68 protein-coding genes and 2 pseudogenes (1 of these 70 only partly in view) are annotated in these 115,343 nt (G+C 43.1%); 44 read left to right on the top strand and 26 right to left on the bottom strand.

Annotated features, from left to right (window positions below; translation table 11 throughout):
* The 13 genes from NXV01_RS05725 to NXV01_RS05670 all read right to left on the bottom strand — a co-directional run.
* Positions 1-1,271, bottom strand: partial view of a glycoside hydrolase family 2 TIM barrel-domain containing protein gene (locus NXV01_RS05725; RefSeq protein ID WP_409012949.1) — the 5' end (the start) only. The gene continues 2,047 nt to the left of window position 1, outside the view; the window shows 1,271 of its 3,318 coding nt (coding positions 1-1,271); it begins with the start codon at positions 1,269-1,271; the stop codon falls past the left edge of the window.
* A gap of 114 nt (positions 1,272-1,385) precedes the next feature.
* Complete coding sequence (locus NXV01_RS05720; RefSeq protein ID WP_148364224.1) at positions 1,386-2,795, bottom strand: Gfo/Idh/MocA family protein; 1,410 nt, start codon at positions 2,793-2,795, stop codon at positions 1,386-1,388.
* 77 nt (positions 2,796-2,872) lie between these two features.
* On the bottom strand, positions 2,873-3,829 hold the full coding sequence (locus NXV01_RS05715; protein ID WP_148364225.1) for an alkaline phosphatase family protein: 957 nt from the start codon (positions 3,827-3,829) through the stop codon (positions 2,873-2,875).
* Between the two features lie 34 nt (positions 3,830-3,863).
* Positions 3,864-5,924, bottom strand: a complete 2,061-nt coding sequence (locus tag NXV01_RS05710; RefSeq protein WP_195533236.1) for a S9 family peptidase — start codon at positions 5,922-5,924, stop codon at positions 3,864-3,866.
* 141 nt (positions 5,925-6,065) lie between these two features.
* Positions 6,066-6,200, bottom strand: a complete 135-nt coding sequence (locus tag NXV01_RS25885; protein WP_309569298.1) for a hypothetical protein — start codon at positions 6,198-6,200, stop codon at positions 6,066-6,068.
* Between the two features lie 22 nt (positions 6,201-6,222).
* The gene (locus NXV01_RS05705) at positions 6,223-8,541 is read right to left on the bottom strand and encodes a hypothetical protein (protein WP_309569297.1); all 2,319 of its coding nucleotides are present in this window, start codon (positions 8,539-8,541) and stop codon (positions 6,223-6,225) included.
* Positions 8,542-8,565: 24 nt separating this feature from the next.
* Positions 8,566-11,430: a M60 family metallopeptidase gene (locus NXV01_RS05700; protein WP_167511712.1), complete on the bottom strand. Its 2,865-nt coding sequence runs from the start codon at positions 11,428-11,430 to the stop codon at positions 8,566-8,568.
* Positions 11,431-11,458: 28 nt separating this feature from the next.
* The gene (locus NXV01_RS05695; RefSeq protein WP_195533239.1) at positions 11,459-12,331 is read right to left on the bottom strand and encodes a hypothetical protein; all 873 of its coding nucleotides are present in this window, start codon (positions 12,329-12,331) and stop codon (positions 11,459-11,461) included.
* A gap of 18 nt (positions 12,332-12,349) precedes the next feature.
* Positions 12,350-14,248: a RagB/SusD family nutrient uptake outer membrane protein gene (locus tag NXV01_RS05690; protein WP_259021891.1), complete on the bottom strand. Its 1,899-nt coding sequence runs from the start codon at positions 14,246-14,248 to the stop codon at positions 12,350-12,352.
* A gap of 20 nt (positions 14,249-14,268) precedes the next feature.
* The gene (locus tag NXV01_RS05685) at positions 14,269-17,271 is read right to left on the bottom strand and encodes a TonB-dependent receptor (RefSeq protein ID WP_259021890.1); all 3,003 of its coding nucleotides are present in this window, start codon (positions 17,269-17,271) and stop codon (positions 14,269-14,271) included.
* A complete protein-coding gene (locus NXV01_RS05680; RefSeq protein WP_259021889.1) occupies positions 17,258-17,680 on the bottom strand; it encodes an STN domain-containing protein in 423 nt (140 codons plus the stop codon). Before NXV01_RS05680 ends, NXV01_RS05685 begins: the two co-directional genes overlap by 14 nt.
* A 145-nt stretch (positions 17,681-17,825) precedes the next feature.
* The gene (locus NXV01_RS05675) at positions 17,826-18,890 is read right to left on the bottom strand and encodes a FecR family protein (protein WP_148364232.1); all 1,065 of its coding nucleotides are present in this window, start codon (positions 18,888-18,890) and stop codon (positions 17,826-17,828) included.
* A 148-nt stretch (positions 18,891-19,038) separates the two neighbouring features.
* On the bottom strand, positions 19,039-19,662 hold the full coding sequence (locus NXV01_RS05670) for an RNA polymerase sigma factor (RefSeq protein WP_254883863.1): 624 nt from the start codon (positions 19,660-19,662) through the stop codon (positions 19,039-19,041).
* A 190-nt stretch (positions 19,663-19,852) separates the two neighbouring features.
* Here NXV01_RS05670 and NXV01_RS05665 point away from each other — a divergent pair, with 190 nt between their 5' ends.
* On the top strand, positions 19,853-20,263 hold the full coding sequence (locus tag NXV01_RS05665; RefSeq protein WP_148364233.1) for a PaaI family thioesterase: 411 nt from the start codon (positions 19,853-19,855) through the stop codon (positions 20,261-20,263).
* Between the two features lie 13 nt (positions 20,264-20,276).
* On the opposite strand, the gene NXV01_RS05660 is transcribed toward NXV01_RS05665, so the two are convergent.
* Both NXV01_RS05660 and NXV01_RS05655 read right to left on the bottom strand, forming a co-directional pair.
* Positions 20,277-21,152 carry a DUF3108 domain-containing protein gene (locus NXV01_RS05660; RefSeq protein ID WP_148364234.1) on the bottom strand — a complete coding sequence of 292 codons (876 nt, stop codon included), beginning with the start codon at positions 21,150-21,152 and terminating at the stop codon, positions 20,277-20,279.
* Entirely contained in the window at positions 21,097-23,013 is a 1,917-nt protein-coding gene (locus NXV01_RS05655) for an Ig-like domain-containing protein (protein WP_234131669.1), read from the bottom strand. The genes NXV01_RS05660 and NXV01_RS05655 overlap by 56 nt, the downstream gene beginning before the upstream one ends.
* A gap of 338 nt (positions 23,014-23,351) precedes the next feature.
* Between NXV01_RS05655 and NXV01_RS05650 the strand changes: the two genes are divergently transcribed.
* Positions 23,352-23,963: a DNA-binding protein gene (locus tag NXV01_RS05650; RefSeq protein WP_259021886.1), complete on the top strand. Its 612-nt coding sequence runs from the start codon at positions 23,352-23,354 to the stop codon at positions 23,961-23,963.
* Positions 23,964-24,084: 121 nt separating this feature from the next.
* Here NXV01_RS05650 and NXV01_RS05645 read toward each other — a convergent pair whose 3' ends face one another.
* Entirely contained in the window at positions 24,085-25,005 is a 921-nt protein-coding gene (locus NXV01_RS05645) for an Rpn family recombination-promoting nuclease/putative transposase (RefSeq protein WP_259021885.1), read from the bottom strand.
* A gap of 455 nt (positions 25,006-25,460) precedes the next feature.
* Between NXV01_RS05645 and NXV01_RS05640 the strand changes: the two genes are divergently transcribed.
* The 4 genes from NXV01_RS05640 (at position 25,461) to NXV01_RS05625 (ending at position 28,077) form a co-directional block, all read left to right on the top strand.
* Positions 25,461-25,832, top strand: coding sequence for a transposase (locus NXV01_RS05640; protein WP_259021647.1), 372 nt, complete (start codon positions 25,461-25,463; stop codon positions 25,830-25,832).
* A 40-nt stretch (positions 25,833-25,872) separates the two neighbouring features.
* Positions 25,873-26,808 carry a transposase gene (locus NXV01_RS05635; protein WP_259021648.1) on the top strand — a complete coding sequence of 312 codons (936 nt, stop codon included), beginning with the start codon at positions 25,873-25,875 and terminating at the stop codon, positions 26,806-26,808.
* Positions 26,809-26,936: 128 nt separating this feature from the next.
* Positions 26,937-27,281: a hypothetical protein gene (locus NXV01_RS05630; RefSeq protein WP_259021884.1), complete on the top strand. Its 345-nt coding sequence runs from the start codon at positions 26,937-26,939 to the stop codon at positions 27,279-27,281.
* Positions 27,282-27,609: 328 nt separating this feature from the next.
* On the top strand, positions 27,610-28,077 hold the full coding sequence (locus NXV01_RS05625) for an HU family DNA-binding protein (RefSeq protein ID WP_195648958.1): 468 nt from the start codon (positions 27,610-27,612) through the stop codon (positions 28,075-28,077).
* A gap of 96 nt (positions 28,078-28,173) precedes the next feature.
* Here NXV01_RS05625 and NXV01_RS05620 read toward each other — a convergent pair whose 3' ends face one another.
* From NXV01_RS05620 to NXV01_RS05605, 4 genes and pseudogenes are all read right to left on the bottom strand, one after another.
* Positions 28,174-29,829, bottom strand: a complete 1,656-nt coding sequence (locus tag NXV01_RS05620) for a RagB/SusD family nutrient uptake outer membrane protein (protein WP_259021880.1) — start codon at positions 29,827-29,829, stop codon at positions 28,174-28,176.
* An 8-nt stretch (positions 29,830-29,837) separates the two neighbouring features.
* Positions 29,838-32,609, bottom strand: a complete 2,772-nt coding sequence (locus NXV01_RS05615) for a SusC/RagA family TonB-linked outer membrane protein (protein WP_195648960.1) — start codon at positions 32,607-32,609, stop codon at positions 29,838-29,840.
* A 27-nt stretch (positions 32,610-32,636) separates the two neighbouring features.
* Positions 32,637-34,434, bottom strand: a pseudogene (locus NXV01_RS05610) (RagB/SusD family nutrient uptake outer membrane protein).
* An 11-nt stretch (positions 34,435-34,445) separates the two neighbouring features.
* Positions 34,446-37,571 (bottom strand): TonB-dependent receptor, encoded by a 3,126-nt coding sequence (locus tag NXV01_RS05605; protein WP_259023433.1) that lies wholly within the window; start codon positions 37,569-37,571, stop codon positions 34,446-34,448.
* 486 nt (positions 37,572-38,057) lie between these two features.
* Between NXV01_RS05605 and NXV01_RS05600 the strand changes: the two genes are divergently transcribed.
* The 5 genes from NXV01_RS05600 (at position 38,058) to lpxA (ending at position 48,159) form a co-directional block, all read left to right on the top strand.
* Entirely contained in the window at positions 38,058-41,165 is a 3,108-nt protein-coding gene (locus NXV01_RS05600; protein WP_234131673.1) for a glycoside hydrolase family 2 TIM barrel-domain containing protein, read from the top strand.
* Positions 41,166-41,346: 181 nt separating this feature from the next.
* Positions 41,347-42,522 carry an efflux RND transporter periplasmic adaptor subunit gene (locus tag NXV01_RS05595; protein ID WP_195648963.1) on the top strand — a complete coding sequence of 392 codons (1,176 nt, stop codon included), beginning with the start codon at positions 41,347-41,349 and terminating at the stop codon, positions 42,520-42,522.
* 16 nt (positions 42,523-42,538) lie between these two features.
* Positions 42,539-45,967 carry an efflux RND transporter permease subunit gene (locus NXV01_RS05590; protein ID WP_074558191.1) on the top strand — a complete coding sequence of 1,143 codons (3,429 nt, stop codon included), beginning with the start codon at positions 42,539-42,541 and terminating at the stop codon, positions 45,965-45,967.
* Between the two features lie 11 nt (positions 45,968-45,978).
* Entirely contained in the window at positions 45,979-47,370 is a 1,392-nt protein-coding gene (locus tag NXV01_RS05585; protein ID WP_148365496.1) for an efflux transporter outer membrane subunit, read from the top strand.
* A gap of 18 nt (positions 47,371-47,388) precedes the next feature.
* Positions 47,389-48,159, top strand: a complete 771-nt coding sequence (gene lpxA, locus NXV01_RS05580) for an acyl-ACP--UDP-N-acetylglucosamine O-acyltransferase (protein WP_148365495.1) — start codon at positions 47,389-47,391, stop codon at positions 48,157-48,159.
* A gap of 133 nt (positions 48,160-48,292) precedes the next feature.
* On the opposite strand, the gene NXV01_RS05575 is transcribed toward lpxA, so the two are convergent.
* A complete protein-coding gene (locus NXV01_RS05575) occupies positions 48,293-48,934 on the bottom strand; it encodes a carbohydrate-binding family 9-like protein (protein ID WP_148365494.1) in 642 nt (213 codons plus the stop codon).
* 187 nt (positions 48,935-49,121) lie between these two features.
* Here NXV01_RS05575 and NXV01_RS05570 point away from each other — a divergent pair, with 187 nt between their 5' ends.
* From NXV01_RS05570 to NXV01_RS05460, 23 genes and pseudogenes are all read left to right on the top strand, one after another.
* Positions 49,122-50,132 (top strand): LacI family DNA-binding transcriptional regulator, encoded by a 1,011-nt coding sequence (locus NXV01_RS05570; protein WP_259021878.1) that lies wholly within the window; start codon positions 49,122-49,124, stop codon positions 50,130-50,132.
* Positions 50,133-50,257: 125 nt separating this feature from the next.
* Positions 50,258-52,894 (top strand): family 78 glycoside hydrolase catalytic domain, encoded by a 2,637-nt coding sequence (locus NXV01_RS05565; RefSeq protein WP_195649791.1) that lies wholly within the window; start codon positions 50,258-50,260, stop codon positions 52,892-52,894.
* Positions 52,895-53,019: 125 nt separating this feature from the next.
* The gene (locus NXV01_RS05560; protein WP_259021877.1) at positions 53,020-55,422 is read left to right on the top strand and encodes a glycoside hydrolase family 2 protein; all 2,403 of its coding nucleotides are present in this window, start codon (positions 53,020-53,022) and stop codon (positions 55,420-55,422) included.
* A gap of 5 nt (positions 55,423-55,427) precedes the next feature.
* Positions 55,428-56,396, top strand: coding sequence for an ROK family protein (locus NXV01_RS05555; protein ID WP_259021876.1), 969 nt, complete (start codon positions 55,428-55,430; stop codon positions 56,394-56,396).
* A gap of 5 nt (positions 56,397-56,401) precedes the next feature.
* The gene (locus NXV01_RS05550; RefSeq protein ID WP_148365489.1) at positions 56,402-56,980 is read left to right on the top strand and encodes an SIS domain-containing protein; all 579 of its coding nucleotides are present in this window, start codon (positions 56,402-56,404) and stop codon (positions 56,978-56,980) included.
* Between the two features lie 22 nt (positions 56,981-57,002).
* The gene (locus tag NXV01_RS05545) at positions 57,003-58,604 is read left to right on the top strand and encodes a hypothetical protein (protein WP_148365488.1); all 1,602 of its coding nucleotides are present in this window, start codon (positions 57,003-57,005) and stop codon (positions 58,602-58,604) included.
* A 48-nt stretch (positions 58,605-58,652) separates the two neighbouring features.
* Positions 58,653-59,807, top strand: coding sequence for a sugar MFS transporter (locus tag NXV01_RS05540; protein ID WP_148365487.1), 1,155 nt, complete (start codon positions 58,653-58,655; stop codon positions 59,805-59,807).
* A 12-nt stretch (positions 59,808-59,819) separates the two neighbouring features.
* Complete coding sequence (locus NXV01_RS05535) at positions 59,820-61,919, top strand: glycoside hydrolase family 36 protein (protein WP_259021874.1); 2,100 nt, start codon at positions 59,820-59,822, stop codon at positions 61,917-61,919.
* Positions 61,916-65,425, top strand: a complete 3,510-nt coding sequence (locus NXV01_RS05530) for an alpha-galactosidase (protein ID WP_259021873.1) — start codon at positions 61,916-61,918, stop codon at positions 65,423-65,425. Before NXV01_RS05535 ends, NXV01_RS05530 begins: the two co-directional genes overlap by 4 nt.
* 37 nt (positions 65,426-65,462) lie before the next feature.
* Complete coding sequence (locus NXV01_RS05525) at positions 65,463-67,211, top strand: hypothetical protein (RefSeq protein WP_195649798.1); 1,749 nt, start codon at positions 65,463-65,465, stop codon at positions 67,209-67,211.
* A gap of 28 nt (positions 67,212-67,239) precedes the next feature.
* Positions 67,240-70,494, top strand: a complete 3,255-nt coding sequence (locus tag NXV01_RS05520) for a TonB-dependent receptor (protein ID WP_148365483.1) — start codon at positions 67,240-67,242, stop codon at positions 70,492-70,494.
* A 19-nt stretch (positions 70,495-70,513) separates the two neighbouring features.
* Complete coding sequence (locus NXV01_RS05515) at positions 70,514-72,352, top strand: RagB/SusD family nutrient uptake outer membrane protein (RefSeq protein ID WP_148365482.1); 1,839 nt, start codon at positions 70,514-70,516, stop codon at positions 72,350-72,352.
* Between the two features lie 12 nt (positions 72,353-72,364).
* Complete coding sequence (locus tag NXV01_RS05510) at positions 72,365-75,397, top strand: SusC/RagA family TonB-linked outer membrane protein (RefSeq protein ID WP_195649800.1); 3,033 nt, start codon at positions 72,365-72,367, stop codon at positions 75,395-75,397.
* An 11-nt stretch (positions 75,398-75,408) separates the two neighbouring features.
* Entirely contained in the window at positions 75,409-77,181 is a 1,773-nt protein-coding gene (locus NXV01_RS05505) for a RagB/SusD family nutrient uptake outer membrane protein (protein ID WP_259021872.1), read from the top strand.
* A gap of 22 nt (positions 77,182-77,203) precedes the next feature.
* Positions 77,204-78,274: an endonuclease/exonuclease/phosphatase family protein gene (locus NXV01_RS05500; RefSeq protein WP_195649801.1), complete on the top strand. Its 1,071-nt coding sequence runs from the start codon at positions 77,204-77,206 to the stop codon at positions 78,272-78,274.
* 5 nt (positions 78,275-78,279) lie between these two features.
* On the top strand, positions 78,280-79,575 hold the full coding sequence (locus tag NXV01_RS05495) for an acetylxylan esterase (RefSeq protein ID WP_195649802.1): 1,296 nt from the start codon (positions 78,280-78,282) through the stop codon (positions 79,573-79,575).
* Between the two features lie 195 nt (positions 79,576-79,770).
* Positions 79,771-83,829, top strand: a complete 4,059-nt coding sequence (locus tag NXV01_RS05490) for a two-component regulator propeller domain-containing protein (RefSeq protein ID WP_259021870.1) — start codon at positions 79,771-79,773, stop codon at positions 83,827-83,829.
* 293 nt (positions 83,830-84,122) lie between these two features.
* On the top strand, positions 84,123-85,658 hold the full coding sequence (locus NXV01_RS05485) for a sulfatase-like hydrolase/transferase (RefSeq protein WP_148365477.1): 1,536 nt from the start codon (positions 84,123-84,125) through the stop codon (positions 85,656-85,658).
* Positions 85,659-85,817: 159 nt separating this feature from the next.
* On the top strand, positions 85,818-88,976 hold the full coding sequence (locus tag NXV01_RS05480; RefSeq protein ID WP_074558201.1) for a TonB-dependent receptor: 3,159 nt from the start codon (positions 85,818-85,820) through the stop codon (positions 88,974-88,976).
* A 27-nt stretch (positions 88,977-89,003) separates the two neighbouring features.
* A pseudogene (locus tag NXV01_RS05475) lies at positions 89,004-90,777 on the top strand (RagB/SusD family nutrient uptake outer membrane protein).
* 31 nt (positions 90,778-90,808) lie between these two features.
* Positions 90,809-91,852 (top strand): DUF5017 domain-containing protein, encoded by a 1,044-nt coding sequence (locus tag NXV01_RS05470; protein ID WP_148365475.1) that lies wholly within the window; start codon positions 90,809-90,811, stop codon positions 91,850-91,852.
* A gap of 144 nt (positions 91,853-91,996) precedes the next feature.
* Complete coding sequence (locus tag NXV01_RS05465) at positions 91,997-92,941, top strand: tRNA-dihydrouridine synthase family protein (protein WP_148365474.1); 945 nt, start codon at positions 91,997-91,999, stop codon at positions 92,939-92,941.
* A 54-nt stretch (positions 92,942-92,995) separates the two neighbouring features.
* Positions 92,996-94,231: a DcaP family trimeric outer membrane transporter gene (locus tag NXV01_RS05460; protein ID WP_259021869.1), complete on the top strand. Its 1,236-nt coding sequence runs from the start codon at positions 92,996-92,998 to the stop codon at positions 94,229-94,231.
* 331 nt (positions 94,232-94,562) lie between these two features.
* Here NXV01_RS05460 and NXV01_RS05455 read toward each other — a convergent pair whose 3' ends face one another.
* The 3 genes from NXV01_RS05455 to NXV01_RS05445 all read right to left on the bottom strand — a co-directional run bounded on the left by NXV01_RS05455 (position 94,563) and on the right by NXV01_RS05445 (position 99,866).
* Entirely contained in the window at positions 94,563-97,634 is a 3,072-nt protein-coding gene (locus NXV01_RS05455; RefSeq protein WP_259021868.1) for a chondroitinase family polysaccharide lyase, read from the bottom strand.
* A gap of 35 nt (positions 97,635-97,669) precedes the next feature.
* Positions 97,670-98,362, bottom strand: coding sequence for a DUF6250 domain-containing protein (locus NXV01_RS05450; protein ID WP_259021866.1), 693 nt, complete (start codon positions 98,360-98,362; stop codon positions 97,670-97,672).
* A 115-nt stretch (positions 98,363-98,477) separates the two neighbouring features.
* Entirely contained in the window at positions 98,478-99,866 is a 1,389-nt protein-coding gene (locus tag NXV01_RS05445) for an LruC domain-containing protein (protein WP_148365470.1), read from the bottom strand.
* A 325-nt stretch (positions 99,867-100,191) separates the two neighbouring features.
* On the opposite strand from NXV01_RS05445, the gene NXV01_RS05440 reads away from it, so the two are divergent.
* From NXV01_RS05440 to NXV01_RS05420, 5 genes are read left to right on the top strand one after another with little or no spacing between them, the layout of a single operon-like run.
* Positions 100,192-101,364 carry a HEAT repeat domain-containing protein gene (locus NXV01_RS05440; RefSeq protein ID WP_148365469.1) on the top strand — a complete coding sequence of 391 codons (1,173 nt, stop codon included), beginning with the start codon at positions 100,192-100,194 and terminating at the stop codon, positions 101,362-101,364.
* A 5-nt stretch (positions 101,365-101,369) separates the two neighbouring features.
* A complete protein-coding gene (locus NXV01_RS05435) occupies positions 101,370-102,845 on the top strand; it encodes a glycosyltransferase family 2 protein (RefSeq protein WP_148365468.1) in 1,476 nt (491 codons plus the stop codon).
* Between the two features lie 26 nt (positions 102,846-102,871).
* Complete coding sequence (locus NXV01_RS05430; RefSeq protein ID WP_259011297.1) at positions 102,872-105,838, top strand: hypothetical protein; 2,967 nt, start codon at positions 102,872-102,874, stop codon at positions 105,836-105,838.
* A complete protein-coding gene (locus NXV01_RS05425; protein ID WP_258978976.1) occupies positions 105,813-107,966 on the top strand; it encodes a DUF4838 domain-containing protein in 2,154 nt (717 codons plus the stop codon). The genes NXV01_RS05430 and NXV01_RS05425 overlap by 26 nt, the downstream gene beginning before the upstream one ends.
* A gap of 38 nt (positions 107,967-108,004) precedes the next feature.
* On the top strand, positions 108,005-108,520 hold the full coding sequence (locus NXV01_RS05420) for a DUF1573 domain-containing protein (RefSeq protein ID WP_195649809.1): 516 nt from the start codon (positions 108,005-108,007) through the stop codon (positions 108,518-108,520).
* A gap of 93 nt (positions 108,521-108,613) precedes the next feature.
* On the opposite strand, the gene NXV01_RS05415 is transcribed toward NXV01_RS05420, so the two are convergent.
* Both NXV01_RS05415 and NXV01_RS05410 read right to left on the bottom strand, forming a co-directional pair.
* Positions 108,614-109,174 carry a DUF4348 domain-containing protein gene (locus tag NXV01_RS05415; RefSeq protein WP_167511794.1) on the bottom strand — a complete coding sequence of 187 codons (561 nt, stop codon included), beginning with the start codon at positions 109,172-109,174 and terminating at the stop codon, positions 108,614-108,616.
* A gap of 75 nt (positions 109,175-109,249) precedes the next feature.
* On the bottom strand, positions 109,250-110,539 hold the full coding sequence (locus NXV01_RS05410; RefSeq protein WP_258978974.1) for a DUF2851 family protein: 1,290 nt from the start codon (positions 110,537-110,539) through the stop codon (positions 109,250-109,252).
* 83 nt (positions 110,540-110,622) lie between these two features.
* Between NXV01_RS05410 and dapB the strand changes: the two genes are divergently transcribed.
* The 5 genes from dapB (at position 110,623) to NXV01_RS05385 (ending at position 115,010) form a co-directional block, all read left to right on the top strand.
* Positions 110,623-111,387, top strand: a complete 765-nt coding sequence (gene dapB, locus NXV01_RS05405; RefSeq protein ID WP_217721723.1) for a 4-hydroxy-tetrahydrodipicolinate reductase — start codon at positions 110,623-110,625, stop codon at positions 111,385-111,387.
* 35 nt (positions 111,388-111,422) lie between these two features.
* Positions 111,423-112,907 (top strand): signal peptidase I, encoded by a 1,485-nt coding sequence (gene lepB / locus NXV01_RS05400; RefSeq protein ID WP_259021864.1) that lies wholly within the window; start codon positions 111,423-111,425, stop codon positions 112,905-112,907.
* A gap of 42 nt (positions 112,908-112,949) precedes the next feature.
* Positions 112,950-113,891, top strand: coding sequence for a signal peptidase I (gene lepB / locus NXV01_RS05395; protein ID WP_259021863.1), 942 nt, complete (start codon positions 112,950-112,952; stop codon positions 113,889-113,891).
* Between the two features lie 77 nt (positions 113,892-113,968).
* Entirely contained in the window at positions 113,969-114,607 is a 639-nt protein-coding gene (locus tag NXV01_RS05390) for a WbqC family protein (RefSeq protein ID WP_148365460.1), read from the top strand.
* A gap of 250 nt (positions 114,608-114,857) precedes the next feature.
* A complete protein-coding gene (locus NXV01_RS05385) occupies positions 114,858-115,010 on the top strand; it encodes a hypothetical protein (protein WP_165861893.1) in 153 nt (50 codons plus the stop codon).
* The last annotated feature ends 333 nt before the right edge of the window (positions 115,011-115,343 follow it).

Below are 115,343 nucleotides of genomic sequence, written 5' to 3'. Positions count from 1 at the left end.
TCATCATACGCATAAAGTCCGTATTCATCGCAAAGCTCATAAAAACGACGGTCTTGCGGATAGTGACAGAGACGTACACTGTTCAAGTTATGCTGCTTCATAAGTTCAAAGTCACGACGCATCAACTCTTCCGTTACATAATGTCCGGTTTCAGGATTGTGCTCATGGATATTCACACCTTTCAGTTTCAACGGTTGCCCATTAATGAATAAACAAACATATGGTTTTCCATTGGCTGCCTTCTGTTCAATAGGTTTAATCTCGATACGGCGGAAACCTACATTGAACGGAATAATCTCATTGACTTTACCATTCTTCTTTACCGTCATCAATAACTTGTATAGATTCGGGGCTTCTGAGGTCCAAGTGCTAACATTCGTCAGATTTTGGTCGAAAGAAACTGCTCGAATCTCACCTGAAGGAATATAGGCTGTCTTTTCTTCGGCAGCAACCACTTTTCCCTGCGCATTCAGTAACTCGTATACCAATGTTAGATTAGCCGCCTCTTTTCCGCGATTTCTCAAGTCTACATTCAAGGCAAATATCCCATTCTTATAACTGTCATCCAAAGTCGACTTCACCCGAAAATCCTTGAGAGCAGCCTTAGGCTGTGAATACAAGAATACATCACGTTCGATGCCGCTAATCCGCCAGAAGTCCTGACATTCGAGATAAGAACCGGTGCTCCAACGAAACACTTTCAGAATTAGTACATTCTTACCCGGCTTCACATAGTTATTGATTAAGAACTCAGCCGGATTTTTTGAATCTTCGCTATATCCTACCTCCTGTCCGTTTATATACACATATACACCGGACTTGACTCCAGCAAGATGCAAGTAAATATCCCGCTCCTTCCAATCCGAAGGGATATCGATGTCGCGGCGATAGACTCCTACCGGATTAGCCTCCGGAAGAATCGGAGGTTCCGGATTGCGCGGTTTAAATTCATATCCGTGATTCGTATATATAGCTACTCCGTACCCCTGCACTTCCCAATTGCCTGGAACTTTAATATCATTCCAAGATGCGGTGCTGACAGACGGGTCGGTTATATTCTCCGGTAGTTTCTTGTAACTATCTACAAAAAAGAATTTCCAATCACCATTCAGTAACTGATAGTACTTGCTGTTTTCATATTTGCCGGTAAGTGCATCAGTGCGGTTGTCATAGGTCATAAAAGCAGTACGCGGATATTCTTTATTAACTGCCACTACTTGCACATCCTGCCAATAGGGTTTTCTCGGGGTACTATTAGCCATAGCGTTCATAGTTACCAAAGAAAAGACTCCCGTACATATACCTGTCAATAAGAGAGAAAATGATGGTTTATTCATGCTTTCAAATTTGTTTTTATTCGTATCACTCTTCTTAAACAACATCCATTATTTGGAAAAAGCATGTCTATATCCCTTCACCTTATTCCACCCGCCACGAGTGAAGTCAGGCACTTCCACTGGAGCAGAATTATTTACAATAGAAAGTCGGGTAAGTTCGGCCATACAGCACCATTCTGCCAAATCGTATACATCCATATCCAACGGTAAACCATTATGCAGACAATACACCAAGCGATAATCCATTATATAATCCATTCCCCCATGTCCCCCTACTTTCTTGGCTGTTTCTTCCAGTTCATTGTCTAATATCGGACTTTTGTATTTAGCCATTAATGCTTTTTTCACACCTACCGGCACAGCACCATGAGCATTCAGGTTTTCATGATCCGGTATTTGCGTGGGACTTACCTGAGAAGGTCGCAAACAGTACTCCGCTACCGGATATTTGCTGGCAAACCCATCCGTTCCTACTACCTGATACATACGGCTGTATGGACGTGGAGTCATAACATTATGCTGGATAAGCATTGTACGTTCATTCTCCGTACGGATCATAGTCGTCGTTTGATCCCCGTTCTGGAAATCCTTCACTTCTTTACCCGTACGTTTTTTAATATAGGCAGGTCCGTTCACTGCTTTCGTATCCATTGCCACCAGTGTCTTCATTCGGTCACCACGATGAATATCCAGCACCTGACAGGCAGGTCCCATACCATGAGTAGCATATACGTCTCCACGATATTTCTGATTATAATCCATACGCCAGTTATTCCAATAATGAGTCCAAAAATCTTCCAGATTATGAATATAAGCCCCTTCTACATGAAGCACTTCACCCATAACACCCTGCTGTACCATATTCAAAGTAGTCAATTCAAAGAAGTCATAGACACAATTTTCAAGTTGCATACAATGCTTGCGAGTTTTTTCCGAAGTATCGACCAATTTCCATATTTCATCAAGAGTCATAGCTGCCGGAACCTCAATCGCTACATGTTTGCCATGTTCCATCGCATACACTCCCATTTCAGCATGATGTTCCCAATCCGTGATAATATACACAAGGTCGATATCATCCCTTTTACAAAGTTCTTTCCATGCATCTTCCTTTCCACTATAAGAAGCAGCTTCGGGCAGACCTGCTTTTTTCAGTATTTTTTGTGATTTTTCCACCCGTTCGGTACGAATGTCACAAAGGGCAACGATCCTAGTACCCGGAATATGAATCCAACGTTCTACGGCACCTACTCCCCTCATTCCAAGTCCGATAAAACCTACACGTACAGTATCTATTTTAGGAGCGACAAGCTGGATTACATCTTTCTGTCCTGCAGGCCGGGAAGGCGTTTCTACTTTAATGGGAGCAAAGGTTTTAGAGTCTTTTTGTGCAAAGACACTCTGACAAGCGAATGAAACAACAAGTTCCAAAGCTATAATAGTAAATACTTTCTTCATTTTTTTTTAATTTAATCAACACATTGCCGATACAGAGTGTCCGGCAATGCAGAATCGAAATCTAATCCAAACTTTTATTATTTAAAAATAGATTTAGGTATCTCACCAACCCACGAAAGTGGCTGCTTCACTTTAAACAGATGCAAAATAACAGCAGCTGTATTGACCGTATTATTGGGTTCCGTTATTTTCAGCCCTTTGACAATACCGGGTCCTGTAATTCCCCAAGGAACAATCATCTCATCCGTGCTGACACCGCCATGACCGTTCCCTATTCCACCGTGGTCGGTCAGGAACATGAAATGCGTGTCATCATACAAGTCTTCCTGTTTCATCTTATCGATAAACTTACCGATTTCCACATCCGCTTCTTCTATCGAACGTATATATTCCGGTGACATCCATTTATACTTATGTCCGGCATGGTCCGTATGTACCGAATAAAGGAATACCAGCGTCGGGTCTTCACGGTTATCTACCAAAAAATTGAAAGCCTTTTCATAGTTCGGCAGATAAGCGTCGTTCTTCAGGAAACTGACTTCATCCAGATACTTTTGATTATATGGATAAATTAAGTTGAGCCAGTTGTAATAGAAAGCGGTTTTTATGCGTGGATTCGCATCTTTCAACACTTTAAATACCGAAGGATAATACCCGTCGGCATCTGTCTCGATAGCGGGAAGCTTATGCTTGGATAACGTCCAACTATTATTCACTACCCCATGTTGTTCGGGGCCACTGCCGGTTAGATGGCTAGTCCAGTTAGGCAAAGTGAACGAAGGCATCACTACACGCGTTTCGGTGGACAAAGCTCCTAGCGCAAGCAGCGCGTCCAAGTTTGGTGTATTCGCCTGGTGGAAACCTGCCACGCAGATACCATCCAAGCTGATTAAGACTACTCTTTGGGTCTTTTTTCTTGTTACTTCTTCTACTGAGGGAATCATAGCCGACAGCGGTTGCGGCAAAGAGGCTGTGCCAAGTAGCAAGGAGCCTGCTAAAGTCTTTTTAAGGAAGTTTCTTCTTGATATTTTCATATTTGTAATATGTTTATGATTAGAATGTTGTTATCTATTTTTTCAGTTTACGGTTAAAGAACTCATACAGACGGTGAAGTTCGTAATATTTTCCAAGTGCATGGTCTCTGCCCGGCAAATAAAGTTGTTCGAACATCTTATCCGCCTTGACAAGAGCATCCACCACTTGCAAAGTCGATGCGGGATCCACGTTATCGTCCAACTCACCGTTAATTAACAGCAAGTCGCCTTTTAGCAGGTGGGCATTATCCACATTGGAAGAGCGGGAATAGCTTTCATCTACAGGGTAGCCCATCCAAAGTTCGTTCCACCACACCTTGTCCATCCGGTTGTCGTGGCAACCACACAGAGCGACCGCCGCCTTGTAGAAGTCGTGATGGAACAGCAAGGCCGCCATGGCGTTCTGTCCGCCAGCTGACCAACCGTAAATACCTACACGCTGCGTATCCATGTATTTATATTTACGTGCTGCCGCCAGTATCCATTGGATACGGTCGGGAAATCCGGCATCTTTCAAATTCTTCCAGCAAACATCGTGGAACTTCTTAGAACGGTTGTTCGTCCCCATACCGTCTATTTTTACCACGATATAGCCCTGTTCGGCCAATGCAGCCGTGTGCCATGCTATCGATTTGAAATCCTTCGGCACGTGTGAGTCGTGCGGGCCGGCATAAATATCCTCAATAATAGGATAGGATTTGGTAGGATCAAATTTAAAAGGACGATAGATGATTCCCCAAATATCCGTCACACCATCCCTGCCTTTGGCGCAGAACACTTCCGGCATCTGCCAGCCTTCCGCCACCAATTCGGACACGTCACATTTCTCCAACACAGTCACTGCCTTTTTCTCTCCCGTCTTGCGCAACACGCTAATGGGAGGCAAGTCGGGGCGGGAACAAACATCCACAAAAAAAGCCTTGTCCCTGGAGAAAGTGATGCGGTGGTTTCCGTTCTCGGGAGTGAGTTCGCGCATCTCCGTACCGTCAAAACGAACAGTGCAGAGATGCTGATTGTACGGATCCTCTTTCTTGTGAAGTCCAGAGGCCATAAAGTAGATTTGCTGCTTCTCCTCGTCAACGAAAAGCACTTTGCGCACCACCCATTCTCCGCGGGTCACTTGGCCCTTCACCGTTCCCGTAGCTCCGTCTATGCGGTAGAGATGACGCCAACCGTCGCGCTCGGAGAGCCAGAGTATCTCTCTGCCGTCGTTCAAGTCATAGCGGTAGTTGTCAATGTAAGAGATGAAGGTTTCTGAGCGTTCGTCCACTAAGGAACGGATGCTTCCATCGTTGGCATTCACCTCGCCCACCACGTATTGCTGATGTCCGCGACGGTTGAACTCAAAAGTAAAGGCACGGCTGTCCTTTCTCCATCCCGTCAGTTGCAGGCTGAACTGCTCTTCATACGGGCGTGTATCTAGGACGATGGGCTTTCTCTGCTCCACGTCGAACAGCGCGGGCACCGAGATGGACAGTACATCTCCCGGTTTGGCATAGTCCCGCCATTGCAGTTTTGGTTGCAGTTGCTCTTTGGGACGCGACTCCAACAGGGGAATGCGACGGCAGTTGGCGGAGCGTGTCTTTACCGTAGCGAGTTTCTTTGAGTCGGGCGACCACAACAGGTGCGTGTCGTAGTAGCATCCAAAGGTTCCGTCCATGCTCAATGCAATCTCTTCCACTTGCTTTTTGCCCGCGGGAGAGATGTACACGTTGTAGTCTCGAACGTAGGCCACCCATTGCTTATTTGGCGAGAGGACTCGATTCCGTTCGTCGGTGTGTTCTTTTTTCTTTTTGGGAACAGGTTTCCACAATTCAGGAGCGAAAGCTTTCAGTTCGTCCATTGTAGTTGCCCGTTTCTTCTCGCCCGTTTCAGCGTTTACCCAGTAGTAAAAGGTACCGCCTTTCTCGTGGTTCTTGTACCAAAAGTAGTGAGAATCGCCCATCCATTCGGGAATCACCACTGCGGAATACACCTTGTTAGCCAATCTTCCCAAAGTGTCCGAGCGCAGATAAGGGTTCTGTTCAGTTGTTTGGGCGACCAGCGGAGCGTAGGCAAATAGTACGGACCCAATTATGCTATAAATTAATTTCACGGCGTTTTCTTTAAAACAAAGGCAGATACATAAGGATACTTGCCTTTGTTCTTTTAATGTCAAAAAGTCATTCAATAGAGCATCAGGTTCCCCTCCTTCCCAGAAGGAGGAGAACTGAAATTAGTTTAACTTATCAACTAATTATTTATATTCCAACCAAGCAGTTGCATTGGTATCCGCATCTATAGAGAAGCGAATCCATCTAGCTTGGAACGGAGCCTTGAACTCATGTTTCATCTGTTCGCCCGGTTTCACTGTCAGGGTGGCATATTTCACCCATTTGCCGTTACCGGTAGGGTCAACCTCTACAGTGAAGGTTACGTCCGATTGAGAAGAATGAGAAAGTGTCAAGTTCTTCTTGTCGTAGAATCCAATCAAGTAAGGATCGGATGCTTCGCCGGCTTTCACTGCTGTGTTCTTCCACGGCCCCCCCCTTTCCTACGGGTTTGCCCATTTCCCACAAGTCGTCAATAGCTCCTGCCCATACGGCAGCTTTACCGTCTTCGGACACGATGATATGCTCTTTGTTCTTCATCTCTTTCGGGTTGATACCGGTCATCACCAGCATACCACGGTAGGAAGCATAGTCGTGGATGCGAAAATTGTGAGAAGCGATGGGGCGCATCTTGGCATAACCGTCGGCATTTTCAGCGGGCAGTTCGTAGAAGGTGCCGTGGCAATTGAACAGGTCGCGTTCGGTAGCCACTTCGCGACAGATACGCAACACGTCTTGTCCTATCAGTGAAGAATATTCAGCATCTCCCAACGGCAAGCGCCAACGTCTGTTGCGGTCGTCCACAATCAGGATAGAAGATTCGTCGACAGTCACCACTTGGTGAGGAATGGCAAACTTCTCACGGATGAAATCGGCAGTCTGTGCGTCGTCCTTGCGAACCAAAGCCAATGTGTCACTCATTTCATAGTACCCGTTCTCTTTCACTTGTCCGTTTTCGATGGTAGTGGCCAATACGCCCAAGGCTCTTCTGTTCTTACCCAAGCCGTAAAGCAGACCACCCAATGAATTCTTTTCAGACACTTCAGACAAACCTTTGAACATCGGTGCTATAGCAGCCGTACGGTTGTCAGCAGAAGTGTAGATGAAACTGACAGAAGTCTGTGTGTCTTTGTCTGTTCTCACGCGAATCCATTCACCCTTGGTGACCGGGTTGAAAGCGACGTAAGCCGATTCACCGGCAGGAACAAGCACCTCTTGCAGGCTGGTCCATTGGTTGTTACCCTTTTCATCTACTTCAAAGAGGTATTTCACAGCTTTTGCGCCATCGTTCTTAATCCAGCAACAGCGTTCTTTCCATCCGGCAAACAGATAGGGATCAGAGTTGGTGTTGGCTTTCACCTCTTCTTTTTCCCAAATAGCACCGTCAGCAGTGGCAGGACCCAATTCATCGGGTTTGGTCAGTGAGGTAAACCACAGGTTGGAGTTAGATTGTCCCGGCCCTTCGATGTTACCTTTGGCTTTACGCTTGTTCAAGAATTCTTTCTGCGCAGAATCGTCGCAACCGAACACCAATTCGTCGTTCCAGCGGGCGAAGTCGCCAATCACTTTCAAGTAAGTGGTGCGCGGACGGATACCGGCCGAGTTGTCGGCAGTAAAGGTGTGGGGGAACCTCCAAAACAATCCGTGCATGGTCATCAGGTAGTCATTTTCTCCTTCGGCACCGACGTTGCGGATGCGCGGCCATTCGGTGTTCCATCCGTGTGCACCGTCGTAAGAGTGGCTTGCTTTGGGCAGACGGTAGAAAGTCCATCCTTTCTGTGCGCCTCTCACACCCAGCAGTACAGATTTGTGGTCCCAACCGGTAGCCCAAATCGGGTCGGTTTCGGGGTTAGGGTTTCCGTAAATGCCGCCGGGACCGGTCAATTCAACAAATTGATTGCGGCGAACCACCTTCCAGTCTTTTCCGTCCCATTCGCATAGCGAACCGGACAACGCATCGAAATGTTTCATCGCAGCCGCACTGTTTTCTCCATTGTTGGAGAAAACCATCACACCTTGTCCTGAATACAATCCTTTACCGTGCGCTCCCGGCAGCAAGTCTACGTATGGCGGGTTATTCTTCGGGTCTTTTTTGTGCAGACGACGTCCCTCGTTGCCGTCTTGATACAGTTCTTTGACTTTGAGTGTGTTTACGTCCACTTCGTAGAAACCTTCTTCCATCGTACCGATGTAAATCTTGTTGGCAGGGTCGGTCAAATGGCGGGCAGCACCCGTATAACGTCCCGGAGCCTCTTGCCAAGGCAATACGCGCACGTTTTCGCTTTGATCAATGAAGTAAGAACCGATGTTCAACGTGTTCGTCTCTTTATGAATCAGACGGTTGGCGGGAGTTCCACCGATGCTTTCCGAACGGACGACAAGTTTCTTGTCCGGCGTAATCTGATACAATTTGTCCGACGAGCCAAACGGCATGTGTGGACCATAAGTGATGGCCCACAGGTTTCCTGCCCAAGGCACTACGGCACCTGTTCCACATTCGCCTTCGTTGTTGTAGAAGGCGAGCTTAGGATAGATACCCGATATATTATCTTTTTGCGTTTGTTGCGGAGTAGTGCAACCCATTACTCCGATAATCAATGCCCCTGTAAATAAATGTTTCATGATTTAAAATCTATTTCCTTTTAATTAAAATGTAACTTCTGTTTTTTGTCCAGAGACGGATATGGCAAATACTTGCACTTTGGTGCCCACTACAAATTGGGCGGGCATAGTAAAGGTGCCGGCGGGAGAGATAAACAACAAAGTGTCGTCCGACCATACTTCGTAGGCTGCCACGTTCTTCCAGTTGATCATTCTGAAATTCTGTCCGGTTCTGGAAGCACTTCCGGCGATCACGCTGCTGTCAGACTCATAAAGACTCTTGTTGTCATCACAAATATACTCTATTCGCTTAGACGGTTTGCGCAGTCCCAGAGCCTTGATGCGGTCTTTGGTTTCGTCGGCCTTCTCTTTAGTCACTGTAAATTGGGCAGTTTCCCCATAAACAGTCAGTTTGTAATCCACCTCTGCAAAGAATCCCCATTTCTCGAAGAACTCTGTCAAATCCAGTCCGAGTGCTTCACTGGCCATTACCGTAAATTCCAATTGGATTTCGCCCGGTTTTTTCGAATCCTTGTCGGGGGTAGTGCGAATCTTTTCAAACAGATCTTTGTAGAAATCTTTGTTTCCTTCTATCTGGCTGTAGAGATGCAACTGCCAAAAAGGTACTACCTGACACCATTCGTCTATCCCAGTACCATCCGGAGTTTTTCTGACATGCGGCCACTCGATGGGCAGCAAGAGCGACATGCCCTTTTCGTACAAACTAGTATAGTTGCTACTAGGTGTACCCATCAATCGGGATTGGAGGCCAAAGGAAGTCTGTACGTCCAATGCTAAAATGTTGTTAGTTACTTCCGCCATACCAAGCCAACATAAGCCGGGTTTGGTTTGGAAGGTGTGTCCCACCTCGTGGGCAGGTCCCCAAACACTGGATTTCATCTTTTCTACACTACACAAATCATTCATTTCGCTGGCGATGTATCCGGTGTGATATTCAGCGGCATACATATAGCCTGCAGCTTTGTACATCACAGAGAAACAGACGTAGTTAGGATTCATGCGATTGTATTTCTTCAATCCCATAAACTCTTGCTCTGCCAATACCAAATCATCATAGACGTCTATCAGTGCTTTTCCGTCGGGAGTGTACAACTTGAAACTGCTTACCGGGAATATCAAGTGCGTGTATTTTCCCAATACATCGAAGTGAGGAGCCACAGCGCCATCCAATAGTTCTTTCCATTCTGTAGCGTCATGAATCTTGGAATCAAAATATCCATTCACCTTTCCGGAAGGAATATGAATAGTGATTTCGGGAGCTGTTTGGTAGTCCGGTGTATGATAGCAGATGTAGATCAAGCCATCCGAATCGGCGATGAAGCGATTCGTACCCTTCTTCAAGTTATAAGAATAATTGTGGCTGAATCCATCTTCACCCGGCACATTCAGGTTCAAGATGCGGGCTGTGAGTGGAAGCCCGTTGGTTTCACCCACCAAAACCATTACCTCTTTACCTTTCTCTACGAAGATACCTGTAGGATTGGACAACAAGTCATGTGCCTTGCTCAGTTTGTTTTCTTTCTTGTAGAGATCTGGATGCGGATGAGCCTTGTAGGTGTTGATACGGAACTTAGACGGGTAGTTGTTGTTCATCATATAGAAAGCCACGTTGCGGAACAACGGGTCTTCACACGCATTAATCTCTTCTTCGGTGATGCCCGGTTTTAGTTTCGTACAGGTTTCATCTTCAAAGAGGGTCAGCGGGTCGAAGTTGTTGGGGTTATGACGATAGAACTCTACTTCTCTTACCAATAAGTATCTTTTTACAGACTGATTGGTAGTGTACGACTTTTTGGCTACCACTTTGATTTCCACCGGATCGATCAATGCTGTCGGGAAATCAATACGAGTAGGAGTAACGCCGGCATCGAATGCCACATTTTCCATTACCAATTTGAAGTCTGCATCATTCTTGGTTTTGACATAAATATCTCCTTCGACTAATGCATCCTTGTTTTTATCATCATACCAAATCAGATAATCAATACGGGATTGATCTTCAAATCTGAAATAAAGACTTAATGGCCATGTTTTCTTAGCCGGATCGGTTTCTGCTTCCGAAGTTTTAAACTCATCACTATTATTACACAGCCAACCACTGCCGGAGCCAGACTTTTTACCATCCCAAATTTTCTCATAAGGAGTAGATGGTTGTGCAGTAATAACTCCCAAGTTATTATAAGCCTCACCTCCTGCGATGGGCACTATTATATCCTCTCCGAAATTAGATTCACCGCTCTCATATTCGCCAGCGCTTTGTGTCACAAGCACTTCCGCGGATATTTTCTTTTCATCATCGCTATTTTCTTTCACGAGAATAGTTCCGGTACGTCTATTCCCCACATTGCGGTCGATGATGTAGCGGTGTGTGTTAGTTTCCCACTCGATGGCTCTGCTTTTGGGAACTTCTTTAATCCAATCGGACGGAATGAGGTCATAGTCCACATTCGTAGTCACGGTGAACTCGATGGTTTCCCCCATGTTTCCCACTTCAAAATTTTCGGGAGAAATAAAGATTCCCTTGCCTGATCCCAACTGACGGACAGTGATTTTATGCACCACGTCTTCCAGTCTCACGACAATGAAAGCTTCGCGCGATTCGATGGCATTGTTCTTGTTGAGCGAAATCTCTAAGAAATGTTTTTTGCCTTGCACGTCGGCGGTTGCCGAGCACCAACTTCTGGCGTCCGTGTTCACAGCTGCCACCCAGTTAATACGATTGGCGATAATCTCAATTGTTTTCTTGCCGCCTTCTTGCTCGAAGTCGATGGTTTCTACGCCAACTTCCAGTTTCGGTATGCCGGCGGTTTCGTCTTCGTCGCTGCAGGCCGTGCAGAAACACGCTGCAAACAACATAACGATAAAATTCCAATGTAGATATTTTTTCATGATTTTCATTTTTGTTGATAGATGTAGGTTATGCCTCGGGGTCGAAAAAATAGTATTCTACCTCGTAAATGCGGAATTCGGCAAACGAAAAGTTCTTCACATCACTGCCTGTGTGCACAGTGGGCACCTGGAAACGAAAATAGTTGAAGGGGAAAGGCGTTCTGTATTCTTTGGAAACAAAGCTACCGAGTGGCTTAGTGGGGAGCTCGTCTTCATCTTGCTTCAAGGTGGTCACCAAGGTCCACGGATCGGACTCCATGGCTTTCACGTAACATTCAATAACGGCTGGGAATTTGGCATCCTTGTGGTCGCGGTTGATATAGGAAAACTTGATGAACTCCTGTGTCTTCGGATAATGGATGTCATAATAACGAGTCACTCCGGTGGCTGTGGCTACAGAATAGTCGAAGTTCACAAACGTACTATTGTTGCTATCGAACAAAGAGGCTGCTTTGGAGCCGCTGTAGATGCCTGGAATGTCGATGTCATCGGCGGTGATGGTCAGCTCTCGACTGGTAAAACTTTCGGCCACTCCGGCACGTTGCGGTGTAGCGGCAATTTCATGCACTGCGCCAGGGGTGAAACTCGTACTGAAAGGCTGTATCTCGAATTTGTATTCTCCATATTTCAACCGCAAGTCGTCAATCAAGATACCGTCGCTAAAGCTGCTCGCAGTCTTTTTCACCTCTTGCTGTTTGGCAGGATCAAAATAGCGCACTTCTACATAGCGAATATTGTGATTCTCCGTATTCGAATATGCCCAATTCAGTTGGATGGCACCAGGGAGGGCTTCTGAAGTCAGGTTAACAATATCAGCAGGAGCCACTCCTTCATCGTTGTCATTGCAAGATGTATGAGTGAAGGTCAATAGGACCATTGCGTATACTATATATTTTTTCATCATCGTATTGCTTTAAAATTATTCACTGTATCCCGGGTTTTGTACTAAGTTGGGATTCTTGTTGATTTCGCTAATGGGCAACGGCATCAGGTAGTGTGCCGGGATGAAATTACGATTTACATCCACTTCTTTGGGCTGTGCAAAAAGCTTCAAATCGGTCTCTTCAACCGAAAGTCCCATCGGCTTTTCTCCCAAAATTTCTGCTTCACCCCAACGACGAATGTCATAGAAGTTGTGGTTTTCCAAATAAAGCTCGATTTGACGTTCTTGACGAACAATTTGGCGCATTTTATTTTGATCGAGCGTGGCGATCCCTTCCCAAGATTTCTCTACCGTAGGAATGCCGGCACGCTCACGTACGAGATTCAAATATATCTTCGCATCGTCCAGATTGTTACATTCTACACAGGCTTCTGCATAGTTCAAGTAAAGTTCTGCCAAACGGATAACCGGCCAAGGATATTGTGCAATGGTAAAGCCGGATGAACTTACGGAAGAGGCGGGGCTTGCACCCTTCTTATTCAGATAACCGCTCTTCGTTCCTTGCTGATTGTCCGAAGTGAGTCCTTGGTTGGACAATTTGGTGAACTGCACCAAGTGTTTGGTCTCTTCTCTTCCAGTTTCACCTCTCAGGTATTTGATGGCAAAAGCATTGTTCGATTTGGGATCAGCATCTTTTCCCATTGCTTCGAAATAACCATTGTGGAATGCCACCCACGCATAAAAACGGGGCTCGCGTTGCATATTCATCACCAAAGTTTCTTCTTCAGCATTCGGATTGCCAGCCGGAACATCAGTAATGTTGAAACGGGTGGCATACGGGTATTTGGGATCTTCGTCGATAGGCAGACCGTTTTCGGTATAGAAGCGTTCGATTTGGCGCAAGGTGATGGCCAGACCACCCCAGCAGTATGAACCCCATCTGGGAATACTCTTACCTTGTATACCGTTACCGGTTTCTTTGCGACAATCGGCAAAAATAACTTCCGGTGTGTTTTCCTTGTCGATGAAGGTGAAACGCAGCGTGCGTTGGGTAAGATCTTTAGGCTCGGGAGTGTTGTTTAAGGCTCCTTCTGTAGCGTAGTACAGATTGTAACCATTGTCTTTTGCCAAATTGATGGCTTCCAAACAAGCTTGGGCGGCATCACGCCACTTCTGTTCGCTATAGGTGGTGCTGATAAGTTGAGTACCGTCTGCATTGGTGAAGTTGTTATACAGGGTACGGAACTTTTCACCTCCGTTGAACTGCGGTGAAGCAGCATACAGCAACAAACGACCACGGAGAGCCATAGCAGCTGTGCTGGTGGCACGTCCGTATTCGTCACCTGTGCGGACAGCCGGTAGACGATAGGCTACATCCTTGAATTGTCCAGCTACCCATTCCACACATTCGTCATATGGCGAACGCGACAAGAAGGTGGATGGATCACCTAATGTATTGATATCAAACAATTCCTTAATCAGAATGCTCGGGCCGTAGGTACAAATCAAGATGTAGTGGTAGTAGGCAATCAAGAAATCGGCTTCTGCCGTATATTGCGCTTTTAAATCATCGGATAATCCTGGTACGGATCCTACATTCTCTTTCAGCAGGTAGCATTGGCGAAGTCCTCGATACAAGTCGTGCCAATAGTTGATAATCGGGTTGCTCGGAGTATAGGTTCCTTGCACAAATTTACCAAAATTTTCATGCTCCCAAGGAGTTACCACCTCGTCTCCGGTCAAAAGATCAAGCGAACCACTGGGGTGTCTTTGGGGAATTTCCGAATAGCACGAATATAGATAACGTAATACTGCTTTCGGATTTTTAAACGCATCTTCTTCTGTAGCCTTTTCATCCGGCACGATGTCCAGATAATTACAAGAAGCGACCGTCATCAGGCATACTGCCAATAATAGATAATTTATCAATTTCATAATATCCTGCTTTAAGAATTTCATTTAATAGTCATTTGGAAACCTAAGTTGAATACACGTTGCGTGGGATATTTCAATCCGTTACCACCACCTTGCTCAGGATCCCACAAATCGAATTTGGAGAATGTCAGCAGGTTGGAGCCACGCAGGTAAAAGCGCATATTCTTATAGGTATAACCAATTTCCGCATTTTTCAACTTCAAGAAGGAGCCGTCACGCATCCAAAACGTAGAGCATTCGGAGTTGTTGGCGAGGGGAATGGCAGTCAGACGCGGATAAGAGGCGCGAATATTCTGATTATCGGGACTCCAATGGTCGTTGGCAATAAACGTTTGTATGTTTCTCTTGCGGTCGTTTCCAAACGGAGCCAGGTCGCTCAAGAACAAAGACGTCTTGGCTACTCCTTGGAAAAAGAAAGAGAAATCGAAGCCTCTCCAATGGAAAGAAGGACCGAAACCGTACACAATCTCCGGAGTGGTCGGGTCACCGATAGGCATACGGTCGTTTTGATCGATGACTTGGTCATACTCTCCATATCTATTAGGAATGTTGATATACTTAATATCACCAGCTCCCACCGTACCGCCAATCATTTGGGCTGGGTTGTTGGCCACTTCTACGTCGTCGGCAAACAGGTAATCGGCAAGGTATCCCCATTGTTGAGAAACGCTGTAACCCACTCTCGACAAGTTGGGATAGTCACGGATGGCTTCTTCGTATTTGCGGATTTCATTGTGTGCATAGGTGAAAGTACCCTTGAAGGTCATACTGAATTCTTTGTTGAACTGATGACCGAAGTCGATAGACGCATCCACACCCTGGTTGCGCACTTTGGCGCTGTTGACATACGCTTTGGTACCATATACACCGGTATATGAAGGGATGGTCGCTTTCTCCTGAAAGATGTCCGAACGGTCTTCACGGAAGACGTCAAACGTCAGGTTGAATTTGTTCTTGATGGTCAAATCGATACCGACGTTGAATTTACGTCCGATTTCCCAAGTCAAATCTTTATTGGCAAAACGGTTGTATTTCGGACCCTTCATAGAGACGTTCATATTGATACCAGTGGTAAATTCACTACTTCCGGTCAGATTGACGTCGGACAGATAAGCAAAACGAGCACCACCAATTTCACCATTACCTACCAAACCGTAAGAAGCTCTAACCTTCATACGGGTAACGACATCCTTCAGCGGTTCGAAGAATTTCTCTTCGCTGATGTTGTATCCCAAAGCCACAGAGGGAAAGAAACCCCAACGATTGCCTTTAGCAAAGTTTTCAGAACCGTTGTATCCCAAGTTCACTTCGGCTAGGTAGCGGTTGTCGTAAGCGTAAGAAACTCTGGCAGCAATACCTTGCCGACGGGTAGGCAGGGCTTTCAACAAATCAGTACCCGGATTGTTGTTGGCATATTCGTCTTGGTTGTAGATGAACAAACCACCCACATCGTGTTTGCCAAACGTGCGGTTGTATTCAAGCATGGCTTGTATGTAGATGCGGCGGTTACCAGTGTTTTCGCTTGTTGTTTTCAGCTCAGTTGTCTGTTCCGTACCCTCCATGGTCAAGTCGTAATCGTAGATTCCGTCATCGTTGAGTCTCCAGTTGTTCATGGAAAAGATGTTCCAAGTAGCCGAACGGGTTTGTACCGAGCTGGTGAAGTTCTTCAGTGAGGCCATGGCTTTGAATTTCAATCCCGGTGTAATCATACGGAGATCTTGGTCGAAATTCAACGAGGCAATCACGGTGCTTTGGAACGTATCTGAATACCCGTTCACCATCGAAGCTAACGGGTTGTAATCCGCTTTACCCTTCTGCGGCACCCCCCATTTAATATAGGTGGTCTCACCATCCTCGGGATACATAATCGGCGCATCTACTGGATTGGAGCCCATTACGCTGGCAAACAGTTCACCGGTGCTTTTTGACGGGCTACGCTTGTCCACCAACATCACGTTCAATTTCAACGACAGGCGTGAAGTAGCGCCCAATTTTGCGTTAATGTTGTTTTGAAACGAGTAGCGCATGCGGTTGATATTGTTGTTGTAAGAAAAGAAATCTTTGGAACGGCTCCGCAACATACCGTCTTCGTGACTGACAGAAACGCTAGAGAAGTAGTCTACCTTCTTACCACCACCACGGATGTTGAAGTTGAATGTTTCACTAAAAGAGCGTTCTTTGAACATTTCGTCGTACCATTGCACGTTGGGGAACACGTAGGGATTCAGTCCACGGCGAGTTCCGTCGATTTGGTCTTGTGTATAAGGCACTTTTCCCATAGATTGATTGCGGATGGCTTCGTTGTACAGCTCCATGAAGCTGACCCCATCCACAAACTCGGGAATTTTGGTCGGTTGGTGCATGCTTCCTTCAAAACGGAAGTTGATAATCGGTTTATCTAAAGCAGCTCCCGACTTGGTAGTCACAATCATGACACCATTAGCACCACGCATACCATACATGGCTGTTGCCGTAGCGTCTTTCAAGATAGAGAAACCGTCGATTACCTCAGGATCGAGCGCATTCAAGTCGGTCGTAGAAGCCTCTACACCGTCGATTATAATCAACGGAGAAGTACTGGCACTACCCAATGTCGAAACTCCACGAATCCAGAAGTTGGCCCCGTCGGCACCCGGTTCTCCACTGCGTTGTACAGCAATGACACCTGCCAGGCGTCCGGCAAAAGAGGTAGAAAGATTAGTTGCGGGTACCTTCAAGTCGGCAGGACGAATGGTTTGCACCGAGCCTACCATACTGGCTTTCTTCTGACCGGTTCCGTATGCTGTCACCACAACTTCCTCCAAATTCTTTGTATCCTCCTTTAATGTAATGATTATATTCTGGCGTCCTCCTACTTTTACTTCCTGCGTGACATAACCGATATACGAAACTATCAAGACTGAATTTTCTGACGGCACTGATAAATTATAAAGTCCGTCCATATCTGTAGTAGTACCTATTGTTGTCCCTTTTACTTTAATAGCTGCACCAATAATCGTTTCTCCAGTTTCATCTTTTACCAATCCTTGGATTAATCTCTTGCCTTTGGTTTGTTGTGCTTTTTGAAGCTGGAGCTGTTTCTTTCTTTTTCAATAGAATCTGCCGGTCTTTTATTTCATAACTCACCGAGGTGCCATCAAACAATTTATTCAGGATCTCATCGACAGGTAAGTCTATAACCCTAATACTAGTTTTTTTAGAATCATCAAAAACATCTGCATAATAGAAGAAAACATATTCGCTTTCTTTCTCAATATGCTTAATCAAATCTTTTATAGGAACATTTTTAAATTCAAATGTAAATTTCTTAGTTTGGTTATATTCGGACAACTCTGACGCATAAATAGTTGCCGAAATAAAAAAGAAGCTAAAAGCAAGAACGAATTTTATAAATTTAGCATTCGTACTTACGTTATTTTCTAAGTTTTTCATATTTTTGTAAGATTAAAGTTTGACCACTATGAGTGGTTAGATAAAAGTTTTTTTATCCGGATAATATTCCCGTATTATTCGGATATCTTTTTATAATTCGATTTTTATATCATAGGCTTTCAATTTAAAGATTAAACAATCGTTATCACTCACTTTTTTTCGTAATTAAGAATCCATTTACAGTATTCTCATACTTTATTGGCGCTGTTATTGCAATTCTTGATAGAACTTCCTCCAGTGAATAATTTAAATCCAAGATTCCGCATACCATCATATCCTTTACCGCAGCATCGTACCTGATAGTTTTACCATAATAGCGTTCTAACTTAAGAAAGACTCTTTCCAACGATTCGGTATTCATCACAAACAATCCTTCTGTCCAGGCAACATAATCTGCTGCATTCACAGTCTTTTTACCGGAGATTACCCCATCGCTGATAGACGCCAATTGATTGGGAGACAGTTTAAGGGTATTCTTTTTATTATCTTTCAAATTCACAGCCCCACGCAGCAATACCACCTCTGCATAATCGTCCCCTTTGTAGGCGCTTACGTTGAAAGCTGTCCCTAATACTTCCACTTCAAACTGTGCCGTTTTTACAAAGAAAGGAGCCGATTCATCACGCTTCACATCTATAAAAATCTCTCCGTCTACAAATATCTCACGTTTGTTCTTGGCAAAATGTTTGGGATAGACCACCTTTGTGCCTGCATTAATATGCAAACTGGAACCGTCGGCAAGAATTAAGCGGGTGAATTTTCCTTTAGGAACGATAATCTGATCATATAAATCCTCCGTAGCAGTATGGGATATTTCTTCTTCACCGACACTAACGGTACCGCTCTGAGAATAAGTAACCGTAGAACCTTTCTTTATGGAAATGACTTCTTCCTGTGAAACAATTAATTGGATATCGTCACCTACGGCTGATTCATTTGTCATTTTTGTAGCTACTACTGAAAAATCCAAACTATTATTCACAAGGAACTTTTCAGCACCCAGCCACATGAATCCAATCAATGCGGCTGCAGATGCAGTGGTAATAATAAAATATCGACGCTGCCTCTTTTGCTTTTTCTTATTTATACCAACTGCTATCTTATTCCACAAATCGGCCATTTCCTCTTGCGACGAAACTTCCTCCTGCATTTTGAAATATTCTATAATCCTTCGTAGGGCATTTCTTATTTCTATCTTACTATATTTCATTTCTTCCTGTTTATATTAGAATGGGATAAGATAGAAAACATACTCACTATTTCAAGTTTTTTTTTTGAAAAAAAACAAAGAAAGAATAAATAAGCAGATAAGTACGTAAAAATCAATACAATATAGCAGAAATAAATATTTGCCAGATTCAGAAAGATAATACCATCTTAATAATAAAAAGTTGCCATATACTTAGAAGATGTTCATCTTGCCCGATTAGAGAACGCAGTTTTGTTAACGCACGATTCGCCAGATTCATAGATGATTGCACATTTATATCCATAACATCTGCTATTTCTTTATAAGACAAATCTTTCACATAACGTAGATAAAGAACCGACTTCTGATTGGTAGACAATTGGGACATTGCATCCAGCAACCTGCGAGCTAATAACATATCATCGTCATTCTTAGGAAACAATTGCTCAAATAAATCTTCATTCTCAGGAATATGAAAAGCTACATCATCCAATGATTCCTCTTCCTTTTGAGAGGATAGTTTATAAATAAGATTATTTCTTAAAGCTCTCAATAAATAAGAGCGGACAGTGATATTGGCAGTGTTTATGTTAGTATTTTGGTATATATTCACAAAAAGGTCTTGAATGCAGTCCTTTACCAATTCTTTATTGGGATTACACTTCAATCCATAGTTCAACAAAAGAGAATAGTACTTTTGATAAAGTAGTTCCAAGGCCTTTTGATCACCTTTAATTAAAAGGCTCCACAAAGACAGATCATCTATTTTACCAGAAGGAGGTATGCTTTCCATTTTCTACAAGACGATTGGTTGAGCACAAAAATAATATAAATTTATGTATGTCTTATATTCCAGCGATCTAAATTTGAAAGAAAAAGAAAGCCTGATTGCTATCTCCTAATTACAAATATATACAAATCTTCCTTGCAAATACACAAAATAAATTGATACATTTGCAGAATAAACCTCAAAAGCAACTATCATGACCCCACAAGAATTCTTTAAAAATGATTTATTTGCCGAAAACGCAGGAGTAGTACTGCTGGAAGTACGCAAAGGATACAGTAAAGCCAAGTTAGAAATAAAACCCGAACATCTGAATGCAGGCGCCCGTACACAAGGAGGAGCCATTTTCACATTAGCGGACCTGGCACTGGCCGCAGCAGCCAACTCGCACGGTACACTAGCTTTCTCTCTCTCGTCCAGCATCACTTTTCTACGCGCAAGCGGACCTGGCGACACCCTTTTTGCCGAAGCACGCGAACGCTACATCGGTCGAAGTACAGGCTGCTATCAGGTAGATGTAACGAACCAGAACGGAGACTTGATTGCCACTTTTGAATCCAGCGTATTCCGGAAAGACCAGAAAGTGCCTTTCGAAGTTCAGGAATAAAAAATCTCTTTATCTATTTAACGATAGAAGTCAGCGGATGCCGGTTGCCGGTCACATTATTCAAGAATGCTTTTGCCGAACCGAAATTCAGGAACAAATCCAGACGGACAGGAAGATGGTTCAAATCGTCCGTTACGAAGAAAGTAATCACTTCCTTCTCTTTCCCTTTCTTATCATATTCAACTAATGAGAAAATCAGGCAACGATAAGTCACTCCATTTTCTGCTTTTACATTTTCTTTACCGCGATAAATAAGCGTCTGTTCTTCCACTTTACGTCCCGTAGCCATCGGAAATTTAATCTTGTCTCCCACCTTATAATCAGCAGGGTCGTAAGAACGTGCCTGTCCTAAGATGCTTAACATATCGTATATACAACGGCTATCGCTAGCTTCAGATTCATCAAACGCTCCATCCCGGTAAGTACGCTTCTGATTTACCAGACAAAGACCATTCTTATAAGAAAACCAAGCCTCATCGACCGTGTAACGTTTTCCCTCTTCGGCACCTTTACGGAAATAGCGCGGCTCCAGTTTTTCTCCAATCACACAAGTCAGCGTATCGCGCATCTTGAAAAAGAAGTCCGCCCGTTTACTGCCCAAAGCAAGCAGGTTAATCCGGTAGGCTGGTTGTGAATGATAAGTAGTCGCATTCGTCGTCAAACTGGCAAGTCCGGCTTTCACCCAGACAAACTTCCAGTTAAAGTATAAATCATACATTACGTGTTCGCCGGATTGAAACGCATCATTCTTCGCTTCACATTGAGCACTGGCAGGAAGGGCGAAAGCTCCCATCAGTAAGGCCACTAATCCGATAATAAAATTGCGTCGAACGCTAACGACGGCGGTTCTGACTATTTCGTTCCCGATCCTTTTTCTTCTTGTCTTCATCTGGTTTTTGTTTTTTAAGTTCATCCAGCTTTTGCTTATCCAGCGGAACTGCATGAATATCCCAACTTTGTTCTAGATCCCAGTTGGCTTTCGGCTCTAAAATCTGATTATAATAATACACCTCTTCGGGCTGCACCCCTTTTTCAAAATTGCCGGTATCCCATTCACCGTTTCCATTCCGGTCGTTAATCAACCGGGCGGAGTACTTACCGGGATTTAAGTAATAAAAGTCGACATAACCTCCCTCCTCTACTCTTCTTCGGCGCACCACTTTATCCTGCGCATCCAACAGTTCAACGAAAGCATTAGGTTCCGCTCCCGTCACCACAAACGTGATTTTGGCATATTCTTCCAAACTACGCACCTTGAACCCTTGTTTTATTTTGTCTGTAAACAGTCCGTATATACCATGGAACGCAGTCGAATCTACCGAAAATTCATATTCCAGCGTCGGCTCCCAATCATAATACAGATTAAACCTCTTTAGATTCACAGAGTCCTGTTCAAAGTCGAATGGTATATCTTTCCAAAGCGTATCTACCTTTTGCCGCAGATGGATGGCCGCAGTATCAAAACTGGCTATCGGTTCTTCAAAACTCAAAGAGATAGAACCATATACATCCATTGACGAAGGAGCCCCGACATTTACCGGCAAGAATTTTGTCGGTTCGGGTTCATCCTCTTCACCTTTCTTTTTCTTCTTTTTCTTTTTGTCCTTATCCGGCTCCTCTTTCTTATATTTTTGCTTCGAAACGAGGTTGAGCGTATCTGTACGGGGCACTAACTGATTCAATGTATCCGTATAAAGATAAGTCAGGCTCATAGCCAGCGTATCTTGTTTAAAGAGCAGGGAGTCTTTTACCCAATAATGGATGGTGTCATTCCGCTGATTCTTTTCGATAACAAAAGCATCCTTTTCATCGAAGTTCAAGCCTTTCAATACAGGCAAAGTATCGGCTTTACCGGCAAAGTAGAACGTGAATTTCTGCGGAACCAGTCTTTCCGACTTGATAAGATATTGCGAATAGTTGAGTTCTTTAAAGGCACGGAGGATGACATCATCCGGCAAATAATGCATATATTTCTTCTCAACAATCGTGTCGTAAGTCAATGAATCGACCCAAGCCGTATCCATGCGGACACGTTCTTCCATACGAGGGATAATCAACGAATCGTGGAAAGCAATCATCTCGCTCTTCTGATTAAAAGTAAAGTTCTGGTCGGCATCCATCAAACCGTAGATACGATACTTACCGGGAGCTATACCCCGGATAGAGAAACGGCCACGGCTGTCTGTACGTGCCACACGGTCGAAAGGCAATTTATTGAAAGCCGAATCGTTCAGGTTGGAATGCAGTCCGACGAGCATACCTTTAATCGGTTCCAGATTAGAAGCATCGAGCATTGTTCCCGACACCTCCATCGTATCGATCTCCGTACCGGTAGAGAACGTAAATGCAAAATTCCCTAGCGGATTACCTTCATTATTATCGACAATCGCATCCGAGAAGTCAATCGTGTAGGTAGTATTGGGCTTCAAAGAGTCGAGCAGGTTCACTTGTATTCTCTTGCCGGAAGCCTTTATCTCCGGTTGCTGTATCTGGGGAGGAGAAACAACGACTTTCTCGGTTGCTTTCTCCAACTTAATAAACTCATCAAATACCAAAGAAATTTTAGTCCTTTCATTATTCAGAGCACCCGCAGCAGGAGTACTACCGATGAAACGGGGTGGCGTCTCATCATAAGGGCCTCCGTCCGGCCGTCCAATACTGGCGCAGGAATATAACATAACTCCCAGCGTTACTACCGGAAGCACCTTGCGAACTATTTGCTTTATCTTTTGATTCTCAAATTGTAACATGCTGCAAAAATAAGGGTTCTTATTCAATAAACACCACACTTTCTAGCTAATTTATTAAAAAAGGAAAGGGTGACATAAGGTAATAAACAATATTTGCGACGTTTTTATTTCTTTCTCACTAATATAATTAGTTTTGTTAGCTAAAAAGATTACCTTTGTTACTTAATATTTTTTTCGTTCCACTATAGTGTTCCGCAAAGAACACTATAGTTTCCCTTGCGGAGCACTATAGTGGGACGAAAGAGAAACTATAGTGGAACGAAATAAAAGTAGCAAGTGAAATAAATCCGGATAGGCAAACGGATTTATCAATGTACCTACACAAAATAAATACGAATATGAGCATACATTATGACCTTTATGACACGCCTGACATTCAACAAACAGGCGACGCACAACCGCTTCATCCTCGCGTGGTGTTCAAAGGAACCGTCGACCAGGAAGAATTTCTAGACCGTGTACACAAATTCACAGGAATAAGCCGCAGTTTACTGGCAGGTGCTATGCAGTCTTTCCAAAACGAGTTGAGAGATCTGATTGCCAACGGATGGATTGTGGAACTGGGAGATATCGGATATTTTTCAGTGTCTTTAAAGGGGCCTCGTGTAATGAAGAAAAAAGATGTACACGCACAATCTATTGAGCTGAAGAATGTCAATTTCCGGGTAGGCAGCCAGTTTAAGAAAGAAGTAGGCCAACAAATGAGGCTGGAACGTGGAGAATCGATGACTCGTCACCACGGAAAAGGGCACAGCGAAGAAGAATGCTTGACAATAATCAACGAATATCTGAACAAATATCCCTGCCTGACCCGTACCGACTATTGCCGATTGACAGGACACGACAAAAAACGTGCTTTGAAAGAACTGAATGCTTTTATCGAACGTGGACTCTTAATCCGTTATGGAACAGGCAAACAGGTGGTTTATGCAAAGAAAATAGAAGGATGAATTTAGAATCATTTAATGGAATTAGCAAAAATCCTGCACTAAACAAAAAAACAATTGTTCAGTGCAGGATTCTTTATATATACTCATAATAATAGGCAACCTCAATAGTAAAAGCAAGTAACTAGAGTTGCTCTATCTCTTCCGACGACAGACCAGTAACTTCCATAATAGTACCAACAGGAATATTGAGAGATTTTAGTTTACGGGCAGTAACCATTTTTTCTTGTTCGATTCCTTGTTCAATTCCTTGTTCAATCCCTTGTTCAATCCCTTGTCTAAATCCAAGTTGTCGTCCTTCTTCTTGTCCTTCTAACTTAGCAGTGCTCAATACATCATTCTGTATCATAACTGCATCTATATGACGATCATATGCTAGTTTTTCAGCTATATCCATATTATAATAAACCAGTTTCTTACGAGCCTCTTCAAGTCCGGGAGCCTTTGTATCGGGACGTATACATCCTGTCTTCAGATATTCAATCCATTCTTCCAGAGGAGTAACAGCCACTTTATTAAACTCATTCACACGGATAAGAAAGTATTCGGGAAAGATTTCAGCAGGCAACTTACGAACGATAACTCCCTGTTCTTTAGTGGTAACTTTTAGATGATCGCCCGTATGTACTCCCAGGAATGTATTCTGCCCATGATAAAGATAGTCACTCCCCTGTCCTATGTCAAAATAAAGGATGCTGATAGAATATACCTTCTTCACATTAGAGTAGATTTCGCCCAAATCAATATGCTCTGTTATAGTTTTAGCTACTCCATAAAGAATTCGTTCCAGATAATAAAGTTCACGAGTATTCTGAACCTCAACAAGAATAATTTCATCTTTGCTATTACGGGCTTTAATATCTACACGATTAAATTTATCATCTTCCCGTTGCTGATTCCCTTCGCTTTCAAGAATTTCAATAATATGAATATTCTCGCCTAGTAATACTGTAAGAAAACCTTCGAGCACACCAAAGTTTGCCTTATTGCGTAAAAGCCTTTTGATTGCCCAATCAAAACGAATATATTTATCTTTCTGTTCCATTAGAATACGTTTTTAGCAAAGGTAAGCATTATATTGGTAAAAAGAGATAAAATTCAGCTAAAAGTATTATATATAGCCATTTATCCATGATAATGAATCACATATATATAAACCTTTATTAATTCAGAACTATCTATGAAATTATAAAACAAGATTACTTGCTTTATAGATATTTATTGCTACTTTTGTAGCGGTTTCCTTTTACAAGTTAAAAGGAGCTTTTATTTTATATTGAGAACGATTATTTATTGCATTCAACCATAAATTCGGCAAAAATTTACCGCGAATGGCAATAAGTGATGTCAGGTCTCGCGCACACTTCTGTATATAATTTGTTTATATACCCAATGGGCGTGGGACTATCACTTATGTCGCGGAGGGTCTTTGCCGAGCCTATGGTTGGCGGATCAGTTGTAATTCTTGGGGGATTTGGTTAAAATGCTTATTTTTGCATTATGAAAACGAACTCTAAAACTCCACTTCTTCCGGCTGATATTTTAAGCCTATTTCTGCCTTCCGGTATCCTTGAGTACTTCACCGTTGTTGATAGCCTTTCTCAAGAGACCTGCTTTATTCTCTTTTTAGAAGAAACCCCGGTTATTCCTTCTGAACTGTCCCATTTATCCCTTCATTCGAAAGGCTTTTTTCCTGAGATAGAAGTTCAGGATTTTCCTATTCGCGGCAAAGCCGTTTACTTGCGTATCAAACGTCGTCGTTGGGAAGATCCTTCAACCGGTCAGACTTATAGTCGTGACTGGAATTTAGTAGCCACCGGTACTCGCATCACAGCTGAGTTCGGTGCTTTTTTAAAAGAATTACTTAGATAATCATGCCGTTAGCTGTCAAAGTCTGGCCGAGCATTACTGCATGGACGGCAAACAGCTTCAAAATCAATATAAGGACCATTTGAGTGATTATCAGAGTTGGAATCAAAAAGAGCATGCCCAAGACCATATTCTTTACCCTAAAAATATAGGTTATAATCTATGTATCGATGAGACGGCGCTAAGTAAAGGTGAACTTTATACCATCTTACTCAACAGGGATAAACGAGGCCGTAAAGGTTCAATCATTGCCGTAGTCCAAGGAACAAAGGCCGAAGATATTATAGCTATCTTAATGAAGATTCCTAAAGAACAACGTAATCAGGTCAAAGAAATCACATTGGATATGGCAGGAAGTATGCAGAAGATTGCTAAAACTTGTTTTCCACGCGCCATGCAGGTTATCGATAGATTTCATGTCCAGAAACTCGTATACGAAGCCGTACAGGAGTTGCGTATTACTTATCGGTGGCAGGTAATGAAAGATGAGAACAAGGCAATAAAAGCTGCAAAGGAACAAGGAGTAGCTTATGAACCGGAGACTTTTAAAAATGGAGACACGCTTAGGCAGTTACTAGCAAGAAGTAGATATTTACTATTTAAAGCACCTGATAAATGGACTAAAAGCCAGAAGATTAGAGCTGAAATATTATTCAAACAATTTGATGATATCAAGCAGGTGTATTATTATTCTTTACACTTGGGAAAGATATTTTCCACAAACTATGATAAAGATGTAGCAAGAGCTAAATTAGCTTTATGGTATAGTAAAATAGAAGAGTATGGCTATGAAACGTTTGCAACCGTAGCAAACTCTATTGAGAATCATTATGAAAGGATATTAAACTTCTTTGTCAACAGAAGTACCAATGCGGCAGCTGAAGCTTTTAATGCGAAAATAAAAGCTTTCAGAGCCTCCTTCAGAGGAGTCGCAGATATGAGATTCTTCCTCTTTAGATTAGCTAAAGTATATGCATAGCAGAAATTAAGAATGGGTAATCCCCCAAGATTTCCAACTGAGCCTGGTTGGCATACAGTGGTAGTTTTCCACGCTCTCTTTTTTAACCGCGCACCACAGGGAAATGATGCGACAAACATAACAAAGATATGTACGACGACCTGAAAGAAAACATTATTCTATTAATGCAGCACCCTATCGCGCGCCGCCCCATCTCCAACTTATCAGATGAAGAACGAGAAAAAGCATCCGACCTGTTGAACTATCTTTCAACTTTATCCGTTGACGAAAACTATACCTTATTAGATTACATCCAAATGGCACGTCTTGAATATGCACTTGGAGAACTTGAGTATAGAACAACAAATGATGCCGAAAAAGTGATCCGCCATTTTAGAACCGCCCTTCAATACTTGGAGAAAGGAGGGTTCGACTTAAGCATCAATAAGTGGACAGAGTTAGTCAGTCTGCGGACCAAAGAAGATACGGAATAATTCAGATTCATAACCCTTCCTATTATATAAGAAGATAGTAAACAGAAAGATTGCTTGTGAAAGTAGCCCTTCTGCTCTATCTTCGAAGAGGATGCCTTCCCTACCCCTGATACCCCAATATCTCAATCGGCATCCTCTTCTTTTATCTTTCTATTAGATCTCTTTTTTTACATAAAATCCCCAATACAGCAGTATTCTACTTATTAATTAATTTATGAACGCACAATTCTTTTTTAGCTTGGCCATGAATTTCGGAAACCATACCTTTGCGTCGTGATCACAAAACAACAATAAAACAGATTAACTAACTATTAAAAAAAGAAAGATTATGGCACTAAAGTATGTTGTCAAGAAAAGAGTTTTCGGTTTTGACAAAACAAAGACTGAAAAGTATGTAGCACAGAATGTAATTACCAATACGGTAAATTTCAGAGACTTATGCAAGGAAGTATCCATGTTCGGTATGATTCCGGAAGGTGCAGTGAAACACGTGATTGATGCACTGATTGACACATTAAACACAAACCTTAACAAAGGACTATCTGTACAATTAGGTGATTTCGGATGTTTCCGTCCGGGTATGAGTTGCAAAAGTCAGAAGGAAGAAAAAGATGTGGATGCCGATACTGTACGACGAGTGAAAATTATATTTACTCCAGGATATAAATTTAAGGATATGCTGGATAATGTAAGTATTTACAAAACAGAAGGAAACGGCGGCAGCACCTCTTCCGGAAATGGAGGGGGAAATCCAGATGAAGGCGGTAGCGGTGAGGCTCCGGATCCCGCAGCATAAAACTGGAACAAGGGACCACACATAGAAAAGAACTTCTTTCCATAAAAATGAACCCTAAAAGTTTTTGTCTAACTTTTAGGGTTCGCTTATTCATAGTTACCAGCCTGTATTTTGACCTAAATTAGGATTCTTATAATATTCAGTCTGCGGTATAGGATATAAGTACATCTTATCATCCCAGTTACGTGTTTCAAGCAATTCCTTCTTATAAACGGGCAAGCCGTTTTCCATGGTAATCTTGATGCAGTAAATAGCTTCGGTTTTATCGCCGATCTTCCAACGGCGGATGTCCCAGAACCTATGGTCTTCGAACGCAAGTTCCACTCGTCTTTCACGACGGACACTTTCCGTAAACGCATCGCCGCTTGTTGTAATGGCAGGCATATCGGCAGCAGCACGCACCTGATTCAGTGCCGTACGTGCAGACAACGGATGATCATTATCCGTATAATCGGCGTCTTTCCAAGCATCCATTGCTTCCGCATAGTTCAAGAGAATTTCCGCATAACGGAATATAATAAAATGATGCGGTTTCTTTTTCTCATTGGAAGGAGCTAGAGAGACAGTCTCATTCATATACTTCTTCAAATAATAACCTGTGGTAGTTGCTCCAGCTGTTCCGGCACCGTCTTTTCCTCCTTCATAAGACTGGATAGTCGAGTTCATCCATGTATCACCGTTGCAAAGTACTGTTTTATAAAATCTCGGGTCCCTGCCTTCATACGGATTCTGCCCCGGCGCAATCTGTTCCCAATCAAAGTCTTTTCCATTGGTCATTTGGAAAGCATCCACCAAATTCTGGGTGGGCACGTTACCCGTTTTACCCTTTTCATAACTGATAGGTAAATTGTTTGCTTCAAAATCAAAGCTTTCCCCATTTCTACGTTCAAAAATTAATTGCGGAGATTTCAACACATCGTTCCCACCATTCTTGTCATACAGAGGATCAGCATTCGTCTTCGGCAAGCTGTACCAGTTCTCTTTTATGATAGCATAAGCCGCATCGGCAGCCGCTTTCCATTTATCAGCATCCCGGGCGGGATTATGCAACAAACTCGCCGCGTAAAGAAGAGCGCGGGATTTCAATGCCAACGCTGTGCCTTTGGTCACACGTCCCGTCTCCGCCCAAAAGTCTTGATGACTGACAGGCAGTGTCTTGGCCGCGTCACTACATTCGTCGCAGATATATTTTATCACTTCATTGAAAGAAGTCTTTTCCACATCGTTGATTTCATCCAATGCATATGTACGTGTCAAGAGCGGAATATCACCGTATCGTTTAGCCAGTTCGAACAGATAGAAAGCCCGCAGCACCCGTAATTCTTCACGATACATAGTAGCCTTGGCAATGTCTTCTTCATACGTGTCATTCCAGCGGAAGCGCTCCAGTCTTTCCTGTGAATAGTTTTCAAGAAATGAATTGACAGAACGGATAGCTCCATAGCACTTCGACCACATATTATCAACTGCATTGTTGGGGCTCCAGGCATTGTTATAAAAGTCATGAACACTATTATCACTCCAGACATAAACAGAATTATCCGTCGCAGACTCCCTCAAAGCCCCGTCAAGCACTCCGAGATCTCCGGGCAACTGGCTATAAACATAGGTAGCCAAACCTTTCACATTGCTAAAGTAGGAATAGGCCTCTTCTCTGTCCAAGCCTGTCGATTCGTCCAGTTCGAGCAAGCTACACCCCGATACGGATAGCAGCAAACCTGTATATAGTATGATATATTTTCTCATGGTCATCTCACATTTTAGAAGTTAATATTCAACCCGAAATAAACGGAAGTCATATCCGGATAATTGATGTTCAAATCCTCACAATTCATATACTTCACATGATCGAGCGAAAAAAGATTATTAGCTCTCGCATATACCTGAATCTTCTCCATTCTCATTTTCTTCACCCAAGAAGAAGGAAGGTTATAGTAGACATTCAGGTTACGAAGTTTGAAATAGCTCCCGTTCTCCAACCACTGTGTACTGTTTCTGAAGTTATTGGCATTATCCAGCGTGGTCAGGCGGGGAACATTTGCGATATCTTTCGTTTCTTCCGTCCAGCGGATTCTGTCGTTCAGATACCAGCTGGAAATATTCGTGTTGTTCCTCAACGGCCAATATACGCTAGCAGTATTCAACATCACGCTATAATGGCCTACTCCTTGAAACAAAGCATCCACACCGAAACCTTTATATTCAAATCCCAAGTTAATGCCATAATAAATCTCCGGTATGGCAGTGGAATATCCTATCGCCTTCTGGTCATTGTTGTCAATCACGTTATCACCATTCAAATCCCTGTACTTGACATCACCTGGACGTACTTCCGAGAATTTCTGTACCGGACTGCTCTTAATGTCCGCCTCATCTCTGAAATAACCGATAGCCTCCCAGCCAAAACATTGCCCGACAGGGTAACCTTTTTTAGACAAATAGCCATACGGCTGATATCCCTCACCATTTTCTATGACTTTACTTTTGGCATAGGAGAAGTTGGCTCCGATATAGTAGTTGAAGTCCTTATATTCCTTTTTCCACATAGCAGAGAGCTCCGTTCCTTTTGTTTCCACTTTCCCTGCATTCATTTTGGGAATAGTAACGCCGATTGCAGATGAAATCAGCCCACTTCCGTCAATCAGGATATTGGTACGCTTGTCATAAAAGCCGTCAATAGAAAAAGTCAGTCCCTTGAACAGGCTCATATCCAAACCGATATTATATTTATCCGCAACTTCCAGATCCAATTGTTCCATTGCAAGCACTCCTTCCTTCAGACTGCTCCCGGCAGAAGTATTTCCGGCCTGAAAATAGTAAGAACCGCTTCCTATCCAATATTGCTTATCCATGTCATAATCATAAATATCATATCCGGAACGTCCGTAAGAAGCGCGAAGTTTCAGATAATCGAAAGCGGAAATTCCTTTCATGAAATTCTCGTTCGAAAGTATCCAGGCGGCAGATATGGCGGGATATGCACGATACTTGTCGTTCTTCCCCAACACGCTGCTGCCAAAACAGTTGGCTACGATATCCACCATATAACGGTTGTCAAAATTATAACCTGCAGTTCCGATGATGTATTGGCGGTAACGACTATTATTAGCTCCTGTCAATGTCATTGATTCCTGACGGAACATAGCACTGGCCGTAAAATCATGCTTATCCCATGTCCGGTGATAATTGACCTTCGCTTCAAAATTGGCATGTATGTATTGATTGGCCAATCCTTTGTTGCTGATTTCCAGTTCATCGTTAGGGTTACCGTAATTTGTGTAAACCGGCTCTCCGTCTGTACCTTTTTCAATGGTCTGGTACATAAAACTTTTCTTGGCTGTTTCCTGATAGGTCGCATTATTATCATAAGCAATAGCGAGTTCCGCACTCAACCCGCGTGTCAATACAGACAAGTCCTGCACCAACCGCAAGTCCGCCTGCAACATACGCTGATTCAGTTTATAATAACCTACGTCCGCCAGATTGGCTATCGGGTTTGTTTTCAGCACATTATTACTACCCCAGAACCCATTCTTTGTCTGCACGGGGAATGCAGCGGACGGGGTGTTGAAAATCTGCTCAAACAAAGTCGCTTCCGATGTAGTGGGACGCTTGCTCTCTCGCAGCATACCGAGCATACTCAATTTCAATTTCGTCGCGTCTGTGATATCCACATCCAGATTCATGCGAAGATTGAGGAAGTATTTCTTCATCTGGGAGTTATAACGATCTGTATAATCGGTATACTTGCTATTCAGCAGTCCCATATCATTTTTGTAATTGAGGACACTGAAATAACGAAGCCGCTTGCCACCTCCGCGGAAAGTGATGTCCAGTTGATGACTGGTCGTATGATTGCGTAACGCTTCTTTCTGCCAGTCCACATTCGGATAAAGATCGCTATTGGCTCCGGACAGGAAAGAGGCTTCATCCATATCCGGTTGCAAGCCATCATATCTCAATGCTTCATTACGGGCCTTGGCATAGGTATAAGCATCGGCAAATTCCGGCTGATCGACAGGCAAGCCTAAACCGAACTTGTAGTCTACTTTTATATCTTTCTTGTTATATATACCACGTTTGGTAGTTATCAATACTACTCCGTTAGCACCTCTGCCTCCCCAGAGAGCAGTAGCAGCACCGTCTTTCAAAACGGATATCGATTCTATCTCCGAAAGGTTGATATATTCGAGAGGGCGTGCAAAACCATCTACTACAAATAAAGGCGTATCTCCATTCAAAGAACCGCGCCCCCGCACGTTGAGACGAGATTTATCTGTGCCCCAACTAGTGTTCTGCATCACACTCAATCCCGGCAATAGACCATAAATGGCATTATAAGGACTAGTGGTGGCATTTTTATCTAATTCATCCGAATAAATGGTAGATACAGCCTGTGTCTTCCGTAATTCGGTTGTCGTCTGCGTGCCCAGATCGATTACCTTATCTTGTCCTTCATTATTTTGCGCTATACCCGTAGTGGCAAATGCCAACGAGAAAGCTACGATATAAAGTGATTTATTCATAATCATTCTTCTTATTATTCAACGATTTGATTATTACCAACCCGGATTCTGAATCAATCCATATTTCTTGTTTATCTCATCTACAGGCAGAGGTAACAGGAAATACTTGTCATTCCACTTTTCGGGTTTCGCATACTGGCGTGTTTCCGCCATTGCATGAGATACGGTATAAGAAAAGCCGCTTGGCTCACCGGCCGCTTTTTTAATAATCAGACGTGACAATTGTCCGGTAAATATATCTGAGCGTTTCCAACGTACCAGATCGAAATAACGTACTTCTTCATAGCCGAATTCAATGGCTCTTTCGCGTAATATCGCTTCACGCAACGGTTTGCCGGCCGGAACATCTGTTGCCGATATCGCAGGCATACCTGCACGCAGTCTGGTTTTATTCAAATAATCATAAGCTGTATTGCCAAACTCATCACGGACTTCCGCCTTATTCAGTTCGTTCATCGCTTCGGCCATATTCAGATAAACCTCCGGAAGGCGAATCAACGGGCAAGAATAAAACTTACCATTCACTTCGTCATTGAAGTTCCGTATGAATTTTCTCATAGCAACCCCATTGTAGCTCATTCGTCCGTCTTTATAAGGCGCTTGGGTGGCTCCTTCGTAAATCTGCACTTTCTGGGCGCCCTTAAACTTATCTCCATTCACAGCAACCGTTTCATACAAGCGGATATCTCTTCTGGGGTTTCCGTCCTTATCAAAGAAGGGGAATTTATTATGATCCGGATTGTTCCAGTCGAATTCTGTTCCGTCTTTCATCTGAAACATATCGACATAGGTCAATGTAGGAGAAGCGACCCCGTAACGTACTTGGGCAAACGGAAGCTTTCCCGTAGCATAGGTGGTGAATCTTCTGGAAGAAATCAAGACTTCACCGTTATGGCGATTGAAATATCCTGCTGCAAAATCATCGCGAGGATTACCTGTATTCACCAGCTGATAAGCGTCCGAGTTCTTTTTATTAGCCCGCATAAATTCTAATCCGGCATCCAACGCCTTTTGCCACCTGTCTGGTGAATAGTTGCCATACCAAGTAAGGAATTGAGACGAAGCATCTCCTTCCAAATAGGGTTTATCAGCATTAAATAAAGGACTCGCCACAAATTGAAGCACTCTGGACTTTAACGCTAAAGCAGAAGCAGCCGTCATGCGCCCGTCATTATCTGCATCAACCTGCCAAGGTAGTACAGAGGCTGCCGCATCCAGTAGTCCAACGATCTTCTGTACAGTTTCCTCCACTGTCATACGGGGAAATTTCATCGCATCTTCTGCCGTATATGCATGGTCTATCCACGGCATGCCACCATAATAACGGAGCATTTGAGAATAATGATAGGCAATGATTACTTGCGCTTCCGCTTTTCCTATCGCTTTCTCATCCGCAGTCATATCCGGCACTCTATCCACATTTTCAATGTAGATGTAGGCTCTCCGGATACCATAAATCGGTCCTACTCCTATTGTAGCACTGGCAACATCCAACCGGTATGGAAGATGTTCCAGATATGTATTTGTTCCGTCCACCGTCCCTGTATAAAATTTAGGTGCCCCCTTTTTCGTCCAGTCACCCAGATCGGTAAGCATCTCCAAAACGCCATATCCCAGACGTCCTTGCATCGGCAGATAATCCGGTAAAGAATGATAAGTTTCCGCCAACGCCTGCTCAGCATATACCTTTTTTGTTAAAAACAGAATCAATATTCTGTTCGTTACTTATCGGCTTATCCAGAAATTTCTCTCCAAATTTAAGGTCTTCACACCCTATCAGTGTCAATGCAAAGAGAGAAAGACAGCCTATATACTTTTTATAGTTTTTCATTGTCAGCACTATTAAAAGGTTAGATTAATACCTAAATTATATATTTTAATGATAGGGTAAGAATCCGCATTATTCGGATTACATTCAGGGTCCATGATGTCAAACTTATCAAAGGTTAACAGATTATAACCGGTCAGTTTTATACCTAACTGCTGAATACCCAGCTTCTTTAACATCTTCTTATCTGTGAAGTTATATCCTATCGTCACATTCTTCAGCTTCAAATAAGAACCGTCTCGCACCCACAAAGAGGAGGAACGCATATTATAGACTGCATTTGTCTCGGTAAACCGCGGTGTAGTAGCTGTGTTTGCAGTTTCCGGCGTCCAGCGCGTATCTGCATGAAACTGCATCAAACCACGGATTTTACCATTTCCAAAAGGTTCTCTGAAAGCCCCGTCCAGCAACAAAGAGCGCTGTGCAGCACCAGTCCAGCTCATTGTCAGGAAAAAGCCTTTGTAATTAATACCATAATTCAATCCGAATGTATAGGCCGGACGAGTCGGGTTTCCAATAATAGTCTGGTCGTCGGAAGTAATTTCCTCATCACCGTTCAAATCCCGGTATTTCACATCACCCGGCTTCACAGACACACCCGGATCGGGCAGACCTGCCAACAGTTTGCCGTTCTCCCCGAAGTCCGCCTCTGTATAAAAACCGTCCGCCACATATCCGAAAAGCGTTCCGACCGGATTTCCTGTCCGCCACATATAAGGCTCATTAGGCTCAACCTCGTCTTGAAAAATAATCTTATTCTTTGAATAGGAAACATTTGCCTGAACATTATACTGAACCTGCCCGATCTTGTCATTCCACCTCACTTCTACTTCATATCCATGGTTTTTCACTTTACCCATATTTACGGCAGGTAGAATGGATGAAGTCAGCCCCGTTAATAAAGGTATTGTCTTACGATTGATAAGAATATCCTTACGTTCTTCGAGGAAATAATCCAAAGAGATTTTCAGACGGCTCTTCAAGAAATGAACGTCCAATCCATAGTTCTGTTTCAGCGCAGTTTCCCAAGTCACGTTCGGATTGCCCAGACGCTTCTCCAATGCACCCAGAATTAACGCCTTGCTGTTATAACCAAAGTTGAATCCATACTTATTGTTATTCCATCCATCTACTCCGCTCAGATTCACATCGTAAGAATCCGGCAGGAACAAGAAGCGGTTATTTCCAAGATTGTCATTTCCGACCAAGCCGACAGAAGCACGGAATTTCAGATAATCAACCACCTTCTGTTTTTTCATAAAAGCCTCTTCCGACAGAATATAACCGATAGAACCGGCAGGAAACGCACCGAATCTCTTACCCGGAGCAAAATTCTCAGAACCATTATAACCGAAGTTAACTTCTGCCATATAGCGGGATTTGTAATCATATGTCAGACGCCCTACAAAACCGATGTAAGCAGACGGTACTCCCACCCATTGGGTGGGATAGTATTTCTTGCTCTGATTGTATAAGAACAATCCCCCGACATTATGAAAACCAAATTTACGGTTATATCTCAGACTTGCTTCCAGATACCAGTCTCGTGCCCGCGAAGAAGTTTCCTCATATTGCAAGCTCTTGTTCTCTCCTTTGATCTTATAAACAATATTCTTGTTGAAATCCGGCGAATCATAACCAAGCGACGGGTCTTCCAAAGAAGACTGATAGAAAGGCATAAATTGTTCCACTTGCCCTTTACGCTTTTTGGTAAAGCCATAACTCGTATTATAAGCACCTTTTATTTCCGCCGACAGCCCTTTGGTTATGAAGTCCAACTTCTGATTCAACAGAAGGTCCAGATTCATCGTATTATTAATAGCAGTTGAGTAACCCGTCCCATAACACTTAGGCAAAGCACTGTTGCCCAGATTAATTTTATTATCAAAACGTTCTTCGGGAGTAACTATGAGTTGTCCGTCAATTACACCCGGACTGCTGAACGGAGTTGTCTGATTAATCAGTGTCCAGATCGAATTAGTCGCATCATTAATCATCGGCTCATTCCGGTTACCTACAATGCCACCGATACCAATCTTCAACGTGGTAGTCTTAGTTACATTAAAGTCTAAATTCGCGCGATAATTGTATCTTTTGTATTTATAATTGTTATCATACCCCACTCCTTCAAACTGTTTCAGCAAGCCATTCTGATATAAGAAACCTAAAGATATAAAGTAACGTATATCTTTTGTTCCTCCGGAAATATTCAGGTTATGCTGTGTTTGCACAGACGTTTTATTTAGCAAATACTTTCTCCAGTCGATACTGGGATACATAACAGGTTCATCATTCAACCTGAACCGTTCAATTGCATAATTATCAAAAACCAAATCATTTTCGGTAGCATTTGGTTTATCATTCGTTATAATCTCGTTCCTCAAAGTAGCATACGTATAGCTGTCTGCCATTTCAAGCATGCGGGTAGGCATCTGGATACCAACCGAAGAATTCACGGAGATTTTCGCTTTGCCTTCCTTACCACGGCGTGTAGTCACCAAAATTACACCATTTGCACCACGCACACCGAACACGGCAGTAGCAGAAGCGTCTTTCAAAACCGTCACGCTCTCTATTTCATTCGGGTCCATTTGATAAAATGAACGTTCTATACCATCCACTAAAATCAAAGGAGAGGAAGCGCTTTCTGTCAAAGACCCCACTCCGCGAATAAACACCTTAGGGTCTTCCTGCCCCGGCTGACCGCTAGTCTGGACGGATGAGAGTCCTGTAATCTGACCCGCCAGCGAATTGGCCACACTTGCATTTGGCGAACGTATCAGCGCCTCATTGTTTACAGCAGAAATAGCGCCTGTCAGAGTTTCTTTCTTTTGTGTACCATAGGCCACAACTGTAACTTCCTGAAGTTCATTTGCCGTTTCTTTTAAAATAATTTTCAGTTGTTTGCGACCATTTAATGGCACTTCTTGAGGTTCATATCCCATGAACGAAATCTGCAGAACTGCCTTTTGAAGATTGCCTACTTTTAAATGGAAAACACCATTCATGTCGGTAATAGCACCGTTAGCCGTGCCTTTTTCTTTTACATTAGCACCAATCACCTCTAAGTTAGATTCATCCAATACAGTTCCCGTCACTGTATTTTGCGCCCATACCAAGAGCGAACAACACATAAGCATTAACGTACTGATGCACCTTTTGCATCTTTTTAGTCTCGTCAGTTTGTTCATAATAATAAATTTAAGAATTTGAAATAGGTTTGTTAAAAACACTTGTCGCAAATTAAGTGAATATGACAGTTTTTAAGATACAGTTATCATACTAAAAAGATATAAAATAGTACATAACAAGAAATGTAAAGCTTTAAATCTAGCTGTATTATCCATAATATCAGGGCATCACACTAGAGAAATACAGCCTATTCATCGTTTCTTATTGATTTTACCATACTCGAAAAGTCGTTTTCAAAAAGTTAATTTACCAAGTTCTTCTCTCATCGTAAATCTATACCAACTCCACATATCATTATCAGCCTTCATTGGATAGTTCATAAATAAATTAAAATTGAACTATTGCCATACCTAATTAGACTTATTATTCTCCTTCATTAATCAAATTATTCCCTATCTTTGACTCCCGAAATTCAAACCTAATACAAAAAACCCATGAAGAAACAACTACTCTCTTGCTGCTTGGCTGCATTGGGACTGACAGCAATTCAAGCACAAAGCTTCAATGAGTGGAAAGACCCGGAAGTGAATTCCGTAAACCGCTCCGCCATGCACGCTAATTACTTTGCTTACGCATCGGCTGATGAAGCTAAAGCCGGCATCAAAGAAAATTCAACGAATTTCATGACCCTGAACGGTCCTTGGAAATTCAACTGGGTGAGACATGCAGATGCACGCCCGACTGACTTCTATCAAACTAATTTCAACGACAAAGGTTGGGACGACCTTCAGGTGCCCGGCGTTTGGGAATTGAACGGTTACGGTGATCCTATCTACGTCAACGTAGGATATGCATGGAGAAGCCAATTCAAAAACAATCCTCCGCAGGTGCCGACAGAAAACAATCATGTAGGCTCTTACCGCAAAGAAATTATCCTTCCCGCCGACTGGAAAGGCAAAGAGATTTTTGCACATTTCGGCTCGGTAACTTCCAATATGTACCTTTGGGTGAACGGACGCTACGTAGGATATAGCGAAGACAGTAAACTGGAAGCTGAATTCAACCTGACCAACTATCTGAAACCGGGTAAAAACGTGATCGCTTTCCAGGTATTCCGCTGGTGCGACGGCAGTTATCTGGAAGATCAGGACTTCTTCCGCTACTCCGGCGTAGGACGTGACTGTTATCTCTACGCACGCGACAAAAAATACATTCAGGACATTCGTATCACTCCCGATCTGGACAGCCAATATAAAGACGGTATGCTGAATATAGCCGTTGACCTGAAAGGAAGCGGCACAGTAGCTTTAAACTTGACAGATACTCAAGGCAACAGTGTAGCGACTGCCGACTTGAAGGGTTCGGGCAAATTAAATACAACCTTGTCTGTCTCTAATCCGGCTAAATGGACTGCCGAGACACCTAACCTCTACACGCTGACCGCTACACTGAAAAACGGCAATAATGTAGTAGAAGTAATCCCCGTTAAAGTAGGTTTCCGCAAGATTGAGCTGAAAGGCGGACAGATACTCGTAAACGGACAACCGGTACTCTTCAAAGGAGCCGACCGTCACGAAATGGACCCGGACGGTGGTTATGTCGTTTCTCTCGAACGTATGCTACAGGATATCAAAGTGATGAAAGAACTGAACATCAACGCTGTGCGTACCTGCCATTATCCGGACGACAACCGTTGGTATGACCTTTGTGACCAATATGGTCTGTATGTAGTGGCCGAGGCCAATGTAGAATCTCACGGAATGGGTTACGGCGATCAGACACTGGCAAAGAACCCGAGTTATGCCAAAGCTCACATGGAACGTAACCAACGCAATGTACAACGCGGATACAACCATCCGTCTATCATCTTCTGGTCACTGGGTAACGAAGCCGGCATGGGACCGAACTTTGAGAAATGCTACACTTGGATCAAGAACGAAGACAAGACGCGTGCCGTACAATACGAACAGGCAGGAACCAGCGAATTCACCGATATTTTCTGCCCAATGTATTATGACTACAACGCTTGTATCAAATATAGTGAAGGTAATATCCAGAAACCGTTAATCCAATGCGAATATGCACACGCAATGGGTAATTCGGAAGGCGGATTCAAAGAATACTGGGACATCATCCGTAAATATCCGAAATATCAGGGTGGATTTATTTGGGACTTCGTAGATCAATCCTGCCACTGGAAAAATAAAGACGGAGTGAGTATCTATGGTTATGGCGGCGATTTCAACAAATACGACGCTTCGGACAATAACTTCAACGACAACGGCTTAATCAGCCCCGACCGCGTGCCTAATCCACATGCTTATGAAGTTGCTTATTTCTATCAGGATATATGGACTACTCCTGCGGATCTTGCCAAAGGTGAAATCAATATTTTCAATGAGAACTTCTTCCGCGACCTCTCTGCATACTATATGGAATGGCAATTACTGGCAAACGGGGAAGTAGTGCAAACAGGCATCGTGCCCGACCTGAAAGTTGCACCCCAGCAAACCGTCAAAGTGCAAATTCCGTTTGACGTGAAGAATATCTGCCCTTGCAAGGAATTATTGCTCAATGTGAGCTACAAACTGAAAGCTGCCGAAACACTGCTGCCGGCAGGAACGACTATCGCTTACGACCAGTTAAGCATCCGCGACTACAAAGCACCGGAACTGAAACTGGAAAACCAACAGGCTTCCAACGTTCCGGTTATCGTACCCGATATTTTGGATAACGACCGCAATTACCTGATCGTGAAAGGTGAGAACTTCTCCATGGATTTCAACAAACAGGACGGTTACCTCTGCCGTTACGACGTCAACGGTATGCAAATGATGGAAGACGGCAGCGCACTGACTCCTAACTTCTGGCGTGCCCCGACCGACAATGATTTCGGAGCCGGACTGCAACACAAATACGCTGCATGGAAGAACCCGGAACTGAAACTGACTTCTCTGAAACACGCGATTGAAAACGATCAGGCAGTGGTTCGTGCTGAATATGACATGAAGTCGATAGGTGGAACATTGTCGCTGACTTATACCATTAATAATAAAGGTGCAGTGAAGGTTACTCAAAAGATGGTGGCAGACAAGAGCAAGAAGGTTTCTGAAATGTTCCGCTTCGGTATGCAAATGCGTATGCCTGTCAACTTCAACGAGGTAGAATACTACGGCCGTGGTCCGGGAGAGAACTATGCCGACCGTAACCACGGAGCCATGTTGGGCAAATACCGCCAAACGGTAGAAGAACAATTCTATCCTTACATCCGCCCGCAGGAAACCGGAACAAAAACGGACATCCGTTGGTGGAGACTTCTGAATATCAGCGGCAACGGACTACAATTCGTATCGGATGCTCCTTTCTCTGCTTCTGCACTGAATTATACCATCGAATCATTGGATGACGGTGACGGTAAAGACCAGCGTCACTCACCGGAAGTAGAAAAGGCGGACTTCACCAATTTCTGTATCGACAAGGCGCAAGCAGGTCTTGCCTGTGTCAACAGTTGGGGAGCTATACCACTGGAAAAATACCGTCTTCCTTACCAAGATTATGAGTTAAGTTTTATTATGACTCCTGTATATCATAAACTAAAGTAAAAAACATAGTTAAAAAACACGGTATCAGAGAACAAGAATACCGAATTTAAAGTACTTTTGCAGCCGGAAACTAATTTGCCTAAATTAGTTTCCGGCTTTTCTTCCTTAAAACCCTTGACTATATGAATGAACAGCACACTGGGAACAAACGCATTAAATTAAAAAACAGATATTTATAAGTATGAAAAGTAGAATTGTTTTATTTGCATTTTGCGTAGCCCTCTTGTCTAGTTGTGGCAATAAGGGCAATGGAACAGGAAAGGTTCCTGAATATGCAGTACAAGAGTTACAAAAGACGACTGCCCATTTAACAACTGCCTATCCGGCTACAATCAAAGGTAAACAAGACGTAGAAATCCGTCCGCAGGTATCGGGTTTCATCACGAAACTATGCGTGGATGAAGGAGCAACTGTCCGTAAGGGACAAGTATTGTTCATTGTTGATCCTACACAATACGAAGCTGCAGTGCGCACAGCAAAAGCTGCCGTTGCTACAGCCGAAGCTGCTGTCAGCACTCAACAAATGACGGTAGACAATAAGCGTGAGCTTAACAAGAAGAACATCATCAGTGACTACGACTTGTCAATGGCAGAAAATACGCTGGCGCAATCACAGGCACAACTGGCACAAGCAAAAGCACAGCTTACCACTGCACAGCAGAATCTCTCTTTCACCCAAGTGAAGAGTCCTTCTGACGGTGTAATCAACGATATTCCGTATCGTCTGGGAGCATTGGTAAGCCCTTCCATCTCTACTCCGATGACTACTGTTTCTGAAATTGATGAAGTATATGTATATTTCTCCATGACAGAAAAAGAGCTGTTGGCCATGACTAAAACCGGAGGTACTATCAAAGAAGAAATCAGCAAAATTCCAGCTATCAAATTGCAGCTGATCGACGGTACAGAGTACAGCATCGAGGGTAAAGTAGACGCAATTACAGGAGTGATCGACCAGTCAACCGGTTCGGTAAGTATGCGTGCCCTTTTCCCGAACAAAGAACACATCTTACGCAGTGGCGGAACAGCAAACGTACTGATTCCTTACACGATGGAAAATGTGATTACGATACCGCAATCAGCAACAGTAGAAATTCAGGATAAGAAGTTCGTTTACGTTTTGCAACCGGATAACACGGTGAAATATACAGAAATCAAGATCTTCAATCTAGACAACGGAAAAGAATATCTCGTAACTTCAGGTCTGAATCCTGGAGATAAAATTGTAATCGAAGGCGTGCAGAGTCTGAAAGATGGCCAGAGCATACAGCCTATCACACCTGCTCAAAAAGAAGCGAACTATCAACAGCATTTGAAAGACCAGCACGATGGTAATTTAGCTACAGCTTTCAATTAATAATTTAGATAATCGTATGAAGTTAGATAAATTTATTAACCGTCCGGTACTATCAACGGTTATTTCTATTTTGATAGTCATTCTGGGTGCTATCGGACTGGCAACACTGCCAATCACCCAGTATCCGGACATTGCGCCTCCTACCGTATCGGTAAGGGCCACTTATACGGGTGCCAGCGCGTCAACCGTATTGAATTCCGTGATTGCCCCGCTAGAGGAACAAATCAATGGTGTGGAAAATATGATGTATATGACCTCCAACGCATCCAACACCGGTGCAGGTGATATATCCATCTATTTTAAACAGGGAACAGACCCGGATATGGCTGCCGTTAACGTGCAGAACCGTGTTTCTATGGCACAGGGATTACTGCCTGCCGAAGTAACCAAAGTCGGTGTGACAACTCAGAAACGCCAGACTTCCATGCTAGTGGTGTTCTCTCTTTACGACGAAAGTGATACATATACAGAATCATTTATCGAAAACTATGCTAAGATCAACCTGATTCCGCAAGTTCAGCGTGTACCGGGTGTGGGTGATGCCTCTGTGATGGGACAGGACTACTCTATGCGTATCTGGCTACGTCCGGACGTAATGGCGCAATACAAGCTGGTTCCGGGCGACGTATCCGCAGCCTTGGCAGAACAGAACGTGGAAGCTGCTCCGGGACAATTCGGTGAACGCAGCAACCAGACTTTCCAATATACCATCCGCTACAAAGGACGTCTGCAACAACCGGAGGAATTCGAAAATATCGTCATCAAATCTTTGCCCGACGGTGAAGTGCTTCGCCTGAACGATATTGCAGAAATCCAACTGGACCGTTTGGGATACAACTTTACCAACCGTGTAAACGGACATAAGGCTGTAACCTGTATCGTTTATCAGATGGCAGGAACAAATGCGACACAAACCATCAGCGACATTCAGGTGTTGCTGGATGAAGCGTCCAAATCACTGCCTGCCGGTTTGAAGATAAACGTATCCATGAATGCCAACGACTTCTTGTTCGCTTCTATCCATGAGGTATTGAAAACATTGATCGAGGCATTTATCCTGGTATTTATCGTAGTATATATCTTCCTGCAGGACTTACGTTCTACATTGATTCCGACCATCGCCATCCCGGTAGCTCTTATCGGTACATTCTTTATCCTGTCCTTAGTAGGATTCAGTTTGAACTTGCTGACGTTATGTGCGCTTGTACTCGCCATCGCCATTGTGGTCGATGACGCCATTGTGGTCGTCGAGGGTGTACACGCCAAGCTAGACCAAGGCTATACTTCCGCCCGTCTGGCTTCCATCGACGCAATGAACGAATTGGGCGGTGCTATCGTATCCATTACACTGGTCATGATGGCCGTATTTATCCCGGTAAGTTTCATGGGTGGAACGGCGGGAACATTCTATCGCCAATTTGGTATGACTATGGCCATCGCCATCGGTCTGTCCGCTCTGAACGCTTTGACATTAAGCCCCGCCTTGTGTGCCGTTCTTCTGAAACCGCACAAGCAGGAAGGTTCCGAAGAAGTTCCTCCATTGAAGGAGCGTATGAAAACAGCCTACAAGACGGCTCATACAACAATGATAAACAGATATACCGAAGCAATCGGAAAGATGTTGCATCCGGGAATCACACTCACATTCACACTTGTTGCCATTCTCGGTATGATTTTCGGATTCTTCAGTATCAATCCGGTGATTACCGCCATCCTCATACTTCTTAGTATTTTGGCACTAATCGGAATGAGCACGAATAAATTCAAGAACAGATTCAACGATACCTATGAATCTATCCTGAAACGATATAAAAAGCACGTACTGTTCTTCATCCAGAAGAAATGGTTGTCCATGGGGTTGGTCGTTGCTTCTATTGTATTGCTTATGTTCTTCATGAACACCACTCCGACAGGTATGGTGCCCAACGAAGATACCGGTACACTGATGGGAGCTGTGACTTTGCCGCCGGGCACGTCACAAGACCGCTCGGAAGAGATTCTGGCACGTGTAGACAGCCTGATTGCCGCTGATCCGGCCGTATCTTCGCGCACATTGATTTCCGGTTTCAGTTTCATCGGTGGACAGGGACCGTCCTACGGTTCTTTCATCATCAAACTGAAAGATTGGGATGAACGTTCGATGATACAAAACTCTGACGTTGTGGTGGGGTCCTTATATATGCGTGCACAGAAGATCATCAAGGAAGCACAGGTGTTGTTCTTTGCTCCGCCGATGATCCCGGGTTATTCAGCATCTACGGATATTGAGGTGAATATGCAGGATAAGACGGGCGGTGACTTGAACAAGTTCTTCGATGTAGTCAACGACTATACCGCCGCACTGGAAGCCCGCCCTGAAATCAATTCTGCCAAAACAACGTTCAACCCGAACTTCCCGCAATATATGATTGATATTGACGCGGCAGCTTGTAAGAAGGCAGGCATCAGCCCGAGCGACATCCTTACCACTATGCAAGGATATTATGGTGGTCTGTATGCATCCAACTTCAACCGTTTTGGTAAGATGTATCGTGTAATGATTCAGTCGGACCCGTTATCACGTAAGAATCTGGAATCTTTGAAGAATATCAAGGTTCGTAACAGTGCCGGTGAAATGGCTCCTATCTCTCAATTCATTACGATTGATAAAGTGTATGGCCCGGATATCATCAGCCGCTTCAACCTTTACACTTCCATGAAAGTGATGGTGGCTCCTGCCAGTGGTTATACATCCGGACAGGCATTGGCTGCGCTGGCAGAAGTAGCCAAGCAGAATCTTCCGACCGGTTACACCTACGAGTTGGGTGGTATGGCGCGTGAAGAAGCTCAGAGCAGTGGAAGCGCTACCGGATTGATTTTCATCCTCTGCTTCGTATTCGTTTATCTGTTGCTGAGTGCACAATACGAAAGTTACATACTTCCGTTAGCCGTATTATTGTCCGTTCCGTTCGGTCTGCTAGGCAGCTTCCTGTTTGTGAACGGAGTAAGTGCTATCGGTAATATCTCGATGTTGAAGATGATTCTGGGGACAATGTCCAACAATATCTATATGCAGATTGCGTTGATCATGTTGATGGGTCTGTTGGCGAAAAATGCCATCCTGATTGTAGAGTTCGCCCTTGACCGCCGCAAGATGGGTATGAGTATCACATGGGCAGCCGTATTGGGCGCCGGTGCCCGTCTCCGCCCGATCCTGATGACATCATTGGCAATGGTAGTCGGATTGCTTCCGTTGATGTTTGCCTTTGGTGTAGGTGCTCACGGTAACCGTACACTGGGTACTGCTTCTATCGGTGGTATGTTGATCGGTATGATTTGCCAGATTTTCATCGTTCCTGCCTTGTTCGTAATCTTCCAATATCTGCAAGAGAAAGTAAAACCGATGGAATGGGAAGATATTGACAATACAGATGCTGTAACAGAGATTGAACAATACGCTAAATAATGAAATTCGATATGAAGAAACAGATTCTATATATGTTGTGTGCAACTGCTCTCTTGAGCAGCTGCCACATCTATAAGTCGTATGACAGACCCGAAGATATCACCACTTCCGGCCTGTATCGCGATCCGGTAGCGAATAATGATACACTGGTTTCGGATACAGCCAACTTCGGTAATCTGCCGTGGAGAGAAGTCTTCACCGACCCGCAACTCCAGTCTCTCATCGAAGCGGGACTGAAACAAAACACTGACCTCTTGTCGGCCGCTCAGAATGTGAAAGCAGCAGAAGCATCCCTGATGTCTGCACGTCTGGCTTATGCTCCGTCACTGGGGTTATCACCGCAAGGAACAATCAGTAGTTTTGATAAAAACGCAGCAACAAAAACGTACTCATTGCCCGTTACAGCTAGCTGGCAGATCGACTTGTTCGGTCAGTTGCTCAACTCCAAACGAAATGCACAAGTTACTCTGAAGCAAGTGAAAGCTTACCGTCAGGCTGTGCAGACACAGGTTGTCTCCAACATCGCCAATATGTATTATACATTAATGATGTTAGACCGCCAGCTGGAAATAACCAAAGCCACAGCTGAAATTCTGAAACAGAATGCCGAAACAATGGAAGCGATGAAAAACTCTGCTATGTACAATATCAATTCGGCCGGTGTAGAACAGAGCAAGGCTGCTTACGCGCAGGTACTTGCCACTATTCCGGACATTGAACAAAGCATACGTGAGACGGAAAATGCCCTGTCTACTTTCTTGGGCGAAGCTCCGCACGCCATCAAACGTGGCGTATTGGAGGCACAAGTACTTCCGACGGAACTTTCCGCAGGTGTACCTATCCAGTTGCTATCCAACCGTCCGGACGTAAAAGCTGCTGAAATGTCATTGGCAAGCTGCTATTACAATACTAATTCGGCACGTGCCGCATTCTATCCGCAAATCACGCTTAGCGGCTCTGCCGGATGGACCAACAGTGCCGGTAGCGCAATTATCAATCCGGGAAAGCTGTTGGCTTCCGCCATTGGTTCACTTACGCAGCCTCTATTCTACCGGGGACAGAACATTGCCCGGCTGAAAGCAGCGAAAGCACAGGAGGAACAAGCTAAACTATCCTTCCAACAAACACTTCTGAATGCCGGAAGTGAGGTCAGCAATGCGCTAAGTTTATACCAAAAGACCAGTGAAAAAGTAGAATCACGCCAAATGCAGGTAGAATCTGCAAAGAAAGCTTCGGAAGATACAAAAGAATTGTTTAACTTAGGGACCTCAACCTATCTGGAAGTACTGTCAGCACAACAGTCTTACCTGAGTGCACAAATCTCTCAGGTTTCCGATTGCTTTGATCAGATGCAGGCCGTAGTAAGCCTTTACCAGGCATTGGGTGGTGGAAGAGAAGAATAACTTTAAACATATACTATTATGATTAGTCCGTTAGCTTATGTAGACCCTGAAGCAAAGTTAGGCAAGAACGTAACAGTCCAGCCTTTTGCCTACATTGAAAAGAATGTGGAAATCGGAGATGACTGTGTCATCATGTCCTACGCCAGTATCCTGAAAGGTACTAGAATGGGAAAAGGAAACAAGGTACATCAGAACGCTGTTTTGGGAGCGGAACCGCAAGATTTCCACTATACAGGAGAAGACAGTAGCCTGATTATCGGTGACAACAACGATATTCGTGAGAATGTAGTAATCAGCCGCGCTACGTTTGCCGGTAATGCTACCAAAATTGGAAACGGAAACTACCTGATGGATAAAGTACATCTCTGCCATGATGTACAAATCAGCAATAACTGTGTAGTAGGTATAGGTACTACCATCGCAGGAGAATGTACGTTAGATGACTGCGTTATTCTAAGCGGTAATGTAACCCTGCACCAATATTGTCACATAGGTAGCTGGACACTGGTACAAAGTGGGTGCCGTATATCCAAGGATGTACCTCCCTATGTTATTATGTCCGGAAATCCTGTAGCATATCACGGTGTGAACGCAGTAGTTCTTTCCCAACATCACAATACATCAGAAAGAATCCTCCGCCACATCGCCAATGCATACCGTTTGATTTATCAGGGTAATTTCAGTGTTCAGGATGCTGTACAAAAGATTGTCGATCAGGTTCCTATGAGTGAAGAGATCGAGAACATTGTAAATTTCGTAAAGAGCTCGGAAAGAGGGATTGTGAAATAGACAAAAGAACTTACTATAAAGAAAGGGTGATGCTCAAAGAAAAGCGTCACCCTTCTTATTTTATAAATGGATGACGCTTTTATAGGTAGATGATGCTCTGGTGATTTATCTTTCAATCCAGAGATTCAATTCATTATTCAAATTCCAAAGTACCGAAGAAATCAGGACGGTGAAAATCCGGCTGTTGAATCTCTATCGGATTCCATGAAAGGAAATGAGGAGTCTGCAATTCATCTCCACACTTATAGAAATTAGCTTTTATCTCCTTTTCATCAAGCGAATCGATCTGATGCTTAAAGAACACAGAATACGGAATAATAAGAGCCACTTCCCAATCCGTTTCACCGATACGTTCTGCAAAAGGCTGATTACCCAAACTAGACCAGCGTTGTACAAGAGCAGTCACTTCTTTCGGTGCATGTTCCCGGTTGTTACGGACAGGACCTGCACCCACCAAGATCGTTCCGATGCAATTGCATTCTATATTATAATAGATCCCGTCACCTGCTGGTATAGAAAAGAATTCCACGCAGGAGTCAGTCCATACAGAACCATTATCCTCCCCGTACTTGGCACGCACACTCTCCTCTTTCACTTTAAAATGTAGTAAAATTGAGTTCTGTGTGTGAGCAATTCGAAAATTCACTTTAGGTTTGTAAGGATATTCAGCCCAATTGACACACTGGATCGGCTGAAAATCTATTTTCTCTTCATCGAATAATTTAGGAAGCGAACAAGCCTCCACGTTAGCCGCACTAATTTTCTTTACTTTCATATATCTTTCGTTTGAATGATACAAATATAGTTACTTTCTTTGGTTTACGCCTTATTTCCATGTTATTTTTAAACTGCAAATTATCCTATCATATTGCAATTATTAGTTAAATATATATCAAATATTATATAATGAGATATTTTTTTATATATTTGCCGTCACTTAACCGATTAAACAAATACTATTTATGAAAACATCCCTTAAAGACATAGCAGAAACCTTAAAATTATCCAAGACTACAGTCTCTTGGATACTTTCTGGTAAAGGGGATGAAAAAGGCATTAGTCTCGCTACACAGGAAAAAGTCTTTCAATGTGCCAAGCAACTGAATTACCAACCAAACTTATTGGCCAGAAGTCTGAATACAGGCATATCAGGCACTATCGGACTAATTATACCAGACATTACAGACTCTTTCTATTCCAAAGTTGCCCGTTCTATAGAAATGGAAGCAGAAGCACAAGGCTATTCATTAATGATTTGTAGTTCTGAATCAGAAATAGAAAGAGAAAACAGGATGATTCGATTGTTCAAAGCGAAACAAGTGGACGGGATTATAGTAGCCCCCACAAAAGTTTCCAAAATTGAAATACAGAATCTAGTCAAAGAAGGCTATCCTCTAGTCTTATTCGACCGCTACTTTCCCGAAATGCAGACAAACTATATCATTATTGACAACGAAGGAAGCAGCTACGAACTGGTTAAAAGAATGATTGACAATGGAGCATCCAAGATAGCTATTATCACGACTAATCCCCATCTCCGCACAATGAATATGAGGCGAGAAGGATATGCCAGAGCTTTAATCGAGGCCAATCTACCCGTTGATCCTGATTTATACGGAGAAGTGACTTTTGTGGATTATGAAGAGAATGTTTTCAAGGCACTGGATCAGATCTTCGGCAAAGTACCTGATGTAGATGGTTTCTTTTTCACAACACACATTCTAGCTTTGGAAGCATTCCGCTACTTTTATGAAAAAGGAATCAATATAAATAATGGATATGAACTAGCTTGTATTCATGGAGTATCCGCATTCCGTGTCTTAGCCCCCAATATGAACATTGCAAGGATGCCAATAGAAGAGATTGGGAAAAATGCAGTAAGGATTCTACTTGGCGATATTAAGTATCGCCTTGAAAATTCCAATGGCAAGAAAGAAGTAGAAACACTTGTCCTGCCGTGTTCATTACCTTAATCGTCATTTTATATTTTTTCCCTGATTACTTAACCGGTTTAGTAAAAATAAATAATGATATTAAATTAACAGATGTAACAAAAGAGAAAAACACTCCTTGATTATTAACAAAAAGAAACAGGATTATGAAGTTCCAAACTAAAAATGAAAAATACATGCTGGCTCTATTAGGACTACTAGTATGGGCATGTAACAGCAACAATATTGATATTGAAAATATGCGATGTGAATACCAAGTCGCTCCGCTCGGTATTGATTCACCAGCCCCGCGTTTTACCTGGAATTACACAACCAATAATAAAAATGGAAAAGAGTTTTCTCAAGACAGTTATCAGCTATATATAGCCACTCGGGAACAAGACTTGGGAAAAACATCCGATAATAGCTGGCAATCTGACACAATTTACTCTAATACTCCTCATGCGATCTATCAAGGATCAGAAAAACTAAAAACCAGAACTCGTTATTATTGGCAAGTAATAGCATGGGATAAAACAAAGAGACATAAGATTACCTCTCCGATATCCAGTTTTGAAACAGCTCAACTCAATCAAAGTGACTGGACAGGAGCATGGATTACTGATAATCATGATAAAGATTATATGCCAGCACCCATGTTGCGCAAGTCATTTATCGCTCAAGATGAGATACAGCAAGCAAGATTATATGTAAGTGCCGCTGCATACTATAAAATGACATTGAATGGTGAATCAGTAACATCTTCACATCTCAATCCGGGTTTCACTCATTATGATAAAAGAAATCTGTATAACACATACGATGTAACTCCCCTACTGCTTAAAGGAGAAAACGTACTATCTGCAGTGCTTGGAAACGGATTTTATAATGAAGCAGCTCCTGTAGCAACATGGAGCTATGAGCAAGCCCGCTGGCGTAACCGCTCAAGAATGATCTGCGAAATGGAGATATTATATAAAAATGGAGAAAAGCAAACTATCCACTCAGATTCTACTTGGAAAGCGACTACCGGTCCTTATATACAAAACAATATTTATAGTGGCGATACGTATGATGCGCGTCTTGCAATTGCCGGATGGAATAAACCGGGTTTTGATGACTCTAAATGGACAAATGCAATTCAGGTAGCTGCCCCTTCTCCCCTACTAGTATCACAAAACATGCCTGCCATTGAAACGGAACAATTTATCACTCCAATCAATATGCGTTCTTTTGGTGATACAGTCTATGTATACGATTTTGGAGTTAATATGTCAGGCGTCTGTACTCTTTCTGTTAATGGCGAGAAAGGCACTAAAGTCAGTATGCAACACGGCGAATTGCTAAAAAATAACGGACGCTTGGAAATGCGCAACTTAGATATTTACTACAAACCACTACCTGGCCTCGCTTTTCAAACAGACACTTATATATTGGACGGAAAACAAGGTACATTCACTCCAGATTTTACATACCATGGATTTCAATATGTAGAAGTTCGTTCAGACCGTCCTGTGAAACTTACCAAAGAGAGCTTAACCGCACAATTCATACATACGGCTGTTCCTCCTGTTGGCAAATTCAGTTGTTCAAATGAACTATTAAATAAAATATGGAAAGCTGCTAATCAATCATACTTATCAAATCTGATGAGTATCCCGACTGACTGTCCCCAACGAGAGAAAAATGGATGGACTGCCGATGCACACATAACAATGGATTTAGGATTATTAAACTTCGATGGCATTACTTTCTATGAAAAATGGCTGGATGATATGATTGATAATCAAAATGAAGAAGGACGTATATCGGGAATCATTCCGAGTTCCGGATGGGGCTATGACGACTGGATAGGTCCTGTATGGGATGCTGCCATGTTTATCGTACCTATGGCAATTTACCACTATTATGGAGATACAAGAAGCATCGAGAAACTATGGCCTGTATGTACTAAATACCTTAATTACCTTGCAGGACGCGAAGATGTGGAAGGAACTGTAACTTACGGAATTGGTGACTGGGTATTCCATAAGACACAAACCCCTACAGAATTCACCACTACCTGTTATTATTATTTAGACAATCTGTATATGGCTAAATTTGCAGAGCTCATAGGAAAAGATGGCAGTAGTTATACAAAGAAAGCAGAAGAATTGAAATTGCTTATCAATCACAAATACTTCGATACATCCAAAGCTATTTATGCCAATGGATCGCAAGCGGCACAAGGAGTCGCCTTATACCTTGGAATCGTTCCTAAAGAATACGAACAGCAGGTTGCAGATAATCTTTCTACAATGATAAAAGCCAATAATAATCTGCTCGATTTTGGAGTTTTAGGCAGTAAAACAGTCCTGCGGATGCTTTCCAAATATGGATATGCTGACTTAGCATACCAGATGGCCACACAAGAAGAAGCTCCATCTTGGGGTAACTGGATAAAACAAGGTTTCACTACACTGGCAGAAACATGGATACTTTCACCGGAGTTTAGAGACGCCTCTGTAAATCACATGTTTCTTGGAGACATTAATGCATGGATGTACAATGTATTGGCAGGCATTAATTATGATGAACAGGAACCCGGATTCAAACATATTCTTATCCAACCTCATTTCGTAAAAGGTCTTGACTGGGTAAAAGCCGAATATAAATCTGTAAATGGAATCATCCGTTCTGAATGGGAACGTAAAGAAGAACAGGTGATTCTCAAAGTCACGATCCCAGTCAATACGAATGCAACAATAGAATGTAATGGTAGAAAGATAGATTTAGGGTCAGGAGAACATCAACTCACGTTTTAATGGAAATAAAAGAAAGGAGGTTTTAATACAGATATACACAAAGAAGTAAAAATGAGACCGTTATGTAATACTATAAAAATACAGCACTAGTTACTTTGTCACACCATCAATTAAATCTATTAACAATGAATAAAATCAGTACACTACTATTTTTGATATTTCTCACTTGTACAAGTGGTGTTTTTGCCGATTCCGGTAATTCCATCTCCTTAAATGGAACATGGGAACTCTCTTATTGGATGCAACCTGAAGAACCTATAACTTCGCCCAAGGACATGCAACTCGCTGAAGTAAAGCATCTACCAGCCCAAGTCCCCGGTAATGTAGAACTGGACCTAATGGCTGCCAACTTAATCAAAGATCCGATGATTGGCAGTAATGTAAATGAATTACGCAAATGGGAAGGCTATCAATGGTGTTATTCCAAATCATTCGTAGCGCCACAACTAAAATCAGGGCAACAATATCAACTCTTTTTTGCCGGAATAGACTGTCTGGCCGATATATGGCTGAATGGAAAGCACATTGGCAAAGCAGAAAATATGATGATTGAACATGCTTTTGATGTAACTAAGGAAATAAAAGCAGGAGAAAGTAATCAACTCCAAGTGATACTCCGTTCATCTGTTATCGAAGGACAAAAACATCTGTTAGGGACATTCAGTATTGGAAACTTCCCGTCTGAAGAATCCGTATTCATCAGAAAAGCTCCCCACACCTATGGATGGGACATTCTGCCACGATTAGTCAGTGCAGGTTTGTGGAGAGATGTAGAATTACGCGTATTGAATTCGGCACGTCTCACAGATGTTCACTATATGGTCGCCAATGTAGACACTGCTACCAGAAATGTACGCTTATATACTGATGTACAAGTAAAACTACCTTTCGAAAAGTTCGACAAAGTGAAAGCCGTATATACATTAAGTCGCCATGGGAAAGAAATATATAAAGGAAGCTCTGTTGTCGTTTCCCCAGCATTCCGATATATAATGGAAATCAAGAATGCTGATTTATGGTGGCCAAAAGGATATGGAGAACCGGCTTTATATGATGCAAAAGTAGAGTTAGTAGATTCTGACGGCACTATTTTATCAACAGATAATAAACGGGTAGGTCTCCGCACGATTCAACTAGAGATTACAGACATCAACCTCCCACCGGATCATCCGGGTAAGTTCTGTTTCATTGTCAATGGAGAACTTATTTTTATCCACGGAACCAATTGGGTGCCCATGGATGCACTCCATAGCCGGGATCATTCTTTCGTAGACGAATCTATCCGCATGGCTGTAGAATTAAACTGCAATATGATACGTTGTTGGGGTGGCAACGTGTATGAAGATCATCATTTCTTTGATTTATGCGATGAAAACGGCATTATGGTATGGCAGGATTTTACAATGGGATGCACTTTCTATCCTCAACGCAGCTCATTTACACAAGCATTGGAAAAAGAAGCCATTTCCGTTGTGTGCAAATTACGCAATCATCCATCACTCGTCTTATGGTCAGGAAATAATGAAGACGATTGTGCACTGCGCTGGTCTTTGCAACCATTTAATATTAATCCGAATCTGGATGTAGTGAGCCGTAAGGTCCTTCCGGCAGTTATTTATGAGTTTGATCCTACCCGCCCTTATCTTCCTAGCTCTCCTTACTACAGCCAAGCGGTATATGAAAGAGGAAGTGCTGACCAATATTTACCGGAAAACCATTTATGGGGTCCCAGAGGATATTACAAAGACAAATTCTATACGGATGCTACCTGCTGCTTTGTCAGTGAAATCGGCTATCACGGCTGCCCTAATTTAGAAAGTCTCCAGAAAATGATGACGAAAGATGCCGTATATCCCTGGACAAAAAATCATGAATGGAATGATGAATGGGTTACCAAATCTGTTCGTAGATTCCCAGAATGGGGAAAGACATTCGATCGCAATAATCTTATGATTAATCAGGTACGTTTACTTTTTGGTGAAGTTCCCTCCAAACTGGATGATTTTATATTCGCTTCTCAATCCGTACAGGCAGAAGCTATGAAATATTTTATAGAAATGTGGCGTGGAAAGAAGTTTGAGGACAAGACTGGTATTATCTGGTGGAACCTGCGGGATGGATGGCCGGTGATCTCTGATGCGATTGTTGACTACTACAATTCAAAGAAGATGGCATATTATTTCATCAAGAATGTTCAACAGGATGTTTGCGTACTAATCAATGATGCGGAAGGCGGAAATTACCCACTGATAGGAACGAATGACACACGCAACGTACAAAGTGGTAATGTAACGGTAACAGATGCATCCTCGGGACGTAAAATCTATGAGAGCACTTTCCGTATTCCAGCCAATCAAAAGGTCAGAATAGCCTCACTACCGGAAGAAAGCGGTCAGGGAATCTATCTGATCCAATACCAGATCGGTAATCAGAAATTCATGAATCATTACCTATACGGCAAGGCACCTTTCAACTTGAAAGAATACAAGCGGCTGTTACAAAAAACCGGATTATACGCTAAAAAATAATAGTTATGAAAGAGAACTTGTTAGGAATTGACGTAGGAGGCACCAAATGCGCCATCATCTACGGTATCAAAGAAAACAACGAGCTACATATCATCGACAAAAAGAAATTTGATACGACCACCGTCGACGAAACCATAGCCAGAATTCTCTGTGAAACCGAAAAGATGATGAACCTCCACCAGCTAACCCCTACTAACACAAAAGCGATTGGAATTTGTTGCGGAGGTCCTCTCAACAGTGAAACAGGTATTGTGATGTCTCCCCCTAACCTACCGGGATGGGACAACATCCCCATTGTAGCAATGGTGGAAAAAAAGACGGGCATTAAAACCAGTCTACACAATGATGCCAATGCCTGTGCTTTGGCCGAATGGAAGTTCGGGGCAGGAAAAAGAACTAAGAATATGGTCTTTCTCACATTCGGTACGGGACTGGGAGCAGGATTAATATTAAATGGCAAACTGTATACAGGCACCAATGACAATGCCGGAGAACTGGGACACATCCGCCTGTCGGATTTCGGTCCGGTAGGTTACGGTAAAAGGGGCTCTTTTGAGGGATTTGCCAGCGGTGGAGGTATTGCTCAACTCTCCAAAATGTATGTGATGGAGAAATTGCAGAGCGGACAGAAAGTTGAATGGTGTACCTTACAGGAACTAGATCAGCTTACTGCCCGAAAAGTGGCTGAAGAAGCTGCCAAAGGTGATAAATTAGCCCAAAGCATATATGAGACGTCTGCCATTTATCTGGGAAAAGGATTATCCATAGTAATCGACATCTTGAATCCGGAAGTCATTGTGATAGGTGGCATCTATACTCGGAATAAAAATATGATGGAACCCATCATGCAAAAGATAATCGATCAGGAGGCATTATCCTGTGCAAACAGAGTATGTAAAGTGAAACCAGCCGCTTTGGGAGAGCAGATAGGAGATTATGCAGCTCTTTCTGTAGCCGCGAACTTAACCGATTAACTATTATGAAAGAGCTTATTGAAACAACACTGGAAGAGGCTCGGCAAACGTTGGAGAGTTTTCTTGAGGAAGCAACAACAGTCGGGGTAATTTCACAGGCAGCCTCTACCTGCGCTGAAGCATTAAAAGCCGGAAATAAGATTATCAGCTGCGGTAATGGAGGTTCCTTATGTGACGCCACCCACTTTGCAGAAGAACTAACCGGACGTTACCGCAACAACCGCATCCCGCTACCGGCAATTGCAATCAATGACCCGGCTTACATGACCTGTGTGGGAAATGATTTTTCGTTCAACGAGATCTTCTCCCGCTATATAGAAGCTATGGGATGTAAGGGAGATGTATTATTGGCCATCAGCACAAGCGGACATTCCGAGAACATACTGAAAGCTGCCGTACAAGCACACAACAATGGAATGAAAGTGATAGCGCTGACTTCAAAAGGAGAGAATGAACTGTCACGACTGGCAGACATTGCAGTCTGCGCCCCACGAGCAGCACATTCTGACAGAATACAAGAAATTCACATCAAAGTTATCCACATTCTGATTCAGGCAATTGAGGCAGAATTAGGCTTTGAATAATAACCTACTAAATTTAATCAATATGGCAATGAAAATGACACATATCAGTAAAACTCTATTGAGCATTGTTTGCACACTTTGGGGAATGTCCGCCTGCTCGGATGATTATAACAAATATGACGATTGTCCGGCTTGCAACTATTATCCTGTTGCAGTAGGGAATTCAACAGGAACTCCGGTTCATGCTATCGGTGTCGAGATGGATCCGCACTTCTTCTCACAAAACATCACCCGCAATGATGGTTCAAAGGCTGAAGATTGGGAAAATATAGTTGTACAACGGGTAAAGAAAATGAAAGTACAACAATTCCGAATCATGATGCAGCCACAATGGTGGGAACCCTCCAATGACAACAACGATCCTAATGTCGCGGATATGAGCAAATTCACTTTTGATTCGGAAGAAATGCAGTCTGTATACAAAGTATTGGATCTGGCCCAGGAGAATAATATCGGAGTGACATTAGTCGTATGGGGAGCCATTACCAATATCGACTTACTATCAGGCATTAACAATGGTCAAAAGCATTTCTTGTGTGATGCACGAAGTTATAACGTTAATCCGGGTTGGATTGCCGGTATAGATAACTATGAAGAATTTGCAGAAAACTTCTCCACAATGGTGAAATACCTGATTGAAGAAAAGCATTATACCTGTATCAATCAAATTACCCCATTCAACGAGCCTGACAGTCATATACCAGGTTACGGCCGCATCATGTGGCAAGGTGATTTTGAAACCATGGGTTGGCAGGACACCTACGCCCCCATGGTGAAAGCACTGGATGCCAAGTTTAAAGCAGATGGAATACGCAGTAAGGTACACTTCAACCTTTCTGACAATACAGACGGTACACCCGGATATATCGCTGCCTGTGTTTCCGCTTTCACAAACGATGAAGCCGACCTGTATAACTCTCATGTATACAAGTTTGACTACAACACCCCTAATTCGACTCTCGTAAATTGGGAACGTCAAAATATAGCTTCTGCAGGAGGTAAAAGACATTTTGTTGGAGAATTCGGTTTCCCTGGATACGGAAGCGCCCGCCAATATGGTATAGACACATATACGCGAGGGGTACAGCTAATCCGCGTTGCTCTGAACTACCTGAATGCCGGTGCTTGCGGAGTAAGCTACTGGAGTCTGATCGATCAATATTATAACCGCAATGCCTCCTATTCGGAAATGCAGCAACTCGGTTTATGGAAATATCTAAAATCCGCTTATACCGAAGATCCTGATGTATATGCCAAAATCAAGGAAGACTACGAGGTACGTCCTCAGTACTATGCATATAGTCTATTGACACGTTTTGTCCGTCAGGGCGACGAAGTATATCCATTGGATCTCGGCGACGAGTTGATAGCCGGAAGTGCTTTTCTCAACACAGAGGGAAAATGGACGTATGTACTTTCCAACGCTACAGACAAAGACAAGATGATACAGTTGGAAAATGATAAAGAAGGTGCCAATGGAGAATACAATGTCTACAAATATATGGAAGGACGCCTACCGGAAGGTGATAATCTTATAGAATCAACAGAAACGGTCAACACGCAAGAGAATAACCTAAAACTTAAATTATCTCGTTCATCAATCAGGGTATTAGTACAAAAATAGAAGTATATATACCCACCAACCAAGTAATTTATCATCAAAAGTACGCGAATGAAAAAAGAAATATCCATAGTAAAAATGCTCTCCGTCATGTTCGGATTCTTCGTTATGGGATTTGTTGACATTGTCGGAATAACCACGAGCTATGTGAAGAATGATTTCAGCCATCTCACCGATACGATGGTTAATCTCATCTCTCTATCCTGTTTCTTGTGGTTCCTGGTGCTTTCTATTCCCACCGGAATGTTAATGAATCGCATCGGACGCAAGAAAACCGTACTACTTAGCTTCGCATTCCATGTATTAGCCATGTGCCTTCCACTCGTTGCATACGACTTTACCGCCATATTAATCGCATTTGCCTTGATAGGTATCGGTAACACTCTATTGCAAGTTTCACTCAATCCATTAGTAACAGACGTCGTTGCAAACGATAAGTTGACAGGTACATTAACCCTAGGGCAATTTGTCAAAGCAGTCAGTTCATTCCTCGGTCCTATCCTGGCAGCTTGGGTGACTGGTAGTTTTTTCGGATGGAAAATGATATTCCCCATTTATGCCGGACTGTCACTGCTCGCTTTGATATGGCTATGGCTTACGCCTATACAAGAAAAACAACAGGAACGGAAGAACATTTCTTTCAAAGTCACTCTTGAATTATTCAAAGACAAATACATCCTTGCTTTCTTTATCGGTATTCTCGTGCTGGTAGGTGTAGACGTAGGTATCAATATGACTTTCCCTAAATTCCTGATGGAACGTTGCGATCTACCACTGACAGATGCAGGAATGGGAAATAGTGTGTATTTCTTCGCCCGCACTGTAGGAGCCTTTTTGGGTGGTCTCCTACTGATGAAATATTCAGAAAGTAAATTCTATATTTATAGCGTCTGGATAGCTCTCGCAGGATTGATACTGATGACCATTAGCACTAATCTCTGGTTTATCCTCGGATGTGTAGCAGTTTTCGGGATAGGATATGCCAATCTGTTTTCCATCATCTTCTCTCTGTCTTTGAAACGTGTTCCCGAGAAAGCGAACGAAGTATCTGCACTTCTTATCGTCGGTGTATCCGGCGGTGCCGTCCTCCCGCCTATTTTAGGGGTAATCACTGATTCATTCCACAGTCAGTTATCTGCAATTATAGTACTTGCCATTGTATGGTGCTATCTGATCGGAATAATGAGAAAAGTAAAAACCACATAAACCTATATTCTAATGAAACATTTCAAGAAAATCGAATCGAAATTCCTGTTCTCATTACTGATTATGAGTGTGTGGAGCATCATAGCCGTGGGTCAGACGACGGCTAAAATCTCCAAACACATTCCTGAAATCGAAAAATGGATTCAGAAACAATTCGCTAAAGGAAAAACACCTCCGTTCTCGTTTATATGTGACGGGAAACCTTCCGCAGAATTTATCCGCCAATGGGACTATTCCCAGCAAAAGATAGAATCCGAAGAAGCGGATGTGATAAAGTATCTCTTTACCTACTACAATCCTACCAACGGACTGAAAGTAGAATGTACCGTAAAAGGCTATCCCAGTTATCAGGCTGCCGAATGGGTATTGAACTTCACCAACAAAGGTACGAGCAACTCTCCCACTCTGGAACAAGTGAAAGTGGTGGACCTTGCCATGCAATACGCTTCTAAAGGAGAATTCAAGTTACACTATGCAGACGGAAACCATATCTCCAAATATGATTTCCATCCACGTTCAGTTACTCTGGCAACGGGTGAAACCAAACAGATGTCTCCACAAGGAGGACGCTCTTCAGAAGGGGACTATCTTCCTTTCTTCAACATTGAATCACCTGCCGGACAGGGAGTCATATTAGGAGTAGGCTGGTCGGGCACCTGGTATGCAGATGTATGCGCACAAGATAATCGTACAATATCCATGGCTTCGGGAATGAAAACCATGAAATTATACTTACGTCCACAGGAAACAATTCGTACCCCAAGTATCAGTCTGATGTTTTGGGAAAATATCGACCGGATGGCAGGACACAATAAATTCCGCCGTTTTGTCCTGGCACACAAGTCACGGAAAATCAACGGAAAATTTGCCGAATATCCTCTTTCCAGCGGATTCAACTATCGGGACCCCGCACCTTGTACGGAATACTCATGCCTGACAGCCGATTATGCCATTGCCATGGTGAAACGTTACATACAGTTCGGATTGAAGCCCGAAGTATTCTGGCTGGATGCCGGATGGAACACCGATGCTGCAGACTTCGAACATGGCAAGACCTGGGCCAACACAGCCGGTAACTGGACTGTAGATACATTGCGCTTCCCCAAAGGACTTCGTCCTGTAGCCGACGAAATACACAAAGTAGGAGCTAAATTCATGGTCTGGTTCGAACCCGAGCGTGTCATCCGTGGTACCCAATGGGCGGTAGAACATCCCGACTGGATGCTCGACATTCCCGAACACAACAATGACACCTACCTACTGTTCGATCTGGGAAATCCGGAAGCCTGCCGCTGGATGAGTAAATATATAGGTGATATGCTCGAGGAAAACGGCATAGACTATTACCGTCAGGATTTCAATATGCAGCCGGATATCTACTGGGCAGCCAACGATGAGCCCGGACGTACAGGAATGAAAGAGATACGCCACATCGAAGGACTATACTACTTCTGGGATTATCTGTTGAACCGGTTCCCGAACCTGCTCATAGACAACTGTGCCAGTGGGGGACGACGTATTGACTGGGAAACAATCGGCCGAAGCGCACCACTATGGAGGAGTGATTATTATCATTACGACGATCCGGACGGCTACCAATGTCACACGTATGGCCTGAATTTCTTCCTGCCTTTACATGGAACAGGTAGTTTACAGACCGATCCGTATTCTTTCCGCTCAAGCGTCAGCACAGCTTTGATTTATAACTGGAAAATAACCGATAAAAATGCCTCCGTTTACGAAATGCAACGTTGTCTGAAAGAATTCCACGAAATCAGACCTTACTATTACGAAGATTATTACCCACTGACGGGTACAGAAGAAATGACGCGGGATGATATCTGGCTAGCCTATCAAATGTATCGTCCGTCGGACGACAGTGGTATTATCGTTGCTTTCCGCAGAACCGCCTCCAAAGATAAACAAATCACCGTCAGACTTTCAGGAGTGGATCCGGAAAAATACTATACAGTGACAGACATGGATAGCCGACAGAGCAAAATCTATCAGGGAAAAGAACTGACCAGTCAGTTGCCACTGATCCTCGAAAAGCCACATAGTTCCTTATTACTAAAATATAAAGTTACCAACGAAAAACCGAATAAAGAATGAAAAAAAGAATACTATATTATCTATTCATTCTGCTTCTGTTCCCTCATAATGGAACAGGACAGACGGTAACCCGCATGAGCGACCGCCCGGTAAACACCAGCCAATGGATAACCACCCACTTTGCCCGCGGTGTGGTCCCTCCTTTCTCTTTCGAATATGGAGGTAAACCTTCACAGGAATTTATCAAAAGCTGGTCTTATACGGCTATGCGTCAGAAAAGTGACGATCCTAAGGTTCTGAAATACCTTTATACTTATCGTGAACCATCCGGAGGATTAAAAGTAGAATGTGAAGTGAAAGGCTTTACCAACTTCAATACGGTGGAATGGGTACTCCGTTTCACCAACCAGGGAAAGAAAAATACGCCGGAGATTGCCAACGTAAAAGTGTCTGATATCACATTCCGCTACCAGCATCCGGGAACATTCAACCTTCATCATTCCGAAGGCAGCCATGCATCCAAATCAGATTTCAGCCAGCAACTTACAATCTTGTCTCCGGGTGATAATCTTTATATGAGACCGGAAGGTGGACGCTCTTCACAAATGCGTATGCCATTCTTCAACATTGAATCTCCGAGCAATCAAGGAGTTATCGTAGCCATCGGATGGACAGGAACCTGGTTTGCCGATGTGCGTTGTGCAGACCAGCAAAGCGTAGCGCTTACCTCCGGAATTGAACGTTTGAAAACCTATCTGTATCCGGAAGAGAGCATCCGCACTTCCAGTGTATGCCTGTCATTCTGGAACGGTTCCGACCGAATGAAAGGACACAACCAGTTCCGCCGTTTCGTGCAAGCCCACCACACTTGGAAAGTAGATGGTAAACCGACCGTATATCCAATATCGACCAGTTTCAACTACGGTGATCCTACTCCCTGTAATGAATATACCTGCCTGACTACAGATTATGCCATTGCTATGGTGAAACGGTATGAACAATTCAAATTAGTACCCGAAGTATTCTGGCTGGATGCCGGATGGTACAATCACTCTGCAGATGTAGCCAATCATAAGAATTGGGCGAACACCGTAGGAAACTGGACCGTCGACTCTATTCGTTTCCCCGAAGGGTTACGCCCCATCGCCGACGAAGTACATAGAGTTGGTTCCAAGTTCATGGTATGGTTTGAACCGGAGCGTGTTATGAAAGGCTCAGCTTGGGCACTGCAACACCCTCAATGGATGTTGGATGCCAGAGGAAAAGCCAAACAGGAAGACTGGACAAAAGATGGTGAGCACGACTCTTATCTATTCAATCTCGGAAATCCGGAGGCATGTCGATGGATGAGTAAATATATCGGAGACTTCCTCGAGGAAAATGGCATAGACTACTACCGCCAGGATTTCAATATAGAGCCAGAGGGTTTCTGGGCTGCCAATGATGAACCTGGCAGACAAGGTATCTGCGAAATCCGATACATTGAAGGACTTTATTCTTTCTGGGAATATCTGCTGAACCGCTTTCCGGGCTTGCTGGTTGATAATTGTGCCAGTGGCGGACGCCGTATTGACCTCGAAAGTATCTCACGCAGTGCACCGATGTGGAGAACAGACTACAGTTATGGAGAACCAATCGGTTATCAATGTCATACCTACGGATTGAACTTATACCTTCCCCTGCATGGTACAGGAACTGTGAGTGCCGATAAATTCACTTTCCGTTCCAGCCTCGGAACCTCTATTATCTACAACTGGAAAATAACTGAAGCCGGACAATCCATCTATGATATGCGCGACCGCCAGGCAGAGTTCAAAGAACTCCGTCCCTATTTCTATGAAGATTACTATCCGTTGAGTGGAATAAACAACATTACCTCAGAAAATATCTGGCTAGCATACCAACTTTATCGCCCGTCGGATGACAGCGGATACATCGTAGCTTTCCGCCGCAAAGACAATCCGGACAAGAGCTATACTGTCAATTTATCAGGACTACACCCTGACCACACTTATATACTCACCAATAAAGATACAGGAGAGGCTATAAAGAAAACCGGTAAAGAACTGGCTAACGGCTTCACGCTAACACTGGATAACCCGCAAAGTAGTCTGATAATCAAATACCAAAGTTCAACAACTGCCATACAGAAACTTTCTGTAGGAAAGAAAACCGGTGTAAACCTCCGTGCTATAGGTGCAGAACTAGATCCCCACTTCCTCTCACAAAATGTGACCCGCAATGATGGAGCCAAAGCTGAAGACTGGGATCGCATCGTTGTGAAGCGTGTCAAAGAAATGGGACTGCAAAGCTTACGGGTGATGGTGATGCCACAATGGTATGAACCAAAGAATGACAATCCAGACGCATCCAAAATCGAGTGGCATAATTTCACATTCGACTCTTTAGAAATGCAATCACTCTACAAAGTATTGGATATGGCACAAGAACAGAAAATGGAAGTCACCCTTGTACTTTGGGGAGCCCCTCCGGGACATTTCCTGGCCGAAGGGAATTATGGTAACTGGGTAGTAGCCCCGACTAACTATGAAGAATGGAGCGAGAACTTTTCCGCACTTGTACAACACCTGCTCAACAACAAAAAATACACGTGCATCAAAGAGATTACTCCGATCAACGAACCAGATTGGTCATATATCATCAAAGGTAAAGCTGCTCCCACCGCCGACTATATTGAAATGTGTAAAGTACTCGACAGACGTTTCAAAGAGGATGGAATACGACATAAAGTACATTTCAGTCTTTCTGACAATTCGGACGGAGGTACAGGAACGCATAAATATCTGGCAGCCTGCACGAAAGGACTGGCGAACGTTGCTGACGTATTCAACTCCCACACCTATATCTTCGGCTACGAAACTCCGAACTCCACAATTCTGGATTGGGAAAAACAAAACTCTCAATTGGCCGCTTCAGTTGGAAAAGCCCATTTCATCGGTGAATTCGGAGGTAATCAATGCGTAGGTGCCACCAGACAAAAAGATATCGACTTGTATGAACGAGGAGTACTCATGACACGCATAGTCATCAATCTACTCAATGCAGGAGCAAGCGGTGTTAGTTATTGGAGCCTGATAGACCAATACTACGGTAAAGATGCAGACTACGGAGCAATGCAGCAACTGGGTTTATGGAAGTATGTAAAAAAGACATACGCTTCGGAGCCATACTACAACGATATCAAAAGTGATTACGAGGTACGCCCGCAGTACTATGCCTATTCTCTGTTGACACGTTTCATACGCCCGGGAGCTGAAATCTATCCGATAGCAACACCGGAGGAATGGTATGCAGGAACTGCCGTCCGGAACACAAACGGCAAATGGGTGTATGTCTTTGCTAACGGAATGGATCAGGAGAAAACAATAAGCCTCATCAACAAACATGCGCAAACCAATGGGAATTACAAGGTTTACCGGTATACCAAAGACAGTCTGCCTGTTACAGACCAAATGCTGCCTCCGGATGCCGAACCTCTAAAGGTAAAAGATGAAATTCAATGCTCTATACCACCTCATTCAGTGGTTGTCTTAAAACAAGAATAACGATGTACTCTATTTATTCATTAAACAAATAGTATTTATGAAAACACATTTCTACATTTTATTAATGCTTGGAATGGTATTCCTTTTGGGATGTGAAGACGAAAAGTTAGGCACAGACCTGGGAGTAACCAATGTAGTGCTTCCGGACATTTCGGAAGAATCCCTGGGCACAGAGATTACCATTCAGGGAAATGGCTTTATTGACTGTGATGTACTGGCACTTTCTCCTTTATCAGGAGGGACAGAACAGCCCATCTACATGGAAACCAGAGAAGTATCCTCCGACCATATTACGGTACTATACCCCTCTACTGCAAACAAAGATTCTTATGGACTTGTATTAGTACGTGGTAGTAAAATGCGAACATTGGGAGTCATCAACAGTACTGTAGGAGTAATGCCCGATGAGAACTTGCGCAATGCCCTCTCTGCTCTCTTCCCCGATATATTCAAAGGAGAGAAGATTTCTTCCAGTGCGAAGTATGTCACATTCACTGATGGCACACTGGATATCAGCGATAAGAATATCACTTCTTTGGAAGGACTCGAGTATTTCAGCAACATCCGTAAACTGATCTGCAACAACAATGATATAAGCGAAATTCCTGCTGAAGTTCTGTCCAGGCTGTCCGAATTGACTGCACAAAACACAGGATTGACTAAACTGGAACTGGCTACTGCAGAACATCCGAATAGCACATTGGTTTCTCTCAACATAGACGGAAGCATCCAACTAGAATCTATCGATCTGTATTACTGTTATACCATTGAAAGATTCTCTGCTCTAAACTGCAAACTGGTCTATTTGGATGTACGTAACTACCACAGCATCTATGGCGGATGTCTGAACTATAACAGTACAGACTTCAAATTTACTTTCAGTGACGATGCAAGCAAAGAACGACTTCTGAAAATGGAATCCTGGTGGATGGACTCATACTATAGCAATAGCGGTTCTATCGTAGATGCCATCAATAATGGAGTGACAGTGGAAGGGTACGATTGGATGCACGACTATCCGGATGGAAACAACAACTACTATTACAGTTACGGAAAATATCAGAAAACATTGAAAAAGTACGGGGAAATTCCTGATATAAACCTACGGAATGCCCTCAAAGCCTTGGTTCCGGATGTCTTCGAAGGGGATAAAGTTCTGACAGTGGCAGCTCTGAATACAGAATACTTCAAGAACAACACAACTCTTGATCTTAGCAACAAGGGAATCACCAATCTGGAAGGGTTGCAATACTTCTGCGGATATAAGAGCCTCATCTTGGACGGTAATAATCTGGGAGAGATCGACCTAAGTAAATATGCAATCAGCACCAGCTATACAGCAGGTCCGGTAGATGAGAAAGGCATTCAATCTTTCAGTGCTAAGAACGCAGGATTGACCAAGTTTATTTCCGGAGACCAGTATATGATAACCTCTATTGATGTAAGCAATAATCCGGGGCTGACATATCTGGATATAAACCGTTGCAAGTCCATCACAACATTAAATGCATCCGGTTGTCCGCTCGTTTATGTCGATCTGCGTAATTTGGCAGGCACTTATTCTGTTTTAGGTTATTCCGGAGGAACAATAGATCCTTCGAAAGTTCAGTTCTCATTTACTAACAACTCTTCAACTCAAAGAAAACTATTAGTAGAAGAGTGGTGGATGGATAGCTCATGGAATGGCACAAGTCCTTGTATTACCGCAAAAGACCAAGGTGTCCGGATAGAACGCTATGAATACATAGGATACGACAAGGACAAAATGTTGAGTTCATTTAATTAGACAGAAAATAATCTTAAACGTTATAGTTATGAAAAGAAGTTATTGGCTATACAAAATGTGCCTGTTGCTCGGATTGGGAATCTGTATTCCCGTTACAGGAAATGCATCAGATATTGGAGATGCTACCCTGATACAGCAACAGTCCAAGATAACAGCCTCCGGAGTCGTCGTGGACGAGTCCGGTGAAAGCCTGATCGGAGCTTCCGTCATGGAAAAAGGAGCAGCAACGAATGGTACTATTACAGACATAGACGGTCGTTTCTCTTTATCGGTTGCTCCCAACGCAATACTGGAGATCAGTTATGTAGGTTATCAAAAACAAGATGTACCTGCAAAAAAAGACATGCGCATCATTATGCATCCGGACGTAGCGAATCTGGAAGAAGTTGTAGTAGTGGCTTACGGTACCCAGAAAAAAGTTTCTGTCATTGGCTCCGTTGCTTCCATCGACCGAAAAGAATTGATGAAGTCTTCATCGCCCAACTTAAGCTCTGCTTTATCCGGAAAGCTCCCCGGACTGACCACTATCCAGACTTCCGGTGAACCGGGACGTGACGAAGTGACCATGTTCCTTCGTGGTGCAGCCACCACAAACGGCACAAATCCATTAATCATGGTAGATGGAGTAGCTGTAGACGATATGCGTTCCATCGATCCGAACGAAATCGCTAATATTTCCGTATTGAAGGATGCTTCCGCAACGGCAGTATTCGGCGTACGAGGTGCCAATGGAGTTATAATGATCACCACCCGTAGAGGTGAAAAAGGAACTGCCCGTATCAGTGCCAATGTAGAATTCAGTATGCAGGAAATGGCCTTCAAACCCGAACGTCTGGACTCATGGGATTGGGTAAGACTTCGCAATGAAGCACTCACTAACGATGGGAACTCTGCCGAGTTCTTCGGACCGGACATCGACAAGTTCGACTCATGGAAAACAGGTAACCCCGTAGATCCTGATTTCTATCCGAATAATAACTGGCAAGATATCTTATTCAGAGATTATGCACCTATGACCAGAGCTAACATGAACGTTTCCGGAGGTTCGGACAAACTTCAGTATTTTGTAAGTGCAGGCTACCTGCATCAGGGAGGTATGTTCAACGTAGAACCTAAATCCAAGTTAGGTTACAATGCCCAGTCTTCATTAGACCGATACAACTTCCGTTCAAATATTGACTATAAAGTCAATAAGTCAGTGAAGATCAACTTAAATGCCTCCTCTTATCTGGAACGGATCAACGGGACTTCTGCAAGCATGACAAGTGTATTCAATAGTGCTCTGACTTCACGGCCTACTTCCATGTATCTGACTCCGGAAGGTGCATACGCCACCGACGCTATACGCACCTTCCCTATCGGAGCCGGATTATCTGTAGAAGATCCTGCCAACAATTCGTTGAGTGCATATCCTTTAATCAACCGTTCGGGTTATCAACTGGAGACCAGATCGGGAATCAATGTCATCGGAGGAGTGGAAATTGATTTGGGATTTATCACCAAAGGGCTCTCTGTCAAAGGACAAGTATCTTTCGACTCCAAAGGATTCGGCAAAACAATAGGAAAACGTTCCTACACCTGGTATACCTATCAGACGTTAGCTTCAGGAGAACATCTGTTTATCAACCGGCATCCTAGCCTGGAAGATGAAGATGGTCCAATCGAGCTGACCAAGTCTTCCGAGTCCTATTGGACAATGAACCTGCAAGCGCAAATCAACTACAACCGTAGTTTTGCTGAGAAACACAATATTACTGCCATGTTCCTGGCACAACGGGATGTTAAAGAATCTAAAGAGACATCAGGTGATCTGCTACTGCCTTATAATGTAATCGGTATTGCAGGACGTGCAACCTATGATTATGACAGGCGTTATTTTGTAGAAGTAAATATGGGTTACAACGGTTCGGAGCAATTCTCTCCAGACAAACGATTCGGATTCTTCCCCGCCGCCTCTCTTGGTTGGTTAGTAACTAACGAAAGCTTTCTTCAGGATAATCCAGTCCTGACGAATCTGAAATTAAGAGCTTCTTGGGGAAAAGTAGGAAATGATGCATTTACAACCAGTGACGGAAAGCCTGCCCGCTTCCTTTATCTGGATAATATCAGTCAATATTCCGTAGTAACAGACAGTAAAGGAGACCACTGGTTATCTCCTAGTTTGGGATACGCTTCCAACGGTTCCGGCTGGGGACAAGGTTACAAAATCGCCGAAAACTACATAGGAAACAAAAGTATCACATGGGAAACAGCTGAAAAACAAAATTATGGTATAGACATATCTTTGTACCATGATCTTTCTTTCTCGTTCGACTACTTCGTTGAAAAAAGAAAGAACATCCTGATCATCCCTCAAACTACTCCTATGATTCAAGGTCTACCCTCCTCTGCCCTTCCATTGATGAACGATGGTGAAGTCAAGAACCAGGGATTTGAGATGGTACTCGGATATCAGAAGCAATTCAAGAACGGACTATCCGTTTCTGCCAATGCAAACTTCAGTTATGCCAGAAACAAAGTTTTGGAATATGACGAACCGCTATTAGGTAAGGATTATGCATACCGCACCCGCACCACCGGATTTTCATTAGGACAAAACTGGGGATATATTATCGACCACAGCTATGATCCCGAAAAAGGCCGTGACGGAACCGGTTTCTTCTACAGTGACGAAAGTATCGCTAAAAGCGGACTGACTTACGAAGGTGTAGGAACACCGGAACCCGGAGACTTTATTTATAAAGATCTCAACGGAGACGGTGTGATCAATGACCGTGACAAAGCTCCTATCGGCTATTCATCTCTGTTACCCCGCATCAACTACGGTTTCTCTTTATCTGCCAATTGGAAAGGATTCGACGTTTCCATCATGTTGCAAGGAGTAGGCCAATACAGCAAGACTTATTCGGGAGCCGGTATCTACGAAAGCAGTGGCAACTTTTACAAAATGCACATGGGACGTTGGAGCGAAGAACGCTATAATAATCATGAAAAGATTACGTATCCCCGTTTATCCAGCAGTGGCGGGCCAAGCTTACAGCCCAATGATTTCTTTATCATGGATGCCTCCTATATACGTCTGAAAAATGCAGAAGTAGGATATACATTACCGGAAAGCATCAGCAAGAAAATCGGTGCATCGAATGTACGTTTCTATTTAAGCGGTAACAATCTGTATACATGGACTCACCTCAAAACCGATAGCTTCGATCCGGAACAGAACGGTCCGGCAGCTTATCCGACAATGCGCACTTACAATGTAGGTTTAAATATTACATTTTAACGGCTAAAACAAACCCGATATGAAAAAAAGATTTATTTATATATGCATGTTTGCTTCTCTGCTCACATTCAGTTCTTGTAACGAAGCATTGGATGTAGCTCCTGACGGAAGATTATCGCTGGATGAAGTATTTCAGGATCCTGATCTGACCAAAGCTTATTTCAGCACTTGTTTTGACTACCTGCCCAAAAAGAGTTTGCGATATCACTTCTGGAGCAACTATCCTGTGGCACTTAGTGACGAAGCATGGGATTGCACAGATGGTTCCGGCGGTGGCTTTGCACATGCCGCATCAGGTAACTGTACTACTACAGACTTCTATCTTGATGTTCGTAGAGACATGGGTGATACCTACTCGGAAGGAGGATACTGGCAATTATACTGGGGACAAATCCGCACCATCAACACATTCCTCCAACGGGCAGCCACTGCTGCCATCCCGAGCGAAACAGATCGTGACCGCTGGGTAGCGGAAGCTCATGTACTCCGCGCTTATTTCTATATGGAACTGTTGAAATGGTATGGTCCTGTACCTATTGAAAAGGAGCCTTACGGGCTGGATTATGATTTTTCAACCTTATCACGCCCCAGCTTTGAGGACTGTGCCCGCTTCATTGTAGACGATTGCGAAACAGCCCTTAAATCAGCCAATCTTCCCTGGAGGCTGACAACGCTCAACGAAAAGATCAGAATGACCAAAGGCATCGCAATGGCTATCCGTTCCGAAGCATCTTTGTTTGCTGCCAGCACTTATAACAATGGTGGAAAGGATCTATGGGAATGGGCTTACACGATCAATAAAGACTGTTTGGAACAACTGAAAGCCAACGGATACGAACTCTATACTAAATGTTCGGATACGGAAAAGTATTATAACAATGCTTATATGGAGTACTTCACGCTCAATAACTACATTGGAACAGATCCCAGTGACAAAGAAACAATCTGGCAAAGCACAGAAGGTTATTGGCCCGACCCGTATACAAATCCTTTGTATGATGTTATCGGAGCACCGGTATTAGGGAATGCCCAACTCACCATTGTGCCTTCTCAGGAGTTAGTAGACGCCTATGATATGTTAGCAACCGGAAAACCAATATTGGATTTGTCAAAACCTTATAATGATGAGAAGCATCTGTCTCCTAATTACAATCCCAATAGTGGTTATGATCCTGCAAATCCCTATAATGGACGCGATTTACGTTTACAGGCTACTGTTTTTTACAATAACAGTCCAGTTCTGTTAGGCAAAGAACCGGCAGTTGTAGAAACATATGTAGGAGGAAACAGCGAAATCCGTACCAGTGGAAATACCAACACACGTACCGGTTATTATTGGAGAAAGAGAATGGTGAACGGTAACTGTAAAGCAGCCGGAGTGGCTGGATATGACGGACGTTTCCGTTTCTACCGGTTAGGCAAAATCTATCTGAACGCAGCCGAAGCAGCCATTGAAAGCGGTCATCTCACCGAAGGTCTGGGATGGATCAATGAAATCCGCCACCGGGCAGGCTTTGATCCCTCGGTTGATTTGTCTACAAATGATAAGAACGAAGCACGCTTGTTAGTACGCCATGAACGTCAGGTAGAACTGGCTTGCGAAGAAGACAGATATTTCGACATCCGCCGCTGGACACCAGCAAATGAGAACATGGAAAACGAGAAGTTTACCACAGGTATGAAAATCACCAAGAATGGAAATTCATTCTCTTATGAAAGAATTATTTTAGGAACAGACGGCGGCAAGCCGAGTAAAATGAGTTACGAAAAGAAATGGCACGTATATCCTATCCCTGCCAGTGAAGCAGCCGTATTGGAAGGCACAACGGGACAGACGTGGCAAAATGCAGGATGGTAATCATAAAACAGAATGTATATGAAAAACAGAATAATCACACTTTTGTGCATCGTATGCCTGTTTGCGGGCAACGAAGTATGCCGGGCACAAGTGCAAGAAGTAATATCCGGTGTGGTGCGAAATGAGAGCAACAAACCCTTAGAGGGTGCAATCATTTCTGTTCCGGACAATCCCGAATACACCACAAGCAGTGACAAAGACGGAAAATTCATCATGGAGATTCCGTCGGGAGCCAGTATGGTCATTTGTAAGATTCCAGGATATCGGAACCAGACAATGAAATTCACTCTGAATAAACCGGTGGAGTTTCGTCTGATATCAGATATCGCCGGTCAGGATACATCTCTCGAAGTAGCCATGCTGCAAAAAGAGAGAAAAGGAGGTTATACAGGAGCAATCTCTACCGTTCAGGGAGAAGAGTTAGTTAAAACACCTAATAGCGGATTTTCAGCTACGCTGACCGGACGCTTGGCAGGATTGACTTCTATCCAATCCACCAGCACACCAGCCGATGATGCAACAACGATGTATATACGTGGTCTGAATTCCATAAATGGTAATTCACCTTTGGTTGTACTCGATGGAATTCCGGCTCCATTATTCGATATGAATACACTCGATGCCAACACTGTAGAATCTGTCAGTATTCTGAAAGATGCCGCAGCTAAAGCATTATATGGTCCGCGAGCTTCTTCCGGAGTAATTCTTATTACTACAAAAAGAGGCGAAATAGGACGTACTAAAGTAAATGTGAACATGGACTTCTCCATACAACAGGCTACCCAGCGTCCTAAAATAGTAAGTACCGGTGAATACGCACAAATGCGTAACCAGGCCTTACTCAATGACGGTGGCACTCCACTCTATTCTTTATATGAAATAGCCGGATTTACAGATGGAACTATGCCGGGACACGACTGGTATGACACTTTTATGAATGACGCAGCCAGTATGCAACGTTACAACGTCAATATCAGCGGAGGTAACAACCGGGTTAAATACCTTGTTAATGCCGGTTATCTTCACCAAAACAGCCTGATTGATGCAGAGAAGAATGATAATTATAATCCTGCACTCAAATTGCATCGCTTCAACATTTTAGCTAATGTGGACGTCACTCTGCATCGTTATCTAAACTGTTTCCTTAACACAAATGTCACTATCGACCGGATGAATCAAGGATACAACGGGACAGGAGATATCATGAATTCGATCTATCAGATGGCCCCCACCGTACCTGGACCTATCACCGAAGACGGAAAAGTGATTACTGCAGAATACAATGAATATCCCACTTACGGACTTATCAACCGTTCTGGATATAGCCATCAAACAGGTATCAATCTGAACGTCGCTTATGGAATGAATCTGGATCTGGGATTCCTGACTAAAGGATTGAGCGTAAAAGGAATAGTAGGTTATGAAGCAAACTATGACGGAACAATCTATGGTTCTACCGACTACGCACGTTATGCAGCCAATGGCAGCGGACTTTTCGGTACTCACACCACTCTTCCTCTAAGTTTAAGCAAGACCGCTAATATGCGCTACTTTATCAACTTCCAAGGATTCATCAACTATAATCGTATTTTTGGAGGCAGACATGAAGTAGATGCATTTGTCAGCTATTTCAATGAGAATATGATGAAAAACGGTGATCTCCCATACGATCGTTTGTCATTGATGGGACATGTGAAATACGGCTATAATTCACGATACTATATACAGGGAGACTTTACCTACGATGGTACAGAACAGTTCAGACCGGGTAACCGTTTTAAATTCTTCCCGACAGTATCTGCCGCTTGGGTGGTATCCAACGAAAGTTTCCTGAAAGACACAGATTGGCTGTCCTTCCTCAAAATACGCGCATCTGCCGGATGGCTGGGTAATGACCAGATATCTGACACCCGTTTCCTGTATGCTACGGATGTACGTTATAAAGATGCAGGTTACTTACTAAGCAACTACTATGGCTTTCACACTGTAGAAGGTATGCAAGGTAATCCATATATCCACTATGAAGAATCTTTCCAGCAAAATTATGGAATAGATGTTACCTTATTCAACTCACTAGGTATCACATTTGATTATTGGAACGTGAAACAGACCCAAATGGCTATCCAAGATAACAGTGTATCTTCTGCACAAGGTATCGCCAGTGAAAATCTGCCATTTGAAAATCTGGGTAAGATGAACAACAAAGGATTTGATATCGAATTATCTTATATCAAGAATCTGAAATGTGGATTAAGAATGACTATCAGAGGGAATATGGGATACAATAAAAATGAAGTAACTGACATAAAAGAGTTGAACCGTACCGCCAGCGGATATTACTATCCATATCGTAAAACCGGCTATTCTGCAGGACAACAGTTCGGATATCTGATTGACTATTCCAACGGAAACGGCTACTATAATAGCCAGGAGGAAATAGATAAAAGCGGTCTGCGATTCTCTGGTGCTTCTCCACGCCCAGGTGATTTCATTTACAAAGACTTAAATAACGACGGAAATATAGATGAGCGTGACCAGGCACCGATGGACAAAGCCCAGACACTACCTACACTTTCTTATGGTGGTTCTATTCAACTGGAATACAAAAACTTTGACTTGTATGTTCAGTTACAAGGTGTATCAGGTACAGCAGCCTACTACAGTGGATGCGGTACCTTCGATAATGCTTACCAAGGAGTGTACACAGACCTGCACCGTAATGCCTGGACAGCAGATCGCTATGCGGCAAATGAAAAAATCAGCTATCCGGCTTTGACCACAGGAAGCTCTTCAAGTCTCCAATCAAATGAATTCTTCTATTCCAAAAATAACTATATGAGATTGAAGAATGTAGTATTAGGTTATACACTTCCTAAACGTTGGAGCAGTAAGCTGAAACTGGAGAAAATGAGATTCTATATCAGCGGAGCCAATTTATTGACCACCTCATCTCTCAAGTTCGATAATCTGGACCCGGAACAATATTCCTACTCTGTATACCCCATTTACAGAACATTTAACATAGGACTTAACCTGAATTTCTAAAGACTGAAGTTATGAAAATAAATAAAATCATATCAGGAGTATTCTCCTTGCTCATATTATCCTCATTCATAGGATGTACTGAAATTGAAGATCATCCGGACGGCCGTACGGATTACAGCGATTTGTTTACCACGAACCGTAAAACGTATACTTATATGAATCAATGTTATGGATGGATTCTGAATTACGGAATGAACTATAACTATACCATGCTAGCTGGTTGTACGGATGAAGCCAAAGATTCCTGGGAACTACAGAACGGAGTTACCCGCAAATGGAATGAAGGACAATTATCTCCCTTCAGCAATCCGCTGGAGGACATCGAAGGAAATCCGGAAAACTACAATTATTATTATCAAGGGATTCGTGCCTGCAACATCTTTCTTGCCAATATTCCTACTGCCAGTGTCTACTCAGAAGATATCCGTAACAGTTTCAAGGCACAGGTACTTACATTACGCGCTTTCTATTATCTTCAATTGGTGAAACGTTATGGAGGTGTTCCCATCATAACAACTCCCGACTACGATTATACCAAGGTTAAAAGAGGTACATTTGGCGAGTGCGCCCGCCAAATATTGGCTGATTGTCAGGCTGCTATTGATATTCCCACTGTTGAAGAATGGGGATGGCGTTCCTTAGATAAGGAGAACTACCGTCACGTTATGACAAAAGCCATCTGTGCAGCCATCCGTTCACAGATATCACTCTATGCAGCCAGTCCTCTGTACAATGACGGAACAATCACTTGGACAGAAGCCGCAGAAATTACTAAAAAGTCTCTGGATGACTGTCTGGCGAACAATTATGAACTTTATAAGAAACAGCCGAATGCTACAGCTGGTTATTCTCCTTATGATGTGTATTTCTATTCGCGCACTGACTTGCCGGTAGTTAATGACAAAGAAACCATTATGGAAGTTGGACAGATGTATATGTGGAATTATGCTGGCCTGCCAACTACCGACGGCCAGACAGATGCCGGTGCGTGTCCGTCGCAAGAGCTACTTGATGCCTATGAAGTTGTGAACGGTGACATGACAGAATCTTATCCTCTGCTCAATTTAGAGAGCCCTTATCTAGATGCCAATCATCTACAGCCTAACTTGAATTCGGCTGTTCAAGGTCTCTACAATCAAGCCAAACCGTATGAGAATCGTGATCCGCGTCTTAAAGCTTCTATTTATTATGATGGTTCCAAACTAAACCTGGAAACCGGTGCACTACTCTCAACCAAGACAGGAGGAAACTGTGCACTTGATCCCAGTAATGCACGTTACACCTGTACCGGCTATTATACACGTAAGTTCTCGCATTATAAATCCGGACGTTCCGGCAATCTGGATGGCTACTTCAAAGAGTTCCGCCTGGCTGAATTATATTTGAATTATGCAGAGGCAGCTAATGAAGCATCCACTACCGGAACTGTACCCAATGATGCGGTAGACGCAGTCAATGCAGTACGTTCCAGAGTAGGTATGCCAGGCATTCCTTACGGATTATCCTGTGATCAGTTTCGTCTGCGAATCAGGAACGAAAGACGCGTAGAACTTGCTTTTGAAGAACACCGCTTCTTTGATGTACGCCGTTGGAAGATACTGGATCAAACAGACAAAGTAATCACCGGAATGAAAGCAAACTCGGATGGAAGTTACTCCCGTTTTGTAGTAGATAATAACCGAAAAGCATATAGTGAAAAATTCCTATTATATCCAATACCGGGTGACGAAGCAATCCGGTTACAGAATGCTTCAGGAACTAACTGTCAGAATCCGGGCTGGTAATCAAATCTAAAAAATACAGATTATGCAAAAGTGGTTATTAACTATTATTATTGCCATACTTCCTGTTATCACTGCATGTTCCAAAACCGATACGGAAGTATCTGTACCGGAAGAAGAAACAGGAAAGAAAACAGAGATTAAGTTCCTTCAACTCAACTTATGGGTGGAGTGTACCAAGGTGGAGCATGCTCCGGAATATCTGATAGAACAGATTGCTGCCCTACAGCCAGACATTGCTACATTTTGCGAATTATATAAAGGTCCGCAAGACGATCCCGTGATGCCTAAACTAATGCAAGGGCTTAAAAATAAGGGACTCATCTATTACGATGCACGAATAGACGGAAGAGCGGTCATATCAAAATATCCGATCAAAGAGACAGAACGCATCAACAAATGGATGTTCAAAGCGATTCTGGATGTCAATGGGAAACGAGTGGCCGTTTACCCGGCACATTCGGAGTATCGTTACTACACCTGTTACTATCCCCGGGGATACAATGACGGTAGCGTTAATTGGGATAAACTTCCGGCTCCTATCACTGATGTAGACAAGATACTTGCTGTCTGCGAAGAATCAGACCGTATAGAATCCGCCCAAGCTTTTATCAACAACGCTGCCAAAGAGCTAGAGCAAGGAGCACTCGTGTTTTTTGCCGGAGATCTGAATGAGCCTTCTTATCTGGATTGGCAGGCCGATACAAAAGAACTATTCGATCATCGCGGATGTATCGTCAATTGGGGAACTTCCAAATTGTTGGTTCAACGGGGATATAAAGATGCCTACCGGGTAATTCATCCCGATCCGGTGAAATGTCCGGGATTCACTTTCCCTGCAGACAATAAATCTGTCATTCCAGAGAATCTCTCATGGGCACCGGAGGCAGATGAACGCGAACGAATTGATTTCGTTTACTATTATCCAAATAAAAATCTACAAATAAAAAATGCCCAGATAGTAGGTCCAACAGGCTCTATTGTACGCGGAAAAAGAATAGAAGAACAAACCAAAGATCCAATCATTCCGCCCGTAAACAATCAGTGGCCAAGCGATCATAAAGGAGTGCTGATTACGTTTTATATCAAAGAGTAATTACAATGATTAACAGGATGCAAAAGTGGATATACATCATTATACTCCTGACCGGATACTCAATAAAAAGTTATACACAGGAGACCATAAATCTCAATATTCCTGTTGAGCAAAACTGGATGTTCGATAACGAACATCCAGTACGCTTCATGCTGGAATTGACATCTGCACAGTCAGGTTTTTCGGATAGGATACGTATGGACATTGCAACAGATTTCGGCAATGCTGTATCGTCTACCTTTATAACCTACTCTTTCGGAACAGATTCGATAGCTCCCGGTGGAGGCTTTCGCAGTCGTGCATCAGTCACTCTCATGAATCTCACTCCCGGGTTTTACCAGGCTTGTTTCATTGCTGGCACCGACACTCTGAAACATTTCTTCTTTGGATACGAAGCCGAACAGATTTTATCCAAACCGGATGGTCTCCCTAACTTAAAAAGATTTTGGAATAAAACCATCACCGAACTTAAACGTGTACAACCTGCCTATAAAATGACACGTCTACCTGAATCTTCGAAGCCAGAGCGTGATGTTTACGAAGTAGAAATGTGCTCGCTTGAAGGAGAAATCTTACGAGGGTATTGGGCAGTCCCTACAGATGGTCAGAGTCATCCGGCCGTAGTGGTTTATCAAGGTTATGATGCCGTCACCTGGATTCCCGGTCCCGACGACTATCCCGGTTGGTGTATCTTGGTCATTCCACCCCGTGGACAAGGCCTCAACAAACCTTATAACCGCTTTGGTGAGTGGATTGCTTTCGGACTCGATTCACCCAAACATTATTATTACAGAGGTGCTTTTGCTGATACAGTCCGCAGTATTGATTTTATTTTTGCTCAGCCATGCTTTGACGGACAAAACCTTTTTGCTACAGGTATTTCGCAAGGTGGAGCGCTCACATTAGCAGCAGCGTCACTCGACCATCGTATTTCCGCAGCTGCGCCTATCGTACCCTTTCTGTCAGACTATCCCGATTATTTCCGTTTGGTTCACTGGCCTGCCAGCTTGGTATTCGAAGGAGCTGCCCGGCAGAATATTGACAAAGATAAAATATTCTCATTACTAACTTACTTTGACTTGAAAAATCTGACCGGATGGATCAAATGCCCAGTATTAATGGGATTCGGACTTCAGGACAACATTACACCACCACATACAAATTTTGCAGCATACAATCACATCCGTACACCTAAACGCTGGATATGTTACCCTACATCAGGACACTTTGCAGCTTATGAGAACATGGACTCATGGATTGCTGAAAGTACTCGTTTTTTCAATCAGTATGTAGTGTGGTAATAATCTGAACTGATAAAAACGAAACAGGCACAAACACTATAACAAGAGGTTAGTCAGGTTAGAAACCGGGAGAGTAATTCTGTTAAATAGGATTCTCTCCCGGTACTTTATAGTTACTTTCTTCTAATAAGGTTCACAGAAATCGAATAAAAACAATATATTTGCATAGATGTAAACACCTTAAAAAATAAATTAGTGAGAAAAGTAATTCTTTTATTTCTGCTATTTTTAAGCGTAGCTGGAGTCCGCACACAAGGTCAAAACATCACTTTTAGCCACTTGACCACGGACGACGGACTCTCCCAATTTTCTGTCAATAGCCTTTATATTGATGAACGGGGAATTATATGGATCGGCACTCGTGAAGGACTGAACCGGTATAACGGTAACGATATCAAAAGTTTCAAACTTAATAAAAACGATCCGAACAGCTTGTTCAGCAATACAGTGCTGCGCATCACCGGAAACAAAAACGGAAAGGTATACCTGCTCTGTACGGACGGGGTGGCAGAATTCGATCTGACCACACAAAGATTCAAAACGTTGCTGCAAGGCAATGTGGATGCTATTTATTTCAATGAGAAATTATATATCGGGAAAAGAGAAGAAGTATTTGTATATAATGAAAGTACGGGAAACTTCGATCTCTACTATCATCTTGCCGGAAAAGATATCACCCTCTCCTGCCTCCACCTGGACGAAAAGAAAAATCTGTGGATGGGAACTACCAGTAACGGACTTTACTGCCTGTCCGACGATAAGAAAATTTCCCAACCTGTCACAAGAGGTAATATTGCCAGCATCTACGAAGATTCTTCCAAAGAATTATGGATAGGCAGCTGGGAAGAAGGACTTTACCACGTAAAGAAAGACGGAAGCATCGAAAACCTCCACCACGAACCCGGAAACCCGAACAGCCTTTGCTCCAACTTCGTAAGAAGTTGTAGCGAGGACAACGCAGGCAACTTATGGATAGGAACCTTTCACGGGTTAAATCGCTATGAAAAGAGCACAGGCAAATTCCAACTTTACACTGCCAACGCGAACAAACCCGACGGTCTCACCCACTCCTCTATCTGGTGCATCGTCAAAGATGAACAAGGAACAATTTGGCTGGGCACTTATTTCGGAGGAGTCAACTATTTCAATCCGGAATATGAAATCTATACCCGCTACAAGACGGGAGATACAGAAAAAGAAGGTTTAAGTAGCCCGATTGTCGGCAGAATGACTGAGGACAAAGACGGAAACTTATGGATCTGTACAGAAGGCGGTGGCGTGAATGTGTACGACCGGAAAAATAATACCTATCGGTGGTATCGCCACGAAGAGGGCAAAAATAGTATTTCCCATAACAACGTCAAAGCAATCTATTACGACCGGACTAATGAAATTATGTGGATAGGTACACACTTGGGAGGATTGAACAAACTCGACCTGCGTACCAACCGTTTCACAGTCTACCGGATGAAAGCGGGAGAGCCAACTTCGCTACCTTCGGATATCGTCCGAGACATTGTACCTTATAAGGACAAGCTGGTTGTCGCCACACAAAACGGTGTCTGTCTTTTCAATCCGGCAACAGGTGCTTGCCAACAACTCTTTAAAGAAACCAAAGAAGGAAGAGGCATTGGCATGGTAGCCAGTCTTTGCATCGACAAAGACGGTACATTGTGGATTGCGGCTACCGGGGAGGGTGTTTATTCTTACCGGTTCGACAGCGGTAAACTTACTAATTATCCGCACAATCCCGCTAATCCGAACAGTCTTAGCAACAATAATATCAACAGTATCATGCAGGACAGTAATGGTAATCTGTGGTTCTGCACCTCCGGAAGCGGTCTCGACCGTTACCGTAAGGCAAGTGATGACTTTGAAAACTTCGATGTACAAACAGATGGTTTATCCAGCGACTGCATCTACGAAGTATGCGAATCATCCATACAGAAAGGCGACTTATTGCTGATTACCAATCAAGGGTTCTCACAGTTTGACTATCCAAGCAAGAAATTCTATAATTACGGTACGGAAAACGGATTCCCGCTAACCGCCGTTAATGAAAACGCACTATTTGTGACACATGACGGAGAAGTGTTCCTTGGTGGTATTCAGGGAATGATTTCTTTCTGGGAAAAGAAGCTACACTTCACTCCCAAATCATATAATATCATTCTTTCCCGCCTGCTTGTCAACGGAAAAGAAGTAGTTCCGGGAGATGAAAGCGGCATCCTGGAACAGTCAATCTGTCACACTCCGGAAATCAGTCTGAAAGCGAATCAATCAATGTTTAGCATCGAATATGCCACTTCCAACTTCATCCCTGCCAACAGAGATGAGATTCTCTATCGTCTGGAGGGTTTCTCGAACGAATGGAACCATACTTACCGGAAGCAAACGCTGATTACTTATACAAACCTGAATCCGGGTAAATATACCCTTGTCATCAAATCACAAAAGGAAGGAATAAAAGAGGCCAGACTGCTGATTATCGTACTCCCTTCATGGTATGAGACATGGTGGGCTTACCTGATTTATACCATTGTCACTATCAGCCTGTTATGGTATCTTATTCAGAACTATAATTCGCGCATCAAACTCCGTGAGTCTTTGAAGTACGAGAAGAAGCATATTGAAGACCTTGAAGCATTGAACCAGTCGAAACTCCGTTTCTTCACTAACATCTCACACGAATTCCGCACACCGTTAACGCTGATCGTGGGACAAGTGGAAACTTTGTTGCAGGTGCAGACATTTACGCCTAATATATATAATAAGGTGTTGGGAATCTACAAGAACAGTCTCCAATTACGGGAACTGATTACGGAACTACTTGATTTCCGTAAACAGGAACAGGGTCACATGAAGATCAAAGTAAGCCAGCACAACCTGGTTAACTTCCTGTATGAGAATTATCTGCTCTTCCTCGAATACGCCAGCAGCAAACAAATCAACTTCAAGTTCAACAAACAGAAGGATGACATTGAAGTGTGGTATGACCAAAAACAGATGCAGAAAGTAATAAACAACCTGCTGTCTAATGCAGTAAAGCATACCAAGGCCGAAGATACGATTTCGATTAATGTATCGCAGGAGAAAGACCATGTCATCATTGAAATAAAAGATACCGGTACAGGTATCGCCGCTGCCGAAATTGATAAGATATTCGACCGCTTTTATCAGACCGAACATCTCAACTCGCTGAATACCGGAGCCGGTACAGGCATCGGACTGGCACTGACGAAAGGTATTGTGGAACTTCATCACGGCACAATCCGGGTGGAAAGCGAACCGGGCAAAGGAAGCAGTTTCATCATTACCCTCAAACTAGGCAAGGAACACTTTACAGAAGAGCAAATAGCAAAGGATGATACGGAAACCCTCCAACAGACAGAAACTATTGTTCCTTCAGTAGAAGTAATCCCTGATTCGGAATGGAAAGAAGAAGATAACAAGCGTATCGAAGACGCCAAAATGTTGATAGTGGAAGACAATGAGTCTATCAAGCAGATGTTAGTCGGTATTTTCGAAACATTCTATCAGGTCAGTACGGCTTCCGATGGAGTAGAAGCATTAGAGATGATACAGAAGGATATGCCAAGCATCATTTTAAGTGATGTCGTGATGCCACGTATGTCGGGTACGGAACTTTGCAAACAGATCAAGACGGACTTTAATACCTGCCATATTCCGGTGGTATTATTAACTGCGCGTACTGCCATAGAGCACAATATCGAAGGTTTGAAGATTGGTGCGGATGATTATATCACGAAACCGTTTAATACCAATCTTCTGATTTCCCGCTGCAATAATTTGGTTAATTCCCGCCGACTACTGCAAGAGAAGTTCAGCAAACAACCACAGGCTTTTGCCCAAATGTTGGCTACCAACCCGATGGATAAGGAGATGCTCGACCGTGCGATGGCTATTATCGAACGTCATCTGGACAATACGGATTTCAACGTCAATATCTTCGCTCGCGAAATGGGTATGGCACGTACGAACCTATTCACCAAACTGAAAGCTGTGACAGGTCAGACTCCGAATGATTTCATCCTAAGCATACGTCTCAAAAAGGGTGCTGTCATGTTAAGGAATAACCCGGAGCTGAATATCACGGAGATTTCCGACCGGATTGGGTTCTCCTCCTCCCGCTATTTCAGTAAATGTTTCAAGGAGATTTATCACGTCAGTCCGCTGGCTTACCGTAAAGGAGAAGAGAGCGGAGAAGAAGGAGACGGGGAAGAAACAGATTAGCAGGCAACTGTACAAGCACTCTTGCAAAATAATCTTATATTATTAGGCACGGATCACACGGATTTCACGGATTAAAAAAACGATGAGTATGAAAACTACAGCGTTCATCCGTGTGATCCGTGCCTAAATTTATAATATAAACGGTTTCTTAGTCCGGACATCTTCGCCCGAATAAAAAAGGTAACTTCTTAAGTGTACTATTTTGTACTTCACTTGTACATTCCTACTCATTCTTTTTCTTCCAATCGCTTATCTTTGTGTTCATTACATTATTTCCTAAAACACTCAGCATTATGAAAAACGTTTCGCGTCTACTTCCCCTGTTGTCCGGCATCGTCACGCTGTCAGGATGCAATCAAGCACCCCAAAAGAGCAATGGGCAGAATAACCAAAAGCCTAACATTATTTATATATTTGCAGATGATCTCGGCATTGGTGATTTAAGCTGTTATGGAGCAACGAAAGTGAGTACCCCCAACATCGATCGGCTGGCAGGACAAGGAGTACAATTTACCAATGCTTATGCAACTTCCGCCACCAGCACTCCTTCCCGTTTCGGACTCCTGACCGGTATGTATCCATGGAGACAAGAAAACACAGGGATTGCTCCCGGCAACTCTGAACTCATTATCGATACTACGTGCGTCACCATGGCAGATATGCTGAAAGATGCAGGATACGCAACCGGTGCAGTAGGCAAATGGCATCTGGGACTCGGTCCGAAAGGTGGAACCGACTTTAACAACCGGATTACCCCTAACGCACAAAGCATCGGTTTTGACTACGAATTTATTATTCCGGCTACCGTAGACCGTGTACCTTGTGTATTTGTAGAAAACGGACATGTCGTAGGACTTGACCCCAATGATCCTATCACCGTAAGTTATGACCACAAAGTCGGCGACTGGCCTACGGGAGAAGAGAACCCGGAGCTCGTCACTTTAAAACCCAGTCAGGGACACAATAATACAATTATCAACGGTATTCCCCGTATCGGCTGGATGACCGGAGGAAAATCCGCTCTTTGGAAAGATGAAGACATAGCTGATATCATCACCAACAAGGCTAAGAATTTCATTGCATCCCATCAGGAAGAACCCTTCTTCTTATATATGGGTACGCAAGACGTACATGTACCGCGCATCCCCCACCCACGTTTCGCAGGCAAAAGCGGACTCGGCACTCGTGGCGACGTCATCCTGCAACTGGACTGGACCATCGGTGAAATCATGCACACACTGGATAGCCTCCACATCGCAGACAACACCATCCTTATCTTTACCAGCGACAACGGTCCTGTTATCGACGACGGCTATCAAGACCAAGCTTACGAACTTCTCAACGGACATACTCCGATGGGGATCTACCGTGGCGGGAAATACAGTGCTTACGAAGCGGGTACACGCGTTCCGTTTATTGTCCGTTGGCCTGCCCGGGTGAAGCCGAACAAGCAACAAGCTCTCTTCTCTCAAATAGATGTGTATGCATCGCTCGCCTCACTTCTGGACCAACCTTTACGCAAGGGAGCTGCCCCCGACAGTCAGGAACATCTGAACGTTCTCCTCGGCAAGAATAATACAAACCGTGAGTATGTCGTTCAACAGAATCTCAATAACACACTTGCCATCATAAAAGGCCAATGGAAATACATCGAACCGAGCGATGGCCCCGCCATCGAACATTGGACGAAAATGGAGTTAGGCAACGACAAACAGCCTCAACTTTACGATTTATCCTCCGATCCATCGGAGAAAACGAATGTATCAAAACAACATCCCGACATAGTGAAAGAGTTATCCGAATTACTAGAATCCGTAAAAGAGAAATAGTTTATGAGAACAGAAAAATTGTATGATTTTGCACCAATCTTGAATAATTCTATCCATATTAGAATATTCAATCCGTCTATCTTTGCAAGCGTAGATTCAATAAAATCACTTAATTTTTAATATATGAAAAAACATTTATCCACTCAAACTAGAAAAAGGATGCTCTCCTCCATCGGACTGATCCTGTTTTCTGTTTCTTTTGTACTTGCACAGGTACTTGTTAAAGGTACAGTGAAGGACAACTTAGGAGAAGGAGTGCCGGGAGCCAGTGTTCAGGTACAAGGTACTTCACAAGGAACAATCACTGACCTTGATGGTAAATTTGCTTTTAACGTACCCAATAAGAATTCAATATTGGTTATTTCTTTCATTGGTTATGTCACTGTAGAAATAAAGGCGGACACTCAAAAGCCAATGGTTATCACATTGAAGGAAGATACAAAGACATTGGATGAAGTGGTAGTAGTCGGCTATCAGGAAATACGCAAGAGAGACCTGACGGGTTCTGTTGCCAAAGCCAGCATGGCAGAACTGCTTAGCACTCCGACCGCTTCTTTCGGCGAGACATTGGGCGGACGTATCGCCGGTGTCAACGTAAGTTCGGGCGAAGGTATGCCGGGCGGACAGATGAACATCGTTATCCGTGGTAACAACTCATTGACACAGGACAACTCTCCTCTTTATGTCATTGACGGTTTCCCGGTGGAAGACCCTTCCGTAGCCGCAGCCATCAATCAGAATGATATAGAATCTCTTGATTTTCTGAAAGACGCCTCTGCTACCGCTATCTACGGTGCCCGTGGCGCTAATGGCGTTGTGATGATTACCACCAAGAAAGGTACAATCGGACAACCTAAAATTAAATACGACGGAAGTTTCGGTATTCAGCATATCACTAAAACAATCCCGATGATGGATGCCTATGAGTTCGTCAAACTACAAGCAGAACGTAGTCCAAAAGATATGGAAACTACCTACTTCATGAATTATGACGGCAAGAAATGGGGACTGGAAGATTATAGGAATATCCCGCAATATAACTGGCAGGATGAAATCTTCCGCAGCGCATGGATGCAAAGCCACAATGTCAGCCTGACCGGTGGTTCGGAAGGAGTTCGTTACAACGCTTCTTTATCTTATTATGACCAGGACGGTATCTTGTTGGAATCGAACTACAAGCGTATACAAGGCCGTATGGGTACTACCATTCAAAAGAAGAAACTGAAAATCTATCTGACAACCAACTATTCAAGCACTACAACCACCGGTGGTTCTCCTTCGCAGAACTCATATAGTGGTATGAACAACCTGTTCTATAGCGTATGGGGATATCGCCCCGTGACGGAACCGGACAGACCTTTAAATTCATTGATGGATAACATCATGGACGATGCGATAAACAATACCAACGACTATCGTTTCAATCCTATCATGTCTTTGAAAAACGAATATCGCAAGACGTACGCGAACTATATCCAGTTCAACGGATTTGCAGAATATGAATTTATCAAAGGATTGAAGTTGAAAGTTTCCGGCGGTTACACGTTCGATACCCGCAAAGGGGAAACATTCAACAACTCGAAGACCCGTTATGGTAATCCGAAATCATCCGATAAGGTGAATGCAGAAATCTATCATTCTCAACGTGCAACATGGTTGAACGAAAATATTCTGACCTATCAGACCAATATCAAACGGAAGCATTTCTTCAATAGTATGGTAGGTGTAACCCTGCAAAATTCTGACTATGAATACTATTCATACAAGACAGTGCAAATTCCGAACGAAGCACTCGGGATGGCAGGAATGAGCGAAGGAATTCCCAGTACGACCAAATCACTAAAGAGTTCCTGGTCTATGCTTTCTTTCCTGGGACGTTTGAATTATAACTATAAATCATTGTATTACGCAACAGTTTCTTTCCGTTCCGACGGTTCTTCCAAGTTCCGTGGTGATAACCGTTTCGGTTACTTCCCTTCCGGTTCATTGGCTTGGGGATTCATGGAAGAGGATTTCATGAAACCATTGAAATCTGTTGTTTCTTCCGGTAAATTAAGAGCAAGCTGGGGATTAACCGGTAACAACCGCGTAGGTGAATATGACACATATGCTTTATATCAGATATTAAAAGATAAAGTTGGAGATTTTATTTCGATCGGTAGCCTACCAAGTGGTGTATATCCGTTCGAAAACAGTCTGACAAGTGTAGGTACAGTGCCTACTTCTTTAAGAAACAGAAAACTGAAATGGGAAACGACCGAGCAGTGGAATCTGGGTCTGGACTTGGGCTTCCTGGACGAACGTATCGGACTAACCGTAGACTGGTATCGTAAAACGACTCGTGATTTGTTGCTGAATACTGCACTTCCCACTTCTTCCGGCTATTTCAGTGCCATGAAGAATGTAGGAAAGGTACGCAACCAAGGTGTCGAATTTACCTTGAACACGACCAATATCAGGAACCGCCATTTCTCTTGGACTACCAACTTTAATATCGCATTCAACAAGAACAAAGTATTGGAATTGGCCGAAAACCAATCCTCTCTGTTGAGTGCAGCCAAATTTGACCAGAACTACAACTCACAATACAGCTACATTGCCAAAGTGGGTTATCCGATGGGAATGATGTACGGATTCATCTATGAAGGTACATACAAATATGAAGATTTTGATAAAGTGGGCGATACATATACACTGAAACGTAATGTTCCTTACTTCTCTTCCGAAAGCAATACACAACCGGGTATGCCGAAATACGCAGACTTGAATGGTGACGGCATTATCGACGATAACGACCGTACTATGATCGGTAACGGTATGCCGAAACATACAGGTGGATTTACCAACAATTTCGAATACAAAGGATTCGACTTGAGTATCTTCTTCCAATGGTCGTATGGAAACGATGTATTGAATGCCAACCGCCTGTTCTTCGAGAACAGCAATAAGACACGCGACTTGAACCAATACGCAAGTTACGCAAATCGTTGGACACCGGAAAACCCGGAAAGCAATATTCCGAGAGCTACCGACTCCGGCTCTAACAAAGTGTTCTCTACACGTATTATCGAAGACGGTTCTTTCCTTCGTCTGAAAACCGTATCTTTAGGATATACACTGCCGAAGCAACTGACCAAGAAATGGAAGATAGACAATGCGCGTGTATTCGTTGCAGGTCAGAATCTATGGACATGTACAGGATATTCCGGTTACGATCCGGAAGTATCTATCCGTGAAGGCGCACTGACTCCGGGACTGGACTTCTCCGCTTATCCGAGAGCCTACTCTATCAGTTTTGGTATAAACTTAGGTTTCTAATCAATCATCCTTCAAACAATTATGTATATGAAAACAATAAAAATAATCATCATATCACTTCTTGTCGGACTTAACCTGACTTCCTGCGATTTCCTGGAAAAAGACCCGACGTACACTACCCCTGAAAATTACTTCAAGAATGGAAGCGGATGCTGCCTCTTGGCTAACAGGAACCTATGCTATTCTGGGGCAAAGTTCCTTCTACGGAAATGAATTCTTATACCTTGTAGGAGGTGACGATCTGGGACACTATGGAGGGGCTAACCGCGGACCTAACAAAAGTGGCTTGATCTGCAACAATGCCAATACGAGTGATCCGACTGTTGCAGCATTGTGGTATACCTTATACTCCGGTATCAACAGAGCCAATATTTTCCTGGAGAATATTGATGCAGTGCCCGATATAAACGATGATACCCGCAAGCAGTATAAAGCGGAAGCCCGCTTCTTACGCGCATTCTATTATTTCACTTTGGTAGAATGTTGGGGAGATGTACCTTTTAAGACTACTTCTACAGAAGATGCTTACAATCTCTCTATTCCACGTACGGACAAACAGACGATTTATGACTTTATCATCAAAGAGATGTATGGTTCTGCCGAGGATCTTAAATCTGCTCAAGAGTTGAACTATTTGCCGGGACGTGTTTCCAAATCAGCAGCTTGGGGAATGCTGGCACGTGTGTATATGTTCAGAGCCGGTGAGCCTAAACGTGACAAGGAAGTAGGTTTGGCCAACAGTACGACCAGCGCCGAGATTACAGAATATTTCAAGAAGGCAAGTTACTATGCGCAGTTAGTTAAAAACGAAGGTCATTCACTGACTGCCAAATATTGGGATTTCTTTATCGACATTTGTTCTGACAAGTATAACACAGCTCTCAATAAGGATGGTGCCAAAGCTAATGAGAGTATCTGGGAGGTAGAATTTGCTGGTAACCGTTCAACGGATGTACGCGCAGAAGGTAGAATTGGTAATATCATCGGTATTCAGGGAAAAGACCTTTCTTCCAAAGCCTCCATCACCGGTAAAGGTGACCCGGGTTATGCATACGCTTTTATCTGGAATACTCCTAAGCTACTGGAATTGTATGAAGCAAACGGTGACATTGACCGTTGCAACTGGAATATAGCTCCATTCACCTACACCCAATCAGCAGGAGAAGGCACTCCGGTAGACGGTCGTGAATTTGTGAAAGGAAAAAGAGATGAAGTGGAACAACAATATTGGGATCAATCCTTCAGCTATGGCAAAACAGATCCAGGTTCTACTTACGGTGATCGCGAATCGAAGAATGATGCTAATAAGAACCGTAACAGAGCTGCAGCCAAATATCGTAGAGAATACGAAGCAGACAAGAAGAGCAAGAACGATACTTCCATCAACTTTCCTCTTCTCCGCTACTCTGACATTCTGCTGATGATTGCAGAAGCTGAAAATGAAGTCAACCATGGTCCTAATGATCTTGCTTATGAGTGTATCAATGCAGTAAGAGAACGTGCAGGAATCAGCAAGCTTCAAGCAAATCTGGATGAAGAGAACTTCCGCAAAGCTATCAAAGACGAACGCGCTATGGAACTCTGCTTCGAATATACACGACGTTTCGACCTGATCCGTTGGGGAGACTATTACAAACTGATGCAGGAACAAGTGGACAAGGCACAGACTGACGAATCCTGGAAATTCGGAATCAATGTATACACTTACTTCAATATTCCGAAGTCTTACAACTATTTCCCGATTCCTGCCAATGAAATAGGATCGAACGGTGCTATTAAAACGAATAATCCGGGTTGGTAAATCTCTTATTAACTTTAAAAAGAAAAAGGATATGAAGACAATATATAAAAGTTTGATGACTATCGCTTTTGCCGGACTCTGTCTCGCTTCATGCGACAAGGAATTGAAAGAAGAGACAGCAATGGAAGTTGGCGTGGTGACAGACAGCAATGTCAGCTTCGACGGCAAAACTGTGACTGTAAAGAAAGGAAGCCCGGTAACGTTCAGCTTCGATGGTGATCCGGATTTTATAACATTCTTTAGTGGAGAAATTGACCATGAATATAGATTTCGGAACCGGACAGAAATGAAAATAGAGGATATCGAAAAATGTGAAATTAATTTCGATATGATTGCCCAATATGATGCGCCGCCTAAAAACACACCGCAGACTGCATTAGACATTTTCATTTCCGATAAATTTCCGGGAATGGCCAAGAATAATTTCGAAGCAGACAAGCAACTAGTGGAAGGATTTGACTGGACCTATTTAATACCGACAGATGAATTGCCGGTGAAAGTAGAAAATAACGACAAATCATATCCATACATTAAGAACTTGTCGTCTTATCTTGGAAAGCAAATCACCATTGCTTTCCATTACAAAGGCGGTCAGGATGGTGCTGTTAGACAACCTAAATTTTCCTTTAAAAATATACGCATAGAATTGGCTTTTAATAATAATAAATCAGAAACTGTCTATGCAAAAAATCTAGGTTTCACACCACTAAACATTGTAAATAATGAAAGTGACCAGCAATCGGACAAAGTTAAAGACAGAGAGTATGGAGCAGTTGATGGCGGTGTCCCCGGATTCTGGAAAACAAATTTACCGACGGAAATAATTGTATCTAGCTCTGCGGCTGGAGCTACACTAAAAAATAGTTGGCTAATCTCTGAACCACTTTTACTCAACGGTTCCTGCGATCCTGACGCTGGTGTAGCGATTAAGAATATCTCGCAATCGTTGGAGATATACTCACATACCTATGAAGAGACCGGTACATATACCGCTACCTTCGTAGCCAACAATGCAAACTACGTCCATCAAGGTGGTCAAGTAGTGCGTGAACTGACTATAAACGTTGTAGAATAAAAATATATCCCCCAATTTTTCTAACCTTCAATCATAGAAAACGTTTATAAAAATCAGACTTTAATCAATTTAACATCAGAAAGAGAGGGACCGCGAGGCTCCTCTCTTTTACTTTTTCTGTATCTTTGCACAAAAATAAAAACAATGCCAAAGACTCTTCCTATTCATTTTGCCCCATTACAAGGTTACACCGAAGTGTTTTACCGTAATGCTCATGCTGCCTGCTTCGGAGGTATAGATACTTATTACACCCCATTTGTACGACTCGAAAAAGGAGGATTCCGCCATAGAGATGTCCGGGGAATCGAACCCGGGAACAATCAAGTACCCCACCTGATTCCCCAACTGATAGCCCCCTCTTTTGAGAAAGCAGAAAAAATCTTATCCCTATTCATTGAAAAGGGATATAAAGAAGTCGATATCAATATGGGATGTCCTTTTCCTATGCTGGCTAAACGTCACAATGGTTCCGGTATTCTTCCTTATCCTGAAGAAGTTCAGGCATTACTTAACCTGATTACAGAATATCCACAAATAAGTTTCTCTATCAAAATGAGGTTGGGTTGGGAAGATTCGGAAGAATGCCTGAAACTGGCTCCGATTATCAATGAGCTACCCTTGCGACAAGTGGCAATGCATCCCCGCTTGGGAAAACAGCAATATAAAGGAGAAGTTGACCTTAAAGCGTTTGAAGCTTTTCAGGGAGTCTGCAAACATCCGCTCATCTATAATGGGGATATCAATGGCGTAGAAGATATTCACCGCATTCAGGAACAGTTTCCCGGATTAGCCGGAATTATGATAGGACGGGGATTGCTTGCCAACCCGGCATTAGCATTGGAATATAGACAAAACCGTGCACTTGAGTCCGATGAAATGAGGGAGAAATTGCAATCTATGCATAAATGCGTATACAGTCAATACGCAGAACAGTTGGAAGGAGGAGACGAACAGCTTTTGAATAAAATGAAAACTTTCTGGGAATATTTAATGCCGCAAGCAGACAGAAAATCACTGAAAGCAATTCATAAAAGCACAAGCCTCAACAAATATAATCAGGCAATCCTTGCCTTTTTTAATCAACGATAAACTAATAACCAGTAATTTTTCGTAATTTTGCGCCCGTTTATAAACAAGCACATTATGAAAAAATACATTCTAATCTTTCTTTGTCTGATAACCGTATCAGGCAGCTTCGCACAAATGCAGGATTTCAAGTTTAAGTTCTACGGACAGATTCGTACTGACTTCTATTATAATAGTCGTGCTAACGAGGAAACCGTAGATGGATTGTTTTATATGTATCCGAAAGACAAAGTGCGCGATCCGGACGGGAACGATCTGAATTCAACACCCAACAGTAACTTCTATACTTTATACTCACGTCTCGGAGTAGACGTTGCCGGTCCCAAACTGGGAACAGCCAAGACGTCTGCCAAAGTAGAAGTTGACTTCCGCGGCACAGGTACTTCTTATTCAGTCATTCGTCTCCGTCATGCTTATTTGAATCTGGATTGGGGAAAATCAGCTTTATTGCTCGGGCAAAACTGGCATCCGTTATTCGGAGATGTGTCTCCGCAGATTCTTAATCTCTCTGTAGGAGCACCGTTCCAACCCTTCAGCCGTGCGCCACAAATTCGTTATCGCTATACAAACAAGAATTTCCAACTTACCGGAGCCGCAGTGTGGCAATCACAATATACTTCACAAGGACCGGAAGGGAAAACACATAAGTATCTGAAGCAAAGCTGTATTCCCGAATTTTATGTCGGAGCTGATTATAAGAATGGCGGTTTGCTGGCCGGCGTAGGCATTGAGTTGTTATCATTGAAACCACGTACGGAGTCCACTGTAAATAAAGATACATATAAGGTAGACGAACGCATCACAACTCTTTCATACGAAGCTCATGTGAAATACACCAACAAAGACTGGTTCATCGCTGCGAAGAGTGTATTAGGATCCAATCTGACACAAGCTTCCGGCTTGGGCGGATTCGGGATCAAGTCTGTCAACGAACAAACGGGAGAACAAAAATATACTCCGATACGTTTCTCCAGCTCTTGGTTCAACGTTGTCTACGGAAAAAAATGGAAGCCGGGAATCTTCGTAGGCTATGCCAAGAATCTGGGAACAAGTGATGCACTATATGCTCCCAAAGGAAATGATGCAAAACTTTATGGAACAGGAACAGACCTTAACCAATTAGTTACGGCAGGAGCAGAACTGACCTACAATGTCCCCCACTGGAAATTCGGGTTGGAATATACATTAAGTTCTGCATGGTATGGTTCGCTCAATACGTCCAATGGGAAAATTCAAGATACCCATGCCGTATGTAACAACCGTATTGTTGCCGTTGCCATGTTTATGTTCTAACCTCTCTATACAATTATTTTAATTATATATCTGTCACCTGTCACCGATTGCTGCTTAACGATTTGATTATTAACAATTAACACTGTGACAGCAATAGGTGACAGCAGTGTGACAACAATAATGCTGTCACCTTTGTTTCTCGTGGGGAAACTTTTAGTTTCAACGCTTGGAACCAAAGGTTTTGTACCGGGAAACTAAAGTTTCAGCATTGGGAAACTGTAGTTTCAGCACCGAGAAACAACAGTTTCAACGGCATGGAAACTATAGTTTCTCCAAGAGAAACTACTGTTCCCCTATCAGGGAAAGCAAATGATCTCCTGTTGTCTGACTTTTATCTCCTTAACTCCACTTCAAAGCTAGCGCCATCTTTGCAACTGAACTGCAAAACTGTTTGCTTCTTATCAGAAGAAATCACCTTGCAAAACGGAGTTTCTTCTACATTCCATTGCCCTTTTATCGTTACAGTCACAGGTATTTCACCACTGGCATTTTCAATCCATGGTCGGGAATAGATACTACGTTCGATGCGTTTCCCATCTTTATCAAACGCTTCATCGCTTGGACCACGATACAAAGCCAAATCCGGTTGTGCCACCGTCAGCTTAATCTTATCAGCAGATTCTTTATGAGTCATAACCAGACAGGAAGTATCCACACGTTGTAATAAACCACCCGGCAATGTCGTTTCAGGAGTTTCAAACAACACATAAGAAATGATCTGTTCGGAAACGGACTCTACAATATGCGCATTCCGGTCTTGCCGTAATACCTTATAAGTGGGCTTCTTTGCAAATTTCTTCATGAGAGCTTCATTCGTCTGAGGCAAAACAGCGTATTCATAACTTCCGTTTTTCGGTGCCTTTCCATGATCTACAACCAAAGAAACCCAATCACCCTTTGTTTCTTTTCCTGTATTTTGCATTCGCGAGTATTGAGGAAAGTTCTTCTCAAACCGGATGGGAGTCGGAACATAATAACCCGTTCCCAAATGATCTACCCATACGTTCTTATCCCTTTGATAATTTTTCCAATAATCATGCCCTGCTTTATCAGTAACCGCTAATTGGAAGATAGTCGTTTCTGTCGGGAACTCCGTATTTGTATTTTCAATATCCGAACCAAGACAGACAATCATTCCATCGATGAAATGGTAAGATTTACGTGCCCGATGTGATCCGTTGTACTTATCATGCTCATGCAACTTCATTCCGAAATTACCATTCATCTTCTGTTGAGACAGACCACCGGCAAAAGCCTCGTCGGAGTAAAGCATCTCTTCCATTCCGGAGTAACTATCTACATTGAGCACCTTAGCCTGCAGTTGCTCCAATGGCAAATGAATAGATGTCACTCCCGGAATACGGTTCCAGTCAAAACCTTCCTGCTGCCAGCCACTAGTGGTGGGAGTTACTGTCTGTCCCGGCGTAGCAGTCAATATCTGTAAACTGCCGTGTGCCAGATAACGACCGTATAGATTTGCCCCCAGATAATGCTCTGCCGCCCATAAATAACGGGAATGTCCGCGTGCCACAGCCGACCAGTTACTACGACGTTGAACAGAGATGCAACCATATCCCATTGCTATATTTCCCTGCGGGTCCGTCTCCGGACGGAAACCTTTCTCTATAAGAAGTTTTGCCACCTTACGCTCTTCAGCATTTGAAACCTTAGGCATATATTCGGGAGAGTCATTTTCAATACTTGGGTCTGAAATCAGACGGAGGTAAGAAGAAGCCATTTCACTATCATATTCCTCCTTTCCATCGGGAGAACCGGCTAAAGCCATCATAGCAAAATGCATAGGAACCAGTTTACCTTTTCCATCCGGATGACGACCGGACATGGAAAGAGGGAAGTTCAGCTTATTGCAGTAAAAACGCATGGTCAACAGTACATTTTTCACGGTTTCATGAGCTAACTCGGAAATAGCAAATTCCGTCCGGCTGAAAAGATAGATCATATTGGTTGCTCCATCGAGTCCGCCCACAGCATAAGCCGGATAGTTGTTTCGATGATGGAAAGCACCTCCGTCTACTTTAAACGAACCGGACAATCCCAATGCAGGACGGCAACCAAAATCAATCCAACGGGAGAAAGACCGGAGATATTGTAGTTTTTCCGGTGTATCTTCCATCATTAAAATGCTGGCAATGCGTCCGGTGGTCTGTGTATTGAAAGAGTCCATATCAATTCCGTTGACTTCCGGTTTAGGGTATACTTCGTTAGTAATCGCATACCAGCGCAATGTCCGTTCGGCTTCCTGAAGTTTACCAGCTTCCCTAAGCACATCTTTCATCAGAAAATATGCCAGGTACAGACCGCGGACACTATAACCGTAATGATGGATGTTTCCCCAACAACTACCATAAGCTACTCCCTGATCGGTTATATGATCGTACATTGCCAAGAACTTCTTCTTCATTTCTTCCCGAATCACCGGATTTGCCGCATTATTATATGCAACGGCAATTCTTTTCATCAGGTCGAAATAAGCACGCATTTCCACTCCCAGTTTAGTCAGCATATCTTTGTCCCAGTTCGGTATGATCCGTTCATAAGCTTCTGAAGCACGTACCATATAAACAGGTACTCCCGATACTTGACCGTTCTTGTAGGTTATCTGATAGAAATCATATTTCTTGCGGATGGTTTCCACTTCTTTATCTGTAGTTTTCCCTTTCGTGTAGATCATATCACGAAAACGCTTTTCCAACAGTTGCATTTCTGCTCTTTGCTTATCGTTCACAGGAGTCAATTCAATATCCGGTTTCAAAAGCGAGTGTTGATAGACAACCAGCCAATGGTTGGTGGTTCCGGCATTGACAAAAGGGACTTGCAGATCGGCTGTCTGTTGACGTGCATCAACCTTAGTAGCCGTAATCAGATGATCGATGAAAAGGCTTCCTTTTGAATTTGGAGCAATCATCCGAAGTTCATTCATGCCTTCCTCCGGTGTGCCTTGCATATCACGTTCATAGCAGACCCATGCAGCACGCCAACCACTGAAATTAATGCCAAAAGGGAAAGATGTGCATTGTTTGCCATCTTTCAGAAACTGAAACTCAATGGTCGCATTCTGGGGAACTTCATTATAAACCCACACAATAAAAGCGGAAAGGTATAAATCCTTGCCGGTCGGATCTTTCTTCTCAAACTTCAAATCTTTCTTGAGTTCCAATATACCACCCGGTTCAAATGTCCATTCCAACGAATGTTTTCCATCTTTATAATGCAGATCAGATACCGACAGGCGGGATTGGGTAGCGGTGATACAATCCGGGATTTGCGGTTCTTCAAAAGAAAACATCCGCTCATCTGTTACGACTTGTGCATGAAGGAATGCTGAGCACAAAAGAGAAAACAGAGTTGTCACTCCAAATTTAGTAAAAGGTTGTTTCATCATGGAAATATTGTCTTATCAGGTTTTCAGTATATCAGTCAAAGTATGGTCGCTTTAAAATCTGTAAAGAGTATATGATTCTGCAAAAGACGTAAACCGAAGTGTCCGTCACCTTCACCACCCGCAAGGGTATAGCGGAACAACTTTTCATCATTCACAGAATAAGTTGTGATTCCCTTTTCCACTCGAATCCGAATCTCATACCACTGATTGGGAACAAGTAAGTGGGAGGTATCAGTATATTCTTTCAATAACGGTTTCACCTTATCATCTGCCACTCCATAGTACTCTCCTCTGTATCGACGAAAACGGGTCGTTGAGTTATCATTTCCTCCGTATCCAACGTAGAAAAGGTTTAATGTATTGTAGTTTTTAAAGATGCCGTCACGCCACTGACTACGGGCAAAAAGATCATTAGGGTATTTAGGATCATTGGCAGCCCAAAAGCAGTTCAGATCACTCAAGCGATCATACTTTCCACCTTGCATCACCATACAGATACGATAACTAATTTCATAATCACCTGCCAATCGTTGCCGATACCACATAGTCAGTCCGTCCGGAACTATCAATTCTAATGTATCTGCACGTTCTATTATCTGCAAAGCATGGGATGCATCTTCTATTTTCCACTGTTGCACAAAAGAAGCTTTGTGTTGTGCCAAAAGCATCACACTATCTAAGAGAAAAAAAGTAATCAAACTGTAGCCTATAAAAAATCGCTTCGTCATTACGGTATTAGTTTAAAGATTATTCTTCCGGATACAAAGAAACCCCTCTTTTTTCGAAAAGAGGGGTTCAAATTGTACAAAATATCTCAAATAATGTATTAACTGGTAATTTGTATTACCAATATTTTACGGTCTCTTCCGGTTCAAAATCCTCATACCAGTTTTTATATGAAGCACCATTATTTTTTGCCCAATCCTTAAACTTCGGGTATGCCGTTTCAAAAGCAACTTTCTCATACGCATGTCTTGTACCTACAGGAACTTTTATACCCCAAACGAAACCATTCATATTACAATATGGAATATTTTCATTTATTGCTTCATTTCCACTCATAGTTGCTGCATCTTTAGCATAGTCAGCATAAGCCGAAGTAGGCTTATAACCTCTCATGTGTATTTCTTTGCCACCATTGACAACTATAAAAAAGTTCTGTCTCTGCGTATCAAGAATAAGATCTCTGAATGCTTTTAGTTGATTTTCTCTATCCTGCCCTTTCAAACCATCCTTGCCTATCAGTCTAACTTCAGCACGTAACATAGGCAATCCTTCTCTAATTGCTCCCTTTGTTGTTTGGAAATAAGCTCTCGGTGTCCCATCAAGAAGATCACTATGCAAACCAGATAAACCATCCAATTTGATAACCGTTCCTTCTTCCGGAGTCGTATTCACAGACAAACCAGCATAACGTTTTTTATCAGCATCATCTTGATCCCATCTCCAGTCTCTTGCTTCAATCGATACCTCCGATTCCGTAGAAAGTTGTACTTGTTTCAGAAGTCTTTCAGTACCTTGTCCGCCTTTCAATGAAAGTTTTGCTGTAATCCGGTCGACATACTCACTCTTTAAGTTTTCCAAGACAACTCCTAACTGAGTAGGAATCTGACCACCCACCGCACGAACATCCAAAGTCAGTAACAACTCCTCTTTACTACCTTGAATCTCCATCAATTCTTCATTCTGACATTCGGAAACCTTTATGTCATATTCAAAAACTACATCATTAAAATCCTCGTCATACCACGTAGACTCCTTAGGCCAGCCATCTTCAAACATTGCCACACCGGTACTATGATAAAAAAGATAATCGGCTGTCGGCTCCGCTGTCGGTTTCACTGCATCTTCAGGAAGAGAAAGAGTAACCGATGCATTGTGAGTGGTTTCATAAGAAAAATCAGTCGGATAGCTCTCACTGCGAGTAACAGGAGATAAAGCAAAACTTGCCTTTTTCACCTCACCTGATACTGTGTTATACTCCATATATACCTTGTCCGCATGAATAGGGACATTTAAGGTTATAGTACGTGAAGAACCGTCTTTCACAAAAACGTCTTCTGCAAGCAAGTTTTCTCCTTTTTCATCAGCATACACTTTAACAAGAGGAGAAGCATTTACCGGATCAACAGTTCCCGGACCATCATTACCTTTTTCCAACTCATTATCAGAGCAGGAAGTAGTAACCAACATTGTCCCCATAAGGACATACACCAAACTTTTAATTTTCATCTTAATCTAATTTTTAAATTTATTGTTTGTTTCTGTTTCGCATGAGAGCCTGGCTTATCACACTTATTTTCAGGCTCCATTTGTTAACTTATCAAAAATATATTTAACGCTTAATAGCTTTCCACCCTCCTTTATTTGTAATTTCAATCCTTTCCATCGAAAATAATCACAAGAGCTAAAATATGCCTCAAAAGAGCTGTCCATAAACAATGGATAATATATACAAGTTATTTCGTATATTTGCATTAGACAGAACATTCAATACAACAAATATAGAACTTTTATTCTGAATATACAAGTTTTATATCTAAATATATCAAGGGAAATGGATCAAGTACTGTATGGTATAGATTACATAGAATATTATTTCTATTGGATATATTACAAGTTTATTGGCTATCCTTTAATCATAAGAATATGCTCAATTGCTGTAATGTTTTGTATTATTGCGTACTTATTTCTCCTATTCCATATTATATATGGTATATTTAAAAGGCGAAAAGAGAAGCGAAGATACAATAAAGCGTTTGATAAATATTACGAAGAAATGAAAACTATCTCACTAGATTCCAACACATTGAGTGAAGAAGAGATAGCTGACAGATTAGAATATGATACGAAAAAGCGCCCAAAACCCAACGAATTACGCATTATCACCCAACTGTTAACAGAAATCAAGAGTGTGCATGAAGATGAGATCAATGAACTAAACTATCAAACGATTCAAACTGTATTCCAAATCACACGTTTCCTTGAACGCGAACTTCAATTCGGTTCCAAAAGATCAAAGATACAAGCTCTGAAACTTATTCAGTCCATCAATGGTTATGCCTCTGAAGCGGTATTGGTGCGTTTCCTCTATCATCGTGAACTAGAACTAAGAAACTCGGCACGCTATACTTATATGTGGTTAAGTCAGGGTGATCCGTTCCGCTTCTTCGACGAAGATATCGGCATGAAGTTAAGGCAATGGGACATGATGGAGTTACACGCCATCTTGGAACACCGTAAAAAAGTGGGATATAACACACCCACCTTTATCAAATGGGTGAATACTTCAGCTGAAGAAAACGTTAAGATATTCTTTATCAACGAAATCCGGCTATATCATGAAACCGAAAGTGCCCCAATTCTCGCGAAGCAACTCAATGCCCGTTCTGTGGAAATACGGGGTGAAGCAATCAAGACTTTAGGTAAGCTAAAATACAAAGAGGTTGAACCTAAGCTGATTGAAATGTATAATGTACAACCGGAAGAAGTCAAACGACAAATCATTTCGGCTATTGCAGATCTGAAGACCGACAAGGCTTTAGGATTTCTTTACAACGCTTATGATGAAGCAGATAACTGGGGAACCAAGAGAGTCATACTCAAAGCCCTCTATGAGTATAGTGCAATGGGAAGGAAAACATTCGATCAATTGGAGAGAAAAGCAGATTCCCACACAGCTATATTGTTTGCCCACACCAAGCATCCGTTAATCAACCAGTTAAATTAGAGAATATGAGAGATATAATATTTACATTCTTCAATTATTTCGTATTCTTTTATACGAGCATGCTGGCGATATTCTTCGTCACATTCGCCTTCCTCTCTTTCATTTCTCTGAAACGGAGAAAGGATTACTATGTGGAAAGCTATATGCGGAAAACAATCAAGGAATCCCCCTATACACCGGGTATTTCGGTAATTGCTCCTGCCTTCAATGAAGAAAAGACAATCATTGATAATGTGAACTCCATGCTTGCATTGGAATATCCGCTTTTCGAGGTGGTTATTGTAAATGATGGAAGTACGGACAGCACATTGGAAAAGATGACCGAATATTATGAACTGGTAGAAGTGCCCTATGCTTATATCGAGCGAATCAAAACCAGACCGTTCCGAAGACTCCTCAAATCCTCCAACCCGAAATACAGCCGACTTATTGTTGTAGACAAAGAAAATGGAGGAACCAAAGCGGATGCATCCAATGCAGGAATCAACGTTGCTTCTTATCCGTATTTCATCTGCACGGATGTGGACTGCATTCTGGAAAAATATGCTCTTTATCGCTGCATCTCGCCCATTATATCTTCAGAAAAACAAGTAATTGCAGTCAGCGGAACGATGTTGATGGCTAACGGATGCGTCGTGAAAGACGGACAAATCATAGACGTTAGAACTCCCCGTACACCGATTCCACTTTTCCAGAATCTGGAGTATATGCGCTCCTATCTGATTGGTAAGATGGGGTGGTCCGCAATCAATGGAATGCCGAATGTCTCCGGTGGATTCGGTCTTTTCGACCGTTCGGTAGCGATTGCAGCCGGAGGATACGATGCTCCCTCTTTTGCTGAAGACATGGACCTCATCACCCGTATGGTAGGATATATGTGCGACTTCTCCCGTCCTTATAAGATCATACAGATTCCTGATACTTGCTGCTGGACGGAAGGGCCTCCCAACCTGGCAATGCTCTACCGCCAACGTACCCGTTGGGCACGGGGATTGTTCCAGACACTTAATATCCATCGCAAGATGATTTTCAAAAAGACATATAAGCAAATGGGAATGTTAACTCTCCCTTATATGTTCGTTTTTGAGTTTCTGGCGCCAATCATCGAGTTCGTCGGTTTGATAGTATTTATCTATCTGGCCTTTACAGGAGCGGTCAACTGGAACACGGCATGGATGATTTACCTGACGATATATACGTTCTGCCAGTTCCTTTCCATCGTCGTTATTACCTACGACTACTATGTCGGGATGCTATATAAAAGAGGATATGAATACCTATGGATTATCATTGCGTCCATATTGGAACCTATCTTCTATCATCCCATCATCACTTTCTGCTCATTGAGAGGATACCTTAGTTATCTGACCAATAGAGACTTCAAGTGGAAGAACATGGAACGTAAGGGATTCAAGCAGAAAGAAGAAAGTGCAGACGATACTGATATAAAGACAATGAAGCCTGAACCGGCCACGATTTAAACAAGAAAGATTAAAGACAAGATAGAATGAGCAGAGAGTTTCTCCATAAAATCACCATATTAGGTTGTCTGTTTTTACTGATAACCTCTTCCTCCGGGACCGACAACGGATTCCAGACACCGGAGCAATATGCCCAAATTGTACAAGAGCATTTTGCGAACGAGGAATGGGAAGCAGGGAAAGAGCTATTGGAGGAGGGCCTTCAGAAATACCCGAATGTTTCTGACCTTGAATGGCTCATGGGAAAATACTGGTTCCACGAAAAGAACTACGACCAATCGCGTTATCATCTTGTCAAAGCGATAGACGACAACTACAACAACGTCAATGCCAAACATCTGCTGGTAGATGTAGAAGACATCACCGAGAATTATTCCAGTGCCATTTGCTACGTTAATGAGTTGCTGGAAGTGAATCCGTATTGGAGAGGTTTATGGCGAAGAAAGATTGAACTGTACCGCAAGCAGAACAACGATGTGGAAGCAGACCGTCTGTTGAAACGTATCAATCAAATTTACCCGAACGATACAATTCTAAGGAAGGATTATATCTACAGCATGGAGGTAGGCTACCAGCAAATGAAAAAAGGTGGTAACCGGAAAGAGGCCATCGAAAAGCTGACGGAGCTCATCAAAGTATCTCCCCAAAACGAAGAATATTATCTGGACATCATTAACCTGCATTTGCAGGAAGGAAACCGGGAAGCCGCTCTAGGCTGGTCATCCAACGGTTTGGCTGCCATACCGGGAAGCGGTGCGCTTATCGTCAAAAGGGCAAGCATTCTCAGCGAATTGGCACGTTATCCGGAAGCACTGGTGTTTATACGCGAGCAAATGCGAAGGAACAACAGCCCTGCCATACGGCGCATGTATAACGACCTGTTAATGGAGGCTGCCCGTGCAGAAAAGCAACGGGATCCTTATGTATTATATGGCATGGCCTATGAAGGAGGCAATAAGAACAAGGAAGCATTGGACTACCTGCTGAACACTTCCGTCACCCGAGGATATACCGACGATGCTCTCTTCTATATCAGAGAAGCTAAAAAACAATATGGCAACAATGATAAAGGAATTCTTTATAAAGAATATATGCTTTATCGCCAGATGAATGAGGATGATCTTGCCTATTCAACGCTGAAAAAGATGTATGAGATGTATCCTGATGATTATGATATTACGCTTGCCATGAGCGCACAGCACATGAAAAAAGCAGAAAAGCTGATGGAACTCGGTCTGTACGCAGAAGCATTGCCGCACGTATTGTTCGTTTCTCAAAAACATATAGACAATGATATGAACGGTGCCGCATGGGAAAAAGCCTTGAGTTGCTATATCAATATGAAACGTTACAATGAAGCACTTGCAACATTGGACACCATCACTCTTCACTTCCCTGATTACGAAAACGGCACGTTGAAAAGGGCATTTATTCTCGATAAAATGGATAAAACCGAAGAGGCTTTGCAACTGTATCTATCTGCCATCGAACAGAGTGATGAGGATATGCGCATTTTTTATGTCATCGGATACGAGGAACTGGCAGTGCCCTACATCAAGAAATGTATGGAAGCCGGAGCTACGAAGAAAGCATACGAGGAATCTGTTAAGCTAATTAGCCTGAATCCATCGAGCGATCTCGGATTACGGTATGCCATCAATTCGGCCGGTTTACTCGGGAAATACGATGAATTCGAGAAATACACAGCACAAGGGATCAATTATTATCCTGAAGAACCGTTCTATCAGGCAAAAAGAGCTACTGTGCTTGAACGTGACAAGAGATACGAAGCTTCTTTGGAATTCCTGAAGCCGATACTCAACAAATACCCGAGCAACAAAGAGATTATAGGCGCATTCTCACAGAGCAGTGAATACCGTGCCCTGCAACTGACAAAGGCCAAAGAACCGGAAAAGGCTCTCGCAGTTCTTGATACTGCTTTGCTTTATGACAGTCAGAACAAATCATTAAAGTACGCCAAGGGAGTGGTATATGAAGCCAACCGTCAAGCGGATTCTGCCTATTATTACCAGAAGTTCTACGAGCCATCCATCATGGAATATCGCTCTTTCCAACGACATTTATCGGGTCTTAGAAGCATGATGCTCAAGAATGAGATTGCCTTGACCTATCTTCGTGCACGCTATGGAGAAGAAGATATCATTACCTCTGTTGCAACGGTCGAATATACCCGAAAAGGCCAGAAGAACAGCTATACGGGACGCCTCAACTATGCAGGGCGAAGTGGCTCGGCAAGCGACAGCATGGAAGCGGAAGAGCAGACACCGGGAGGGGTCGGCATTCAGGTACAAGGTGAGTGGACGCATCACTTCTCACCGAAGTGGAGCCTCACGGCCAATACAGCCTTGGCGACCAAATATTTCCCGGATATAACGGCTGATGTCGCTTTACGACATTATCTCAAGAATGATTGGGAAATAGGTGCGCATGTGGGTTATAGACGGGTAGCCGCCTATACAAAGCGTTATGAATGGAACGATGAATTCTTTGCAGGTGGCACCGGAGACAATGGTTATCTGTTTACGGGTTGGAATGAATCAAAAACTAACCTACTCACTGTAGGCGGAGAATTAGCCAAGACCATTGAAGTAGTTCGTCTCAACACGAAAATCGATATGCACTTCTTCAACTCCAACTTCTATTACAATGCGCAGATTGGCGCCAAGTACTTCCCGGCGAGCGATACAAAGACAAATATCAACGCCATGGCAAGCATCGGATCGGCACCGGAAACGGCCGTACTGGACTATGCGCTGCCCGGCTCTTTCTCACACACCAATACCATGGTGGGACTGGGAGGCCAGTATATGGTAAGTCCCAACATAACCATAGGTTTGATGGGGACCTGGAACACCTATTATAACCAAACCAATACGGTGCGAGGGACAAGTCCGTCCAACCAGATAGAATCCATATCGACACGCTATAAAAACTTATATAACATCTATGCACAAGTCTATATTTCATTCTGACACGCTTTGCCCCATATTGGCAGGAATGATCTGTATTTGCTGCCTTTTATCCGGCTGCCGTATGCAGGCACGCACGGAGATGTTCCCATCGAAAGAAGGATATCTCGTCACTATTGGCGAAGCCCCGACCGACAGAGACACCCGGTGGGCGAAATACCTGTACGAGCATCTCAAAAAGCGTGCAAATGACGATGAAATAGTAGCTTTTGGTGTTTCTGAGATGGATGCATGGCGTATCATTATACAGATAGACCCCACCTTACAAAGAGGGTTCAAAGTAGCCTGCAAAGGTGCTGATATAAGGTTGACAGCAAGTGACGACAAACAAATGCTCTGGCTGCAATACCAGCTAATCAAGAAAATCAGCAAAGAAGACCCGCGTATAGACGGCTCCGATCTTCCTCCCGCCCTTATCAATCTCAATGATACTTGTGGAACCTTTGCATTTGACTACCAAAGCATTTATTCCCCACACGGTCTGAATCCCGATCATACAGGGGTGATCGGACTAAACAACTTCGACGACAGCTGGGGAATATGGGGACACAACCTGCGGAAAGTATTGGGAAAAGAAGCGGAAAAAGTATACGCCACCATTCATGGAAAGACAGATGACTCACAACTGTGTTTCTCTTCCGAGGACATGTACCGCCAGATAGAAAGTTATATTGTAAATAACTTCGGTGAAAAGGGAAATTCCCGTTTTGTAATAGCCCCGGATGATGCTCCGTATGCCTGCACATGTGCCACCTGCACCGCACTGGGAAACATGGAGAAGAATGCCACTCCGGCCGTTACGGAACTTATTATCCGCCTTTCACAACGTTTTCCCAAGCATTTTTTCTTTACGACTTCTTATCTGACCACACAACAGGTCACCGACAAACAACTCCCCGCCAACACCGGAGTAATCGTCAGCGCCATCGACTACCCACTTCGCCGGACAGACGGCAAGGATGAGCAAGACAAGAAATTTGCCGACCAACTCGACAACTGGAAGAAAGTGACGAATAACATCTATATATGGGACTATATCAACAACTTCGACGACTACCTCACTCCTTTTCCCATATTAAAGATAGCCCAACAAAGACTCCAATTCTTCAAACAACATGGAGCCAGCGGTATATTCTTCAACGGAAGTGGATATAGCTATTCCTCTTTCGATGAAATGAGGACTTTTGTACTATCCTCCCTCCTTATCAACCCGGAACTCCCGGTCGATGACTTAATCAGAAGTTACTTTAATCAGGAATATCCAGTATCAAAAAAATGGCTATACGATTACTACACTGAATTGGAGAACAACGCCCAATCCGGAAAACGGCTCGGACTTTATGCCGGTATCAGAGAATCAGAAAAAGCATTCCTCTATCCGGATCAATTCATCAAATTCTATGATGAAATGGGAGATTTTGTTTCCGAAGCAAAAGGGAAAGAGCGTAAAAAGCTGCACGAACTTCAGACTGCTTTGTCTTTCACACGCCTGGAATTAGGACGTGACCACGGCTTTGATGCTTACGGATATGCCAAACGGAATGGAAAGGAGATCCAGCCGGTTCCCCAAGCCCGAAAATGGATCACCCAGCTCAAAGAACACAAAGCATTTACCGGAATGGAATATTATAATGAGTCAGCCTATGAGATCGACTATTATATAAAGGAATGGGAACAATACCTACTTTCTTCCGACATCAAGAAAAACTTGTTTTTAGGACTCAATCCTTCAGCAACTCCTAAACTGAATAAAATTGATTCCAAGAAACTGACTGATGGCACTCACGGTTTACCCGGAGACTATCATTGCGGTTGGATAATCATTCCGGGAGAAGAATGTACCATCAACCTGCCGGTGAAAGGTATCAACACATCAGGAACATTCTATATCAGCTTTCTGAATCTTCCCCGGCATCGCATCTATGCTCCACAACAAATTCAACTGTTGAAAGACGGAATAGCCTATAAAACAATAGACCTGAAACCGGAAGACGCTCCGGAAAAAGGGGAAATGATAAAAGCCACCGTTCCGGCAGACCTGAACGGAGCAGAACAACTAAGCATCAAAATCAGTTGTTTAAAGAAACCGGAAGCGCAAATAGGTATCGATGAAATTGCATTCATCCCTTAGATGCTGAAAAAGTGATATAATAAAAATAAATGGCAACAATGAATAAATCCATATTCTATATTTTCCTACTGACGGCACTTCCGCTCTGCTTTACAGGGTGTAGGAAGGAAGTACGTCCCACAAGCATGACGATAAAGGATTCGGTCAGGCACTATTACCCCATCAAGCAAGGTCAGCAGCTCGATATCATGTTTACTATCACCAATACAGGAGATGCTCCGTTAATCATTTCAGAAATGCAACCTTCCTGTGGCTGTATCATTCTGGATAAAAGTTCGCATATCATCATTCCCGAAGACGGAATCAGACAATTCAAGGCAACCTACAACAGCATTAAGAATGTAGGCGAGGTGGTTCACCGCATCCGGATTTTCGGCAATATGCTCCCCGACGGAAGAGCCGAACTTAAATTTGATGTTAACGTAGTCCCCGATGCAGACTATACACGTGATTATGAGGAACTCTATCAGGATTTCAACACCAAGAACGGTATTGTCAGAGAGATGGTGGATGGAAAAGAATCCGAACTGGGATATTATGTCGGAGAACCCTAATCAATATCATGTATTAAGTATCAAGTATTAAGTATTAACATCAAATGACTGGCTAATACTTAATACTTGATACTTAATACTTATTTCTCCTTTCTAAGGATGTATTTCTTTGAATGCGGCATTTTCTTCTTTCACATTCTGAATAGTCTGCTTTAACTCTCCAATCGGCAAGTCATATCCATACCAACCTGTATAGCAGTCTACCACATACCATTTCCCGTCCGACTGCAATTCGAACTCGACACGCAAATCAACCTCGGATTCTTCATAGCCTGCTTCAAAGATTTTATGCTTCGGTTCATTCAACGTAAACTTGGAAACATAAATACCTCCCTCTTCCTGGGTGATACGTTCTTCCTTCATTGTTTCGCTATCCAGCAACGGCCACTTTTCCCGAGTGAAAGGGAATGTTTTCTCGGTTTCTCCGTCATCTGCCAACAAAGTGATCGGAGTCTTTAATGGGAACTTGATACGAGTATACTGGAAGGCTGCACTGGAAGTAAATTTATCCAGAAAGGATTTGAAATCTTCACCGTCTTGTGTAGTCAGTTCATTATCGGCTTTTGCCTTAGAACTATTACCGCAGGAGATAAACGAAACGCCTGCGAGCAGCATCATAGCCAGCAAGCAGCATACAAACTTTTTAGCTCTCATAACACTATATAAATTAAGAGTTTAATTGACGACGCAAAGATAATGACAAGTTTGGCATCTTGGTTATTTTAAGAACTAAATCTTTGTATGCTTTAAATACTCATAACCGAAGCGGCAGTACAGACATTTCCGCTTATCGCAATACTCTTTTTGTAACTGTATCAGTGCCTGACTATCCGCCGCACTGACTACCGGAAGTCCGGCATCGCTCCACGAACGGATAATATGATTGCTCTCCGCCTTCAATTCTTCCAAAAAACGTGAGGCACGTTCACACATTCGTTCATCCGTCTTGTGCAAACCATAGGTATAAAGAAAAGGAACCACCGTATTAATGATAATCAAATCTTTGGAACGCTCTCCCATCGTCTTTTCCTTTTGTGGAGACAGTCGCCCGAATAAATAATGATTTTCCCAATAGGAAGACGTACGTGTATCCAGTAAAGCTCTCACATCCGTCAGAGTATCCGCTTCCAGTAAACGTGAAAACAGCTTATCTCCTTTCTGATAGAGATAAGCCAACTGCGCCAAGCGAATATGCGGAAAGTTTTCCGGACGAAGCCGGAGAAAACGCCATAAAGTAGCATCCATCCCCTGCCCGATTTCAAATTTTCGCTGCAGATAACGATACTCTTTACAAAGACGAATACTATACTCGTCCTCCTGTTCCTTTTTCAGAAATGTGTCTTCCAACAACCCTGCCAAACCATAGAAGAAAGCTTCTATCTGAAACAAATTATTCCGGTGCTTATCCATCGCACGAAATGGCAACAATTCCGCCCACGTTTCAAAAGCATCTCCGTTCAATCCAAAACCGAAATTACGGGCAAGGGTGATAAAGAAAGCATCTTCCCAATTACTGTTGCAAAGTTCGAGACGATGCATGATTAACTGTGCTTTCTGTTCCAAACGCTCTGTTTGCAAAGCGGTCAGCCAGGAATGGATAGTGAGTTTGGGAAGAGAGGCAAGGATGGGATAGCAAGCCGAATAATGATCGGCTACGCAAAGTTCATGATAATGGGATTGTACATTTTCCGGACAAGTCAGCAATAGTTGTGGTATCTGTTCACCGTTGGTACGGGTTATTTCCGTATCCACCTCGCTCACCACATGGAGAATTACAGAATCGTAGGCTTTGTCGCAATTATGCCCGTGGCGAAACCAATCAGAAGAATGTGTATGTATTTCTATATTCCCTACCCATAAGGTGTCATCAATCTTTAGTTTCGCGTTAAAAAAGTCGGGACCGGCATTCGGGTTTTGCAGACCGGAATCAATCACTTCTACCGGTAAGCCGTTGGTGGTTTGCAGTACTTTCAGAGGAAATAATTTATGTTTCCACACGTAGTGGAGAAGATGTTCCATGTTAACAAGACGTTAATGTGCGCTGCAAATGTAATAAAAATCTTATCTTTGCGACTATTATTTTGAATATAAGTCAGAAAACAATGAAAATAGCACTGATCGGTTACGGAAAGATGGGCAAAGAGATAGAAAAGGTTGCCCGTAGTCGCGGACATGAAATCGTCTGCATCATTGACATCAATAATCAGGATGACTTCGAATCCGAAGCGTTCAAATCGGCCGATGTGGCCATTGAGTTTACCAATCCGATGGTAGCTTACAGCAATTATATAAAAACTTTCAAAGCCGGTGTGAAACTGGTATCCGGCAGCACCGGATGGATGGCCGAGCATGGCGAAGAAATCAAAAAGCTCTGTACTGAAGGAGGCAAAACACTGTTCTGGTCGTCCAACTTCAGTCTGGGAGTCAGCATTTTCTCTGCTGTCAACAAGTATCTGGCTAAAATTATGAACCAGTTCCCCACTTATGATGTCACCATGAGCGAGACACATCATATTCATAAACTGGATGCTCCTAGCGGAACAGCCATCACACTGGCAGAAGGTATTCTGGAAAAGATGGACCGTAAGGACAAATGGGTGGAAGGAACTTTCCTTGCACCGGACGGAACCATTAGCGGAACCAACGATTGCGCGCCTAATGAACTTCCTATCGCCTCTATCCGCGAAGGAGAAGTGTTCGGCCTTCATACCATTCGCTATGAATCTGATGTAGACAGCATAACTATCACACATGATGCTAAAAGCCGTGGCGGATTTGTATTGGGAGCCGTACTGGCAGCCGAATATACTGCCACACACGAAGGTTTTTTGGGCATGAGTGATTTATTCCCATTCTTGAACGACTAAGATTTCAGAAGCTAGTTCTAAACAAATATAACATTATGAGACAAGCCACACGCGCACAATGGATCAAATGTGCCATTGCTATTCTACTTTACCTCGCTTTCCTTCTCTGGGTACGGAGTTGGTGGGGATTGATTATTGTTCCTTTCATTTTCGATATTTATATCACAAAGAAAATACCTTGGTCTTTTTGGAAGAAGTCGAAGAATCCGGCTGTCCGCAGTGTGATGAGTTGGGTGGATGCCATCGTATTTGCGTTGGTTGCTGTCTACTTCGTCAATATCTACATCTTTCAGAATTACCAGATCCCTTCCTCTTCGCTGGAAAAATCATTACTGGTAGGCGATTTCCTGTATGTAAGCAAGATGAGCTACGGTCCCCGCGTACCGAACACTCCCCTTTCTATGCCGTTGGCACAACATACGCTGCCTGTCTTCAATACTAAATCGTATATCGAGTGGCCACAATGGAAATACAAACGGGTACCGGGCTTCGGCAAAGTGAAGCTAAATGACATTGTTGTCTTCAACTTCCCGGCAGGAGACACGGTAGCAGTGAACTACCAACAGACAACGGACTTCTATACGCTGGCTTACGGTGAAGGACAACGCATCTACTCCAAACAGATTGAAATGGATAGCCTGACACGCTCACAGCAACGTGCAATCTATGACCTCTACTATGACGCGGGACGTAAACAGATTCTAAACAATCCGCGTACTTACGGTGAAGTACTGTGGCGTCCGGTAGACCGTCGCGAGAATTATGTGAAACGTTGTGTCGGCTTGCCCGGTGATACATTGCAAATTGTAGACGGACAGGTGATGATTGACGGTAAGGCGATTGAGAACCCCGAGAACCTGCAATTCAACTACTTCGTACAGACTACCGGCCCGTACATTCCGGAAGATATGCTGCGCGAATTAGGCATCAGCAAGGATGACACCATGCTGATAGAAGACTCTGGCTGGGAAGGCGGATTATTGGATATGGGACTGGACAACCGGAATGCACAAGGCAAACTGAATCCGGTATATCATCTTCCATTGACTAAAAAGATGTATGACACTCTCCTTGGCAATAAAAAGCTAATCAGCAAAATAGTAATGGAACCGGAAGAATACGCCGGACAGATGTATCCGCTGAACCTTTATACTAAATGGAACCGCAACAATTACGGCCCGATCTGGATTCCTACCAAAGGAGCTACCATTACCCTCACAGAAGACAACCTGCCTATCTATGAGCGTTGCATCGTAGCCTACGAAGGCAACAAGTTGGAAGTGAAACCGGACGGTATCTACATCAACGGTGAAAAGACCAATGAATATACCTTCAAAATGGATTATTACTGGATGATGGGTGACAACCGTCACAACTCCGCCGACTCCCGTTATTGGGGTTTTGTACCCGAAGATCACGTAGTGGGCAAACCGATTGTCGTATGGCTGTCGCTTGACAAAGACCGTGGATGGTTTGACGGTAAGATTCGCTGGAACCGCCTCTTCAAGTGGGTAGACTGATAAGTGTACGGATAGAATAGAGTGATAAGGTGATAAATATTGATGAACATTCGTAAATTCAAATGGATACTAGCATTTGCCGGAGCAGTAGTCGTAGTGCTTCTGCTCCGGGGATTTGCTTTTACGTCCTGCCTTATCCCTTCCACCGGTATGGAAAACTCCATTTTCCAAGGTGAACGTATCTTAGTGAATAAATGGAGTTACGGGTTGCGAATTCCTTTCATGTCGCTCTTTTCCTATCATCGTTGGTGCGAAAGTCCTGTACGGCGACAAGATATCGTAGTGTTCAATAATCCGGCCGGAATCCGGGAACCTATCATCGACCGCCGGGAAATCTATATCAGCCGTTGCCTCGGAATGCCGGGTGACACCTTATTTGTTGATTCCCTTTTCTCCGTTATTTCACCCGAGGCACAGTTCAACCCGGATAAGAAAAGACTTTATTCGTACCCCGCCTCAAAAGAAAATCTGATAACCTCACTGATGCATACTCTTTCCATCGCCAACGACGGATTGATGGGAAGCAATGACAGTACCCACGTGCGCAGTTTCAGCCGTTATGAATACTATCTGCTGGAACAGGCGATGAATGGAAAAGAGTGCTTCGTTCAACCTCTGTCGAACAAGGAAAACACTGATCCGAATCCGCTGATTGTTCCCGGAAAGGGGCAATTTATACGTGTCTATCCCTGGAACATAACCCTGCTACGAAATACGCTCGTGATGCACGAAGGCAAACAGGCAGAGATAAAAAACGATACCCTCTACGTGGACGGAAAGCCCACGAAACACTGTTATTTCACAAAAGATTATTATTGGATGGGGTCTAACAATACCGTCAACTTCTCCGACTCGCGTCTTTTCGGATTTGTCCCGCAAGACCATGTCATCGGAAAAGCCTCCGTCATCTGGTTCTCCAAAGAAAAAGACACGGGACTGTTTGACGGATACCGATGGAACCGTTTTTTCAGAACAGTGGAATAATCTTCTGATTTCCGATTCATAAAAGAAACAACTCCTTAATAATATCCTCAACTATAGAGTTCCCTAAACGAATTAAAATGAAAGAAATGAAAATAGCCTATTTATCTTCAGCTTATCTCGCTCCCGTCGAATATTATACCAAACTTCTGACTTATGACAAAGTGTTTGTAGAACAACATGACCACTACATCAAACAAACCTACCGTAACCGGTGTACCATTGCCGGACCATCCGGCGAATTAGCTCTTTCCATCCCAACCGTAAAACCCGACACATTGAAGTGTCCAATGAAGGATATCCGCATTTCCGACCACGGCAACTGGAGACATCTGCACTGGAACGCCATCGAATCGGCCTACAACAGTACTCCTTTCTTTGAATATTACAAGGACGACTTCCGTCCCTTCTACGAAAAGAAATACGAGTTTTTAATCGATTTCAACGAAGAACTATGCCGGATGGTCTGTGAATTGATAGATATTCACCCCACTATGGAGCGTACTAGTGAATATAAGATGGAGTTTGCTCCCGGAGAATCCGATTTTCGGGAAGTCATCCATCCCAAAAAGGATTTCCGGGAAGTAGATACAGAGTTTGTTCCACAACCTTACTATCAGGTTTTCGAATCCAAACTGAGTTTTCTACCTAATTTGAGTATCATAGACTTGTTGTTCAATATGGGACCGGAAAGTCTGTTGACATTAGGTAAACGATAACCTCACTTTTCTATTAGAATGTAAAAAGAGTATGTAGCATCGCGCTCCAAAAGACGGAGAAAGATGTTTACCGCTTCAATCTATCATTATCTATACATCAACTTTCTGATACAAGGAATGTATATGTTCTACGGAAATAGGTACATGCATTAAATGTCAAATTCTCTACAACTAATAAATAAATGCTCGAATGTAATTGATTATCAGTGAGAAATTGTTATTTTTTTGCAGAAAGCAAAGAAAGTATATGATGAAAGCAAAGAAAACAAGAGAAGAAGTCCTCACCAAATTTCAGACTGCAAAGGAGAAGAAAAAGGAATGTCTTGTCCAATTGGAAAAGTCGATGAAAGAGGAATACAAGAAACGTACAGGCAAGGAGGTTGAAAACTTTTTTGCACTATAATGCAATCTCTTTCGATCTGTTCGTTCCACTAGATAGCTTTCAGGATTCATAAAACAATTGAGGGTCAGATAAAAAGATATCATTTCATCATCGGATGAAAAGATAGCGTGCATGAGTTGCGTCGTGTCCCCCGGACGAGCCTGCTGGTTGCTTAAAACTTCTTCCATAAGAATTTTAATTAAATGGTGAATAAATTAAGTTCAATGGGGCGATACAGAAAGGTAGTTTTAAGGAATAAAAGAAGCGGTTCCGCCTGTCCCATTGCATTCCACTATCCACGACAGCAGTAGGTGCACTAACATCCTACATGGGGGTGCGAAACCGCCATATAGG

Source organism: Bacteroides sp. BFG-606 (assembly GCF_024788145.1).
GTDB lineage: Bacteria > Bacteroidota > Bacteroidia > Bacteroidales > Bacteroidaceae > Bacteroides > Bacteroides vicugnae.
The sequence above is the reverse complement of the archived record's forward strand: the minus strand, read 5'-3'. Positions and strand labels throughout refer to the sequence as shown.

Excerpts from the sequence above, each read along its gene's own strand:
- NXV01_RS05420 (WP_195649809.1), top strand. The coding sequence starts at position 108,005 with ATGAATAAATCCATATTCTATATTTTCCTACTGACGGCACTTCCGCTC.
- NXV01_RS05630 (WP_259021884.1), top strand. The coding sequence starts at position 26,937 with ATGTACGACGACCTGAAAGAAAACATTATTCTATTAATGCAGCACCCT.
- NXV01_RS05570 (WP_259021878.1), top strand. The coding sequence starts at position 49,122 with ATGAAAACATCCCTTAAAGACATAGCAGAAACCTTAAAATTATCCAAG.
- NXV01_RS05505 (WP_259021872.1), top strand. The coding sequence starts at position 75,409 with ATGAAAATAAATAAAATCATATCAGGAGTATTCTCCTTGCTCATATTA.
- NXV01_RS05590 (WP_074558191.1), top strand. The coding sequence starts at position 42,539 with ATGAAGTTAGATAAATTTATTAACCGTCCGGTACTATCAACGGTTATT.
- NXV01_RS05700 (WP_167511712.1), bottom strand. The coding sequence starts at position 11,430 with ATGAAAAAATATCTACATTGGAATTTTATCGTTATGTTGTTTGCAGCG.
- NXV01_RS05430 (WP_259011297.1), top strand. The coding sequence starts at position 102,872 with ATGAGCAGAGAGTTTCTCCATAAAATCACCATATTAGGTTGTCTGTTT.
- NXV01_RS05550 (WP_148365489.1), top strand. The coding sequence starts at position 56,402 with ATGAAAGAGCTTATTGAAACAACACTGGAAGAGGCTCGGCAAACGTTG.
- NXV01_RS05455 (WP_259021868.1), bottom strand. The coding sequence starts at position 97,634 with ATGATGAAACAACCTTTTACTAAATTTGGAGTGACAACTCTGTTTTCT.
- NXV01_RS05595 (WP_195648963.1), top strand. The coding sequence starts at position 41,347 with ATGAAAAGTAGAATTGTTTTATTTGCATTTTGCGTAGCCCTCTTGTCT.
- NXV01_RS05605 (WP_259023433.1), bottom strand. The coding sequence starts at position 37,571 with ATGCTTATGTGTTGTTCGCTCTTGGTATGGGCGCAAAATACAGTGACG.
- NXV01_RS05450 (WP_259021866.1), bottom strand. The coding sequence starts at position 98,362 with ATGACGAAGCGATTTTTTATAGGCTACAGTTTGATTACTTTTTTTCTC.
- NXV01_RS05520 (WP_148365483.1), top strand. The coding sequence starts at position 67,240 with ATGAAAAGAAGTTATTGGCTATACAAAATGTGCCTGTTGCTCGGATTG.
- NXV01_RS05525 (WP_195649798.1), top strand. The coding sequence starts at position 65,463 with ATGAAAACACATTTCTACATTTTATTAATGCTTGGAATGGTATTCCTT.
- NXV01_RS05640 (WP_259021647.1), top strand. The coding sequence starts at position 25,461 with ATGAAAACGAACTCTAAAACTCCACTTCTTCCGGCTGATATTTTAAGC.
- NXV01_RS05485 (WP_148365477.1), top strand. The coding sequence starts at position 84,123 with ATGAAAAACGTTTCGCGTCTACTTCCCCTGTTGTCCGGCATCGTCACG.
- lepB (WP_259021863.1), top strand. The coding sequence starts at position 112,950 with ATGAACATTCGTAAATTCAAATGGATACTAGCATTTGCCGGAGCAGTA.
- NXV01_RS05545 (WP_148365488.1), top strand. The coding sequence starts at position 57,003 with ATGGCAATGAAAATGACACATATCAGTAAAACTCTATTGAGCATTGTT.
- NXV01_RS05385 (WP_165861893.1), top strand. The coding sequence starts at position 114,858 with ATGAAAGCAAAGAAAACAAGAGAAGAAGTCCTCACCAAATTTCAGACT.
- NXV01_RS05655 (WP_234131669.1), bottom strand. The coding sequence starts at position 23,013 with ATGTTACAATTTGAGAATCAAAAGATAAAGCAAATAGTTCGCAAGGTG.
- NXV01_RS05540 (WP_148365487.1), top strand. The coding sequence starts at position 58,653 with ATGAAAAAAGAAATATCCATAGTAAAAATGCTCTCCGTCATGTTCGGA.
- NXV01_RS05390 (WP_148365460.1), top strand. The coding sequence starts at position 113,969 with ATGAAAGAAATGAAAATAGCCTATTTATCTTCAGCTTATCTCGCTCCC.
- NXV01_RS05705 (WP_309569297.1), bottom strand. The coding sequence starts at position 8,541 with ATGAAACATTTATTTACAGGGGCATTGATTATCGGAGTAATGGGTTGC.
- NXV01_RS05575 (WP_148365494.1), bottom strand. The coding sequence starts at position 48,934 with ATGAAAGTAAAGAAAATTAGTGCGGCTAACGTGGAGGCTTGTTCGCTT.
- NXV01_RS05425 (WP_258978976.1), top strand. The coding sequence starts at position 105,813 with ATGCACAAGTCTATATTTCATTCTGACACGCTTTGCCCCATATTGGCA.
- NXV01_RS05620 (WP_259021880.1), bottom strand. The coding sequence starts at position 29,829 with ATGACCATGAGAAAATATATCATACTATATACAGGTTTGCTGCTATCC.
- NXV01_RS05645 (WP_259021885.1), bottom strand. The coding sequence starts at position 25,005 with ATGGAACAGAAAGATAAATATATTCGTTTTGATTGGGCAATCAAAAGG.
- NXV01_RS05555 (WP_259021876.1), top strand. The coding sequence starts at position 55,428 with ATGAAAGAGAACTTGTTAGGAATTGACGTAGGAGGCACCAAATGCGCC.
- NXV01_RS05435 (WP_148365468.1), top strand. The coding sequence starts at position 101,370 with ATGAGAGATATAATATTTACATTCTTCAATTATTTCGTATTCTTTTAT.
- NXV01_RS05670 (WP_254883863.1), bottom strand. The coding sequence starts at position 19,662 with ATGGAAAGCATACCTCCTTCTGGTAAAATAGATGATCTGTCTTTGTGG.
- NXV01_RS05460 (WP_259021869.1), top strand. The coding sequence starts at position 92,996 with ATGAAAAAATACATTCTAATCTTTCTTTGTCTGATAACCGTATCAGGC.
- NXV01_RS05510 (WP_195649800.1), top strand. The coding sequence starts at position 72,365 with ATGTATATGAAAAACAGAATAATCACACTTTTGTGCATCGTATGCCTG.
- NXV01_RS05695 (WP_195533239.1), bottom strand. The coding sequence starts at position 12,331 with ATGAAAAAATATATAGTATACGCAATGGTCCTATTGACCTTCACTCAT.
- NXV01_RS05495 (WP_195649802.1), top strand. The coding sequence starts at position 78,280 with ATGATTAACAGGATGCAAAAGTGGATATACATCATTATACTCCTGACC.
- NXV01_RS05415 (WP_167511794.1), bottom strand. The coding sequence starts at position 109,174 with ATGAGAGCTAAAAAGTTTGTATGCTGCTTGCTGGCTATGATGCTGCTC.
- lpxA (WP_148365495.1), top strand. The coding sequence starts at position 47,389 with ATGATTAGTCCGTTAGCTTATGTAGACCCTGAAGCAAAGTTAGGCAAG.
- NXV01_RS05600 (WP_234131673.1), top strand. The coding sequence starts at position 38,058 with ATGAAGAAACAACTACTCTCTTGCTGCTTGGCTGCATTGGGACTGACA.
- NXV01_RS05660 (WP_148364234.1), bottom strand. The coding sequence starts at position 21,152 with ATGAAGACAAGAAGAAAAAGGATCGGGAACGAAATAGTCAGAACCGCC.
- NXV01_RS05585 (WP_148365496.1), top strand. The coding sequence starts at position 45,979 with ATGAAGAAACAGATTCTATATATGTTGTGTGCAACTGCTCTCTTGAGC.
- lepB (WP_259021864.1), top strand. The coding sequence starts at position 111,423 with ATGAGACAAGCCACACGCGCACAATGGATCAAATGTGCCATTGCTATT.
- NXV01_RS05440 (WP_148365469.1), top strand. The coding sequence starts at position 100,192 with ATGGATCAAGTACTGTATGGTATAGATTACATAGAATATTATTTCTAT.
- NXV01_RS05480 (WP_074558201.1), top strand. The coding sequence starts at position 85,818 with ATGCTCTCCTCCATCGGACTGATCCTGTTTTCTGTTTCTTTTGTACTT.
- NXV01_RS05690 (WP_259021891.1), bottom strand. The coding sequence starts at position 14,248 with ATGAAATTGATAAATTATCTATTATTGGCAGTATGCCTGATGACGGTC.
- NXV01_RS05500 (WP_195649801.1), top strand. The coding sequence starts at position 77,204 with ATGCAAAAGTGGTTATTAACTATTATTATTGCCATACTTCCTGTTATC.
- NXV01_RS05560 (WP_259021877.1), top strand. The coding sequence starts at position 53,020 with ATGAATAAAATCAGTACACTACTATTTTTGATATTTCTCACTTGTACA.
- NXV01_RS05410 (WP_258978974.1), bottom strand. The coding sequence starts at position 110,539 with ATGGAACATCTTCTCCACTACGTGTGGAAACATAAATTATTTCCTCTG.
- NXV01_RS05470 (WP_148365475.1), top strand. The coding sequence starts at position 90,809 with ATGAAGACAATATATAAAAGTTTGATGACTATCGCTTTTGCCGGACTC.
- NXV01_RS05515 (WP_148365482.1), top strand. The coding sequence starts at position 70,514 with ATGAAAAAAAGATTTATTTATATATGCATGTTTGCTTCTCTGCTCACA.
- NXV01_RS05680 (WP_259021889.1), bottom strand. The coding sequence starts at position 17,680 with ATGAAAAACTTAGAAAATAACGTAAGTACGAATGCTAAATTTATAAAA.
- dapB (WP_217721723.1), top strand. The coding sequence starts at position 110,623 with ATGAAAATAGCACTGATCGGTTACGGAAAGATGGGCAAAGAGATAGAA.
- NXV01_RS05715 (WP_148364225.1), bottom strand. The coding sequence starts at position 3,829 with ATGAAAATATCAAGAAGAAACTTCCTTAAAAAGACTTTAGCAGGCTCC.
- NXV01_RS05535 (WP_259021874.1), top strand. The coding sequence starts at position 59,820 with ATGAAACATTTCAAGAAAATCGAATCGAAATTCCTGTTCTCATTACTG.
- NXV01_RS05720 (WP_148364224.1), bottom strand. The coding sequence starts at position 2,795 with ATGAAGAAAGTATTTACTATTATAGCTTTGGAACTTGTTGTTTCATTC.
- NXV01_RS05625 (WP_195648958.1), top strand. The coding sequence starts at position 27,610 with ATGGCACTAAAGTATGTTGTCAAGAAAAGAGTTTTCGGTTTTGACAAA.
- NXV01_RS05465 (WP_148365474.1), top strand. The coding sequence starts at position 91,997 with ATGCCAAAGACTCTTCCTATTCATTTTGCCCCATTACAAGGTTACACC.
- NXV01_RS05635 (WP_259021648.1), top strand. The coding sequence starts at position 25,873 with ATGGACGGCAAACAGCTTCAAAATCAATATAAGGACCATTTGAGTGAT.
- NXV01_RS05665 (WP_148364233.1), top strand. The coding sequence starts at position 19,853 with ATGACCCCACAAGAATTCTTTAAAAATGATTTATTTGCCGAAAACGCA.
- NXV01_RS05445 (WP_148365470.1), bottom strand. The coding sequence starts at position 99,866 with ATGAAAATTAAAAGTTTGGTGTATGTCCTTATGGGGACAATGTTGGTT.
- NXV01_RS05530 (WP_259021873.1), top strand. The coding sequence starts at position 61,916 with ATGAAAAAAAGAATACTATATTATCTATTCATTCTGCTTCTGTTCCCT.
- NXV01_RS05565 (WP_195649791.1), top strand. The coding sequence starts at position 50,258 with ATGAAGTTCCAAACTAAAAATGAAAAATACATGCTGGCTCTATTAGGA.
- NXV01_RS05675 (WP_148364232.1), bottom strand. The coding sequence starts at position 18,890 with ATGAAATATAGTAAGATAGAAATAAGAAATGCCCTACGAAGGATTATA.
- NXV01_RS05615 (WP_195648960.1), bottom strand. The coding sequence starts at position 32,609 with ATGATTATGAATAAATCACTTTATATCGTAGCTTTCTCGTTGGCATTT.
- NXV01_RS05650 (WP_259021886.1), top strand. The coding sequence starts at position 23,352 with ATGAGCATACATTATGACCTTTATGACACGCCTGACATTCAACAAACA.